The sequence below is a fragment of the Corynebacterium sp. LaCa117 genome, from assembly GCF_046717765.1.
In the GTDB taxonomy this organism is placed as follows: Bacteria; Actinomycetota; Actinomycetes; order Mycobacteriales; family Mycobacteriaceae; genus Corynebacterium; species Corynebacterium kefirresidentii.
On the sequence record NZ_CP177102.1, the window covers coordinates 1,883,292 to 1,997,947 of the forward strand.

The window sequence follows — 114,656 nt, forward strand, 5'->3', positions numbered from 1 at the left end:
TGGCCGAGTCTTTCCCGCTACTGACCACCAAGAAGGTCTATTTCCACGCGGTATTGGGCGAGCTTTTGTGGTTCCTCAAAGGCGAATCCAATATTAAGTTCCTGCAGGAGAACCAGGTCCGCATCTGGAATGAGTGGGCGGATGAGAACGGCGAGCTGGGCCCGGTCTACGGCGTGCAGTGGCGCTCCTGGCCCACCCCGGACGGCCAGCACATTGATCAGATCCAGCAGGCGCTCGACACCCTGAAGAATAACCCGGATTCCCGCCGCAACTTGGTCTCTGCGTGGAACGTCGCTGAGCTAGACCAAATGGCGCTGATGCCCTGCCACCTGCTCTTCCAGCTCTACGTGGCCGATGGCACCTTGTCCATGCAGGTCTATCAGCGCTCGGCCGATATGTTTTTGGGCGTTCCATTTAATATCGCCTCCTACGCGGCGCTGACCCACATGTTTGCCCAGCAGGCCGGCCTCAAGGTGGGCGAGCTCATCTGGACCGGCGGCGATTGCCATATTTATAACGACCACGTGGAGCAGGTCAAAGAGCAGCTTTCCCGCGAGCCGCGCCCGTACCCGCAGCTCAACCTCCACAAGGCTGAGGACATGTTCTCCTATGACTTCGCCGATTTTGAGATTGAGGGCTACGACCCCCACCCCACCATCAAGGCGCAGGTGTCCGTTTAATGTTGGGCGCAATCTGGGCGCAGTCCCTAGACGGCATCATTGGCGATGGCGAGCAGATGCCCTGGCACGTTCCGGAGGATCTCAAGCACTTTAAGGACGTGACCATGGGCGCGCCGGTCATCATGGGCCGCAAGACCTGGGAGTCCCTCAACCCCAAGTTCCGCCCGCTTCCCGGCCGCGAGAATTACGTACTCTCCTCCCGCGCCCCCGGCCAGTGGTCCGCCGGCGCCCAAGTGCTTACCGCAATGCCCTCGCTTTCCGACGCCTGGGTTATCGGCGGCGGCCAAATCTACACCGCCACCTTGGACCAGGTGGACCGCATTGAAGTCACCCTCATGGGCGTTAATATCGGCAGCACCTACGGCGAGAAGTCCATCTACGCCCCCACCATCCCCGATGAGTTCGGGCTTGCCCACAGCACCGACTGGCTCACCTCCGCCAAGGGCCACCTGGCCCTGCCGGACAAAGAGGCCAGCGATCTCCCCATCAAATACCGCTTTTTAACCTACGACCGAAAGGATGCAGCCTAATGTCTGTACAAACCCCCGAAACCACCGCTGACGTCACCATCTTCTACGCCGACTGGTGCCCCTTCTGCGCCAAGCTCATCAAGAACCTGGACCGCACCGAAACCCCGTACGCGCTTGTCGACGTCGAGGGCGACAACACCGAAGACATCAACGCCTGGATCGAATCCGTCAACGACGGCAACCGCATCATCCCCACCGTCCTCTACTCCGACGGCACCCACGAGACCAACCCACAGGCCTCCTCCGTGCGCAATAAGCAGAAGGAATTGGCCGAAAGCTAACCCACGCCCCAGCCATTTCGGGGCACTCCTGCCCCACTGCTATGATTAGCCAAGTTGCACACGCAACCCCGCCCCAGTAGCTCAGGGGATAGAGCACGGCTCTCCTAAAGCCGGTGTCGGTGGTTCGAATCCACTCTGGGGCACAAAATTTTCACAAAAATTCCCTGTTGACCAGCATCAACAGGGATTTAGATTAAACTCTCGACTCTAACTTCGAGAGCTTCTCGGTTATCTTTCACCGTTTTCTCGTGCAATGGGAATCGTCAGTGCCAGATACACCGAGATACTCACCAGCAAGACAAGACACAATGGCTCGGCGAAAACTGCGTAAGCCCCATTCTTTATCCATTCATAGCCCAGCACGGCAATTACGCCGAGAGTCTGGACGACGAAAGCAATCCTGATGTTTCGCAGGTTCTTGGCAAGCAGCCGTTCGTCCGAAAGTTTATTTAGGAATGACAATTCGGTTCCTCCCAAAATAATTGGTCGAGCGAGCTATCCAACCTGTGACAGATCGCAAGGCAAAGCTTAAGGGTCGGGTTATACCGGCCGTTTTCAAGCAGATTGATTGTTTGACGCGTAACCCCGACATCCTTGGCTAATTGAGCCTGGGTCAGCTCAGCTCGCAGCCTCGCATTTTTCAAACGACTCATTAAATCTCCTCATGTCGGGTATACACGACTATATGTAATCTATATACGACATGCAAGGGTTCTGCACACCACCTACAGAATGAAGAGCCCTAACGCTGCATCGCTTTGCACTAGCCGCAACTAAATCCGCCAGCCCTTTCTCAACACCGAAACCAGCTGAGACATTATCGAGAAATCCCCACCCTCCAGCGAAATGCATCAACCTAAGACAGACCAACGAAATACAACCTAGAACCGCAAACCCCGCAGATTCCGCAACTAGAGGTTCCTTAACTTAAGCTAGACTTGGTTTTACGAGAGCATTTTCATCCCGAACCTTCGTCTCGGCGATACTTTTACAGTTAGATTCATTTTCAGCCAGTACGACTTTTATGAATTGCTCTGACGCAAGAATGGCTACCCTGCGCGTATAGATCCCCAGGCTATTTCCCGTACCGACTAGGCAAGACTTTCAGCTAACCACTTCCGCCTTAACCCGGATTAGAGGCCGATATCAGCTACCTGCTTTGAAAGCTAGGCGAGCAAGTTTCCACCCCGGAAACTTTTCCGGCTTCGAAATTACATCGAACACCTCCACCTGGAATTTTTCTTCAAGCCTTACCCGCTCTTGAAAGTCGTTTGTATTCTTCACACGCTTATAAGCCACATCAGCTGTCTGCCCAGGTCCAAAGTGCGATGTTCCGACTATAAAGTCTCCATATCGGGGAATATAGAACCCTCGGGTGCCTCCCCTGAAACCATCCGGTCGATAAAACACCTCTCCATTCTCAAACTCCCATGCCCCACCTATAACTACGGCTTTGAATCGATTGTTTTTGATGACCGCTCGCTGAGAACCAAGGTAGTGCAACTCAAGGTCCGGCTTTCGCAAATTATCCAATGTCCAAATAGCAAACGCGACAAGGAAGCCAGAAATTATTCCGGACACTACTCCAGTAAAAAGGTTTAAAAACATGCCCTAATTATAAAATCACCTGGCTAGTAGCCATTGAGGAGAAAATCATTTAACAGGATGTATTGGAAAATCACCCCATGGATTTTCCACTTTGAAATATTCAAAAGGGCGATGCGGAAGCGGTTCGACAGTCCCGTCGTTACGCCGAATCCAATGCTCGCCACGAGCATCCGTAAACGAGATCTCCACTCCCGGCTTCCGCATCATTCCTCCCCAGGTATGTTCCAACCACATCAAATACGTTCCAGGGGGCACCATCCAACGAAAGTACCGATTAACGTTTGGGCAACAATCTTCACTCATGGCTGATACCGCCTCACTCGTCTGGGGCCCTCCGCCTACGGAAATAACCAGATGAATAACTACCCAGTAGATTGGCTGGTTTGAGTCGTTAACAATGAGTGCATTTGATTCATTTTCTGGGTCTATCCAGGAATTAATTTTGTTGGCTTGCTCGCGTTTGGCTTCTTCGTCTCGATGTTTTTGCTCTTTGGCTCGAAGTGTTTCTTCCTCTTTCCTGATCTTCCTTTCGAGTCTGAGTTGCCGAAGGGCTGCAACCATTGCGCCAGTTGTACCAATGGAACCGATCCAAGTTCCTACTGTTCCAATCCACTCTGCGTCCATCGCTCTCCGCTTTCCTAACCTTTCACGGTTTTTCTATTTAAGTCCGCCTTATAAACCTTAGAAGCAAATTGGGATTGAGTTGAGTCCTGGAATGCTTCAGAAACCCAGTTTCAAAAGCAACGGAGAATTTGAGGGAATCCACTAAGAAAAAGTCAAAAGTTGAAGCTGAACAGCCAGAAAATGAAGGCGAATCACTAAGGCCTGTCGAAAGAAGAACAACGGGTTCAGAACCCTAAGATTACATAGGACGTTACCTAGTTCTAAGACAGAAAGACCCTGCAAAGTGAGCACCGCTGAGCTAAATCAGTCCGTCGTGTGGAACACCGCCGACAAGTACCTGCGCTCCATCGTTGAGCCCGAGGACTACGGCGACTACATCCTTCCGCTGACTGTCCTGCGCCGTCTCGAGTGCATCTTGGCTCCCACTAAGGACAAGGTTGTAGACCTTGCCACCAAGCTCAATGCCGAAGGCATGAGTGAGGCTTACCTGGACTGGGAAGTACAGTCTCAGTTCGGATTGTCCTTCTACAACACATCGCAGTTGGACTTGACCCGAATCGCTGAGACCGATGATCACGTGTTCGACTCACTCATGGATTACGTCGGCGCATTCTCACAAAGCGTGCGCGATATTTGGGACGCGTTCGACTTCGCGGTCAAGATGCGTACTCTCGACCAAGCTGGCCGTCTGTGGCCGGTGGTCAAGCACTTCTCCACCATCGACATGTCGGTCGAAGCCCTGCCGGACGCACAAATGGGTGACCTGTTCGAGCACGTCATGTACCGCGCTTTTAACACCAAGGGCAAAGCAGCGGGTGCCTTCTACACTCCACGTGATGCGATTCGTCTTATGGTGGACATCCTCTTTGAATCTGATGATTTGGGGCTAACCTCTCCCGGAGCTTCACGCACCGTCTACGACCCTACCGCGGGCACCGGCGGCATGTTGCTCGTGGCCGAACGCGCGTTGAAGGAGCTCAACCCCAACATCGAGGTCAATCTCGCCGGCCAAGAGCTTATGCCAACTGGCTATGCTATCGGAAAGGCCGACCTGCTCATTCAGGGCGGTGAGCCGGACGCGATTCGCCACGGTGATACGTTGCTGACAGACCTGTATGAGGGCGAGCAATTCGAGTACATCCTGTCCAACCCGCCGTTTGGCTCCGATTGGTCGGTGCAGCAGTCCGCGGTCAAGGAGCAGGCGAAGGTACCTGGCTCTCGCTTTAGCCATGGCCTTCCCACCAAGAGCGATGGCCAGATGCTGTTCCTCTCGCACGTGGCCGCCAAGCTCATGCCGGCAGGCGAAAACGGGTCTGGTGGTCGTGGTGCGGTGGTGTCTAACGGCTCGCCGCTGTTTACTGGCAGCCCTGGTTCCGGCCCTGACCAGATCCGCACTTGGCTTCTAGAAAACGACTTGGTGGACGCAATTATCCAGCTGCCCACCAACATGTTCTACGGCACGGGTATTTCCACCTACGTGTGGGTTCTGGACACCAACAAAGAAGACCACCGTAAGGGCTTTGTGCAGCTTATCGACGCCTCCGAGTGCTGGTCTGTCCCAGACAAGGGCCTAGGCGATAAGCGTCGCGAGATGCGCGAGGCCGACCGAAACAAGGTGCTCCAAGCCTACAGCGACTTTGCCGATAGCGATATGTCCAAGGTCCTCACGCCGGACGACTTAGGCTTCCGCGATGTCAAGGTGACCTGAAGTGTCCCAGGTTTTGTTCCGTCTGAGTAGATGGGAAAATCTGGAATATGCCAAGAAAATTTGACCAGGATGCGAAGGACCGTGTGGTCCGTCTTGTAGAGGACCGTATCTTGGCGGAAAATATGTCGATGCAAGCCGCGTGCAAGGCAGTAGCTCCAAAGTTGGGGGTTTCATGGCACACGGCTCGTCAGTGGACCCAGCAGGCCCGTCGTGCGGGAAGCATCCCAGAACCTGTGCCTGAAGACTTGGCCGCGGAAAACGCGAGGCTACGCCGTGAAAATCAAGAGCTACGCGACACCAATGAGCTACTGAAGGCTGCCTCGGCTTTTTTCGCGTCGGAACTCGACCCAAAACGTCGGAAATGATCCGGTTCATCGATGAGTATCGGGATCGTTTCTCCATCGAGTTCATTTGCGAGACGTTAAACACCCACCGTGTTGGCGGTTTCATCACGTCCCGTGGATACCGCCAATCAAAAGCCCGTGGTATGAGTGCCCGCAGTCTTCGTGACGCTGCTCTAGTCGCGCACATCGCCGAGGTCCATGAAGAAAATTTTGGCGTCTACGGCATCCGTAAGATGTGGCATACTCTGCGCCGTGAAGGAATCGACATTGGCCGTGAGCAGACCGCACGCCTGATGCGTCTTGCTGGAGTCAGAGGCAAAGGTAAAGGTAAGTCTCCTATTACTACCCGCAAGCCGAAGGGACCAGATCTGCGTCCTGATTTAGTTAATCGCAAGTTCAACGCCCCGGCACCGGCCCGATTGTGGGTGGCCGATATTACTTATGTGCGCACTAGAAAAGGATTCGTGTACACCGCTTTTGTTACCGACGTGTTCTCCCGAAGGATCGTCGGGTGGGCACTATCTGATTCAATGCGTACCGAGGCGCTGCCGCTGCAGGCGCTTAATCAGGCGATTGTCAGCGCGAAGGAAACAACGGGGCTGATTCATCATTCAGATCATGGCTCACAGTACGTCAGCATTGTCTACAACGAACGGCTGGCTGAGTATGGAATTGCTGCCTCTACCGGGACAGTAGGAGATTCCTATGACAATGCTTTGGCCGAAAACGTCAACGGTTCCTACAAAAATGAGCTGATTCATCGGCGGTCGTGGGACAGCGTGGTTGACGTGGAGATCGCGACGTTTGAATGGGTTAATTGGTGGAACGAGGTACGGCTTCACCAAAGTCTCGGCTATCGCACGCCAGCTGAGGTTGAGTCAGAGTTTTGGGAAACCAACCCGGCCCAAGAAATAATGGAAATCAAGGCAAATGCCTAGGAACAAAACCCGGGACACTTCAACCAAGCAGGCACGACTGGGAGTTCACGTCACCGAAGAAGCAATTGCTGAGGTACTGGAACACAAACAGGCCGTTGACGCACACGCCGACGTTGTGCGCGCGGTGGCTGACACTTCCTACAACGACCTGCCGAACGAACTCAAAGCCGCGGCCAAGGAGCACGGTGTGAAGATGCCCACCACGCTTATCGACACCATCTCCAAGGCCATCGCCTCCCCCGACCCGGACGCAGAGCCAGCAGTAGACCGCAAGGGCAACCCAGTTCTCGATCCGTCATTCACCATGACTGAGCGCGTGCCACTGACCGAAGACATTGACGAGCACATGCAGCGCGAAGTACTCCCCTTCGCACCCGATGTTACCTGGGACAAATCCAAGGCCATTACTGGCTACGAGATCCCATTCAAGCGCGTGTTCTACACCCCAGAGCCGGTTCGTCCTTTAGCTGAGATCGATGCCGACGTGGCCGAGGTCATGGGCCGTCTTATGGAGAAGTTCGGGCAGGTGAGGAAGTAATGCGTAGCGTGCCTTACCACCCAATTTATTTGTTCGGACGTGTCCAGGGAGGAGGCACTCCAAAAGCCGACGCTCAAAATTGGAACGGCTCTCTCCCTTTCATCACACCTACTGAACTAGCCGGGTTGGACGGCGCGCCTGTTTCTACATCCGAGAGGACAGTGACGGAAATCGGCGCAACTCAATCTTCGGTAATCGAAGCTGGTGTCTTGGTCTCTTGCCGTGCACCAATAGGTTCTATTGGAACGACAACCACAAAAGTCGCTTTCAACCAGGGGTGTAAAGGAATCTCCATCCCCGATCCTGTACAAGCGCAGTATGTTGCGTACGCGCTAATCGCTGCGCGCCCAGAACTAGAAAACCGGGGAAATGGCACAACGTTTGCCGAAATATCTTCTAACAGCCTGGGGCAAATGAGAATACCCGCCCCACCGCTGGATTCCCAGCACGCCATCGCTGGCTATCTAAACCACGAGACCGCCGAGATCGACGGTATGCGTACCGATTTGGACGAGATGGAGCGGCTGCTGGAGACGCGGCGAGAGGCAATAATTGGAACCCTTATCTCGTCAGCACCAAGTGCTTACCACCCCATTGCAGTTGCTGCGGATATCACCTTGGGAAAGATGGTTCAGCCTACTCAGAAATCCAGTAGCGAACGGCAAGCTCCATATCTACGTGCAGCTCACGTCCCCCAGCCCGGCACACTTGATACTTCTGTCGAATACAAAGAAATGTGGTTTTCTACTAAGGAGATGAAGTTTCTAACTATCCGCAAGGGGGACGTGGTAGTAGTCGAGGGCGGAGCGGGGTACGGCCGTTCTGCCCTGATAGAGAACGATTTGAAAGGCTGGGGATTCCAAAACTCTATTGTAAGAATTCGCGCTTTTGAGTCTTTAGCCCACGGCCCATTCATCGCTTATGCTCTTCGACATGCGCAGGCAATAGGAGAGATAGAGATTGCGGCAAGCACTGCCACCCTTCCTCACTTCACTGCTGAAAAAGTCAGCCGGTTCCGTATCCCCCTCCCGCCCCTTGCCGAACAGCACCGCATCGCCGACGAGATAGACCGTGAGACCGCTGAGATTGATTCTATGTTGTCGGACATTACGAAGTTGCGGGATTTGCTTGTGGAGCGTCGTGCGGCGGTGATTTCGGCGGCGGTAACTGGCCAGATTGATATTCCTGTCTCCCCTACTTCAAAGGACGAAGCTCATGCCTAAACGTGACATCATGCGCGAAGAGCGCCTGGAAGAAACTATTTGCGAATCGCTGCAAGCAAGCGGCTGGATCTATGAGCCAGGGATGAAGGACACTGGCTGGGATGCACGCCTTGGTCTGTTTCCTGCAGACGTGCTGCACTGGCTGGAAACCCAGTATCCCGAGGACTACGCCAAGGCCGTGCCGCAGGACGCGACCGAAGCAACGCGGGAGAACGCACAGGATTTGCTGCTGGAATACGTCGCCAAGCGGCTAGAGTCCGCAACCCGCAAGGACGCCCAAACCGGGCGCATCCGCGGTGGTCTGTTGGGGACGTTGCGCGAGGGCTTCAAGTACGCGCAGACTAACGCGCGCTCAGCAACCTTTGGCCCCATGGTGGCATTCCCACCAGCCAACCCGCTAAGTGTCACTGCAGCCAAGCGTGCGGAGGAGAACCGCCTGCGGATTATCCGCCAGGTGCATTTCGAGCCCGGCAGTAACAAGACGCTCGATCTCGTTGCCACGGTCAACGGTATTCCGGTGGCCACGTTTGAGCTAAAGACGGACAACACCCAATCCGTGGCACAGGCAATGAAGCAGTATCGCAGCGAACATCGCAAACCTTCGCGGAACCGCCGTGTACTGCTGCCAGGCCGCACGCTTGTCCACTTTGCCGTGTCGAATGATGAAGTCTACATGACCACGGTGCTCAAAGGCGAGGAAACTGTGTTCTTGCCATTTAACCAAGGACACGATGGTGCAGGCGGAAACCCGCCAATCGCTGGCAAGTCTGCGACTTCTTACCTGTGGGAACAGGTGTTGCAGCCTCGGCTCCTTCTACGTATCTTGAGCGACTTTGCTGTGTGGGAGCCGGATTCTAAATCCAAGCGTGGTGCTCAAGGCAAGCTCATTTTCCCGCGCTTCCACCAGCTGCGAGCGGTGGAGAAAGTCACCACTGATGTAGCTCAGCGCGGCGCTGGCGGGCGCTACCTCATCGAGCACTCCGCTGGCTCAGGCAAGACAAAGACCATTGCGTGGCTGGCCCATCGCTTGATTCGGCAGGTGGCTGAGGACGGTACCAAGACCTTTGATTCCGTCATCGTGGTCACCGACCGCACAGCACTCGACACCAATATCCGCCAGGACATGCAGGCGCTCGCTGCGTCACGCGGCTTGGTCGTCTCGGTCGGTGAAAACTCCGGCGCGAAATCACCACAGCTGCGCGAAGCACTGGTCGAGGGCGGGCACATCATCACCTGTACGCTGCAGACATTCCCGTATGTGCTCTCACTACTAGATGACGACCCAGATATTCAAGGCCGCAACTGGTGTGTGATTGCGGATGAAGCCCACTCCTCACAAACTGGTTCCTCCGCCTCAGCACTGCGTGAGCTTCTCGCTGAGGTTGAGCTGGGTGATTCGGAGGATTACACCGCTGATGATCTGCTAGAGCTGCGGCAGGAAGCAGTCGCTACCGCATCGAACATGACTTTTGTAGCGCTCACGGCCACGCCGAAAGGCAAAACCCTGCGCCTATTCGGTTCGCAGACCCCGGACGGCCACTACATCGCCTTCGACACTTATCCCATGGGCCAGGCTATCGCCGAGGGCTTCATCATGGACGTGCTTACCAACTACTCCACCTACACCATGTGGGCGGAAGTCCGCGATGAATTGGGCCGAACCGAGGAGGTAGACCAGTCCGCCGCAGTCACGGACATGGTGCGCTTTGTCCGCCTGCATCCGACCTCCATTGCCCAAAAGGTCGAAGTCGTTGTAGAGCACTTCCGTCGCAATGTTGCCCACCACCTTGATGGTCAGGCTCGTGCCATGGTAGTGACCTCATCGCGCAAGGCAGCAGTGCACTGGTCCCACGAAATGAACCGCTACATCACTGCAAAGGGCTACGGGTTCCATTCGTTGGTGGCGTTCTCCGATTCCGTAAGCATGGAGGACGAGCCGGAACCCGTGACCGAGGTAAGCCTCAACGGCGAGTCCGACGTGGAACGCGCGTTTAAGGATGATGAACTGCCTTACCGCGTGCTCATTGTGGCGAATAAGTTCCAAACTGGTTTCAACGAGCCGCGCCTGTGCGCGATGTACGTGGACAAACACCTCTCTGGCGTGGCAACGGTACAAACTCTATCTCGCCTAAACCGAATATATCCGAATAAGCCCGCTCCGATGGTGGTCGATTTCGTCAACGATCCCGAGCTCATTGAGGCCGACTTCAAACGCTACTACCAAGGCGCCTCGATTGATACCGACATTGACCCAAACTCGCTGCACACGCTTGCCGACGAACTCGATACCGCAGGCTATTACGATCCCGACGAGATGAATAAGGTCGCCGAAGCCTATATGGCCGGCGAGGACTCAGAGAAGCTACGCGGTGCCGCTGATGCAATCCTTAGCCGCTGGCGCGATGACCGCAAGTCAGCCGACAAAGACACTGTGGAGCATGCCAAAGACTTCAAGGCTCACGTACTAAAATATCGGCACGCCTATGAGTTTCTCTCCCAAATCATTGCTTACGCAGATGCCGATGTATCGCGCCGTGCCATGTTGTGTAGCGTTCTGGAGCCGAACCTGCACGTTACGGAGTACGTCGAAGACGAAGATTTCCTGACTGGCGTCACGTTGGCTGGCGTTGCCATTGCGCAAGGTGAAATCGAAGAAGATCACCGCGTTTCCGATACCGAACCAGAGCCGCTCAAGGTTCCAGAGTTCACGGTCCGCCTCGGCGAGCCCCAAACCCCGCTGCGCAGTGCATTCGACGAAGCTGTTGAAAAGGTCAACGATCTGTTCTCACTTGCTGGCGTCGACGTTGACAGCAGCGAAACCGGACAGATGATTGTCGCCGCGTGGGGAACTCTCTCCCAGCAGCCAGTCGCGGTAAAGCTCGGCAAGGAAAACACTAAGGAGCAGCTCAAGCGCTCCAAGAAGTTCAAGACCGAAGCCACGCGTGCGATCTTTAGCGGCATTGAACAGCGCAAGCAGCGCGATGCACTGGTCTCTAGCGACCGCAATGTTCTCGAGAGCCTGGTCGAGGCCTTAGCTAATATCATGGCGTCGGCGAACGAAACTGGGCAGTTGGAGGAAGACTAATAGATAGGGTAGCCTTTGGAGCTCCAAAGCTCGTCTATGAGTTCGTCCCTCCGAAGAAGTCGATATTCCTAGAGGCTCCGGTTATTTCAACTTTTCGTGCTTTGCAGCTTCGCCTTCGTTCGCGGCACGGCGAACCCGCATCGCACTAACAAAGCCCAGCGCCAGGAATGCCGTTGCAGCAAGAAGGGAGTAGCGGGCGGCGCCGGTCAGGCCGTCGCTAAGCGCCTGCACCACAACGTTGGTCTGCTCGCTAAAGGGACTATACCCACCTTGAACACGCAGTTCTGCAATAGCGGAACCAGCTGATTGGCGCGTTGCTTCTGCTATGCCAGCGGCACCCGGCCCCATGATGCCGGCCGACTCGAGCGTCTTCGGCAACGTTAACCCAAGGGCCCTGAAATATACCGACCCAGAAACCGCGGTACCCAGCGCGGAACCGACCTGGTGGACCGTACTCTGGGTAGCCGAAGCCTGACCGAAACTATTCACCGGAATCTCGCTGAGCAGCGTGCCTATCAACTGCACAGGCACAAAGCCCAAGCCGTAGAGCGTCAATGGCAAGTCAATGATCCAACCGCAGCCACGCCAGAAATGAACGCTTGCGACCCCAGCTATCGGCAATCATTCCTGTGGCCCACAACAGCGCTGCATACAGGACCGCATACAAACTATTACCCCAGTGCGCATGAGTTAGGTTCAGTCTCGCCCTGTTGGCACTGCACCTATTCAGTAGCCATCTCGCTCATCGTTAGTCACCTGCTACGGCTTGAGCCTTAGCCTCTTGATCCTCGCTGATGGCATTGCCTAGTGCTGCAATGAATGCAATCAGGCCAATCGTAATGAGGATATGACCAAGACCAGCGATCCCGGAGATCATTGCAGTGGACTCCTCCCCTAGGACAGTCAAGCATCCGTGCCAGATCATGACTCCAACGGTGACGACCACGCCGACGTTATACAGCCAGAAGAACGCGTTGAACTGACCACGACTGCGTGACAGACCAAAGACCTTCTCCAATAGCAAGAAGATAAGGCTCATCATGAAACCGAGCGCCAGCAAGTGAGTATGCGCCACGCTCAGCTGAGTGAACTCACCCTCGGGGAAATCATTGGCACGCGTGAATTCGCGGTAGAAGACCCCAGCCCCAATCCCAAGACAAGGTAGAAAATAGATGCCCAATACAAAGCTTTCATGGTCATTCTCCTTCCCAACCGCTGCCACGGCCGGAGTAGCGATGAATCAAATACTCTAAGAACTTATCCTTCTACATTCGTCATCGTTTTGAATCACAGGGCTGGTTGAAGTTGCGGTCAACTAGTTAGTTGATTATTAGGTCCGGTAGCTTAATATTCAAAGGCCTGCGCCGAGAAATACAAGCGCTGAATGTCAGGCCGCTTTTGTTTCAACAAGAACCCGAATCGTTGAAGTGGTCTTCGGTAACTCCAGCTAGTTTGAACAGGCCCACGCCTGAACCTTGTTCATATGTTCAACGAACGCCGCTTCTGTTCGCTGCTCATGCAATTGCAGCCAAGCGTCCACGACATCATCTGGGTAAACGCCCGCCGCGTGCAATACCGCTGCGGTAAATGGCACTGGAGCCAAGCCTGAAGCTGTAATCACTCCACCATCAAAAACTGCATCTTCTTCTTTATAACCATCGATATTGGCGTAGTTCACTGAGGCAAGGAAGCCATGCGCGTTTGAAGTGTGTTTGCAGTGGTCAAGCACCCCAGCACGAGCAAGGGCCAAAGTTCCACCACAGATCGCTGCCAAGAGCACTTCATTCTCTTTTAAGACATTAACCGTCTCCAATAGCTGTTCGTGCCCGTCAAAGTATGTATCTGCTCCCGGCACCACGAACGCCGCAATATCAGTCCGATTCTGGATGTCCTGCAAGGTCAGGGCTGGAACCACCTCGATTCCACCCTTGGAGCGAACGGCTTCTAGCGATTCGCCAACAAACAAAACCTTAAAGCGACCCGGCACTTGGGCCCCAGCTTCAGCTACCTGCGTTGTGAGGTAGGCATACTCCCAATCAGACATAGTTTCCGTTGCGTAAATAGCAATGATCTTCATGGAATTCACAGTACGCAGGATTTCCAATAAATATTAGAAACTCGAACGACCTGCTTCTTCGCCTTAAACTGGCCTCATGTCTGAAGTAACGAAGCAATACGCCCTGGACCTCACCCGCCTCGATACCGCCGTATACCGCGCTACCAATTCCGCCGGAGCCAGCATTGAGTTTGGCAGTGGTGAGGGGCGCCTCTCCCCTGTTGAACTCTTGCTTGCAGCCGTAGCGGGGTGTTCGGCGGTGGACGTGGATGTGGTGACGTCACGGCGTGCGGAACCGGAATCTTTTGATGTGCATGTGGAAGGCGACCGCGTAAAGGAGGACGGGGCATCGCGCCTGTCGGAGGTTCGCGTGGGGTTTGATCTTTCTTTCCCTGATACGCCCGAGGGAAACCAAGCGCGCAAGCTGGTGGACAATCTGATTCGCATCTCCCATGAGAAGGACTGCACGGTGTCGCGCACGGTTGAGAATCCCACACGAGTGTTGTTTAGCAATGACTCGAAATAGCACTACGAAGTAAATGCGCGACATGCGCTTTCGCTGCCTCTGGGGCTTTAGACCTCCTGCTATGGTGCAGTTGTTAACTACTGTGACAAATGTGATTACTGCAGGAGCTCAACATGTCACCATCTTTCTCCCGTCGCGGCCTCTTTAAGGTCGGCGCTCTCGCCCTGACCGCATGCGCCATCGGTGCTGCCGCTCCCCATGCGGCGGCGCTCGGACCGGTGCGCGGCACCATCATCGATTATTCTGCCGGCGTTCCTTCCCCGCAGGCAATTAAGAAGGCCGGCCATATGGGTGCGATTCGGTACGTCTCCGACAAGCGCCCCGATGCAGCGTGGATGGCCGGCAAGCCGGTAACCCTGAAAGAGACCAAGGCCAATGCGGCAGCAGGCCTGCCCACCGCTTCCGTATACCAGTTTGGCCGCGCGGAAACCGCGGATTGGAAGCAGGGCGCAGCAGGTGCTGCATTTCACGCACCGAAGGCGATTGCACTACACAAGAAGGCAGGCGGCCCAACAAACCGCCCCATCTACATTGCTATCGACGATAACCCCACCCGCGAGCAGTACACCCGCCAAATCCGCCCATACCTGCAGGCGTTTTCCAAGACGCTGGAGCTGGCCGGCTACCAGACAGGTGTCTACGGCAATTACAACACCATCGAGTGGGCAATCCAGGATGGCATCGGCAAGTATTTCTGGATGCATGACTGGGGCTCTAATGGCAAGATTCACCCGCGCACCACTATTCACCAGCTGCCGCACGGCAAACAGCAGACCATTGGTGGCGTCATCGTAGACGTTAACGAGGTCTACGCCGATGACTGGGGCCAGTGGACACCGGGCAAGTCCGCAGCACCTGCACCGGCGAAGAAGCCAACCACTAAGAAAACACAGCCAAAGACTCAGCCGCAGGCCACGGCGCCGAGCAATGGCTCGTCCGACCTGGTAAATCAGCTGAGCTCGCAGCTACAGAGCAAACATCCAGAGCTGCCAGAGCTACCGCAGGTAACTGCGGATGGCGTCACTTTCAATGGTAAAACGTTGAGCAACGATCAAATTCGCCAGCTAGCGAAGATCGTCGCAGAAACGGTTGCTAAGGCGCGGTAGTACTACTTTTTAGAGGGCTCGGAGGTTTTCTCTGAGCCTTTCTTTTTATCTGTGGACTTCTTATCGGAGCTGCCTTTATCCTTCTTTTCGGACGTAGTGGATTCGCTGGTAGGTTCCTTCGACGCGGATTTATCCTTCTTCCCTGTGCCGGGTTTTTCGTCCTTATCCTTCTTGCTAGACGACGTCGTGGAGGTCTCCGAGGTAGTGGTTTCAATCGGCGGCACGCCCTCGCCGTCTTTGTACTTGAGGAAACGCTCGGTAGCCTTGCCCAGGCTCTTTCCGGTGACCTCATCTTTTACGTAATCAGTAAGCTCATCGGACGAGCCATTGATTGAGGCTGCGGCTACGAAGTTCTCACCAAAGGAGACGGAAGAGTTGATGGACTTATCATTGGACCAGCCCCACTTGCTGCCCACCACGTTAGAGAGCTTGGCGGTGCCATAGTCCTGGCGGTAGCCATCCTCAGAGATGGGATCGGCATGTGCCATAGCTACGAGCACTGGGTGGGTTTCATCGCGCTCGATGAGCTGCGAAATGAAGCTGGCAACGTCATACGTAGAGGTCTGCGAGTAACCCCATTTCTCGCCGGCTTTGGTGGATTCCAACTTGAATTCATCGGCAATGGTGTCGATGGACTCTGGGTACTTTTCAAAGAGATCCTCGGCGGACTTATCGGAGGAGCTAGCGATCATATCCAGCGCCTCATACTTATCTTCGTACTCGCCCTTTTCCATGACGTAGGTGGCGATATAGAGCTTGATGAGGCTGAGCGCCGGGCGAGCCTCGTGCTCCGAGGCAGAACCCATATGCATGCCATCATGCAGCCGAATATAGGTAACAGAGCGCCCCTCATCGCCTTCTAGAAACTCATTGATTTCTGGTGGGACGTCGCGGTTGGTGTCTGTTAATCCCGAAGGGGCGTCGGCAAGCGCGCCGCTATCGCTTTCGCTGGTGCTGCACGCGGTGGCGGTCAAGGCGAGCATACATACGGCTAAAGCGGCACCAGCCTTGGCTGATGCCGCCTTGCGAGTCAACGACGTTCTAAACACGTCGATACATGTTACCGGTTGAGTGCACTATCTAGGCAATTAATGCTGGACGGGTGCCTCCACCCCTACGCCGGTAAGCGAGCGGACTTCCATTTCTGCAGAAAGCTCCTCCAAGTCGTCTGGCTTGGTCATGATGGAGACCAACCAGCCGACGAAGAAGGACAGCGGAATGGATACCAAGCCCGGCGAGGAAAGCGGGAAGATAGCCCAGTCCGCGCCCGGGAACATGGAGGTCTCAGAACCGGAGACTGCTGGGGAGAAGAAGATGAGCACCAAGCAGGACACCACGCCGGTATACATGGAGGCCACCGCGCCTGCGGTATTGAAGCGACGCCAGTACAGGGAGTACAAGATAGTCGGCAGGTTGGCAGAAGCCGCAACCGCGAAAGCCAAGGAGACCAAAAACGCCACGTTCTGGGTCATGGCCAGAATGCCCAAGATGATAGCCACGATGCCAAGGACCACCACGGTGGCCTGGGAAACGCGAACTTGCTCGGCTTCTGTGGACTTACCATTGCGGATGACCGCATGGTAAATATCGTGCGCGATGGATGCCGAGGCGGTAATGGCCAGGCCAGCAACCACGGCAAGCACGGTGGCGAAGGCCACTGCGGAAATAACCGCCATGAAGATAGAGCCGCCAATCTCCAGCGCAAGCAGTGGTGCCGCGGCATTAGCCCCGCCCGGCGCGGCGAGGATGCGGTCCGGACCGACCAAGGCGGCGGCGCCGTATCCCAGGACCAAGGTCATCAGATAGAAGGCGCCGATGATGACAATCGCCCAGGTAACAGAACGGCGGGCTTCAGTAGCGGTAGGCACGGTGTAGAAGCGCATCAACACGTGCGGCAGGCCGCCCACACCAAGCACCAGCGAAATGCCCAAGGAGATGAAATCCAGCTTGGTGGCGGTGGTGGCGCCGTATTTCAGGCCAGGGGCCATGATGTCTTTAGCTTCATAGCCCTTCTCCTTAATCTGTTCAGAGGCGGCGTGCATATCAATGGCGTTGTTAAACAGCGCGCTAAATCCACCGCGCAGTGCAATGAATACCAAGAAGCACATGATGACTACGCCGGCTACTAGGAGCACAGCCTTGATCATCTGAACGTAGGTGGTGCCTTTCATGCCACCGACCAATACATAGACAATCATGAGCACACCAACGATGCCCACGACGACCGCCTGCCACTTAAAATCGTGGATATCCAGCAGCACGGCCACTAGAGAACCAGCGCCTGCCATCTGTGCGATGAGATAGAAGAGCGTGACAAAGAGGGTGGCGATGGACGCCGCTACGCGCACGGGCTTCTGCTTCAAACGGAAAGACAAGACATCCGCCATGGTGAAGCGGCCCACGTTACGCATGGGCTCAGCGACGAGCATGAGTGCTACCAGCCAGGCAACAAAGAAGCCGACTGAGTACAAAAAGCCGTCGTAGCCATTGAGCGCCACAGCACCAACGATGCCCAGGAACGATGCCGCGGAAAGGTAGTCACCAGAGATGGCTAGGCCGTTTTGTCGGCCGGAGAAGGTGCCGCCGCCGGTATAAAAGTCCGAGGCTTTCTTCGTGGTCTTTCCGGCGCGCAGCACCACCGCCATGGTGATGAAAAGGAAGATGCCGAAAATGGAGATATTCAAGATGGGATTGCCAGCGGAAGATTCGGCGGCGAGGGTGGTGGTAATCATTACATGCCCTCCAGCTCTTCACGGATGGCGGCCGACTTAGGCTCGATATTCTTATTGGCATACTTCACGTAGATCCACGTGATAATGAAGGTGGTGAGGAACTGGGCTAGGCCGAAAACCAGTCCGATATTCCAGCCGCCACCAAGCTCGATTGCCATAAAGCCAGGGGCAAACACGGCAGCTAGAACGTAGACCACGTACCACACAAAGAAGGCCACGGTCATGGGAAAAGTAAAACTCCGGTAGGTACGGCGCAGCTCGCCGAATTCGGCGGAGTCGCGCATCGCGATGAACTCGCTACCGGTGGGTTCGCGGCGCGAGACAGGAGTTGCAGCTACGTCACTCATAGAGCTTCGTCTCCTTGGGTGAGAGGAACTTAGGTCACACGAGATAATGTGTTATTAATCACTATCCATGTTTCCATGTAAGTTACCGAACATTTTCTGCAAGGTTGTGAACTCTGCCAAGAAAACACCTCACCTCTCCACCCTTTCAAGCTGATAGGTTCCGCCGAGCTGGATCAACGTCTTTAGCCAACTACCCCCATCGGTGGAAACAACCCCCCCCCTTTTGCGAAGATTGTTAACAGCCGCTTGACAAAAGAAAAGCCCCCGGTGAGGGGGCTTAAACTGCGGGTGAGACTATTCCTCGTCGCCAGGGAACTCGCGCGGGTCATTAAACATGCGACCAAAGCCCTCCTGGCCTTCCAGGGCATCGATGGCGGATACTTCCTCCGCCGTAAGCTCCAACTCGGTGGAAGCGAGGTTTTCCTTTAGCCGCTCGGTGCGCGCGGACTTCGGGATCACGGACATCCCCTTAGACATGAGATAAGCCAGCACAACCTGTCCCTCGGTGGCCTCATGGTCAGCGGCAGCTTGCTCAATCACTGGGTTATTGAGCACTACCCCGCGTGCCAACGGGGCCCATGCCTCGGTGACGATGTCATTATCGTGATGGAAAGCGCGCAAACCGGACTGCGTAAAGCCCGGGTGAATCTCCACCTGGTTAAGCACCGGAGAAATACCGGTGGTGGAAATCAAGTCCTTGAGCACGTCCTCGTAGAAGTTGGCCACGCCGATGGACGCAATCTGACCCATACCCTGCAGGCGGGCGATAGCCTCAAAGGTCTCGTTGTATAGGCCACCCTGCGGCCACGGCCAGTGGATGAGATACAGGTCAAGATAGTCCAGCTGCAGATCCTTCAGCGACTGCTGGAATGCCTCTTCTACCTTGTGCGCACCGTGGTGGGAATGCCAGACCTTGGAAGTAACAAAGAGCTCATCACGGGTGACATCGCCGGCATCCATTGCCTGCTTGAGGGCGGTGCCTACCGCCTCTTCATTCTTGTACAGCGTAGCGGTATCGAAGTGGCGGTAGCCCAAATCGATGGCCTCACGGATAACGCGGATGCATTCCTCGTCATAGAGCTTGTACGTACCTAGGCCCAGCTGGGGCATTTCGCGGTCATCATTAAAAGTTACGGTTGGCACAGTCATGCCCTCCATTGTGCCGCAGTTTTTAAAGCCGCGCCGAAAACGACGAAACCCCAGGGCGAACCTGGGGTTGAGCGCTTTTAGTCGGCGCGGATGAGGTCAATGATGAAGACCAAGGTGCGGCCGGATAGCGGGTGCGCACCGCCGGCAGGACCATAGGCCTTTTCCGGCGGAATGATGAGCTTGCGACGGCCGCCCACCTTCATTCCCGGAATGCCCTCCTGCCAGCCGGCAATGAGACCGGTCAGTGGGAACTCGATGGACTGGCCACGGTCCCACGAGGAATCGAATTCTTGGTTGGTCTCGTATTCAGCGCCGACGTAGTGGACCTCCACTACGGCACCAGGCTGTGCCTCAGCACCGTCGCCGACGACGATGTCTTCTACGACAAGGTCCGTCGGCGCTGGGCCAGACTGGGCTTCAATAACAGGCTTATCCATGGGGATTATTCTCCTTGGGAAATCTAGTTTGTTCGTGCGGTCGCATTAAAAACCGAACCGAGCTGCACCTATTATAGGTGCTACCACCCGATTCGGCTTAATTCGGCGAACCCGCGGGGCGCTTTAGCGCTCGTTACGTGGGGTAACCTTACGCAGGGACTCGCCGGTGTAGATCTGGCGCGGACGGTTGATCTTGGTGTTGATCTCCAGCTGCTCGCGGTACTGAGCAATCCAGCCCGGCAGGCGGCCGATAGCAAAGAGGACGGTGAAGAAGTCCGTCGGGAAGCCCATGGCGCGGTAGATCAGGCCGGTGTAGAAGTCCACGTTCGGGTAGAGCTTGCGGGAGACAAAGTAGTCATCGTTCAGCGCAATCTCTTCCAGCTTCATGGCCAGATCCAGCATCGGGTCGCCACCCAAGTGATCGATGATCTCGTGTGCGGTCTCCTTGACGATGGCAGCGCGTGGGTCGTAGTTCTTGTACACGCGGTGGCCGAAGCCCATGAGGCGAACGCCCTTTTCCTTATTCTTCACGCGGTTCATGAAGTCGGTAGCGTCACCATCGTGGTTGTTCTGGATATCTTCCAACATCTCCAGAACGGCTTGGTTTGCACCACCGTGCAGTGGGCCGGACAGAGCGTTAATGCCGCCAGCAATAGAGACGAACATGTTCGCCTGCGCGGAACCAATCATGCGCACGGTGGAAGTAGAGCAGTTCTGCTCGTGGTCAGCGTGCAGAATGAGCAGCTTATCCAGGGCCTTAGCTACGACCGGGTCAACCTCGTATTCCTCGGTTGGGTAGCCAAACATCATGCGCAAGAAGTTCTCGCGGGCGTTCAGGCTATTATCCGGGTACATATAAGGCTTACCCTGGGAAGCTCGGTAGGCATAGGCGGCCAGCATTGGCACCTTAGCCAGCAGGCGAACGGTTGCCTTATCCAGCTGCTCTGGGTCCAGCGGGTTGAGCTGGTCCTGGTAGTAAGCGGAGAGAATGTTAAGGGAGGAAGCTAGCACCGCCATCGGGTGTGCGTTGCGCGGGAAGATGTTGAACGCGGCCTTGAAATCCTCATCCAGCAGGGTGTGGTGGCGAATTTCCTTATTAAAGTGGCTGAGCTCTTCCTCGTTGGGCAGGTGACCCTTGATCAGGAGGTAAGAAACTTCGTTGAAGGAAGCATTTTCTGCAAGGTCTGCAATGTCGTAGCCACGGTGGCGCAGGATGCCCTCTTCACCATTAATGAAGGTGATCTTGGACTCGGTGGAACCGGTGGAGGTGTAACCAGGGTCGAAGGTAACAAGTCCGGTTTCATTACGGAGCTTGGAGATGTCAAAGCCGGAGTCACCCTCGGTGGACTGCTTGATGTCCATATCGTACTCGCCGCCTGGGTACTGGAGCACTACTTTGTTGTCTTCAGAAGCCACGGAAGTTCCTTTCTCTTTGTGAGAGTCATTATTAGGCACTAACTTAAAGAAGCTAGTTGGATAGCTCTTCACAGTTTAGCAAACTTTGTGACGCCGCCTACAAGTTTCGGTCGACTAAAATAACTGCCGTTCGACCGGAACTGTCCTACACTGACACTCATGAGCACTCCAGAACTTACGCTGCCCGCCCATCTCCTGCCTGCCGACGGCCGCTTTGGCTGCGGCCCCTCCAAGGTTCGCCCCGACCAGCTTGCGGCCATAGACCCCGAGGTTATGGGCACCTCCCACCGCAAGCCTGCGGTCAAAAACCTCGTGGGTTCGGTACGGGAAGGATTAAGCGCTCTCTTCTCGTTGCCAGAAGGCTACGAAATTGTCCTCTCTGTGGGCGGCGCCACCGCCTTCTGGGATGCAGCCACTTTCGGGCTCATTGAACGCCACTCCGCGCACCTTACCTTTGGCGAGTTTTCCACTAAGTTTGCAAAGTCTGCCGCGGGTGCCCCTTGGCTTGATGCCCCGTCCATCGTGGAGGCTCCCGCGGGCACCGCACCCGATCCACGCGAACTCTCTCCGGAGGCCGACGTCGTAGCTTGGGCGCATAATGAAACCTCCACCGGTGCGATGGCAGAGGTCACCCGCCCACACCCGCGCAACGACCAACAATTAGTGGTTGTAGACGCCACCTCTGGTGCAGGCGGCCTGCCCGTAAATATCGCCGACACGGACGTCTACTACTTCTCGCCGCAGAAATGCTTTGCCTCTGACGGCGGCCTGTGGCTAGCCGCCATGTCCCCCGCCGCCCTAGAGCGGATTGAAAGGATCAACGCCTCTGAGCGCTATATCCCTAACTTCCTCAACCTTCAAACAGCAGTGGATAACTCGCGCAAGAACCAGACTTATAACACCCCGGCGATTGCCACCCTGCTCATGCTGGATAACCAAATCCAGTGGATGAATGAGAACGGAGGCTTGGACGACATGGTAAAGCGCACCACGCAGTCCTCTACTAACCTGTACCGCTGGGCCGAATCCCGCCCAGAGGCCACTCCATTCGTCGCACATCCTGCTTCTCGTTCGCTCGTGGTGGGCACTATCGACTTTGCAGCCTCCGTCGATGCCGCAGCGCTCGCCGCCACCCTGCGCGCCAACGGCATCCTGGACGTGGAGCCGTACCGCAAGCTGGGCCGTAACCAACTGCGCATCGGCATGTTCCCGGCTATTGAGCCGGCCGATATCGCCAAACTGACCCAGTGCATCGATTACGTCTTGGATGCGAATTAACGCATCACCCCCAACATGCCCCGCCGCCTCGCAGGCCGCGGGGCTTTTTCGCGTTATAGTTGAATGCATCACAGATTTGTCCGCCGTCGATAGGCAAAAGGAGCGCCCTATTATGCGCGAGCTGTTCCCAGTTGACAGCGAGTCGACCGAAACCTCTTTGGTGCTGCGCACCGAAGACGGCGAAGAGTTTTTCCTCTCCATCACCGATGAGCTGCGCGAGGCCCTGCAGGGTGAGCAGCAGGAAACCCCGGAAGAAGAGCCGGCGGCTCCCGCCATCAGCCTTGCCAAGCCCGCCAAACCGGAACCGGTGGAAGAGGCAAAGATTCGCCCGGCGGAGATCCAAAACCGCATCCGCGCCGGTGCCTCCGCGGCGGAAGTGGCGGAAGAAATGGGCGTGCCTGAATCCCGCATTGAACCCTTCGCCTACCCGGTCATGCTGGAGCGCAACCGCATCGCGGAGATTGCCAAGCAGGCCCACCCGGTACGCGAGGACGGCCCCGCCAAGCTCACCCTGTGGGAGGTTCTTGCCACCGCCTTTGCCGCTCGCGGACACTCACTGTCCGAATCCACCTGGGACGCCTACCGCCACCAGGGCGAGGCCTGGATAGTGCGCGTGACATGGAAGACCGGACTGTCCGAGAACGAGGCCGAGTGGTACTTCAAGCAGTCCATGTCCTCGCCCGCCACGGTGGAGGCCCGCAACTCGGTGGCCGCAGACCTAACGGACCCGGACTTCGTACAGCCGGTACGCTCGCTGACCTCGTTGGGCAGTGGCCGCTACGACGAAGCTATCGACGGCGATCAGCCCAGCAACGTCACTGACCTCACTGCGCCAACCACCCCGCCGGAAGAGCCAGAGGAAGAGGAGTTCCTGCAGAACCCCTCCCCGGAAGAAAAGCCCGCCAAGCGCCGCCGCAAGGCCGTCACTCCGCATTGGGAGGACGTACTACTCGGCGTTCGCTCCAATACCAAGCGCCCTAGGGACTAATCGTGGACATCTCTCACGCAGTACTCACTCTCTGGTACATCTCTAAGCCCAACGCAGAAGAGGTGCTAAAGACCGAACCCAAGGCGGATCGCGGCTTTGGGCGAAAATTCCTCGCCCAATTAGACCCGACCTTCCCGGTCACCCCGATTGGGCAATTCCCGCTTAACCGCTCCGCGCAGACGGATCCCCATGAGTACTACATCGGCGGCTACCCCGGCATCACCGTGGTACAGACGGTGTGCGAAGGTGACTCCGTCCTCCTCTCTCAGCTGCCGGAAACCCTACTCAATGCGGTCCCCGCCCAGCGCGTCATTGCGCTGGCGAGTAATGAAAAGGAAGGCTATGCCGGCTTCGCCCTGTGGGAGGGCGGCCAGCTCAAGCGCTGCCTGTGCGCTACGCGCGAGCACCTTTATGAAGACACCGGCCTACCAGAGCCTTTCGAGGCGCCCTACTGGGCAGGAGAAAAGTACGAACCGATCGGTGGCATTTCCCTGCCCTTCGAGCCGCAGGGCATCATGGAGGCGGCCCAGGAGTACTGGCTCGGCATCGAGGTAGGACACGATGGCCCGGATCTGGACGTCGTGGGTTACGCGGTTGACGGCCGCCCAGAGCCGAAGATCGACCCGCCGAAGCCGAAGCGGACCGTGGGCGAGTTAGCTGCGCAGTCGGCCAATAAGCTGGGTCTGAACGATTATGATGATTACGAGGACCACAGCGCCGAGCCGGAATCCACTGGCGAGGAGATCATCTCCACTGCGAAGCATCTGGGTTCCCTCATCGGCAATTGGGGCGCTCAGACGTTTAGGTCGCTCAAGGAGCGCTGGCGTTCATAAAAGGAAATGGCGGCGGCCGTTGCCACATTGAGGGAATCCGTACCCGGGGCCATCGGTATGCGTGCGCGCACATCGGTGGCCTTCATTGCGTGTTCGGTAAGGCCAGGGCCTTCCGCACCGACGAGCATGGCCACCTTATCCAAGCCATGCATGGCCTCGGCCAAATGCACCGCTTGGGGGTTGGGGGTTAAGGAAATGAGGGTAAAGGAGGCGTCGGCAAGCGCCTGCAAGGAACGCTGCCACGTGGTGAACCCGCCTTCCAAATGGGCAAAGGGCAAGCGCAGCACGTGCCCCATGGATACGCGCACCGAGCGTCGATAGAGCGGATCTGCGGCCCCTGAGCCGAGCAGCACCGCGTCCACCCCCATGCCGGCGGCGTGGCGGAAGATTGCGCCAATATTCTCGTGATCGCCCACGCCCTCCAGCACTGCGATGGTTTTCGCGGTCTTCAAAATCTCTCCCAGATCCGGCTCTGGGGCGCGGTCCGCGGCGGCGACAAGCCCGCGGTGCATATCAAAGCCCGCTACCTCTGCGAGGGTCTCGCGGGAGACCTCGTAGATGGGGCACTCAGGCTCGCCATACTCGGAAACGTATGCTTCCAGCTTCTTAGGAAAGCCCACCAAGCAACGCATGGGGAACCGGGATTCGGCCAGCCGGGAGACCACCAGCGGGCCCTCTGCAATGACGAGACCCTCGCCGGATTTATCGGATTTGTTGAGGTTCCGAATATCGTCCAGGCGAGGGTCCGCAGGGTCAGTAATCAGCATGCCTTTAGGCTAGCCGATGGCATTGGATATCGGATCCATGCCAAAGAAAATCACGAAGAGGCCGGCCAAGAGCCACATGATCCAGTGCACTTCCTTGGCCTTACCGGCAAAGGTGGACATGAGCGCGAAGGAGATAAAGCCTACGCCAATACCGTTGGCAATGGAATAGGTAAAGGGCATGGTCACAATGGTCAGGAAGGCCGGAATGGCGATTTCCATCTTGGTCCAGCGGATCTCGGTCAGCTGCGCGGCCATCATCACGCCGACGATGACTAGCACCGGGGAGGCGGCCTCGATAGGCACGATTTCATAAAGCGGGGTCAAAAACATCGCGGCGAGGAACAGCAGGCCGGTCATCAGGTTGGCCAGACCGGTGCGGGCGCCATCGGCAATGCCGGCGGAGGAATCCGCGAAGACGGTATTGGAAGAAGCACAGCCTAGGCCACCGGCCACTGCGCCAAAGCCTTCTACGACGAGGGCCTTTTTCATATCGGGGAGGTTGCCGTCGGCGTCGACAAGCTTGCCTTGCTTGCCCAGGCCGGTCATGGTGCCCATCGCATCAAAGAAGTTGGTAAGCAACAGGGTGAAAATGAGCAAGACGGTGGAAACCACGCCGATTTTCGTGAATGCGCCTACCAGGTTCACATCGCCCACAATGGACAGGTCCGGAATCCCACCGAGCGCTTCTGGTTTGACGGGCGCGGCCATGCCCCAGTCCTCGGAGCCGGTAAATACCTGCACGATAAAAGCGATGATGGTGGTGAGCACGATGGCGATAAAAAGCCCACCCGGCACGTTCCGGATGACCATGAAGGAACAGATAATAAGGCCGATGACAAAGACCAGCGCCGGCCAAGTGGAAATCGATCCATTAATGCCCAAGCCCACCGGCACGGTGGTATGCGCAGCGTCCGGCACGCGGGTGACAAAACCACCGTCCACAAGGCCGATCATGGCGATGAACATGCCGATGCCTACGCCCATCGCCGCCTTCATGGACTGCGGGATGGCGTCGAAGACGGCGGTGCGGAAACCGGAAATGGCCAGCAGAACGATGATGATGCCCTCGATAACCACCAGGCCCATCGATTCTTGCCAGGTCAGCCCGCTGGTGGCGACCATGCTCACGCCCACGAAGGTGTTCATGCCCAGGCCGGCGGCCATGGCGAAGGGGTATTTGGCAATCGCGCCGAAGAGGATAGACATTACGCCCGCGACCAGCGCGGTGGCGGCGGCAACCTGCGGCACGCCCAGCGCGTAGCCATCTGCGTCCTCGGTGGTGCCGAGGATAAGTGGGTTCAAGAGAATAATATAGGCCATGGCGAAGAACGAGACCGTTCCCGCGCGTAGCTCGGTTCCAATGGAGGAACCACGTTCAGAGATATGGAAATAGCGATCGAGAGTGGCTTTCAACGCCTGCGCCTTTCACGTACAGCGAGTCTTACGCCATAAGTGTGCTGCCTTAATCCTCGAAATCAAAATCCTGGAAGATGGGTTTTTCATCATCGAAGGCAACTTCGGGGTTCTTTTCTTCCCGCACCCGTGTCTGGGAATGCGCGCCACAACCATAACGCGAGTGCACTACCCGGCCATCCGCAGAATACTCATTGGCACAGACGCCGTAGTTTTCCATCAGCTCTACATAAAACCCACAGGTGCGGCATTGCAGGCGCGCCTTGGCCGCCATATCCGTATTCGGGCCACGCTCGGTGCGCCAGCGCTTCTTGGCGTCTTCCATGCCGGACTTGGAAAGCTTGTCGCCGTCCAGGCGGGAATCATCTACGGCCGGTGGCATGAGGTCGCCCGGCCCAAGGTCGCCCGGCCGCACGCGATCCTCATAGGGCACCCATTCCGGCGGCTGCAGAGCTTCCCCGCCTGGCACCAGCGCCACTTCATTGACGGTGACGTAGCGCGATCCCTCCGCACAGGCGAGCACCGCCTGCCATTCCCAGCCGGGGTAGCCAGGCATCTCTGCTTCAAATCGGTGGGTAGCAACGTTTCGGCCCATCCCAGCGACGCCGATATGCTTGCCGACGCCCCCTTCCCCCACCTCATCCAGCGCCTCGCGCGCAATGCGCACGGCGCGGGAATCGATCAACGGATTTGCTTTTCGCTTACTCACGCCCCTCATTATTCATTATGGGGCGTACACGGTGGTACATATGGTGCATGTCGTTTCTTTCCCGCACTGCCTGCATTCTCCTGCCCTGCGCCCTCGTCGCCTGTTCCTCTACCCCTGCAGAACCCGAAGTTGAGCACCTCGCCGTCGAGGTCTTAGGCACCGCTTCCCTGCCGGCCAATTCCTTTACTCAAGGCCTTGAGACGGATCCGGACGGCAACCTGCTCCTTGGCACCGGCCAATGGGGCGAATCTCGTCTGGAGCGCTTCTCCCCCGAAACCGGCGAAACCTTGGCCAAAACGCGCCTGGATAACCGCTACTTTGGCGAAGGCATCACTCAGGCCGGAGATTCCATCTGGCAGCTAACCTGGAAGTCCGGCCAGGCCCTGAAATACGACCAGGACCTGCGCCAGATCGATACCGCCTCCTACACCGGTGAAGGGTGGGGTCTCTGTAATAACGGCGAGGATCTTCTCATGTCCGATGGCTCCGCTACCCTGCGGCATATGGATCCGGAAACTTTTGCCGAGCGCTCGACCACCGACGTCAGCTTGGAAGGAAAACCCCTCGAGGACATCAATGAGCTGGAGTGCGTGGGCGATTCCGTTTATGCCAATGTGTGGATGGATGACAATATCTACCGCATCGATCCTTCCACCGGCCGCGTGACCGCCGTCATTTCCACCGACGCCATAGATAAATCCCGCTATACCGACCCCGATGACGTCCTCAACGGCATCGCGCACATCAAAGACGATGAGTTCTGGCTTACCGGCAAGCGGTGGAAAGAACTCTTCCACGTTCGAGTAAGGTAAAGGCCCATGGCAACCCGTAAGGAAGCAAGGAAAAAGTCGCTGCTGCAGATCTTGGCCCTCATCGTGGTCGTGGCAGTCATCGTCGCGGCCGTAGTGATCTTCCAGAACTGGTGGAACCAGCGTCCAGGCCCAGATCCGCGCGACATCAAGGTGACCGCCACCGTGGGCGATAATTCCCTCGAGGTCAGCCCCTATATCGCGTGCGAGCCCGGCACCGATTGCCCAGAAGGCGAGGTCCCGAACCTCACCGTGGGAGAAGACGACACTCTCAAGTTGGATATCCCCGAAGAAATTTCTGATCATGAATGGAAGATTCTTTCCATCTACGATGACCCCGCCGCCAATGATGAAACCGCACACGGCGCGAACGAAACTTCTGAGGTATCAATCCCCGGCTCCGTAGAGCCCATCAAGGCCTCCACCGGCAAGCGCCCCCGCCTCAAGGTGGTAGAGATTTCCTCCATGATGATCGGCACCGATGACAACGGTGACGAAACCCCCTTGGCCACCGTGTGGTCGCTCACCACGATGACCGATAAAGAACGAGAAGCCTCCGCGGAGGAATCCACGAAGGCTTCTGACTAGCTATCCAAATCCTTCGCAATTGCGCGAAGGATTTCTGCTACCTGGCGGCCAGTCTTGCGCTCCGGGTAGCGGCCGGAATTGAGCACCGGCTGAATCTGTGACTCCAGCAAAGTCATTACATCAGAGACCATGCTGCCGAGTTCCTCGGGCTTGCGGGCCGGCGTGCGGCGACGCGGCTTATCCAATACCTTGACCCGCAGCGCCTGCGGACCACGGCGGCCAGCCGCGAAATCGAAATCGATGCGCTGGCCTGGGAACAGTTCCTCTACTCCCTTAGGCAACACGTTGCGGCCGACATAGACGTCTTCATCGCCCGGGTTGCTGACGAAACCGAAACCTTTCTCGGCGTCATACCACTTCACTTTGCCAATAGGCATAGGTACCCACCTCTTCTCTAGGGGAAAATCTTTATTTTAGCTGCCTGGTCAAAACAACAGAAGTCGCGCACGCTAACGCGACACACCTCCGATATGTGTCACAGATCACATGTTGCCACTCACCTGCACAAATGCCCTCGCACGCGCCACATTCGCCCCATTCCTTTCCCATTTAGTGCCCATAACGTGACACTTTCGTTATAAACCGCTACGCTGTCCCCATACATTTAAGAGCCGTTAAGAAAGTTGCCCTCGCCCGCCCTTTCTTTTTGGTACATATTCTTTGCACTTAATGCGGGCGCACAGAGAGGACTAACTACATGGGACGCCACTCCGCTAAGAACCGCATGGCCGCTAAGTTCACCGCCGGCACCGTCGCCTTCGGCGCCGCTGCTGCCATCATGGCACCAACCGCATCTGCTGCCCCGGATTCCGACTGGGACCGCTTGGCACAGTGCGAGGCTGGCGGCAACTGGCACATCAACACCGGCAACGGCTTCTACGGCGGACTGCAGTTCAACCCGCAGACCTGGCAGGCTAATGGCGGCGGCGAGTTCGCAGCTACCGCTGACCAGGCTTCCCGCGAGCAGCAGATCGTTGTTGCTGAGCGCGTACTTGCTTCCCAGGGCTGGGGCGCATGGCCGGCTTGCTCCGCTTCCCTTGGCCTGAACTCCGCTCCTACCCAGCGCACCGCTCCGTCCGCTGCACCTAAGGCTCCGGCCCAGGCACCGGCTCCGGTTAAGCAGGCTGCTGCCCAGAAGTCCGACGAACTGGCCGTTGATGCTCTGTACAACACCATCAAAAACGCCGCTAACTCCTACGGCCTGGCTCTGCCTCCGCAGTTCACCGAGCTGTACAAGGCTAACCGCCACGACTTCAACAACTTCTACTCTGCCAACCGCAACGTCATCGACCCGATTGCGCAGATGATTGAGAACATCACCCGCTAAGACACAGCGAAGAAAGGCCCCTTGCTCATGCAAGGGGCCTTTTCTGCGTGAGAGAGAAATTCCCCGCACCGAGGCGGGGGAATGCTTTAGCGGTTGATGCGAGTATAAGGGTGAACGTAGTTCAGCTTCTCTGCCGGCATCGGCAAAATCAGATCATCGCCGTAGGGGCTGGAGGCACCAGCAAAAGGCGCAGAGATTTCGGTGATTGCGTGCTCGCGATTTTCGTTCTTCGGCCAAGCCGGGGAAACGTGACCCTTCTTCTCATTCGACATAGTCCCCATTATTTCAAACCTTGCGCAAAAACGTAACTCAATCGATAGCTAAACTGGGAAGTCATCATGACTCAGTCTTCCCATCTTCCGCATTTCCGCACGTGGCTTGCCTCCCTTGACGAAGAAGAGCTGGCAACAGTCCTCCGCAACCGACCGGATGTGCTCAATCCACTACCCCCAAGTATCGCCGCGCTTGCCACCCGGTTACTGCTGCGCACCTCTATCGCGCGAGCCCTTATGGACTGCTCTGCGGAGCTGCTCGCGGAAATCGAGGACATCGCGCGCCGTGGTGGAGAGCTCGAGGAGGTAGAAAACCTGCATCCAGAGATCACCCGCCAGCTCAAGGAGCGCGGACTAGCATACGGCAACGTCCTTATTCCGCCTGAGGTCATGCCTGCCCTACCTACGGACTGGTCCCTCCTCGAACAAATCCGAGTAAGCCCGGAATACATCGCCGAGCTGCCAGCTGAAGAGCGCAAGGTCCTCGAGACCCTGTCCCGGTCCAATGGCCTCGGCACCACGCGGGACGCAGCCGTTGATGCGGATCCGACCCGGCCGATCCCGCGGCTCATCGCCAAGCAGCTGCTCCACCGCGTTGACTCAACCACCGTCCGCCTGCCACGCGCCGTGCACCTTGCGCTGAACGGCAAAGCCACCGCGCCTATCCCAGTGGAGGGAATCACCGAATCCCCCGCTCCTGATTCCAAGGCCGATGATGCTGGCACCGCAGCAGGCCTATCCACGGTGCGCGGCATGCAGCGTGTCATTGACTCCCTAGGCGCTCGGCCGATAGAACTCCTCAAAGACAAGACCGTCGGCGTTCGCCAGCTCACCGGATTAAGCAAGACCCTTAACATTGGCGAGGAGGAGTTGCGCCGCCTCATCGAACTCGGCATGAGTGCCCGCCTACTAAGCCGCGGCGAGCCGAAAAACATGGAGGGCAATTTCCTCGCCCCAACGGAGCTCGCCCAAACCTGGCTCGACGCCAGCCTCGCCGAAAAATGGCAGCTCCTGCTCGAGTCATGGACAACCTCCACATGGACCAACGAAGGCCGCACGCTGGCGCACACCAATGACCGCCTGCCGAGCTTTAGGGAAAAGGTCCTGCAGGTCTATCTGCGCGGAGCGAAACCCACCTTCGAAGAAGCCCTCCGCTTCCACTTCCCACTCTTTGCCACGCATACCGCGGACGAGACTATCGCCGAGCTCCGCGCGGAAGCCGAGTGGATCGGCGCAATCGCCCTCGATCGCCCCACCAGCGTGCTTATCGAGGGCCCCGAGGCCGCCGCCCGCCTGACCCCAGATACGGTTGACTATTTCCTAATTCAGGCAGATATGACCGTATTGGTTCCTGGCCCGCTCGATCCAGAGACCCACCAACGGCTCGAATCCGTCGCGGACCTTGAATCCCCCGGCTTGGCCAGCGTTTACCGCATCTCGGACGCTTCCCTGCGCCGCGGCCTTGATCGCGGAATGACTGGGGAGGAAATCCACGCCTTCTTCGCGGCCCATGGAGAGGTGCCGCAGACGCTGGAGTTCCATATCGGGGACGTCGCCGAGCGCCATGGCACCCTGCGCTCCGGCCCTGCACTGTCCTACCTGCGCAGCGAGGACCCAGCCCTCCTGCAGATTGCGCTCAAGGCCGCGCCTTTGCGACTGCTCGCGCCCACCGTCGCGGTGTCCCAATTGCCGGTACACGACCTGCTGGAGCGGCTGCGCGATCACGGTCTTTCTCCCGCGGCCGAGGACCACAACGGCGCGAGCCTCACCGTCGCACCCGAACCTGCAACGCTACCGACCCCCACCGCCCGTCGAGCCACCGCTTCCCCGGACATTGCGAAGGCTATGCGCAATCTGCGCGATGACTCCGCGCCTGCCACTCCCAACCTCGATATAGTCCACGCCGCCGCACGCACTGCCCGGCCGATCACCATTGGTTATGCGGATAAGAACGGCAACGAAAAGCACCGCACCGTTACCCCGCTGACGGTCGCGGGTGGGCAAATCGACGCCCGCGCGGCCGATGGCTCCACTATCCGATTTCCCTTGCACCGGATCACCTCCGTTACGCTGGAGCCATGAATGGACCATTAATTGTGCAGTCGGATAAGACCGTCCTGCTCGAGGTGGATCACGCCCAGGCCGCAGAGGCCCGCGCCGCGATCGCTCCCTTTGCGGAGTTGGAGCGCGCCCCCGAGCACGTGCACACCTACCGCATCACGCCGCTCGCGCTGTGGAATGCCCGCGCGGCCGGACACGACGCCGAGCAGGTCGTCGACGTCCTCGAAAACTACTCGCGCTTTCCGGTCCCCCAAGCCCTGCTTATCGACGTCGCCGAAACCATGTCCCGCTACGGCCGCGTCCGCCTCCAGGCCCACCCAGCCCACGGCCTCATTCTCGAGTCCGAAGAGCCACCTATCCTGGAAGAACTCTCCCGCGGCGCAACCGGAAAGCTCCTTGGCTCTCGCATCGACGAGCATTCCATCGCCGTCCCGCCCTCCGAGCGCGGCCGACTCAAGCAAGCCCTCCTCAAGGCAGGCTGGCCGGCAGAGGATCTCGCCGGCTACGTCGATGGCGAGTCCCACCCTATCGCCCTCAATCATGATGGATGGCAACTGCGCGATTATCAGCAGTACGCCACCGAGGCCTTTTGGTCCGGCGGCTCTGGCGTCGTGGTGCTGCCGTGCGGTGCTGGCAAAACCATCGTCGGTGCGGCAGCCATGGCCAAGGCGGAATCCACCACGCTCATCTTGGTCACTAATACCGTCGCCGGCCGCCAATGGCGCGACGAGCTCCTGCGCCGCACCACGCTGACGGAAAATGAAATCGGCGAATACTCCGGCGAGAAGAAGGAAATCAAGCCCATCACCATTGCCACCTACCAGGTGGTCACGCGTAAAACCAAAGGCGAATACCGCGCCCTCGAGCTCTTCGATTCCCGTGATTGGGGTCTCATCATCTACGACGAGGTCCACCTCCTGCCCGCGCCGGTGTTCCGTATGACTTCGGATCTTCAGTCGCGGCGTCGGCTAGGGCTCACCGCCACCCTCGTGCGCGAGGACGGCCGCGAGGGTGATGTCTTTTCCCTCATCGGGCCCAAGCGCTATGATGCCCCGTGGAAAGAGCTCGAGATGGCCGGCTATATCGCCACCGCCGAGTGCATCGAAGTCCGCGTAGACATGGACGACGAGGAGCGCATGCTCTATGCCACCGCCCAACCTCGCGACCGCTACCGTATCGCTGCCCAGGCTGCCGCCAAGCTGCGAGCGGTGGACAAGATTCTCGACCGCCACCCACAGCAGGCGCTTATCATCGGCGGCTACGTCGACCAGCTCAAAGAACTCGGCGCGCATCTTGACGCCCCCGTAATCGATGGCTCCACCTCCACTGCTAAGCGCGAACGCCTCTTCCAGCAATTCCGGGATGGCAGCCTTCCCGTTCTGGTGGTGTCCAAGGTCGCCAATTTCTCCATCGATCTCCCCGAAGCCGCCCTAGCCATCCAGGTCTCCGGCACCTTCGGTTCCCGCCAGGAAGAGGCTCAGCGCCTTGGCCGGCTACTCCGCCCCAAGGAAGAAGAGGCGCTCTTTTATTCGCTGGTCACCCGCGATAGCCTCGATGCCGACTACGCCGTGCACCGCCAGCGTTTCCTCGCCGAGCAGGGATATGCCTACCGGCTTATCGACGCACTAGACTTAGAACAATGAAAATCTTCAAGTTCGACGTAGACGAGTCCTTTGCCAAGGCCAATAACGAGCTCTTGCGCGATTCCAACCGCCTTCGCCTCTCCGGCCTCGTGCTGGGCATCCTGCTCATCATCGGCGGCGCGGCGATCTGGTGGGGATTTTCCTGGGGCATTACTATCGGCCTGGGCATGATTCTATTCGGAATCATGGTGGCCATCGTCGGCTTTGCCGCCGCCCGTAAGGTTGGCACCGCCCAGCAACTCTATGACTCCTATCCCCTTGCTCCGGCCGTCATCGCCGAAGTAAATGAGCGCGATATGGTCTTGCTCGCATTGGTTAATACAAACGTGGATCCCTCCTTGCCTCCCCGCTGGGCTGCATGCCTGCGCACCGTGACCGCCATCCCCGGCACCCAACGGACCGTAGGCACCAAGGTTCCCGTTGCGGCTGTCTCCGGCCGCGCAGACAACAACCATTGGCAGCAAATTACTCCCATGCCAATCGCCTGGGGCACTCCCGACGCCGAGACCGTCACCATTGCCCGGAAATCCATCCCCCAAGAAGAATGGCAGCGCCTCGAGCGCGCCCGCAAGCGCCTTTCCGACGTGAAGGCTACCAAGTTCGACCTGCTGGTTCTCTAGAGCTGCATAAGCTACGTCGGATACAGGTCCGTTCACAGACCCAACTGAAACTTCCACGCCAGGCAAGGAATTGGTCGTCATCTTGCCTCGTCCTGTGAGCACACGAGGCAAGATTAACGCCTCGGTAGCCCTCAACGAGAAACCGAGTTACGCGCTAAATATGCAACCCGCGCAATCACAATTAAACGGCGAGGCGGGCGTCTTTATCCTTTCACTTTCTCTCTTTTTGATCGCTGTTGTTGTAGTGCGAGGTATTGTGCCCAGGTGTGATTCCAGTGTGTTTGGTGTGCGGATAAGGGCCCGGTGGGGTGGTCAAGTTGGTAGGTGCCGTCTCGGTGGAGCCAGGCGATGGTGCCGGTGATGTGGTCGAGGATGTAGTGGACGCGGCGGTCGGTTTTGATGTTGTGGTGGTGTTGGCACAGATTCACTAAATTATCCGGGCTGGTGGGTCCGCCTTGGTGGTATTCAATGCGGTGGTCTAGTTGGCACTGTGTGGCGGGGATGGTGCAGCCGGGCCAGCGGCAGGTGGCGTCTCTGCCTTGGGTGTAGGCGCGGATGTCGGCGTTAGGGATGTAGGAGTCTACTTCGTCGGCGTTAAGCCGGCGGATGAAGGTGTTGTCTGTGGGGGCATGGTTGAGATTTATCCAACCTGCGCCGGGATGAAAGACGATATTGGTGTCTTCGTTGGTGGTGAAGGTGTTTATAGCGACGCTGGTATGGGTGTCTTCGAGGATGAGATCGATAAGGTGGGGTTGCCCGCAAATCGTGGACACGTAGTGGGGCTACCTAGTGCTTAGGCAGCTATTTCTTTTCTACTGGTGGTTAGACCAATGTGGTTTTCGAAGTCGACGGGGCTGACCATCCCTAGTGAGCGTGTCAAGTTGTTTGTGTGTGGGGCTAGGTTTATAGGTATTTGTCGAAGCGGTCGGGGTAGGCCACGGCCATCTGGTTAATGGCTTGTTTCCAGCCGGAAACTCGGGCTCCTTCCATGAGTCTGCCGGCTGTCGCTGAGACTCGTTTGCCTTGCTTTGCCCTCTTTGCCGCTCGTTTATCTTCAATGTTGCAGATCATCAACCACAGCGTCTTGAGCGCTGATTCATCGTTGGTGAACTGCACCCTGTTGCGGGTAGCTTTACGCAGTTCATTGTTGAATGATTCAATCGAATTCGTCGTATAGATAACCTTTCTGGCCGCTGGTGGGAACTGTAGAAACGGTACGAAACGCGCCCATGCATCTCGCCAGACCTTGACTGAGCGTGGATACTTTTCTCCCAATTCAGAGGCTTCAAATTCGTCTAAAGCAACCTTAGCTGTGGGTTCGTCCGCGGCGGTGTAAATCTTTTTCAACGCGGCCGATACGCCCCGGCGATCCCCGTAGGCTACCCACCGGTTAGCTGCACGAATCAGGTGCACGATACAGGTTTGCACCATAGAGTTCGGCCAGGTTGCCTCGACTGCTTCAGGCAGGCCTTTAAGCCCGTCACAGCAGACGATAAAGACGTCTTTGACCCCACGGTTAGAAAGATTGGCGCATACCTGCGCCCAAAATGAAGCGCCTTCTTCTTTGGCAATCCACAATCCCAAAATGTGCTTGATACCGTCAAGATCCACACCGATAGCCATGTACGCGGACTTGTTGACCACTCGGCCACCGTCGCGGACTTTAATGCGCAACGCATCCAGGAAAATGACCGGGTAGAACTCATCTAGCTGGCGGTTTTGCCAGACCATGACCTCATCGAGGACGGCATCGGTGACTGCGGAAATCGTCTCATGGGAAACATCAACACGCATCGCAGTTGCCATATGGTGCTGGATATCCCTAATTGTCATCCCACCGGCGTACAAGCTGACGATCATGTCATCGACATCAGTCAATCTCCTCGCGCCTTTAGGGACCATAGTCGGCAAGAATGTTCCCGCCCGATCCCTCGGGACATCAACGGTAACTGGCCCGTAGTTAGAATCCACGGTCTTTGGATACGACCCGTTGCGGTGATTGTCTGTCCCAGCAGCAGCTTTAGCGCTCCTGTCGCCAGACTCGTAGCCCAAATGCGCATCCATCTCAGCGTTGAGTCCCCTGGTAATCGAGGCCTGCAACATGCCGCGAACCAGGTCGTTGGCATCCGTTGTGGATGTGCCTAGGTCATCAATCAGCTTCGCGATTTCAGGGTTAGCAAGCAGCTTCTTTTCAATCGCATCAATCTTGGCCTTATCAGCCGGATCTCGTCGTGCCACAGTAGTCATTCTGGTCCATCTCCTCATGCAGGTTGGGAACCCACACACAAACCATCAGACACTCTCTCCCTAGTGCAGAGTGCCGGCGCCGACGGTTGTAAACGACTTCCATCCAGTAGGCAACGGCCTTGCGCGCGGCATCACGGGTTGGCCAACGCTTGCGGTCGTAGAACTCGGTTTTAAGCGTCGACCAGAACGACTCAGCCATCGCGTTATCAAAGCACACACCAGTACGCCCCACAGACTGAGCAATGCCCAGGTTATGGCAGACTTCCCAGAGCTTCTCGCTGGTAAATTGCGTTCCGCGGTCAGCGTGGAACACCAGCCCATTAGGAACGTCACCGCGCAGTGTATGTGCCATCCGCAGGGCCCGTTCGACCAGGCATGTATCTTGAACGCTATCCATTGCCCATCCCAGCACCCTGCGGGAATGGCCGTCGCGGACCGCACACAAGTACAACCATCCCTCGCTGGTGCGTAGGTAGGTAATATCCGACATCCACACTCGGTTGAGCTCACCAGTATCAAACATGCGCTTGACCAGGTCAGGAAGAGCTGACTTACGCTTGGATTGAATCGTTGTCACCGGGACAAAGGCACGCGGTGAAATCCCTTCAATGCCCATCATGCGCATCCGCTTAGCCACAGTCTTGCGATTCAGGGTGATCTGGTAGCGCTCGGTAAGTTCTGCGGTGATCCGCGGAGCACCATAAACCTCATCGGAGTCTTTCCAAATCTGATGAATCTTTCGGTCAACGCCATCGTAAAATGCAGCACGATCATTTTCGCCAGATAGTCGCTTCTGCTGCGTATCAGCCCATTTGTAGTATCCAGACCGAGACACTTTTAATAGCCGTGCCATGCGTTTGATGCTGTAGTTTGCCTTCTCCTGCTGCATCAATTCGAACTTTTCTGCTCGCGTTGCTTCGCGGCGAAGAAGGCTGTCGCTTTTGACAAAAACTCATTATCCATCTTGGCTTCCGCCAACTCACGGCGCAGACGAGCATTCTCAGCACGAAGATCCGCCTCACTCATCCCATCCGAGGCCCCTCGGCGTTCACGCTCGAGTTTGACCCACCGGCCTAAAAGCCCGGCGGAGACGCCAATCTCCTTAGCCACATGAGCGATCGGGCGCTCTGACTCGATTACAAGGTTCGCGGCTTCACGCCGGTACTCCGGCGTGTACTTCTTGCGCTGTTGACTCACAATGAACATCCTCTCCTACGGACACAAGATCCGCACAAATAGGGTGTCCACTAAACGAGGGTAACCTCAAAGGCCCTGCGCTGCGGTGGTGTGTGCCTTGTTGGTGTACACATCGATATGGCGGGCGATGATTGTGGCGGTAGCACTATCGCAGGTCAAAGATAGTGTAGTGGTGTTATCGGGGTTGTAGTTTATGCGGAGTGTGGGTTGCGGCTTTTCTTCTTTGTCTCCGGGTCGCAAGTGGGTGTCGATGAAGCCGCGGATGAAGCGGCGTAGTTCAGCATCAGTGGGTACTGTTTGATTCGGTGCGGTGGGCGTAAGGAAGTCTGCGAGTGCGGCGTCGATGGCTTCGAGGTCATCTAGGTTATTTTCCAGTCGGTGTAGTTCGCGGTCGATGATGCGTAATTTGGTCAGATCGAGGATCCAGTGGAGGCCTTGCACTTCGGTGACTAGAGGTAACTGGCGCATGCGGAAGTGGGCGCGCAGGAAGCCTTGGAGTTTCGAGTAGGAGATACCAAGGTCTTTGGCGAGACTGGTCAGGCTTAAATCAACATCTTCGTCTAGTTGGGGGAGGATTGCGCGGTAGAGAAACCAGGAGGTTTTGCGGGTGTAGGTGCCGGCTTGGCCGATGTGGTTGCCGGGTGCGTTAGTGGTGTAGAACGCTTCGGGCACATCACCGTCATCTAGAGGATCAGTATCGGGGTCGCCGGAAATGAGGAGGGTGTCGGGATAGTCGAGGGCGGTATCGGGTTGAGGTGGGGATAGTGTGGCAGTCACGGGGTGTACTCCAACAGGAAGCAGGGGTTCGTACGTGTTTTCTAACTAGTGACCTTATAGTAGCCCGAGTTACGGACATATGCGCGTAATGGGGGTGTTTTTGTTCGAATAGGTTGACCTAAACCCGCAGGGATCCCCAGAGTCGAGTGCCAATAGGCAACGGGGGTAAAAGGAATGGTTTAGAGTTCGTCGGCGCCGGCGAGCAAGGAGCGAATTTCGGGGCAGTCAGCAAACTTCCGCTTTAGCCGACCCAAGAATTCTTCAAAGGAAGTTGGTTCAGCAACCTTTTGGATTTTCCCGAGCAACTCATACGCTTGGTCGCGACCGTACTTGTTTTCCAACTGCTCCTCGACTTTTCGCATCAGAACAGGAATGGTCTCGTCCGGCAAGTCCGGAAGGAGATGTTCTGCCAAGCTCCATTCAATTCCTGCGTCCGAGGCTGTTGCCCAAGCACGCTCCGGATCATTTAGGCACAGGTACTGGAACATCGCTAGGTCCCATGGCTTATCCCGCAGGCGAGTCTGGATGAGTTCTGACGCGGTGTCCCCTACGGCCGCGAAAAGCCCACGCGCAGTCGATAGCATTGGAAAACTATCGAAGGCTATCCGGTGCACGGCGGGGCTGCGGTGAGGAAAGTGGTCGTCGCAAAGCGCGGCCCAAAAAGTAACGATATGGAAAGTATCCTCCGTGGGCAACGCCAGCATGGCCTTCTCTGAGTACTTATCGGCAAGCTCAAACTGACCTATCTCTGAAAGGGCGCGAATCAGCTGCTCGTATCCGTCCGTGTGAGTACGAAATACGTCCTCGACAGAGCCAGAAAGCACCGCCAGCCGACGCCTCGCATACGCTCCATGCGCCCGATCGCGAAGTTCCTTCACGCCCTCTGCCCCTAAAGATTCCTCGTACTGCACGGGGTCAACATCTATTTGTTCAGCATACGGCGACTCAAGAATACCCAAGAGCCACTGAGCCAAGTACAGCCCGTCAACCTTTGACAGTTGAGCTGCATGAGGTAGTTCCTGCGCCAAGCGCTCGGCACTCCAACGCACGGCTTCATTGACATCCTCAATAAGCGGCAACTGTTGCAGAACTTCGTCAACTGCCCGTTGCGCCACTGGAAAGATATTTTGAGCCTTGATTGGCTCAATACCATAGCCGGCTAAAAGATGAGGGGCAAAAATGGCAGTCTGGAGAAGCTCGCCGACCTGCCACACCTGGTCGGCGTACTGGCTCGAATCGTCGGGGTCAGCCAAGTTTAGTCCGGCGGGCTTTACAAAGTTAATGGTTGCTTCGGCAAGCGTCTGCCTTACTTCTGGCATTCCTTTAAATCCGAGAGGAATTCCTTGAGAGATTCTGTCAGATCCCATATTTGGTTACGCTCCTCCTCCTCAAACATGCGATCAACGAGGAATTCCACTCCGCCCAGTTCATCCGGATGCAAGCTGTCTAAATAAGCCAGCAGCTTATCGATGTCCTGCAAGCCAACAATTCCCTGCTCTACTTGTTCCACCACAGTAGAAATCTGCCTTTGGTCCATGCGTTTGAGCCTAGCAAAACGACGAAAGAAGAGGGCGGTGGTGTGCCGTCCTCTTCTTTGTTGTATTTTGTTGTGTTTGTGTTGTTTGGTGTCGGCGGTGACTTACTCTCCCACAACCTCCCGGTTGCAGTACCATCAGCGTGTGCAGGCTTAGCTTCCGGGTTCGGAATGGGACCGGGCGTTTCCCTGCAGCTATTGACCACCGACAAACTTTCAGAACAATACCCTCTTCATGGGTGTGTGGGTGTTGTGTCAGATACTGCATAGTGGACGCGGTCACGACAGTGACTGATTATTTTTGTTGTTGTTGTTTTTTGCCAGCACACATAGTGTGTGTTGGTGTTTGTTGTGGTCAATTAGTACCAGTAGCCTTCACACCTTACAGTGCGTCCAGGTCTGGCCTATCTACCCTATCGTCTTTAGGGGACCTTAACGAAACCTCATCTTAAAACAGGCTTCCCGCTTAGATGCTTTCAGCGGTTATCCCTTCCGTACGTAGCCAACCAGCGATACCCCTGGCGGGATAACTGGCACACTAGAGGTACGTCCGTCCCGGTCCTCTCGTACTAGGGACAGCTTTCTTCAAGTTTCAACGCGCGCGGCGGATAGAGACCGAACTGTCTCACGACGTTCTGAACCCAGCTCGCGTGCCGCTTTAATGGGCGAACAGCCCAACCCTTGGGACCTACTCCAGCCCCAGGATGCGACGAGCCGACATCGAGGTGCCAAACCATCCCGTCGATATGGACTCTTGGGGAAGATCAGCCTGTTATCCCCGGGGTACCTTTTATCCGTTGAGCGACACCACATCCACAAGTAGGTGCCGGATCACTAGTCCCGACTTTCGTCCCTGCTCGACATGTCTGTCTCACAGTCAAGCTCCCTTGTGCACTTACACTCACCACCTGATTGCCAACCAGGCTGAGGGAACCTTTGGGCGCCTCCGTTACATTTTGGGAGGCAACCGCCCCAGTTAAACTACCCACCAGGCACTGTCCCCAACCCAGATCATGGGCCAAGGTTAGATGCTCAATCCGATCAGAGTGGTATTTCAACAACGACTCCACCACCACTAGCGTGATAGCTTCTAAGTCTCCCACCTATCCTACACAAACCGAACCAAACACCAATACCAAGCTATAGTGAAGGTCCCGGGGTCTTTTCGTCCTGCCGCGCGTAACGAGCATCTTTACTCGTAGTGCAATTTCACCGGGCCTGTGGTTGAGACAGCAGAGAAGTCGTTACGCCATTCGTGCAGGTCGGAACTTACCCGACAAGGAATTTCGCTACCTTAGGATGGTTATAGTTACCACCGCCGTTTACTGGGGCTTAAATTCTCAGCTTCGCAGTCAAAGACTACTAACCGGTCCTCTTAACCTTCCAGCACCGGGCAGGCGTCAGTCCATATACATCAACTTAACGTCTTCGCATGGACCTGTGTTTTTGATAAACAGTCGCTTCCCTCTATTCTCTGCGACCCCACAACGCTTCCAGCCGCACGGACCTTCACATCGTAGGGCCCCCCTTCTCCCGAAGTTACGGGGGCATTTTGCCGAATTCCTTAACCACAGTTCACCCGAACGCCTTAGTATTTTCAACCTGACCACCTGTGTCGGTTTAGGGTACGGGCCATACACACACATCGCTAGAGGCTTTTCTCGACAGTACAGGATCACCACCATCAACCCCATCGGGTCTACGCATCACGCCTCAACCATAATGTGCAGCGGATTTACCTACCACACGGTCTGCACGCTTACACCACCAATCCAATAAGTGGCGTGGCTACCTCACTGCGTCACCCCATCACTTGAACCACACATCAGGCCCCACGACATCAACACCACCAGACTTCAAAGAAGACCAGCAATGCATCCGCGGTGGTTAGTATCAGTGCTTTATCATGGGCGCGCATGTACGGGTACCAGAATATCAACTGGTTATCCATCGACTACGCCAGTCGGCCTCGCCTTAGGTCCCGACTCACCCTGGGAAGACGAACTTGACCCAGGAACCCTTAGTCATCCGGCGGATAGGATTCTCACCTATCAATTCGTTACTCATGCCTGCATTCTCACTCGCACACAGTCCACGCCTCCTTACGGTAACGCTTCAACCCATGCACGACGCTCCCCTACCCAACAAAAAATTGTTGCCGCGGCTTCGGCGGTGTACTTGAGCCCCACTACATTGTCGGCGCAGAACCACTCGACCAGTGAGCTATTACGCACTCTTTCAAGGATGGCTGCTTCTAAGCCAACCTCCTGGCTGTCTTCGCGATCCCACATCCTTTTCCACTTAGTACACCCTTAGGGGCCTTAACCGGCGATCTGGGCTGTTTCCCTCTCGACTATGAAGCTTATCCCCCACAGTCTCACTGCCGTACAACACAATTAATGGCATTCGGAGTTTGGCTGACATTGCTAAGATTGTAGTCCCGCTCAACCAACCAGTAGCTCTACCTCCACCAAGCTATAATACGACGCTGCACCTAAATGCATTTCGGGGAGAACCAGCTATCACGGAGTTTGATTGGCCTTTCACCCCTACCCACAGCTCATCCCCGCAGTTTTCAACCTACGTGGGTTCGCGCCTCCACAACCTCTTACAGCTGCTTCACACTGGCCATGGGTAGATCACCCCGCTTCGGGTCCAGGACATGCCACTAAACACCCCATTAGGATTCGGTTTCCCTACGGCTACCCCACACGGGTTAACCTCGCGACATGCCGCTGACTCGCAGGCTCATTCTTCAAAAGGCACGCCATCACACACACAAAGGTGCTCTGACGGATTGTAAGCACATGGTTTCAGGAACTATTTCACTCCCCTCCCGGGGTACTTTTCACCATTCCCTCACGGTACTCATACACTATCGGTCACACTGAGTATTTAGGCTTACCGGGTGGTCCCGGCAGATTCACAGCAGATTCCACGAGCCCGCTGCTACTCGGGCAACCCAACAACCCACACATCATCATCTTCAGCTACAGGACTCTCACCTACTCCGGCAGGCCATTCCAAACCACTTCACCTAACAACAATGCGCAGACGCGGCAATGGTAGTCACCGCACATCAGGGCCCACAACACCGCACACACAACCCCTACCAGGTATCACATGCACACGGTTTAGCCTCATCCACGTTCGTTCGCCACTACTAGCAGAATCATTATTATTTTCTTCTCCTACGGGTACTGAGATGTTTCACTTCCCCGCGTAAACCCCCACAACAGCTATGAATTCACTGAAGGGTAACCCCACATAACCAGGGCCAGGTTTCCCCATTCGGACATCCTCGGATCAACGCTTAATTGACAACTCCCCGAGGCTTAACGCAGCCTTTCACGTCCTTCATCGGCTCAGCATGCCAAGGCATCCACCATGCGCCCTTAATAACGAACACACAAACCACCACACACAAACAAGCGCGAGTGGCCACACAAGTGAACTTGACAAAATAAACACAAAAAAGAAATCACACAAACACACACAACACACCACACAAAAGCGCAGCCTGCCACATGTGTTTAATGCTCGCGTCCACTATACAGTTCTCACACAACACCCCAACCACAAACCAGCACACACAAACCATGCACACCAGCAAAATGGTCAGGCACCAAAAAAGGGGATAATGCCCCAGACACCCAACAATGCACCAACATACAAACACTTACTTCCCATGTGCACAACACTGCGTGTCACAAAGCGCCATTCAAACACTCGGTCTTTGTCTTAAAGGTGTATCTTCCACCCGGAAATTTTCAAACAAACAACGTTGGCAGCATGACACTCGCACACTCAACCAACACCCACCACAACCGTGGCAGCACGGCACAACTGTGCCCAATAAATAAAGCTCCTTAGAAAGGAGGTGATCCACCCGCACCTTCCGGTACGGGTACCTTGTTACGACTTCGTCCCAATCGCCGATCCCACCTTCGACGGCTCCCTAACAAGTTTGGGCCACCGGCTTCGGGTGTTACCAACTTTCATGACGTGACGGGCGGTGTGTACAAGGCCCGGGAACGTATTCACCGCAGCGTTGCTGATCTGCGATTACTAGCGACTCCGACTTCATGGGGTCGAGTTGCAGACCCCAATCCGAACTAAGGCCGGCTTTCAGCGATTCGCTCCACCTCACAGTGTCGCTGCGCGTTGTACCGACCATTGTAGCATGTGTGAAGCCCTGGACATAAGGGGCATGATGATTTGACGTCATCCCCACCTTCCTCCGAGTTGACCCCGGCAGTCTCTCATGAGTCCCCAACCAAATGCTGGCAACATAAGACAAGGGTTGCGCTCGTTGCGGGACTTAACCCAACATCTCACGACACGAGCTGACGACAACCATGCACCACCTGTACACCAGCCACAAAGGGAAAGACTATCTCTAGCCCGATCCAGTGTATGTCAAGCCCAGGTAAGGTTCTTCGCGTTGCATCGAATTAATCCACATGCTCCGCCGCTTGTGCGGGCCCCCGTCAATTCCTTTGAGTTTTAGCCTTGCGGCCGTACTCCCCAGGCGGGGCGCTTAATGCGTTAGCTACGGCACGAAAGTCGTGAAAAGACCCTCACACCTAGCGCCCACCGTTTACGGCATGGACTACCAGGGTATCTAATCCTGTTCGCTACCCATGCTTTCGCTCCTCAGCGTCAGTAACTGCCCAGTAACCTGCCTTCGCCATCGGTGTTCCTCCTGATATCTGCGCATTTCACCGCTACACCAGGAATTCCAGTTACCCCTACAGTACTCAAGTTATGCCCGTATCGCCTGCACGCCCGGAGTTAAGCCCCGGAATTTCACAGACGACGCGACAAACCACCTACGAGCCCTTTACGCCCAGTAATTCCGGACAACGCTCGCACCCTACGTATTACCGCGGCTGCTGGCACGTAGTTAGCCGGTGCTTCTTATCTAGGTACCGTCACAAAAAGCTTCGTCCCTAGCGAAAGGAGTTTACAACCCGAAGGCCGTCATCCCCCACGCGGCGTCGCTGCATCAGGCTTGCGCCCATTGTGCAATATTCCCCACTGCTGCCTCCCGTAGGAGTCTGGGCCGTATCTCAGTCCCAATGTGGCCGTCCACCCTCTCAGGCCGGCTACCCGTCGCCGCCTTGGTAGGCCATTACCCCACCAACAAGCTGATAGGCCGCGAGCTCATCCTACACCGAAAAAACTTTCCAACCATCACACTAAAAATGGCTCCTATCCGGTATTAGACCCAGTTTCCCAGGCTTATCCCGAAGTGCAGGGCAGATCACCCACGTGTTACTCACCCGTTCGCCACTCGAGTACCCTGCAAGCAGGGCCTTTCCGTTCGACTTGCATGTGTTAAGCACGCCGCCAGCGTTCGTCCTGAGCCAGGATCAAACTCTCCACAAAAAAATTTCAGAACAAATCCGAAACAGGCCGTGAAAAGCCCGAAACCCAACAAAAGAACAAACCACCACAAACCACAAAGCAAAAACACTTCATAAAGCTCATGCTGGCGTCCAAAAAATTACTACAAAGAAAAAAATTACAGTCCCCTCAACCCGACGGGGTCAAAAAGAGGAAACCAAAAAAGGTAAACACAATCACATGCCAACCAATCCATCTCAATGCAGCCGAAACACCAAACAGCATTCAAAAAGGTACGTGTTCCACATACCCAACCGGCACACACCAACCAACAAACCAACCAAAAGGCTTATTGGCAGACAAACCAATCAACACACAACCATGCACACAAAAAATAAAAAGTACATTGGCACACTATTGAGTTCTCAAACATCATCACCAACCAACAAAAAATTAACTTCCCGTTAACCTCTCATCGGCAGCCCGTACAAACTTACTCAACTCAAAGAACAAAGTCAAATCATCAAACCAAGTCCGTACACAATGTCACCATCAAGTAACCTCACGGCAACCTCTCGGCGACTTGGATTAATGTAGTCCACCACAACCAAACAACACAAATCCCCAGGATAACGGGCATTATGGCAGAGTTTTACCTGGTTAAGTGGCCCCATAGCTACTAATGCCTCAAGGAAGCCTGCAATCGAGATGCTTTCTCCCATATTTGAAAGGCCTCTCTGGTGGACCGCTCACCTTTAGGTGGGCGATCCCTAAAAAATGGATTGGGGAGAGCGGACAATTATCAGCAAGATGACCACCGGGGGCAGATTCTAGTGGTCGTGGAAACACTTCCTATGTTTCGGTTGAGTTTATCAGTGCGGCCATTTTCTCGGCTGGTGTTTGAAAGCCCAGGGTTTTGCGGGGTCGGCGGTTGAGTTGCATGGCGACGAATTCTAGGTCCGCTGCACTATGGACGTTGAGGTCTGTCCCTTTAGGGAAGTACTGTCTTAGTAGTCCATTGGTGTTTTCATTGGTGCCTCGCTGCCACGGCGAACCAGGATCGCAGAAAAACACGGGACAGTTTGTAGCTACAGAAAAGGCCTTATGGCAGGCCATTTCACTTCCCTGATCCCAGGTAAGTGATCCTTTGAGATGATCTGGCAAGGTAGCAATCGCTTTTGTAAGTGCTTCATTTACTTCGGTAGCACTATGCCCATTCGGTAAATGCAGCAAGATGACATAGCGCGTGGTTCGCTCTACTAGCGTTCCAATTGCGGACTTATTACCCGCGCCTAGAATGAGGTCGCCTTCCCAATGACCTGGTACTGCCCGGTCGTCTACTTCTGCTGGGCGGTCGGAAATCATCACCATAGGGTCAACAAACCGCTTGCGGGCACTGCGCGTGCCACGAGGTCGACGTTGGGCGTGACCGCGACGCAGTGCAGCAGCGACTTCCTTTTTCAACTCGCCTTTAGCCTGGAAATACAAAGACTGATAAATCGTTTCAGGACACACGTACATAGTCTCATCACCGGGATAGCAGCTGCGCAACCTCCCAGAAATCTGCTCTGGCGAGTACCTATCTTTCACCATCGCCCAGACCACCGTGCGCAAACGTGGATTGGCATCAATCTTGCGCTTTTTCGGTCTAAACCTACGCAACACCGATTTACGGTGCGCATACGTGGGAAGATACACCCCAAATTCATCCCGGTTGCGTTTAAGCTCCTTGCTGATAGTGCCAGCAGAGCGGGCAAGACGCCGAGCTATCTCACGTACGCCTTTGCCTTGCCGGTCAAGATCAAAGATGAGCTCGCGCTCTTCTACCGACAAGTAGCGCGAAGAAATACGCCTATCGATACGCTGTTGCGGAATAACCTGGACTGGAACTGCTTGGCGACCATCAACGTACTCAATTACCTGCATAAGCCTGTTATACAGCGCCACATCCGGGCCAGCCGGGACAAAAGGCACACGCCCGGTAGAAAGCTTAATGACACCTTTGTCTATATCAGCAGCATTACGCGGATGAATGCCACAGGCTAAAGCTGCATCTTTGCGCCCTAAAGCATTCGCACGCAGTTGCAGATAGCTACATCGGCCAGTTGTTGCCGCAGCTTTGCGGCCATATGGATTGCGCTTCCACAAACCAAGCTCAATACCGATGCGGTACACCGGAGAAGAGCCTATAGAAAGCTGGCGCGCAATATCCATCGGTGCCACACCTTCCAGCCACAGGCGAGCTATTTCCTGACTGTCATCCGAGCTAGTAGTCCTGCGGCGCTTGCGCGGCAAGTCCAACTCACCAGCAAGCCGATACGCCACCGAACGCGCTAAACCAACCACCCCAGCAGCCGCCCGTATTGAACTACCAGCCCGAACCAACGACGCAAACCGCGCCACAACAACAGAATCCGGAACCCATTTCGACTCCACACAATCACCTAACCCATGTCAGGTGTTTCCACGACCACTAGAAATCAAGGGGCTCCTTGCATGGAAAAAGGCCCCCGATTTCTCGGGGGCCTATCGGTGGAGCTGCCGGGAATTGAACCCGGGTCCTTCGTCACCTTGCCAGGGCTTCTCCGTGCGCAGTTCGCACAGGATCTCTCCTCGGCCCTCCGGATCGGGCGAACACGTCCGGATGATGGGCCCAGTCACCAGTAAGAGTCCCGACTGGTCCTGATGACCCGGCCAGCCGGCTAGTTCCTTAGTCGATGCCAGGTTCTAGGTCAGGAACGAAACCTAGGCTGACAGACACGCGTCGCTGTAATTAGGCAGCGAGGGCGTAGTCACGCTGAGAGTTCTTCTCTGCGTTTATTGGTTGCTACGACGCTTATACGGTGGTCGTTAGCCTGCACCGGCACGCTTCCCCTGGCTCAGTGCACGAAGTCGAAACCAAATCAACCCCATGCGGTAGGGACGGGATAGTGCATCTTCCCTACGGTTCGTACAACACTACCCCACCCACTTTTATTTCCTCAAGTGCTCCTCCAGCCACTCTTTGAGGACCACTGCGTGGTTGACCTTGCGGTTGGCGGCGGCGAAGAGAAGGGTGGCGTCGGCAAGCGCAAGCAGCTGGGTGAGCTCTTCGGAGTCTTTGTCATCCAGCTCAGTCTTGTAGCGGCGGGCAAACTCGTCGAAACGATCCTCGTCGTGGTTCCACCATTTGCGCAGCTCGGGGCTTGGTGCGACGTCCTTGAACCATTTCTCGTAGTCCACATCGCTCTTGGCGACGCCCCGGGGCCACATCCGATCCACCAGCACCCCGACGCCTTCGATGGTGTCCTCACCCTTGACGACGTCGTGGACTTTCGCTGTCTTAAACATTGATGCCCTTCACGCGGCGGCCGAGCTCGCGGGAAATTTCACGGTCCTGGTCGCGGCGCTTAATATCCTCCCGCTTGTCATAGTCCTGCTTACCTTGGGCCAGCGCAAGCGAGAGCTTGGCGTAGCCATTTTTGAGATAAACCTTGAGCGGCACCAGGGTCTTATTGCCATTGCGCACCTGGCCATAAAGTTTGTCGATCTCGCGGCGGTGCAATAGAAGCTTGCGGGTGCGCCGCGGGCTGTGGTTCGTCCACGAGCCCATGGAGTACTCCGGAATGTGGAGGTTCCGCAGGTACACTTCGCCATCGTCAATGGTGGCAAAGGCATCATTGAGCGAGATTTTGCCCTCCCGCAGGGATTTAATCTCGGTGCCGAGCAGGACAATGCCGCACTCGTATTCCTCGAGAATTTTGTAGTCGTGCCGGGCCCGGCGGTTGGTCGCAAGCGTAGCCTCGCCGGATGCCGCCTTCTTGTTTTTCTTGCCCTTCTTAGCCATAGTTATGCCAGTGTAGTGCCCTTTTGACTGGCCCGGCAAACAGACTATTTGCGCACATAAGACCGCAGGGTGATATGGGCCGTGACGGCGGTAACCACCAGCGCTAGCAGGCCGACGAGCGGGAGGGCAATCCAGAGGTCGCCGGATTTCATAGGAGCCAGCAGCTGGGATTCATAAAGTCCCTGCAGGGACGGGTCTACCACTTGGGACTTGCCCAAGAAGATGCCGGCCCCGCCGAGGAGTACACCGATGAGGGAGGCCAAGACTGCTTCCATGACGAATGGCGCCTGCGTCATCCACCGGCTTGCGCCCACCATGCGCATGATCTCCGTTTCGCGAGTGCGGTGGAACGCAGCAATTTGCACCATATTAGCCACCAAGAAGATGGCCGCCACAGACATCACGATGGCCAGGATGAAGGTGGCATTGCGGATGGAGTCGAGGTTGCTGGCGGCATTGCGCACCTCTTGCTGCTGGTCGACGACGTCCTCTACCGCTGGGTTATCCCGAATCGCATCGATTGCGGAGGCGTCTTCTGGGTCTACAAGCCGCACGTGGAATGCAGCCGGCAGCGCATCAGGGGAGGTTTGTTCCACCATCACAGGGTCGGTGTCTTGGAAAAGTTCTTTGAACCGCTCATAGGAATCTGCGCGGTTGCGGTATTCCACGGACTCGACGGAATCATCCGCCTCCAACTGTTCCTTGATATCCGCACAGGCCGGACTCGTGCAGTCTGGATCCTCGGCAGAAATATCCTCATTGAGCTGAACCATGACCTCGACGCGGTCGAGATAGATATCCTTGGTGTCCTTGGTCAGGTTGGTCACCATAATGCCGGCGACAACGAGCCCCACCGCAATCGCGGTAGTAATGATCATGGCGATGGTCATGGTCAAATTGCGGCCCAGACCCTTTGTGGCTTCGCGGAAAATAAATCCTAGCTTCATGCTTCCCCCTCGTATTGTGCGTCATGCTCATCGCGCACGAGCACTCCATTGCGCAGCTCCAGCACGCGCTTGCGCGCCTTATTGACGGCGCGGGCGTTATGGGTGGACATGACCACGGTGGTGCCGCGGCGGTTGATGCCCAGCAGCAAGTCCATGATCTCGTCGGCGGTGGAAGGATCGAGGTTGCCCGTGGGTTCGTCGGCAAGCAAGAGCTTTGGCCGATTAACCACTGCACGAGCGATGGCTACCCGCTGCTGTTCACCACCGGAGAGTTCATGCGGATAGGCGTTGTGGCGATCGTGGAGTCCCACCAGCTCCAATACCTGCGGGACCGCGGTGGAAATGCGGTACTTACTCTTGCCAATGACCTCCAGCGCAAAGGCCACGTTTTGATACACCGTCAGCTTTGGAAGCAGGCGGAAATCCTGGAAGACGTAGCCGATGGACTGACGCAGTGCGTTGATCTGCTTGCCGGAAAGCTCATTGACGTGGAAATCATCAAAGTAAATATCGCCTTCAGTTACGTTGCTGTAGCGCACCATCAGCTCCAAGAAGGTGGACTTACCGGAACCGGATGGACCGATCAGGAAAGCGAATTCACCATCCGCAATCTCGAAAGACACCCCATCGAGCGCTGGGCGGGACTCGGCGGAGTAGGCCTTAGTCACGTTGTCGAATCTAATCACGCGAATCACTGTAGCAACCAAAGTTGACACCGCGCTGTGAACTATATTTAAGTAATGTGGTCTAAGACACTAATTTGTTCCGACCCAATCGACAGAAAGTGCCGATACTATGGCCGAAACCGAAACTAAAGAAAAACCACGTTCTGCAAGCGGCTTCCTGGGCACTGTAGAAAAGATTGGCAATAAGCTGCCGGATCCGTTCTGGCTCTTCGTCATCCTCGCGGCAATCGTTGCTGTGACCTCCTGGCTGGGGCACCTCATTGGCATGAGCGCCGAGGATCCCAAGACCGGCGAGACCATTGAGGTGCAATCGCTACTGACCACCGAGAATATCTCGCGCATGGTTACGGACGCCGTGGAGAATTTCACCAGTTTTCCACCGCTGGGTGTCATCCTTGCCGTGATGCTCGGCGTGGCCGTGGCCGAGCAGTCCGGCCTGCTTTCCGCCTTGGTGCGCGGCATGGTCACCAAGGTCAGCGCCAAAATGCTGACCTTCGTTGTGGCGCTGGCCGGCGTGACCGGCTCGGTGGCTTCCGACGCCATCTATGTCATCCTGATTCCACTGGGCGCGATGGCCTTCCACGCGGTAGGCCGCTCCCCCATCGTGGGCGCGATGGTGGCCTTTGCGGCGTCGTCTGCCGGCTTTAATGCCTCGCTGATTCTGAATATCACCGACCTCCTGCTGGCGGGCATTTCTACCCCGGCCGCACAGTTTGTGGACCCAGAATATGAAGTCAGCCCGCTGGCCAATATCTTCTTTGTCATCCCATCCGCAGTGGTGCTCTCCCTCATCATTACCGCGGTCACTGAATACCTCATGGTCACAAAGGCCCGCGAGCTGGTGGACCACGATCACATTAATTATGAAGAGGTGTCTTTTTCCAAAGCCGCTGGCGGCCCTTCCAACGCGGAAGGGGAAGAGGAAGAATACGACTTCACGGATGATGAAGAGGCCATGCGCATCAAACCCAACGAGCAGCGTGGTTTGATAGCTTCCAGCGTCACCCTGGTGATCTTCCTCGCCGCCTTCTTCGCCCTGCTGTTTATCCCTGGTTCCCCGCTGGCAAGCCAAGAAGACAGCTTTATGGAGTCGCCGCTCATCAGCGCCATCGCGGTGCCCATTGCCTTGGCTTTCTTGGTGTGCGGCATTGCCTATGGCTTGGCGGCTGGCACCGTGAAGTCCTTTGCTGATGTGCCGACGTTTATGGCCAAGGGCATCGAGACTCTCGTTCCCATGTTGGTCCTCTTTTTCGCCGTCGCCCAGTTCCTCGCGTGGTTCGAGTGGTCCAATCTCGGCGTATGGACCGCTATTAAGGGCTCCGAGCTACTCCAGCACTGGTCCCTGCCGCCGTTGCTCATGTTCGCCGCGCTGGTCGCCATGGTGGCACTGCTCAACCTATTCATTACCTCTGGCTCTGCCCAATGGGCGCTTATGGCGCCGGTCATCGTACCGATGATGATGTATGTGGGCGTCTCACCCGAGGTCTCCCAGATGCTTTTCCGTATCGGTGACTCACCGACGAATATCATCACCCCAATGTCGCCCTATTTCGCGCTGGCGTTGACCTTCCTGCAGCGCTACTACAAGCACGCGGGTGTGGGTACCTTGATGTCGCTCGCTCTGCCCTACTCGCTGTGCATGCTGGTGGGCTGGTTCATCTTCTTCGTTATCTGGTACCTCATCGGTCTCCCGCTGGGACCAGGTGCACCGATGGACTACGTGGGTTAGGTCCATAAAGATCAGGCCGAACTGAGGATTTTCTCCCCTCAGTTCGGTCTTTTTGCGTTCAATTCAGCCCGATCAGTATGGATCTAAGCTTGGTCTTCTTGTTGCTGCATGCGCCAGCGGATGCCGGATTCCAGGAAGCCATTGATATCTCCATCGAGCACCTTGGAGGGATCACCCACCTCAAAGTTGGTGCGCAGGTCTTTGACCATCTGGTACGGGTGCAGCACGTAGGAGCGCATCTGGTTGCCCCAGGACGCATTGCCACCGGCGCCAAGCGCATCGAGCTCGGCCTGCTCCTCTTGGCGCTTGCGCTCCAAGAGCTTTGCCTGCAGCACGCGCATAGCCGAGGCCTTATTTTGAATCTGCGACTTTTCGTTCTGGCAGGTGACCACGATTCCGGTGGGAATGTGGGTCAGGCGCACCGCGGAGTCGGTGGTGTTGACGGACTGTCCGCCAGGGCCCGAAGAACGATAAACATCGACGCGCACTTCGCTATCTGGGATATCGATGTGGTCCGTTTGTTCCACCACCGGCAGGACTTCTACCTCGGCGAAGGAGGTCTGGCGCCGGCCTTGATTATCAAAGGGCGAGATGCGCACTAGGCGGTGTGCTCCCTGCTCCACGGAAAGCTGGCCATACATGTATTCACCATGGACCACAAAGGTCGCGGACTTGATGCCCGCTTCTTCCGCGTAAGAGATGTCATATACATCCACCTTGTGGCCGTGCTTTTCTGCCCAGCGGGTATACATGCGCATAAGCATTTCAGCCCAGTCCGCCGCATCCACACCGCCGGCACCAGAACGAATATTGATAACCGCCTCACGCGGGTCATACTCACCGGAAAGCATGGTGGTCACCTCTAGGGATTCGATGGCAGATTCCAGGGAATCGAGCTCCTCGTCTGCTAGGGAAGAATCCCCTTCCTCTTCCGCAAGTTCGTACATGACGGGCATGTCCTCGAGACGCCCGCGCAGCGCTTCTAGCTTGCGAACCTTCGCCTGCGCTGCGGAAAGCTCAGAGGTGACCTTTTGGGCATGTACGGGGTCGTCCCACAGGGATGGATCCCCGGCCTGGGCCTCTAGTTCCCGAATGCGGGCAGCCAAAGCCTCTGGGTCCATGACCTTCTCAATGGTGGTCAGGGTGGATTCTAGTTGCTTGAGCCGTGCTGTTACTTCGGGACGCATAGGCCCCAATCCTACCCACCCGGCCATCACAATTAGCCATCGGCCGCGTTTAGGGTGACAATGGTGGGCATGGATCAAAAGCCGAGCTTGCAGGAGATGATCGACGCGGTCATCAAGACCTTTATTGTCGCGCATGCGAATGACGGGGATGCGCACCTTGCGCAGGCCCTCGTCTATAACGCCGGACGCCTAGCGTGGCGCCTGCGTGAGATGGGCGTGGACGTGGAGCAAAAGACTTCCATCTCGGACGTTGTCACGGATGCAGACCGCGCGGCCGAGCGCTTCGTCGCGGGCGTGCTCGAGGCCGTGCGCCCGGAGGACGGCATCCTGGGTGAGGAGGGCGCCGCCCGCGAGTCCCAATCCGGCCGCACCTGGGTCATTGACCCAGTCGATGGCACCTACAATTTCTCTTCCGGCTCCGATTATTGGTGCTCTGCCCTCGCGCTTGCCGACGCCACCGGGATCACCCTTGGTGCTGTCCACCGCCCCGCCATGGGTTATACGTGGTTCGGTGGCCGTGACTACCCCACTTCCCTGGACGGTAAGGAAGTTTCCCGCCTTGCGGCTCAGCCGGCCAAGCAGATTTCGCTATCTACCTATTTGCACCCGACCTCGCTGATGGATGGGGATATCCGCGGGGCATGGCAGCGCGTGGCGGAAAACTTTGCTACAGTCCGTATGCTCGGTGCCGGTTCTGTTGACCTGTCCTCCGTAGCCGATGGCACGTGGGGCGCATGGATGCAGCATTCGGTCGCGGATTGGGATTGGTTCCCCGGCAAAGCTCTCGTTGAAGCAGCCGGTGGTGCCGCCCGCAAGGTAGAAGCCGGCGGTGTCGAATGGTGCCTCGCCGGCAATAAATTGGTAGTGGATCAGATGGAGGATTGGCTCCGTGGGTAAGTTCAAAGAAGACTTGGGCCTCGCGCTCGAGCTGGCGGGCCATGCCGATGTAGTAACCATGCATCGTTTCGAGGCTTCGGATCTTTCCGTTAAGGAAAAGCCGGATATGTCTCCCGTATCGGATGCGGACCTCACCTGTGAGAAGCACATCCGCGAATCCCTCAAGCGCTCCCGCCCGCGCGATGAGGTGCTGGGTGAGGAATACGGCGGCGAGGCCTGTTATAAAGGCCGCCAGTGGGTCATCGATCCCATCGACGGCACCAAGAACTTCGTGCGTGGCGTGCCCGTATGGGCCACGCTCATTTCCCTCTTGGAAGACGGCGAACCGGTGGTATCCGTCGTCTCCGCTCCCGCCCTGCGCCGCCGCTGGTACGCGGCCAAGGGCGCGGGTGCCTTCCGCGTGTTCGGCGGCGAGCCGAAGCGTTTGAGCGTTTCCCACGTAGAAAAGCTCTCCGATTCTTCGCTGGCGATGAGCTCGCTAACCGGATGGGCCGAGCGCGGCCTGCGCGACCAGTTCCTCGCACTCACGGACAAGACCTGGCGCCTGCGCGGCTATGGTGATTTCTGGTCCTATTGCCTCGTCGCCGAAGGCGCAGTAGATATCGCCGCCGAACCGGAGGTTTCCCTGTGGGACCTCGCTGCGCCCTCGCTCATCGTGACCGAGGCCGGCGGTACCTTCACCGACCTTGAAGGAAACCCCGGACCGCATGGCGGATCCGGCGTAGCCTCCAACGGACTGCTTCATAAGCACGCCCTCGCCGCACTACAGGGCTAGGGTCTTCTCCGCAGCTGGAGCACTACCGGGCCGCGGTGCTCGGTAGCTGCACCGGAACAACCACCCGCCTGCACGCAACTGCCGCAGCCGCCGGTGGGGCACGAAGTGAGCGATTCACGCACCAGCTCCGCCGTGCGTTCGAGGTGGCCGAGAATGATTTCCACGGTCCCCTGCCCTAACCCAGTAGCTTTTGCAATGTCAGCCGGGTTGGATTTTCCCTGTGTAATGGCCTCCTTGACCTGCTCCGTGGGGCTCATAGGAAGACCTTGAGGACTTGGAAAACTCCCACCGCGAGGATCCAGGCGGAGCCGAGTTGTAGGGCGAAGCCGATGAGTGTCCACTTCCAGCCTATTTCTCGCCGCTGCGCGGCTACCGTGGCCACGCACGGGGTGTAGGCCAGCAGGAATACCATGTACGCCCATACCGCCGCGAGTCCGTGCCCGCCAGAGGCCGCATCAAAATCAGCGCGGATATGGCTGGCCAGTGGGGATTCTGCTTGCTCTTCCGGTGCATCGTCAGTGACGTCTTCGACTGCGTACGTCTGTGCCCACGTGGAAATGAGGGTTTCCTTCGCCACGAATCCGGTGACCAAGGGTCCGGTCAGCGACCAAGAATCAAAGCCTGCTGGGGCAAAGACGGGAGACATTGCCTGAGCAACGGCACCATAGGCGGAATCCTGTGGCTGCACTGCCTCTTCGTTAAAGGAGTGCCCGCCGGTGACCGGGATGGACATGAGCAGCCAGATGACTACCACCGTGGCCACGATGATGCCGCCGGCGGTATGCAAGAAGCCCTTGAGGCGCACCCACATTACTGAGATGGTGAGTCTAAACGTGGGCAGCTGATAGGCCGGAAGGTCGATAACGAGGGCTTCGGCTGGCATGGCCCGCCACACCGTGCGGCGCAGCGCCAGGCCTACCAACACCACCAAAGCGATGGACAGCACGTACATGGCAAATACCGCGGAACCGGCATGAGCAGGGAAAAATACCTGTGCCAGCATCATAAATACGATGAGACGCGCAGAGCATGAAGTAAAGGGAATAAGCAGGCAGGTGAGGATGCGGTGGCGGACGTCGCCAAGCACGCGCGTGGCTGAGATAGCCGGTACATTGCAGCCATAGCCCACCACGATGGGGATAAAAGCCTTACCCGGCAGGCCGATGGCGCGCATCACGCGGTCAGTGACCACGGCCGCGCGCGCCATATAGCCGGAATCCTCCAGCACCGCCAAGCACAAAAACATCAGCGCGAGAAGCGGCGCGAAGGTGAGCACCATGCCTACGCCACCGATGAGACCATCCACCAACAAGCCTGTGATCAGCCAGTTATCCGGGAGGATGCTGCGCGCAGCGGCGGAGACGGGGCCGGTGATGAATGCTTCTAATCCGTCCTGTAGTGGCCCCGCGACAGTAGTGGTGATGAAGAAGACCGCCCACATCACCGCCAGAAATAAAATCGGTCCGAGCACTGGGTGCAGGACTAGGCGGTCCACGCGGTGGCTGAGCGGTTCGCCAGTATCCATCCGTGAAACGGCAACCTTTTCCGCCGCGTCCAAATCCACAAAGCGCTGGTCTAAGTCGGCATTGGGCCGGATGGTCCGCGGCTCAGTGTGCATTGCACGGGCAACCTCGCGCTCGAGCGCGTCCAAGTTTTCGCGCCGCCGGCCGTTAACGCTGACTACCGGTATGCCCACCTCGTGTGAAAGCGCGAACGTATCGATGCTTATGCCCTGCTGCTTAGCGATGTCCTCCTTGGTCACCCCAATCACTACCCGATACGGGTGCTCCGCAATCTGGAAAGCGAGGTTCAGTCCGCGCGCCGGCGCAGTGGCATCCACGAGCACCACAACCACATCGGGGCGCTCACACGGCGGAGCCTCCACGAGCATATCGCGGGTAAATTCCTCGTCTGGGCTCATGGGATCCAATGAATAAGCACCAGGAAGATCAATGATGTCAAAGACCTCTGGCTGCGCATTCCACAAGCCACGGCTTATCTCAACGGAGGTACCCGGCCAGTTTCCAGTCTGCACCTTCGCTCCGGTTAGCGCATTAAACAAGGTAGACTTGCCGGAATTTGGAGCCCCGACCAATGCGAGGACCGGCGTTCCCTCCTTCGCAATGCGCATGGCGGAGGTGGAATGGCAGCTCGGCGCGGCGGTTTTTCGTGCCATTATGCTGCCACCGGGATGACTTCGAGCTGGCGAAGGGTAGCCACATCCACCGCATAGTGGGCGGTGCCCACGGTAACGAGGCGCGCACCGCCGGCTACCTTGCGGCCAATCTGTACGCGCACACCTGGGCGGAAACCTAATTCCCGCAAGCGCAGCGCCAACGCCGGCTGCTCGTCGATGGCGTGCTGCAAGCAGCACTCAGGAAGTTCCACCAAAGCGTCCACCGGCGCCTGATCGGCGCGCAGACACTCGGATTTTTCACATCTCGGTTGGCGCCGGGTACGGGACTATAGGGACAGCTGCAACATCGCGCGGTTACCTCGGTTCTCTCTGACCGGACCATGCCGGTGATATTAGCCACACCCAAGTAGCTACTAGATAAGGCTAACCTTAGTTCGTCTAAGCTTTTCACACAAGCTCCGATTAGCTGTGATTATCGGCACTAACCATAGACAAAAAGCGCCCGCCCCCAGCAGCAGCGGGAGCGGGCGAAGGTTAGGCGCGGCTAGTCTTGTGGCAGAGTAAAACCAGCGCCTACGCCGCCGCGGCGGTTCATATCCGCCAAGACCGCATCCATATTGGTGGCAGCAGTCGGGTTATGAACCGGCCCCTGCAATGGAGTACGGCACGGGAAATTCACCGGCAGGAATCCACCGGAAATGGAACCAATGAGGCGGCCATTGACTAGCAACGGCGCACCAGAATCACCCATCATGGCGCAAACTTGGTTTACCTGAATCTTCTTTGCCTGCTGATAGGTAATGCCACAGGTCTTGCCGGTGGCAACGCCCTGCTTGCACACCTGCTGCCCTGGTTTGACGCCACCGCCTAGTTCATTGACGGTTACGCCATTGTAGGAACGGGACACCTTAGCCTTGGAACCAAACTCAATAACGGCATAGTCCAGATCCTCATTCTTGGACACCACGGTGCCCGTCGGTCCGATTTGCTCCGAATCAGCGGAGGTAACTGAATCGCCCACATTGCCGCAGTGGCCAGCGGTCAGCCCCACCTTGCGGCCACCATTATCGTTGCCTGCCGCGGTCAGAGTGCACATCGTCTTGTCATTGACGTAGAGCGGGGTGCCTGGACCATAGAGGGACTCACCCTGATTCATGGCTGCAACAGACTCTTCTGGAATGCGTGGGGCATCAAACATGGAACCCGGCACACGGTGCAGGACGTAATCAGCCTGTGGCTTGCCCGCGGCTACCTTGGAAAATCCATCGTTTTTCCACTTATAGTTCGGATTGGTGCCCTGCGGTTTAAACTCCGGCTGGGTAGCCTGCTCCGCTAGGCCGATGGGATTCGGGTTGGTCAGCGGTTCCGCGTACTGTGCATGCTGCTGTGCCACGTCCTGCGCATTGCGCACAGAAGCATCTACAGCATCGGTGACGTTCTTATCCACCTGCGGGGTCTGGATGCCAACCTCCGCCAGGCCATCGCGGACCTGGTTAATAATCCCTGCGGAGTCGAAATCCGGTTGGGGCAATTCCTGGGCGCCTGCGGCCGGGGAACCCAGAAAAAACGCACCAGCGAAAGCCGAGCCCACCAGGACTTTCTTAAGGTGCGGAATGCGAAGCATCAAGGTACCTACTTTCAGTTGTCAACATCGTGCAAGCTCGATACTGGCACGAAAAGATTGTGGAAACAGCAAACTCTTGTGACTGTGTCCAAGCCGTTATATTTCTTCCAGAATTCGGGGGTGATCACCCCTCCCCTATCATGGAGAGCATGCCCACACCGCTGTCCTATTCTGATGTCTCCGACTTTCCACAGCTGCATATGTCGCGGGTTATCGATGCTGACTTTGACACCGCCGCACACCGACTTTTCCGCTGGTCAGTACAACGCAGCGGTCTTTTCCGTGTCCGCCCGACCCATGAGGTGGTGGAGCTCGGCGCGGAGGTCACCATGGGCCTCGGCCCGTGGGATTTTCGCTGCCGCGTGGTCGATGTCTTCCACGAGGACGGCCGCTGCGGGTTCACCTACGGCACCCTTCCCGGACACCTCGAGCGCGGCGAAGAAACCTTCACCCTTGAGCGCCTGCGCGATGGCCGCACGCTGCTGCTTATCGACGCCGCCTCAGAGCCCTTCCTCCCCTTCCTGCGCCCGCTCGTGGACGTGCCGAGGCGCCTGCTTATCAGCCGGCTATATCTCCACGCCTTGGACGAATAGCAGGATTGTATATACGACTAAAGCCGCCTTCCCCAACCCGGGGAAAGCGGCTTAAACTCGGCGCTGGTTAATTCTTGCGCTTGTCCTCAATGGACTCGCGCGCATCGCGCACAGCGCCCTTGACGCGGTCAAAGAAGCCACCCTTCTTCGTGGACTCCTCCTGGTACTCGTGTGCCTTGTCCTCCACGAAGCCCTTAGCGCGCTGGAAGGCATCACCTACGGCGCTACCTGCCTCGGACGCCTTGTCCTTTAGCTGATCCAAGCGCTCAGAGGACTGCTGACCATTGACGTTGTCCTGGTTCGGTGCAGTTGCAATGCGCTCCTCGTTTGCTTCGCCCACAATGTGCTGGCTGGGCGCGTAGTCCGAATTGTCCTCATCCAGCTTCTCCTGCAGGTCCGGCTGCTGCGGAGCGGAACCAATATGCTCTTCCTTCGCACCACCGACAATGTGCTGGCTCGGCGCATAGTCCGAGTTATCCTCGTCCAGCTTCTCCTGCAGATCTGGCTGCTCAGAAGCAGGGGCTACATGCTCTTCGTCGGCGCCAGCGACGACATGATTCTGCGGCTCGTACTTGCTGGCGGTGGATTCTGCATTATCCGCAGCCTGCTTGCCTACTGGTGTGGATAGGCCGGCTGCGCCCGCGGCGCCTGCCGCTGCAACCCCTGCACCCGCTGCAGCCGCGCCGGACTGAGCGGAGGTGGCCGACTTAGCTGCCGAAGACACAGTGTCCTCAGAGGCCAGGTACTTGTATTCGTTGCGGTCCAGGTCAACTTCGTGGCCTAGGTTATTCGCCATTGCTGCGTACTCCTTTAAATAGATTTATCTTCTCCCCTCTAGGGTTCCAGAAAATTCAGGAGCGTGCACGGAAATGGGTATGGGAAAGCGTCGACCGGTGGAGGGATCAGTCATCTCTAAACACTCAACATGGAAGGTTTCGCGTACGAGTTCAGCAGTCATCACCTCCTCGGTGACCCCTTCGGCCACAATGCGTCCCTCACGCATGGCTACGATTCTATCGGCGTAACGTGCGGCATGGACCATATCGTGGACCACCATGACCACTGTGACCCCGACGCCATTGAGATCTCGAATCAGATCCAAGATGGACAATTGGTGCGCGGGGTCGAGGTAAGTAGTTGGCTCATCAAGCAAGGTAATTGGTGTTTCTTGGGCCAACGTCATGGCGAGGAAGACGCGCTGGCGCTGACCGCCGGAAAGGTCTGCGGCGGAGGCATCGAGAAGCTCGCTCACCCCAGCACGCGCGGCAGCACGCTCAACCGCTGCATGATCTACGGCTCGCATCGTCGCTAGCGCCCCCGTATAGGGATAGCGACCGTAGCCGATGACTTCGCGCACTAGTACCCCTTCCGGAGCCACAGGGTGTTGTGGCAGGAAAGAAACTTCACGGGCAAAGGCACGCGAGGAATACGCGCTGATTTTTTGGTCCGCGAGGTACACCGCGCCTGCGCTGGGCGTAAGTTGGCGCCCCAATGTTTTGAGAAGCGTCGATTTGCCGCAGCCATTCGGCCCGATCAGAGCCGTTACTTGACCGCTAGATAAGCGGAGATTTACATCTTTGACCACATCGGGGCCACCGTAACCCACGGTCAATCCGCTACACGTCAGTGTCATGTCTAGCCTCCGTTTCGCACTCGGGTTAGCCGAGTCAATAGGAAAATGAAATAGGGTGCGCCAATCAGCGCGATGAGCGCGCCAACGGGGATTTCCGTGGGGGCGAAGGCCCAGCGACCGAACGTATCGCATACAGTCACAAGGGTCGCGCCGCCTAGGGCCGCCACGGGCATTTGCCGGCGCAGGTTCGAACCAACGATCAAGCGGGCAGCATGTGGGACGACGAGCCCGGCGAAACCCAAGACCCCGGCCGCGGCGACTCCCGCTGCGCCTAGGACAACGGCCAAAGCTATTGCTATTAGGCGCCACATCTTGGTACTCACTCCGATGCCGGCCATGGTGGAATCATCCAGCGCTAGCATATCCAGGTGTTTTGCGACCACCATCGCGATGGTTAGGGCGAAAAGGATAAAGGGGGCAACAATAGTGGCGTCGCCAAGCGAGCGGGCGTAAAGCGAACCTTTCAGCCATGTCATGGCCGCTCCTGCCTCTGGCGCGGCGCGCACCAAGAGCAATTCAGTGATGGCACCCAGCCCGAAAGATACCGCCACCCCGGTAAGGGGCAGGCGCACCGGATCGCTTACCCCGCGTCCAGCAAAAAGGAGAACCACCCCAGTTCCAGCCAACGCGCCGATAAAGGCGATAAAGGTCAGCAGGTGGGCCGGCAGGGCGCCTACTCCCATGAGTACCGCAACGGCCGCGAGTCCACCGCCGGAGGTAATACCCACCGTATCTGGAGCGGCCAAAGGATTGCGTAGCGCGGATTGCAATAGACAACCAGAAACAGCCATGGCACTGCCCGCGCAGATACCTACCAAGAATCGCGGTGCGCGGTACTTCCAGATGAGCGGATCTCCGGTAAAGAAGCCAGTGGTCACCTCGCCCGGCGATTTCATCACCGCACCGACGCCCATGCCGATGACTGCGCTCAATATCAACGCCAGGATGAGCCCTACTAGAACCCCTACAATTCTCTTATGCCGCATGTCTCCTCCTCCCCAGCGCATGGACGGACCACAGCACTAAGGGCATGCCAGCCAAAGAAGTCACGATGCCCACTGGGGTCTCGGCCGGCGCCCAAATTGCCTGCCCAACCGAATCTGCCGCCAGAAGCACTGCTGCTCCTACAATTCCAGCCACACACAGCCCCATGCGGTGGTGCGAGCCGCACACTCGCCACGCTACGGTCGCGGCCATCAGCCCCAAAAATCCAATCGGCCCGGTTGCGGCTACCGAAGGAGCAATGAGCACTACCGCCGCCACAATGGCAGCCAACCGAATGCGCTCCGGCTTCGCCCCCACAGCACCAGCCACGGCATCACCGGCTACGAGCAAGTCCAGCGTTTTCGCACCGATTAAGGTCAAGGGAATCACGACCAGCACAGCGACCAGCGCGGGCATAATATCGCTTAGTCGTACACCGGCAAGCCGGCCAGAGAGCCATGACATCACCGTCGCCAGTTGAGCTTCATCTATCACCAGAAAAATGGAGGTCAAGGCGCTACACAGCGCGGAAACGGCAACGCCCACGAGTACCATGCGCTGGATCGCACCGCTCTTGCCGACGCCCACCGTCACCCCCACAGCAATCCCCGCACCCAGCAGCGCACCGGGCAGCTGGTCAACGCTCGAGGTTTCGCTCCCAAAAAACATTGCGGTTGCGACTGCGCCGAGTGCCGCACCGGAGTTCACACCAGTGATGGACGGATCGGCGAGCGGATTCGCGGTTGCCGTGCGCAGCAATAACCCGCCTACACCTAGTGCAATACCGACCACCGTGGTAGCAAGGAGACGGTCAAAAGCCACGCTATGCAGCTCTTCTTCCAACCACGGGGTATCAACTGGCACCTGAACATGGCGGAGCCGCCACCACCACACAAAGGCAGCGGCAGCGGTTGCAAAGACCAGGCAGGCACTGGCTTTAGTTCGTGATGCCACTACTTTTCAGCGGCGATAATGTCATCGAGCATATGCTCGGCGGAAAGTGGCCCGCGAGCGCGCGACCAGATATCTTGGTCTACCTTTACGATGTCACCGCTGCCCTTGGCATAGGGCGTCTTTTTAAACGCTTCGACGTCCTTGTACATAAAGACTCGGTCAGCCTTCATGCCAGGGAGCTTATCGCCGGTCAGTTCCGCTACATCAGTCTTAGATTCGATAGAAGACTTCTCGCCTTCAAAGGCATAGTCATAGCCCACTTTACTCAGTAGCGACTGAGGGAAAGAGGGGTTGACCCAGGTATAGAGCATCTCGCTGGACCAGCCAGCCACGACCGCACGACTCCCCGGCTTTACCGTGTCCTTGGTCTGAGCAATCTTGTCCTCGATGCGCTGACGGACTTCTTTAGCCTTTTCCTCTTTGCCGAGTTTGGCCGCGATCTCATCCATCGAGTCCAACACGTCCGAGTAAGTTTCATCTGGGTAGGATTCCGTCTGCGCAATCTCTTCCAGCTGCGGCATAATATCAGCTTGCCGGGTAGGGCTAGCCAAAATCAGATCTGGCTCCAAAGACTGGATAACCTCTAGGTTCGGCTGCTTGGCTTGGCCCACAGAGGTCGCCTGACCTAACTGTCCCTTCAACGTAGTAGGTGCCTCCGACTTACCGATTTCTACGATTCCCACAGGGTCCACATCGAGGGCCTTGAGAATTTCCTCATAGCGCCAATCGAGCGCCACAACTCGCTCGATTTTCCTATCTTCACCCGGTCCCTGAGAAGAATCAGAAGAACACGCAACAAGGCCTGCGCCTAGGGCTAGGGTGGCTACAAGTGCGATAACTGCACGCACATTCATGAAGTCTCTCTTTTGCATAGGCTTACCTTAGCTTTATAAGGGTTTACTGTCTAGAGCCTGATTGCTTCCCTCTCCATGACAGACCATGCAGCCACAGGATGAGTTCCATGAGGGATAGCGGTGAGGAGCGGAAACCGAAATCCGCTCTAGCCACGATCATCTACAGCCTCTGCGAACGAACTCCAAACTGCGGTCTTTGGTGTTCATCTTTCGAATGCTCTAGCCCTTGAGCACAGCGCGGGAAACGATGACGGGGGCGTCGCTGAAAGGATCGTCCCAGATTTCTACATCGATACCGTAGGCTGCGGCTAAAATATCCTTCCGCAGTGCTTCCTTGGGAGTCCCCCGGGCTATGACCTCGCCGTTGTTCATAACCGCCCTGGTGTCGGAATACTGACCAGCCAACATGTGGTCGTGCAGCACAACAACGACTGCCTTACCAGCGCGGGCTTGCTTGCGAACGGGCTCCAAAACACTAATCGCGTGGGCGGGATCGAGGAAGGTCGTAGGCTCGTCGAGCAGCGGCACCGGCGCGCCCTGAGCCAGAGCCAGTGCAAGCCGTGCCCATTGCCGCTGGCCGCCGAAGAAAACGAAAATGGCCCTCATCGGCGAATGGGGAGCAGTTCATCAATCTAGAGGGGCTAACTGTAATTGGCCTTACAACCGTTCCATACCTATAGGCTATGCGAAGTTTCCATAGCCAGAAATGGTGCTCACCCATAAGAACGCTGATACGACGAAAGCCGCGGCGAATGTGAAGGCAAAAGCACGCCATGATCGGTCGCTAAGCCGATCCTTTTTCAACATGTAGACAGATATGGCTAATACACCCAACACCACCAATGAAGGTAGAGGTAGCCCATAGAAAACGAAAGGTATTGGAAGCCATGTGGACAGGAGCACTCCGCCATAAAGGGTTGCGACACCCAAGACAATTCCAAAAAGTATTCCCGGAATGATCGTTCTTTCTTTCACAACAAATTCCTTACCAATCAGTTTATCTTGATCAGGCCACCGTTTTTAGCCTGCGCATGACATTCATGGGCCTGACCCCGGAAAGTAGACACGTCGGGGGTCAGGCCCCCAGTTTTCTATCTCCAAAGTAAACAGAACCAAACCGCTTTTGAGTGGCAGCTAGATGATCGGTGATTGTGAATTGTCGAGCCAGGCCACGATGTGGTTTTCGGCTTGTCTCGCAGACGGTAGTTTGTCGAGGTGGCGGTCTCCGTTATGGTTCGTGAGAAGAAGCGGGAAGTAGTTTCCCTTGGCATTGAACTTGACCTGGAGGGTCTCGCCTTGCGAATTCTGGTACGTAACGAAGCCAGCGGACGGAGTCTCCGACAAGTGAGTCAGCCACTTGGGTACGGCTTTGGCAGAGGCGTAACGTTGCTCGCCCAATACGGTAGACGAGGTGGAGATGTCAGTGGTTTCGTCGCCTTCCAAGATCGGAATGCCCAAATGCGGGACCGAAATGGCGATGCCCTGGTGGAGGCCGAGCGCTGAAAGTTTTCGGGCGTCGCTCGAGAGATTTTCCGTGGGGATGTCGATTTTGGCTTGGCCGGGAGCTGGTGGTTCAACCTGCGCCAACTGCGCAATTGCGTCGAGTGCCGCCGTAGACTGAGGTGTATCTTCGAGGGCGATGATGGCCAAGTTGAGAGACTCGCGCTGCGACGTACTCGCCGTGTACAACTCGAGCGAGTCGGACTGATTCACTGAATCCAGCAGGATGCCGAGTATTTCGCCTTGGTAGGCGTAGATGGCCTCATCGATGGCGGTGGTGTCATGAATATTGCTCAACAGATGGTGGAGGTGCTCGGCGGCATCCGAGTCCATGGATTGGTCGTAAACTTTCGCATACAGTCGTCCGATGAGCAGCAGTGCGGAATCGCTATGCATAGTCTTTCGCTCCGTAAAAGTCGAAGGGGTACGGGTGACTGGTCTTCCCGGCGAGGGGGTTTCGATCCTTTGGAGCGGAAAGCCATCCGGTGATGGCGCTGAGCACTTCGGCAGGCAGGCGCACTTCTTCCCCTTCTGCTGCAGCGAACCTGTAGCTGAGGGCGCCGGTTTTGTCAGCGTTTCCGTCAAGTCGCTCGGCCAGCTCGAATATTGTCAGCGCAGTGATATCTGCAACGAATCTGATTGCGTCATCAGATGACAGGGGCCCTGTTTCCTGGATTCGCGTGTGAAGCTGTTCAATGGTTGGCGTGACGACGTCTTCGAGGTCCGATTGAAATTGCGTCAGCTGTTCGTTGGTGGGCTGCGTTAACACTCTTATAACACTCCAGGGTTCCACGGGATATTTGTAGGTTGATACAAGCCTTGTTGCTTGAGCTTCTCGATACCATAATCGGTTAGTGCTTCCGCTTCAGATTGGCTGAATCCGACCGAGGTGTGTGCCTCTAACTCGATGGCTCTCACTTCGTTCCAAGTATAGGTATCGACGTCAGGACCGAAATTCTTGGCAAAATCACCATATCCGCGTCGTTGTGATGCAGTGATCTCTTTGTGAAGCGCAGATACGGTTGCGGGATTGCGCGGTGCGGATTTTGAGACTAGTGCACCAAATGGCGATTTCAGCATAAAACGAAAGAGACCCCTACCAGCGTTTCCACTGGTAGGGGCCTGGAAGTTGGTAGCGGGGGCAGGATTCGAACCTACGACCTCTGGGTTATGAGCCCAGCGAGCTACCGAGCTGCTCCACCCCGCGTCGAGATGACTTCCATCATCTGCGCTTGAACAGTACGTTAACACTAAGTGTATTCGCTCTGTCCTGGCGACTCATGTAACTATACATAGGGAAAGGCACCTACCCAAATCCGCTGGGCAGGTGCCTTAATCTCCGCTTTTAAAGACTGAAAGAACTACTTTTCCGTCTTCTGATACGACTCAACTGCCTTATCGAGTTCATCCAGGGCGCGGCCATATTCCTCGAAGGAACCATCGCGAGCATCCTCTAGGCCCTTCAAAGCCTTGTTGATGTCATCGATGGCGCCAGCCTGGTCGGAAGAGGAAGGAGCCGAGGCTGGGGCCGACTGCTTGTCTTCCTTGGCATCCTTCTTATTCTTGTCGTCCTTGGTGTCGGTCTTTTCGCCGGAATCGCCGTCGACTTCCTCAATGTTCTGAGCGGCCTTGGCGTCAATTCCAACTTGTTCAAGGGCATCACCGATAGTTGGGGCGTAGCCTACGCGGCCCTTATAGGACACGAGTACGCGCAGCAGCTTCGGGAAGGCAGAGGCCTGGTCCTTGCGCTGCGAGTAAATCGGCTCGAGGTACAGGATTTCGCCACCACCTACTGGCAGGGCCAGCAGGTTACCGTTGTGCAAGTCATTAGTGCCTTCCCACAGGGTGCGGTCGCGGGCGACCTGGTCAGAAGACATCATCGCATCCTGCGCCTGCTTCGGGCCCTGAGTCTGCGTATTGGTCGGCAGCACCCGCACGGTGATATCGCCATAAGTTTCCGGATCGGAGGAGACAGCCATGTGTGCAGAAAGGAACTCGCGGTTCAAGCCGCGATAAGAGGTAGTCAGCTGGAAGCTTGGCTTGCCGGTCTCTGGATCTGCAGCCATCACGTAATAAGGCGGCTGGTTGAGCTGGCGAGATTCCTCCGCAGTGGGGTCATTCGGCACGGACCAGAAGGCATCGTTATTGAAGAATACATTCGGGTCATCCACGTGGTAGCGCGCCAGCAGGTCACGCTGCACCTTGAACATATCCTCCGGGTAGCGGAAGTGCTGACGTAGCTCATCGGAGATTTCCGCCTCTGGCTTGACGACGTCCGGGAAGACCCCCTCCCAAGCCTTGAGCACTGGATCATTCTTATCGAACTCGTAGAGATCCACGCTGCCGTCATAGGCATCGACGGTGGCCTTTACCGAGTTACGGATATAGCCCACTTTGTCATTGACAAGGCGTTGGGTGGTGCCATCAGGATTGAGGGTGTCCTGGGTGGCGTCGGAAAGCGAGGCACGCTGGGAGTAAGGCAAGGATTCCAAAGTGGTATAGCCATCGACGATCCACTTCAGACGGCCATCCACCACGGCCGGGTAGGTAGCAGAATCGGTGGTCAGCCACGGAGCAACCTTTTCCACACGCTCGCGCGGGTCGCGGTCGTAGAGGAGCTTTGACTCACTGCCAACGCGATCAGAAAGCAGGAAGTTAAGCTCGCGGTACTTGGCGGCATACATAGTACGGTCAAAGATATTGCCAATACCAACGCCGCCCTTGCCGTCATAGGTATAGGTGGAGCTATCAGTGTCATATTCCACCGGGTTATCGCCAGTCTTGCCGGTAATGGCGTAATCCATGCCATCGGCAGCGCCGGCAATAACCGGTCCATAGTAGATGCGCGGCTGATCTACCTTGATGCCCAGGGACTTCTCGGCATCTTGGGTTTCACCTTCGCCCTCAGCCTCACCGGCCTGGGTCTGCAGATCAGACACGGTGAAGATGGGGAAACCACCGCGGGCAGAGCCAGCGTCGCGGGCTACCTCATCGACCTTATTGGCCTGCGCTGCCACGAAGCCATTGCCGTGGGTGTAGACGGTATGACGGTTAATCCAGTCGGACTGGTTCTCCCGCAACTCATTTGGATCCAGCTCGCGCGCAGCAACGACGAAGTCACGCTTCTTACCATCGATCTCATAGCGGTCCATCGATAGCGTCTCTGGGAAGCCGTAGAAATTCTTCAGCTGCTGCATCTGGGTGAAAGTAGGAGAAAGAATCTCCGGATCCAGCAGGCGGAGGTTATTGATGGTGGCGTTATCAGAAGCCACCTTGTCATCAGATACCTCGTCCCCACCCCAGTTGTCTTCGTAGGTGACATGGTCATCGGTAAGCCCATAGGCATAGCGCGTGGCCTCAATATTGCGGGCAATGGATTCTTCTTCCTTTGCCTGACGGTTAGGCTGCACGGAAAAGCGTTCCATCAGCAGCGGCCATGCCTGGCCGATAACCAGCGAGGACAGCAGCATCAGTACCACGGCCAGGCCGGGGATACGCAGGTCCTTGATGACGATGGCCATAAACAAGGCCACGGCTACAAAGACGCCGATGATCATCAAGATGATTTTCGCCGGCAGGTAGGCATGAATATCGGTATAGGAACCACCCGTAAAGAGATCGTGCTGGGTATATAGGAGCTCGTAGCGCTCCAACCAGTAGCCGATGACCTGAACAACCATCCACAGGCCGGCAGTAATCGCCAGCTGCAGGCGAGCCGAGTGGGAAATGGAGCCGCGAACTCCTGCGGCCTTATTGCCAATGCGGATGCCACCCAGCACATAGTGACCGAAAAGCGCGATGAGAAACGCCAAGATCAACAGGATAGATAGGGTGCTGACCACCATCTTCAATACCGGCAACGTGAAGGCATAGAAGCCTAGGTCGTGGTGGAACTGGGCGTCCTGTTGGCCGAATTCCTGGCCGTTTAAAAATAGCAGGACCGTGCGCCAATTAGCCTGGCCGATGAAACCGGCAATGATGCCCACGATGGCGGGGATGACCTTGAAGAAGACGCCCATAGACTTTTCAATGGACTTGCGGTACTGATACACCGGCGAGTTCAAGTCCCCAAGGTCGAGCGAATCCGGACGCCCGCGCCAGGCAAAGAAGCCCGCGGCCCACACCACGGCAGCGGCGATGAGACCGAAGATGATAAAGAGTACTATCCGCGCAATAATCGCGGTGGTGAAAACGTTCCGGTATTCAATCGCACCAAACCACCTCCAATCCGTGTACAGGCCCACAAACATGGGACCGATGAACAAGAGGACGGCAATGACGGCCGCAATGATTGTCGCGACCCGCGGGGGCCGCTTCAACGGGGCGGCTGGTGTGGATGACCCTAAGGACAACGCCAGCTCCAATCAAATAGTGCGAATTTAAAACCTGTAGACTTCTTCCAGCTTAAGGAAGCAATACACAGATAACGAATAAGGATGTTTATGAGTTCCCCCGAATTATCACAGCCAGCTTTAAACCGCGCGATGACCGAAGCCGTGGAATTCGTCCATGCAGAAGGCTGGGACGCCCGCCCCACTATCTTCGCGCTCGTTCCTACCCACTTGGTAGCAGACCAGCTGGCCGCCCTCGATGAGGAAGATGCCGCGCCGCTTACCCTTATCGTGCAGGATAATGTGCCTGAAAACATCGAGCCCGGTTCTGAGCAGTTGGCCGATTATGTCTCCCGCTTGGCCTGGCCGCGGGAGGTGGCCGGTGTCATCCTGGCCCAAGAGATTAGGTTCCGCGATACCTCCAGCGAAGACCCCTCCCCTCGCCCGGCGCGCCTGTTTTCAGGTGCGCTGCGTGAGGAAGGGATTGAAACCACGTTGCTGCAGCTGCGCCCCACCGAGGAGGAGTTGGAAGCGGCCGGGCCATTCGCGGAGGATGACATCCAGCTGCGCGGCGGCCCCCAGGTCGCACCCGGGATTATCGCGGCCCTGCGCTATGGGCTGAGCCAGGACCCGGATGAACTAGATTAGACTGGAAAGACAATTCTCGCTTGCGACTAAGGAGCAGTTTCCTACCGTGCGACGCTTTACTCTCACTCGCCTGACCGCTACCCGCGCTACCGCAGCAGCACTCTTGCTGGGGGTAGGCGTGAGCACTGCCGGCTGTTCCTCGGATGATGCCGCGCCTGCCGACGCCCCCGTAGATACCACCACTGCCAGCGCCGAGTCCGCTCCCACTGCGGCGGATGCCACTGAGGAAACCAGCACCGCATCCAGCTCTAAGGCCGCTTCTGAGTCCAGCGTCGAGTCGAGTGCGGCGGCGAGCTCGGAGGCGGCGTCGGAAAGCACAGAGCCTGGGAGCGAAAAATTGGAAAAGTCTGTGTCCAAGGCCTATGACATCTTCGCACCCGTGGCACCGCAAGAGCTTTTCGCACACTTTGATCGCTGCGATTCCACGGGCGGGGATGACTCGTATAACTGCTCTGGGCCGAAGGTAGGCCAGTTCCAGTTCTTCCGCTCACACTCCAAGGCAAAGCAGACCACGCAGGTGCTTACTGAGCTGCGCAGCTCGCAGGTCATTGAGGATAGCGGCGACCGCGTTGTGGGCTGGTCCACGCTGGGCACCACGGCGGTTATTACCGTGGTGGACAATAAAGAAGGCATGGTCATGCAGCAGATGATCTCCTCAGACCAGGAAGATCCGGAAGAGAAGATCAAGGAATTGGGCCTAGCTAAGTAGGCCGCTTATTGGCAAGTTTTAATTTCCTTGCCGTCCGCGAAGTCTTTCATCGTGGATACCGCTTCATCCAGGTTGGACACTTCCGCGATGGGCATGTCCCCGTGGTCGCTCGCGGCGGCTTCGGAGCAATTATCTTGTGGCGCCAGGAAGAGTTCCGCGCCGGCGGCGTGGGCGGCGGCGATTTTATGTTGGATGCCGCCGATGGGGCCCACCTTGCCATCTTCTTGAATGGTGCCGGTGCCGGCCACAAATTTGCCGCCGGTGAGGTCTTCTTCGCTGAGCTTATCGATGACCGCCAGGGTAAACATCATGCCTGCGGATGGCCCACCGACGTCCTGCAAGTTGTATTTGACCTTAATATCGTCTTGCGGGACCGAGAGCATGGCGATACCCAGCATCGCCTCCCCCTTCTGGTGGGGGTTTTCCCCTAGCTCTATTTCTTCTTCGTGCTTTTTGCCGCCACGCTCCACGGTCATCGTGACCTTATCGCCGGGGCTCTTTTCCTTAATGATGTCTTGGACCTCACCCGGCTCCGAGACTTCCTTGCCCGCCACGGCGGTAATGACATCATCTTTTTTAAGTTTTCCCTGCGCAGCACCCTTATCCAGGACCTCTGCGATGGAGATCTTGACCGGCAAATGCAGGTAGTCCATGGCTGCCAGAGTCGCTGCGGACTCGGACTGAGTAAAGGCCTGCTTATTGGACTCTTCTACTTCTTTATCGCTCATGTTCTGCGGGATGACGGTATCGATGGGCACGATGGTGTCATCGGTCATCATCCAGCGTCCCAGCGCCTGGGCCAAGGTCATATTGGTACGCACGGAGACCGTAGTCATGTTGAGGTGACCATCCGTGTCATAGGTTTTCGGGGCTTGAACGTCAACGACCTGGGTGCCGTCTACCTCACCCAATGTGTCTACCGTGGGGCCTGGGCCTTCGGCAGCATAGGGGACGGTCAAAGACACATCGGTGCCGGGGATATGGTCAAGCGATACCAACGCACCGGTTAAGACGACGGGGATAGCACCCCAGGCGATGGTGCGGACGCGACGGCTAGCAGGAGAATTCACGAATCACTACCCTACAACCTTTGCCGTAGTGTTCGCTGTCAGCGTAGCAGGGATCATGGAAACTAGCCGGATGGTGTCGGTAGATTAGGACGCATGAGCAACGGATTCGGTTTTTCTTTCCCCAATAATGATGACGACGATAATGACGGGCGTCGTGACCAGAACCCGTTCGGCGCATTCGGCGGCGCTAATGGTGGCGGCCTCGGTGACATGCTGAACCAGTTCGGTCAGATGCTGTCCGGCATGGGCTCTTCCATGAACTCGCCGGAAAATTCCGGCCCGGTTAACTACGACATGGCCAAGCGCATCGCCCTGCAGCAAATCTCCCAGTCAAAGGGTGTGAGCGCGGACGATACCAAGGCAGTCGAGGAATCCGTCCGCCTAGCGGAGCTGTGGCTTGATGACGCCACCTACCTGCCCACCGCCTCCGGCACGGCCAAGGCGTGGGATTCCAAGCAGTGGTTGGAAGAAACCATGCCGGCCTGGCAGCGCATGGTCACTCCGGTGGCGGAGCATATGAATGATGCCCAGATGGAATCGATGCCGGAAGAAGCCCGCGAGATGATGGGCCCGATGACCAAGATGATGAGTCAGATGTCTGGCATGAACTTTGGCATGCAGCTCGGTCACGCCTTGGGTGATTTGGCTGCGCAGGCGTTGACCGGCTCTGATTTCGGTCTTCCCATCGCCCCGGCCAATACCGTGGCACTGTTGCCACAGACCATTCAGAAGGTTGCCCGGGAGCTCAATATTCCTGGCCAAGAAGTGCTGGTCTATATTGCAGCGCGCGAGGCCGCGCGGCAGCGCCTGTTCAAGCACGTGCCGTGGTTGGTAGAGCGCATCGTCTCCTCTGTGGAGGAATATGCCATCGGTCTGGTCATTGACACCTCCCACTTGGAGGAAGTCACCCGCGAGCTCAACCTAGAGTCCGGCGATCCCCAGGCAATCCAGGATGCGATGAGCAAGCTGCAGGGCATGGACCTCTCCCCACGCATCACGTCCAAGAACACTGCGGCAGCCTCTCGCCTAGAAACCCTACTGGCATTGGTGGAAGGCTGGGCCGAGCACGTCGTCACAGAGGCACTGGGCGATCGCATCCCGTCCACCTCGAAGCTAACCCAGGCATGGGCGCACCGCCGTAGCACTGGTGGTTCTGCCGAAAACGCCTTCAGCAAGGTCGTTGGTATCGAGCTCAACGCCCCCAAGGTTTCTGAGGCCGCTGAGTTGTGGCGCCGCGCCACCGTTGCGGTGGGTGCGGAAAAGCGCGATAAGGCGTGGGACCACCCGGACTTCCTGCCAACTGCAGAGCACCTAGATAACCCTGCCGCCTTTATCGACTCCCTATTGGATGACGGACCTGATGAGGGCTTTGAGGAAGAGTTTGCCAAGCTGGAGGAAATGCTCAAAAACGGTGAGGATTCCTCTGCTACTCAGGGCGATGAAACCGGGGAAGCCGATGAGCAAGACGAGCAGAAAGAAAAGGGCAACGAGGACGACGAAAACTAGCAGCCCCAGCGCTGGTAGGCCTCAAGATAGCCCTTCGCCCGTTCGGCGTGGGGCGCCCTGTCCGCCCACTGCCAAAAATCCCGCCCGTGGCGCGGGATGAAGGTGTGGGTGAGCTCGTGAATGATTACCGAATCCAGCACATAGTCCGGCACGTGTTGTAGCCGGTCGCTCAGCCGAATATCCGCGGTGGAGGTAGTACAGCTACCCCACCGCGTATTTTGATTGCTAACCCAACGAATTGAGCCGATGGTAGCGCGGCCGTCTAAGAAAGCCGCGTTGAGCCGCCGAGCACGCTTTTCTAATTGCTCGTCCGAGCGGCGGCTACTGCCCTGTTTCTTTTCTACCCGCGCCAACATATCCGCCACTGCCTCGCGCTCATCGCGAGCGGACATCCAGGCGGGGATGCGTACCTCGAGCACCCCGGAGACCATGCGAGCCTGCACGGTTTTCTTCCGCTTGGCGGAACGAATGACTTTGACCTCTGGGGTTTGTGGTGCGGGGGGCTGCGTGCTCGACATGACAGGTGATTGTACCTGTGGTGCAATGGAATCCACATGCATCGGGGAAAGGGGTAAAGGCGTGGGGGCTTGTGTCACCCAGGTAGTTTTGGCGCCGGGCAGCGCAGTGTTTTGCCGCGAGGAAACGGTGGTTCAATTTGGCATGGATGCCACCCGCGTTGGAGTGGCAGAAACGGGCAGCGCGCTTTCCGTCGCGGCGGCCTTCAATACCGCTCGCGAGCCAGTGAGGCCAGAAGATTTGTCTGGGAGACTATGCGCCGCAGGTCTAGATGAGGCCGCAGCGCATAGCCTTATCGAGGACGCACTGGACTATGGCATCCTTTGGCCTTATAAAGAGGCCGTAGAGAAATCGGACACTCTTGTCTTAATGGGAGAATCCGCACTGGCGCAAGGCTTACGCGCACGCCTGGAGGCAGATGGATTCCAAGTTCGCATCCCGTTAGAGGATGACAATATCTTTTCCTATATCCACGACCTCGACGGCATGTATCCGGTCCTGGCCGTAGACCAGCTGCACTGCCCGCTGGATTGCGCCAATGCACTGGCGGGGACGGAAACCACGTGGCTTCCGGTGTCTTTATTGGACAATCGTGGCCTCATCGGGCCGGTACGCGTGCAGGGCCGAGGCCCATGCCCACTGTGTGCGCACCTATCCCGCGTGGATACAGACCCGCGCTGGAATATCATCAGCACCCAATTACCCCGCGTGCGCCGCACCCCAGAAGCCGTGGTGCTCGATGCGGTCTCAGCGCATACGCAGGTGATCATTCGGCGGCTTATGGGGCGGCCACTGCCGCCGGGAGCGCCGACCGCGAAGCCGCGCCCTGGGCAGCAGTGGGAGGTCGATGTCTACGGTCACCACCAGCAGCGCACCATCATTGCGCATCCGCGCTGCCCAGTATGTTTTGGCGGGAAAACCAACCTGGCTAGCTGCGCACCGAACGAATGACCTCGAGTACTTGGGCGCCATAGCGCTCCAGCTTGCTGGGGCCTACACCGGAAATGGACAGCATTTCTGCCTCATCGGCAGGCAGTTCCTCCGAAATGGCCTGCAGGGTGGCATCGGAAAAAATAACATAGGCCGGCACTTTTTCCTCGCGCGCAACCTGGGAACGCCACGAGCGCAAGGCAGAAAAGACCTCTTCATCTCCGCCTCCCTCGCAGTCTTCGTGGCGGCCGATAACCTTTTCGGCCGGTGTCGCCAGCAGACCTGAACATACGCGGCAGCGTTTCGGGCGGCGTGAGCGAGTCCCCTTGCCAGAGGCGTCTTCGGCCGCCGGTACGATGCCATCAAGGAAGCGGGTACGCTCGCGCGAGGCTCGCGAACCAGTGGTCTTCGCCAACGCCCACGACAGCGCGAGGTGCTCGCGGGCGCGGGTAATGCCGACATAGAACAAACGACGTTCTTCCTCAATCTGCTCATCGCCCGCCTTGATAGCGTGGTTGATAGGCATGAGCTTTTCTGTCAGCCCCACGAGGAACACCGCATCCCATTCCAAGCCCTTGGCAGCGTGCACAGTAGCTAGCGTGACGCCTTCCATGGCTGGGGCCTGTTTATCGGTGGAGCGCCGGCGCAGTTCCCCCAACACCCCGTTGAGATCTATGCCAGGAGCCGATTCCACAATCTTCTCGATGAGCCCTACCAATGCGTTGAGGGATTGCCAGCGCTCGCGGGCCTGCGCGCCCTGCGGCTCGGTGGCGCTTAGCCCCAACTCGACAAAGGCTGCGCGAGCAATTGCCACCGGATCATCCGGCAAGTCCTCACGACGGGTCGCGGCGATGAGAACGCGAATGGCCTCTAGGATCTCCGGGCGGCGGAAGAAGCCCTCGCCGCCACGGACTTGGTAGACCACTCCGGCGTCAGCAAGCGCCTGCTCAAACTGCTCCGACTGAGCGTTAATGCGGTAGAGGATGGCAATCTCAGAGGCCGGTACGCCCTGGTCCAGCAGTGTGAGAACCTGGCCGGCAACCTCCTGGGCCTCAGTCTCTTCAGACTCATAGGCCTTGAAGGTGGGCTCTGGACCAGGCTCGCGCATGCCCTGCAGCTCCAAGCGTGTGCCAGCCGCACGCCCTGTGGCCTTGCCAATGACCCGATTGGCCAAGTCCGTTACCTGCGGCGTCGAGCGGTAGTCACGCTGCAGTTTGACCACGGTCCCATCCGGGTACGTGCGCGAGAAGTTGAGCAGATAGTCCGGAGAGGCGCCGTTGAAGGAATAGATGGTCTGATTTGCATCACCCACCACGGTGAGATCGTCGCGCCCGCCCAACCAGGCATTGAGCACCCGCTGCTGCAGCGGGGTTACGTCCTGATACTCGTCTACCACAAAGGTGCGATACTGCTCCCGGAAGGTTTCTGCAATCGCCGGCACATTTTCAATGGCACCCGCGATGTGCATGAGCAGGTCATCGAAATCCAGGTGCATCATGTCCGGCGTAGCCTTGGACTGTTCATAGCGGCGAAAGGCCTCTGCCACCTTGGCGGGATCAGCCGGAGCGCTACGGTCCGTAGTGGCGATCACAGACTCATAGTCCTCGGCGCTCACCAGCGCGGACTTAGCCCACTCGATCTCTGCTAGGACGTCACGGATCATATCCTTGGAATTATCCAACCCCACCGAACGCACCGCGCGGGCGACCAGCGGGAATTTATTATCCAGCAGCTGCCACGGAAGGTCCCCCGCTACCTGGGGCCAGAAATACTTCAGCTGGCGGCGCGCCGCCGCGTGGAAGGTCTGCGCTTGTACGCCGGCCACGCCCATGGTGCGCAGACGATCGCGCATCTCTCCGGCTGCCCGTGCCGTGAAGGTCACCGCTAACACGCGTTGCGGGCTCACAAAACCCTGGTCTACCAAGTTGGCAATGCGATAGGTAATAGTGCGGGTCTTGCCCGTACCCGCGCCAGCCAAGATGCACACGGGCCCGCGCGGCGCCGTGGCCGCGCGCAGCTGATCTTCATCCAGCAGGGACAAATCCGGCTTAGTCACCGTGATACCACTCCATAATCATCGTGTGTGCAATTGAACCCGGGCGGGCCAGCTTAAGCTGAGGTAGCTCGGCGCGCTCCACCCACCGGATTTCTTCCAGTTCCCCATCAGTATGGCAGGTGGGGTGGACATCAGCCGTCTGCGCACAAAAGCCCAGCATAAGCGAGCCGCTCGGCGGCCACGCCTGCGAGCCCCAATAACGAATATGGTCCACCCTACGCCCGGTTTCTTCGAGCGCTTCGCGTGCAAAGGCTGCCTCCGCAGACTCACCGGGTTCAACGTAACCAGCGATCAAAGAGAAGAAGCTATTGCGGCGGCGATTACGCGCCAGCAAAATCCGGTCTGTACCGCTGAGGCGAATGAGCCCAATGACGGCGGGATCCAAGCGCGGGAAGACCAGCCGTTTCTCGTCGTGCGGATCGCGCCCAACGATTCCCGGCGCCGGGTAGTCCAGCTGGCGTCCGGTCCGGGGATCAAAGCGCTGTTCGCGTCGGTTGCGGATAAGCGCGATGGCTTGCAGGATAACCGGCTGGTCTGCAAAAAAGGTTGCACTTTCTAAGCGGCCTAACTTCCCGGCGCTATCCTCCGAGACCAAGCATGCCTGCAAGGTGCCTAGGTCCACCACGACCTGCTTGCCGACGCCCCCGGGAACCTCTTTCACCAGCACCGGCTCCCCCGCCCCCGTAACCGGTACGAGGCCACTAGGAGTTACTGGGAGGAACATTTAGTCCTCGTCATCATCGTCCATGACCTCAATGGGCTGTTCCATCTCGTGCTTGATATACAGCAATCGGTCTCCCGGCTTCAACGCGGAGGCGTCCGCGGTATCCACTCGGTGCAGCTCATTATTGCGCAGGACAGCAAGCACGATATCTGCCAGGTGGCGTGGGTTAGAACCAACCTCAAACTCGCGCACGGCACGCTCGGCCACGGAGAAGCCCTCATTAGGTGAAAGCAGGTCTTCCATCATCTCCACCACCGTCGGGGTCACGGTAGCTAGGCCCAATAGTCGGCCGGCAGTCTCAGCAGAGGTGACCACGGAATCGGCACCAGATTGCAGCAGCAGGTGGCGGTTCTCAGACTCGCGAACCGACGCCACAATCTTGGCCTTGGGTGCAAGCTCTCGCACGGATAGACAGCACAGCACCGCAGTATCGTCCGTAGATGGGGTTACAACAATAGAGCTTGCGTGCTCTACCCCAGCGATCTTCAATACGTCTTGCTTTGTGCCGGAACCAAAAATGGTGACTAGTCCGTGGTGCTCTGCGTGAGCTAGGGAGGCACGGTTGGTATCAATGACCACGATCTGGGAGGACGGAACATCGTCGGCCAGCAGCGCGGCCACCGCTCCGGCGCCCTTGGTGCCATACCCGATAACGACGGTGTGGTTACGCAATTGCTTTCTCCAGTTCTGGATTTGGAAAGTACGTCGGGCCTTATCCGTTAGCACGGACAAGGTCGCGCCAACCAATAAAACAAGGAAGATCAGGCGGGCAGGTGTAATAAGCGTTAAGTTAATGAACCTGGCCTGCGGGGACACAGGAACGATATCGCCGTAGCCCACTGTAGTTAGCGACACCGCAGCATAGTAGGCGGAATCCAAAAGCGACATGTCCTCGCTATATCCACCGCCGTCCAAATAGACCACGACTGTCACGAAGACAACAATGCCTAAAGCCCACAGCACACGCTTGCCCAACTGACGCCACGGGCTGGAATTTTCATCCCTCGGCACCGTAATGACGTCAATGAGCGCGTGGTCCGGCTGCGAGGACAGCTCAACCTGCGGCAAAAAGCGACTCTTAAAGTGCGACTTCATAGCTCGCGCACGATTTTTGCCCACTAGCCCCGCCTTTTCTGGTCTCGAATGATTGCTCAAGAGATTGCGTGCTTACGCAACCGCTCACATACCTTAGCCCTTTTGGTGCTCAACTGACGATTCAAGGAGTTTCTTTAGCTCTTCCCCACGTGGAAGGCGGGCTGGCTCGAAGGTATAGCCATCGTGCACGTAGTAGAAAGCAGCGCGAATCTTCTCTCCGCCATGGATACGCCGCCATGCCTCTGCATAAACCGCAAGCTGTATCTTGGCGGCGTCCATAGCCTCCCCTTGGGGTGGGCGGCCTGTCTTCCAGTCCACCACCATCCACGTGCCGTCGTCCAAGCGGAATACCGCGTCCATGCGCCCGCGCACCACGGCCTCACCGATGGTGATTTCAAAAGGCGCTTCTACGTATTCCGGTTGACGTTGCGCCCACTCCGAGCTCAAGAAAGCCTTTTTCAGCTCTTCCAAGTCATAGTCCGCCGCCTCATCAGTACCCGGCAGCTCTTCCTCGCTCAATAGTGCAGGGCTGCCAAAGCGGTCCTCCAACCACGCGTGGAAGGCGGTACCGCGCTTGGCATAAGCATTCGGCTTAAACGGCACTGGACGGCGTTGCCTCCGGGCGAACTGCAGCGGGTCAGCCCGCAGCGCAACCATGTCAGAAGCAGTCAGTTCACTGGGCAACTCAACGTCTACCACCGGTTGTTGCAGGGCCTTGAATTCTTCAATGAGCGCGCCAGCCTCCTGCTCCCACAACTCAAAGGTTTCACCGTGGCTGAGGTCTGGAAGTTCTTCCATCGCCTCAAGCACCGCATCGGCACCGGCAACTGCCTCCGGGTTGGCCTTCAGCGCTGGGAACTGTGCGCTCTCACCAAAGTCCTCCTCGGACGGTTCATCTGGCACGGACCACTCCACCACGTACTGCGGGAACTTCTCCTTCAAATGCTCCAAGTATTCATAGGGCCCCTTCTTGTTTCTTGAAGAAAGGTTATTAGTCCCCGAGCCAGTAACGGTCAGCGTGGATTCGGTACGGGTCAATGCAACATAAAAAAGGCGCGCAGATTCTTCCGCCTTTAGGGCACTATCTGCTTTCTTAAACTCTTCGCAGGCGTTTTGGAACTGCGAGCGCTTTTCGGCATCCTCTGGGACCTCAATATAGTCGTCCTCCCCTGGGACCTTTTCGATCCTGCTAAGGAAGGTCTCCGCTTGCGCGTTATAGCTAGAAGAATCAGCATGCACCACGCAGACATGCTCCCATTCCAAGCCCTTGGCCTTATGCGCAGTCATAATTTGCACACGGTCCGTTGCGGCAGGCACCTCACCCCTGTCCAAACCGTCTTCCTTTTCGAGTGCAAGCGCAAAATAGTCCAAGAGTGCGTACAAAGAATCACCGTGGAAGCTAGCGACGATATCGGCAAATTTATCCAAGTGGGCAGTTCCCCCCGCGCTTCCGCGCGCCAAGACTTCGGTACGGATATTAAACAATGCCTCAATATCAGCGAAGATATCCACCAGCGGCTTAGATAGCGAATAGGTGCGCAAGTGCCGCAGTTTGGCAGATACCTCTTCCATGCGGGCAAGGCCCTGTGGGGTAAAGCGGTCCCTCTCCCCCAAGTCAGCCAGGGCGTCGGCAAGGCCAACGCGCTGATCCGGTTCTTCTGCGGTGACATCTTCCAACTGCGCTCGCAGGTAATCTTCCGGGTCCATTCCTGGTTCCCAACGCAAGCGCTCCTCCCTTGCTCCGGCGAGGTTTCGTTGACGCGAAGCGAGGGCTTGAATATCGCTAATCCCCAAACCGCACATAGGGCCAGCCAGTACCCGCACTGCTGCAGACAGATCTTCTGGGCGTACGAGCATCGTGGCAATGGCCACGAGATCCTGGATTTCTGGCTGCCACAACAAACCACCGAGACCGATGATTTCATTAGGTACGCCCGCCTTGTCTAAAGCCGCAGCGATAGGTGCGGACTGCCTATTTTTACGCACCAAAACCGCGGCGCTGAAGGTGTCTCCCTCGCGTTTGTCCCACTGCTTTTTCAAATGCTCGGCGATAAATTCGCGCTCGCGATTTTCGCTTTCAAAGTAGGCCAGCTGGATTTCACCCTCGCCTTTATGTGGGGCGGCAGAAAGCTCATCCACGGGACGCTCAACGCCTTCAAATACCCTCTCCGCCACTGAGTTAGCCAAATCCAGCGCACCAGAGGGGTTGCGCCACGAGGTAGTCAATTGGTCCTTCGGAGCAGGTGTGCCCGGCGCGACTGGAAAATCCTCCACGAAGGCGGTGAGGTTTTCAGAGGTCGCGCCGCGCCAGCCGTAGATGGCCTGCATTGGATCGCCTACAGCCGTAACCGACAATTCATCTTTTTCGCCGCCGAAAAGGCTTCGAAGTAGAACGCGCTGGGCATAGGAGGTGTCTTGGTACTCATCCAACATGACAACCTTGTAGCGCTGGGATTGTTGCCTGCCCACCACGGGATAATCACGCGCTACTCGGGCGGCGACAGACATTTGCTCGCCAAAGGTGATGACTTGTCGCTCGGATTGTTCCTTTTTCATGGCCTCCAGCAGCGGTACGTACTGCACGCGGCGTTCCTGTGTCTGGATATAGCCCAGCAGCTTTTGAGAGTATTCGGGGCCATTCTTCTTCGATTTGTCAAGGTTATCGATATCTGCGCGAAAATCGCGCGCATGCTCAGCGATATGGCTCGTGTCTTTGAGACCGTTATCAATATCTTGGCTGAGGCTCAGCAGGGTCTCGGTGATAGTGGCTAGGGTGCGATCGTCTTCTAGTTGGCCGGTGTAATTGCGCACCACATCGTAGGCTAAGGAATAGCGCTCGGCCTCAGTAATGATGCGCGCGGTGGGCTCAACCGGAACTAATAGGCCGTATTCGCGAACGAGTTCTCCGGCGTAGGAGTCATAGGTGGATACCTTCGGCGCAATGTTTTCTAATGCTTCTGCCACATCGCTGCCTGGTGGGATGAGACCGGAATCGCGCAGTTGAATCAGCTGCTTGCGAATGCGTTGCTCCAGCTGTTGCGCGGCTTTGCGGGTAAAGGTCAGGCCAAGAACCTGTTCAGGTCGCACATAACCATTGGCCACCAAATACACCACGCGCGAGGCCATGGTTTCTGTCTTGCCAGCACCAGCGCCGGCAACCACGAGTTTGGGGCTAAATGGGCCTTCAATGACATGGGCTTGTTCGTCGGTAGGCGGGAAATCCTTGCCCAAGGCCGCAGCGATTTGCTGTGGGGAAAAGTTGCTCTTAGGCATCGGTGGTCATCCTTCCTTCTTCCTGCACGGGGCAGATGGAGCGAATTGGGCATTTATCGCAGTCTTTATTGGTACGCGCAGTAATGCGCGGACCACGCATTTCCTCCACCAGCGGGGGCAGAAGTGCGGCGAATTCTTCGAGTGCTTCCGGAGATTTATCGCTTTGCCAAATCTCGCCAATCTTCTTAGTGGTTGCGCCCGGGTAAACCAGCACTCCTCCCTGGCGCGGCATTCCTTCACCGTCGTGGACCTGATGGCCGTCGAATGCACCGTGGGCAAGCGCGAGCTGATAGGTCATTAACTGCACATGGTCTTCGGCTTCTTTCTTGGCCGGTTGGGTTTTCCCGGTCTTGAGGTCCACGACCAAGTAGTTTCCTTCTTCATCGCGAAGGAGACGGTCCATATAGCCGCCGATGCGCACGCCTTCACCGACATGTACGCCCACAGGAATTTCCACGCCCACTAGTTCTTGATTTACTTCAGATTGGCGCGCCCATTCGCGGGCGCGGTCCAATAGCGCGGAAAACTCGTCGAGTTTGAATCGCAATTGCCACTGCGGGACGTCCTGGATGCGCTCGAAAGCCTCCATCACCAAAAGCTTGGCCTTTTCCGCATCCATACCGCGGCCAATGGCTTCAAAGAAGGCGTGGGCCAACGTACCGCGGAGCAGGTGCTCCTCAGCACTCGGGTCCTCAGCCACATTGCCCAGCACAGCCTTGAGCGGGCAGTTGAGCAACGCTTCTACGCGAGAGGGCGATAAACTGCCGCTGGTATGCAACGGCAGTTCAGCCGCAACGAAACGAGCCGACCACCACTGCTCCGGGTGGGCGCCGGGGATTTCGGCCGCCGCTAACCGCGCGAGCTGGCGGGCAGCTTGCTTGCGTTCAACCTCACCGGATTCCGGATTGCTAACTACCCGGCGCAGCTGTGCGACAAAGGCCGGCACGGACAGCACCGCAACATCGAGTGGATCAATCTCCAGACCATCGCGCAAAGAAACGGGTGCGGGTTCGGGCACATCGAGCCCTAATTCGCGCGGGAGTTGAGCGCGGCGCAGCGCCCGTTTGGCTTGCCTGCGTGCAGCTTGACCGGGCACGTCTACTCCGCGGCCAGCGAACTCGGTGATGAAGCGAGAAGGCTCAGACACTGTATCGCCTTCCGCATTCTCCACGGCGGCAATAAGCAAGCGCTTTCGGTGGCGGGTGGTAGCGACGTGGAAGAGACGACGCTCCTCTGCCAAGCGGGAGGCGATGTGGCTGACGGGAGTATCGGGATCAATATCGTGGTCGAGGAGATCGATGAGATCTTCTTGCCCGAAGATGGAGCCAGTCTCCCCTAGCGAAGGCCAGCTGCCTTCCTGGGCGCCGGCCACGATGACGGTATCCCATTCGCGGCCCACTGCACCGTGCGCGGTCAGGATTTCTACGGCCTGCGGGATGGCGGTGCGGCGGTCACGCACGCCGGTGGGAAGTTCTTGTTCAGTGATATGGGTCAAAAACGCGCTCAGTGAAGAATCCGGGCGGCGTTCTACGTAGTCTCCAGCAGCGTCAAAAAGCGCCATCATTGCATCTAGGTCGCGGTCGGCCTGCGAGCCCGTTGCACCACCACGCAAGGCCGAGGCCTGTAGACGGTTGTCCAGCTCGGTAGCACTCCATACGGCCCACAGAATCTCCTCCACCGAAGCGCCGGAAGTGAACGCTTCCCGGCCGGCACTGAGCACTGCACGAACGCGTTCGAGGATCGAATATTCCCGTTCAGTGAGCTGTCCGTTGAAGTCTGGGAGCTCGCCGTAGAGAAGGCCCCGGAGGCTATCGATGCCCCGAGTGGTGGAATCCCAGCGACGCAAGCCACGGATCAGTCGGCGCAGGGTGACAGGATCGGCGCCACCCACAGGTCCGGTGAGTAGTTCTTCCAACTCAGAGTTAGATAGATCCTCCTCCAAGGCGCGCAGTGCAAGCAGCACAGCGGAGACCAAACGCTGTTCGGCCAAGACAACGTCGGTGGGATTGATATGTACGGGCACACCGGCGGCTAGGAGGGTGCGGCGCATTTGGCCAATGTCACTAGTAGAGCGCACAATGACAGCGATGTCGCGCCAGGGCACGGCATCTTCCAAGTGACGGCGGCGCACAGTATTAGCTACGACGTCGCGCAGCCGACCATCCGAGTCCACGATGGAGATGCACGCCGGTGTGGGCCTGCGGTAGGACTCGGTGAGCTCAATATCATGCTCGGCTGGAAAGTCCTGCAAAAAGCGCGAGCTAGCACCACGAAAGGCAAAGACAGATTGGGCTGTATCTCCACCCACAACTACGAGGTTGGCCTGCGCAGCTAGCCCAAGAATGAGCTTTCCTGCGGTGGGGTCGAGCAGTTGCGCATCATCGACGACAATGGTGTGGAAGGGATGATCGCGCAGTAATTCAGGGCGTTGGAGAACCGCGGTAACCAACTCTGCAGCAGAGTATGAATGGGCACGGGAGAGGAGCTGTACGTGCTCATACTCGCGCAGAAATTCGCCCGCGGCGGACCACATAGGGCGGCCATATTCGTGGCCTAGGCGCTCCAGGTCTCCTGGGCCCAGACCTCGTTCAATGGAGCGCAAAAGGAAATCGCGCAACTGCCGAGCAAAGCCCACATATTCCAGCGCGGGGCGCATCTCTTCTGGCCAGGCTCCGTGGCCGTCCTCTGCTTGACCGATAAGTAGCTCCCGAATGACGGCATCTTGTTCCGCACCGGTAATGAGCCGTAACTCCTCCTCGGCCGCTGTGCGCAGTAACGCAAAAGCCAAGGAGTGCACAGACCGCACCATTGAGGTCTGTGCGGCGTAATTCTCGAGGCGTTCAGAAAGTTCGCGGCGCAATCGGGCACCGGATTCCTTCGAGGGCGCAATAACGAGAATGCCGGAGGGATCCGCGCCAGTTTCCTGGGCTCTGTCCAGGGCATGAATGACGGTATCGATAAGGAAGCTCGACACGCCACTGCCTGCCGCACCGGTTACTTTCCAGGAACCGGATTCGGGCAGGTCAACCGGCCAGCTGCGGGCCGTGGCGGACGGGGTACGGGGAACGAGGCGCACTTGCGGGGACGGTGGGAGGACCACTCCCGCACGCGCGGTGGAATGGGGGTCGTAACTCACCGCTCCAGTATGGCAGATGCTCGCGACACCAGATATTGCTCCACCCGTTCAATGTGCGAACGCGTGTTTGAACGCGAAGCAGGATGCAGATCGTTGATATGACGACGATACGACACTGCACGCAAGAGCAGCTCCTGCATGCCAGGCACGTGGCTAAAGCGCTGGCAGATCTCATCATCAACCGCCTGAGCAATAAGCCCGTCGACGATGACTAGGGCGGCGCTCCAACCGGCTGGGCGCGGGAACTCGCCCGGCACGATGTCCACGATTCCCGGCGGGTTGGCGCCGTGATAGACCGTGGTGGTGAGAAGAGCGGTGTGGGCAGGGATAAGGGGGACGTCGGCAAGCAGAGCCGGGCGATAAGCCTCCCCCGTTTCTCCCCACGCGGCGCGCTCCGCGCGAGCAAAGACATCGTCGCGCTGCCCGGTGGGAAGTGCCACCTCGGCCATAGCCGTATCAAGGCGCAGCGCCATCTGTGCGGTTTCATCAATGCGCCCACGGACCTGCCCCGGAATAAACTGCGTGGCCTTCCAGCCAGCGGCCGTATGACGGCCATCGCTAGATAAAATTGGCCGGGAAACCCGGGCGCCTTGCACACTTAGGCGCTCGCGCGTCTTGGCGGACCATGCAGCAAAAGGACCGGCCTGCGAATAGACCACGTCCCCCACCTTGATGCCGTTATCCCACACCGGGCCTAATTGATCGCCCTGAGCGCGGCGAGTACCGGTAGCACCAGTTTCCGCGTGAAAGGCGCTTAAAACATGCTCTGGGGGAAGCGGCATCCTTAACTCCTATTCGGGTTGGTGGGGATCCTTATTATCCGGGTTGGGGAAAGGCCACGGGTTAGCTGTACAGGTCACGTCCTCATCAGGATAGACCTCACTGGGCTTGCGATCGTGCAATACCTTGTTATTGAGATCCAAGGTCTGCTGCATCATGATCGGAGCTAACTTGCCCTGCCCACCACACGGCTGATGGGCCGCATAGCCAATGGCGTGGCCCAGCTCGTGGTTAATAACGTACTGGCGGTAGTTACCCATATCCCCTTCAAACGGCGTCGCACCGCGCACCCAGCGAGCCTCATTAATAATCGTGGTGGACTCGCCAGTAATGGTGGTATGGCAGGAGGTTTCCGTTTCAATTTTCTCCCCGCACCGCTCCGCGGCGGTACCCAAGGAGGTCAGCTGGATACGGGTATCTGGATCCGCATCAGAGGCCACGTGCTCGAACTCGAAGTCCTTGTGCGCGGTCCAGCCGCGCGGATCAGAAAGGGTGGCCTCCACCATGGCTGCAAAAGAATCATCGCCGCCATACGGTGCGGTATTGAGGCCATCTTCCACCTCGATGGAATAGCGCACCTTCTGCGCGCCGCCCTTACCGGCTACGGCGCCGGGCTCGCCCACCTCATGGAAAGTGCCCTTTCCCTGCTTGGTAAACGCACCACCGGGCGGCATCTCACTAATTTCCCGTTTGACCGCTTCCGCATCAGCCGGATCAGGCCCGATTTTCTCGGCACTCGTCGGGGCAGCTGTGGTAGTTTCTTCCGCCCCTTCTTCAGAGGAGGAAGCGGTGGCGATATCGACAATGAACCAGATGGTCAAGGCGATCATCAAAGGGATAGCCACCACGCGCCACCAGCCATATTGACGCGCAAACCGGACCACCGCATTTGGGTGGTCCGGCGAATGGCCCTGGCTCCGGTGAGCGTGGCGAGTCTCCCTATCTTCCATGGGGCCTTAGGTTACCCGTTTATATTTAAAAATCTGAATCAGCAGACCGGTGCGCTCGTCTTTAGGCGCCGGCGAATCCCACGGCGTGCTTCTTCGCAATGCCCACCTCAACGTAGACCACGCGGTCAGTGCGCACGAGGTACTTGCGGCCCTTGTCATCTTCCAGTTCCAAGGTGGAGTTATCCGCCAGGGCGCTATTGATCTTCTGCGCCAGCTCAGCCTGGTCACCTGCAGCGCTAATGACCAGCTCGCGAGCGGTGTCTGCGAAGCCAAACTTGATATCCATGAGGGTTCCTCCTCTAACTAGAGTTTTATTGTCAATGGCCCCACTATAACCATCCCGGCTACTATCAAGGTGTGTCTGACATAAAATCCCAGCCACCGAGCTTCGCGGAACTCGGCGTTGCGGCCGAAATCTGCGATGGACTCGCCACCCGTGGCATCACGCGTACTTTTGCAATCCAGGAATTAACCCTGCCCATCGCTTTATCCGGTCAGGATTTGATTGGCCAAGCGCGCACCGGCATGGGCAAAACCTACGGCTTTGGCGTGCCGCTTTTGGATCGTGTCTTTGATGATGCCGATATCGAAGAGCTCGATGGTACCCCGCGCGCCCTGGTGGTGGTCCCCACCCGTGAGCTTGCCCAGCAGGTCACCAAAGACCTGCAGGTAGCCGCCGCTGACATACCGGTGCGTTTGGTTTCCATCTACGGAGGCCGGCCCTACGAGGAACAGATCACAAAGCTCAATAAGGGCGCCGATGTCATCATCGGTACACCTGGCCGCCTGATCGATCTCCACGAGCGCGGCAATCTGCAACTAGACCGGGTGGCCATCTTGGTACTCGATGAAGCCGACGAGATGCTAGATTTGGGCTTCTTGCCCTCGGTGGAGGCCATCCTGCAAGCTCTGGATGGCAATGCGCACCAGACCATGCTCTTTTCCGCTACGATGCCGGGCGCGATTTTAACGCTGGCCCGCCGTTTTATGGATAAGCCCATCCATATCCGCGCCGAATCGGGCGAGCAGGATTTCACCCATTCCTCCACCCGCAAGGTCACCTTCCAAGCTCACCGCATGGATAAGGTTGCCATCGTCGCGCACGCCCTGCAGGCTGCCGACCGCGGGCGCACCATCATCTTCGCCCGCACCAAGCGAGCGGCCGCCCATTTGGCCGATGATCTCGCCCGGCGCGGCTTCCGCGTGGGAGCCGTCCACGGCGACCTCGGGCAAAAGTCCCGCGAGAAATCCCTGCAGGCCTTCCGCTCCGGCCAGGTAGACATCCTGGTCGCCACCGATATTGCTGCCCGCGGTATCGACGTCGATGATGTCACTCACGTCATCAACTATCAGGTACCAGATGATCCAATGACCTTTGTCCACCGTATTGGTCGCACGGGTCGCGCCGGGCATACCGGTACCGCCATCACCTTGGTGGGCTACGATGAGCTGGGCAAATGGCAAGTCATTAACGATGAGCTGGATTTGGGAGAGCCGGAGCCGCCACAATGGTTTTCTACTTCCCCAGAGCTGGCCCAAGCGCTAGACATCCCCGCGGATGCAGAGGAGACCGTAGGCCCCGAGACCAAGGTTGTAGGCCAGGTTTCAGTCCGCGAGAAATCCCCCACCCGTACCACTGCGCGCCGCGGCAGCTCCCGGCGCCGACGAGGAGGCCGCCGATGACTAAGGCTCCCATTTTGCGTTCCACGCTCTCTGATTGGAAGGCCACCGGCATCATTGCCGTGGTCTGCGCCATCGCGGTAGGCGGTGCAGCCGTCACTGCCAATATCAATCAGGCACATTTGAGCCAGGCGGCCGTTCCTGGGAAAAAGGATGCACCCGCACTTTCCACAGTCCCGACTAACCTCCACGAGTCCTTCAGCCTCCCCAATGAACCGGTGCCTGGCCAATACCGGGCAGTTTCGGCGCACGGCCTGACCATCACACATGCGGATCACACGCTCACGGCTACCAATCCGGACGGCTCCGAAGCGTGGACCTATGAGCGCACTGATGCCGAACTATGCTCACTGTCTGCCGCATGGGGCAAGATAGTAGCCACCTATAAGACCGGTGTGGGCTGCGGAGATACCGTGGCGATTGATGCCGCGACTGGTGAGTATGACAGCACCCGTAGTGCCATAAATTCGGACGAGGTAGTACCCATATCCTCCAATGACCGGGTAGGAACGGTCTCCACCGACCGCATCGATCTGTGGCGCTCGGATATGGTGCGTACCGTGGAATACGGTGACGTGGAGGCAAAACAAGAACCGGACAAGCAACCGCATGAGGATTGCACGCTCAGCTCGGCCCTTACCCGTACCGAGAACTTAGCCCTGACCGAGTCCTGCCCCGATAAGCCGAATACCACCTGGTTGCGCTTCCAAGACACCACCCCCGATGATTCCCGTCAACCGGACATCGCCGCCGATGTGGACATTGCCACCGATGGCGCCCGCCTTGTCGCCGTAGGCCAAAAGGCCGCCGCCGTATACCGGCCAGGACCACACCCCTCCATCGAGTCATATAACAATGAAGGTAAAAAGCTCGACTCTTCCCCAGCAGAGCCTTCTCCGGCTATAGACACCGGCGACTCCCCCTTCGCGCCGGCAACTGCGGACTTGCCGCACCATATGACCTGGTTTGATGGCTCCCGGCTCTACCTCTTTAAGCCGAGCGACCTCTCGGTTGATCGCATCGTGGAAGAGGCCATCGGCACCCCCATCGCTGTCAACGAGCAGATGCTGGTGCCTACCAAAGAAGGAATTGCAGTCATGGACTGGTCCACTGGCAAGACACTGCGAACCATCCCGGTTGACCGCGGCGCCTACCACGGTGCCGTTTATCTCACTTTAGCGGGCGAGACCATTGTGGAAGCCCGCGGCGATAAGGTAGTGGGCCTTAGCGCCGATTAGTACCCCACCATCGCATAAAAAGGCCGCGCATTCCGGGTTTTCCCGAGCGCGGCCTTTTACACGTGAAGACGACTTTAGAAGTTTGCTGCCGCCCACTCAGTGGAGGCGCGTACGAACATCAGCAAGAAGATAACCACTGCGGCGCTCAGCAATGTCACCACGCCCAGTAGCGGCGATCCACCGCTAAACATTTGGAAGGAGCTAGCCGCCAAGATTAGCTCCACCAAAATAATGGCTCCCCTACCCCAGCGCTTTCCCTTGACCATGGCCCAAGCGCCAATGATGACAAAACCAAACACGATAAAGATAAAGAGTGCGGTGCCTAGCCCCACAAAGCTTCCAGAGCCCGAATCCGACACCATGGAGCCGTTTTCCGCACCGGTCAATTCGCGCACGATCAGGAAGATACCGAAGCAGATGACGGCGATGGACTGAACCACGGCGAGCGCTGCGGCTACGAGAACCGGCTGTGGCGCGCCCTGCTGGGGCTTCACCTCACGCGCCGGCTGCGCCGAGGCCGCACTTTGCTTTTTGTTTACCTGCTTTTTCTTCTGCTTAGACACAAAGCCACAGTCTACTCACCGGTCAACGACATTTCCTTGTGCGCCACTCAGGTTTCGCGGGGGCAGGGGCTAGCCGGGTAGATTTGACGCTTCTTCAGTCACCGCACTCAATGATTTTTGGACAATACGCCAGTTCAGCGCGTTTCTCACAGGCTTCTTTCAACTCAATCGTGGCCCTAAATGACCCCCACACTAGTTTCATTCAAGTGAGGTTGGCCACAATTTTGCCTCTACCCCTAGCGGAGTCTGAGTAAACATGTCATGATTCTGGGGTAGCAAAAAGAAAGAGGACGTAAACCTCTTCTTAACTTGAAGGAAACTTCAAGTAACCACAATGTGAACCATTGGCGGCGGCGACGCTGGCCCGACCTCGAGACCGGGCCCCACTGCACGCAGACCAGTTCACACAACCACCCACCCTGGCATTGGTTGCTTTTCATTTTCGTGAAAAGCGCTTGTGCTTACTGCTGTCGAATTTTTGTTAGGAGATATCAATCATGGATTGGCGCCACGAAGCTGTTTGCCGCGACGAAGACCCCGAGCTGTTCTTCCCAGTAGGCAATTCTGGTCCTGCACTTACCCAAATCGCTAAGGCCAAGCTGGTCTGCAACCGCTGCCCTGTTGCCTCTTCCTGCCTGAAGTGGGCACTGGAGTCCGGCTTGGACGCCGGCGTCTGGGGCGGTCTATCTGAAGAGGAGCGCCGCGCCCTCAAGCGCCGCCGTAACCGCGGCCGTGGACGCGCCCGCGTTTCCGCTTAATCATTGGCCCCCAATTTTCGTTTCGGCGCCCTTAGCCGCTAAAGTTGAATAAAGTTCAGATACCCTCAACGAAGGAGTGCGCAATGAGCAAGCGTGGTCGCAAGCGCAAGGATCGCCGCAAGAAGTCCGCTAATCACGGCAAGCGTCCTAGCGCATAACGCACAGCATTACTCAAAGCCCGGTTCCCTCGGTCACTTCGACCGTAGAACCGGGCTTTTGCTATGGCAGACGCAAATCAATGTCGTCTCCTAGCTCCCCGCTTAACCTCTCCGTGCCTTAAGTCCAATGTGATCGGGCCGAATTGAACACATTGGGGTCTCAATTCGGCCCTTCCGCCCTCAATTCGGCCCGATCGGTATGGACTCAAGCAAAAAGTTGGAAGATCATGCGACCAGACCCCACCACAGCGGGTGAGCAACAGTGCCTACCACGCCGTTTCGATGCGGGTGATTTCAACCGAGATCCGGCGGCGTAACGCCTGCGGCGCCTTGGCCTGCCCGTTACAACAGTTGCGCACCAGCGAACGAATAATCTCCTCGCTCTCGAGGCGCTTTTGACAAAAATCACACTGGGCGATGTGCTCGCGGATGGCGAGCGCGCGGGCATAGGTGGTGGATTCATCGAGAAGCTCGCACAGGAGGGCCTGTACCTCTGGGGAGCTACACGCACCACAGTTGTGTTCCGTTGCGCGTTCCATTACTTCTCCTCCATGTCTGGGTGTTCTAATCCAATACCTTGTTCTCGTGCCACGTCTTTCAACGCTTTTCGGAGTAGTTTTCTTCCCCGGTGCAACCGAGACATTACTGTGCCCAAAGGAGTGTCCATGATTTCCGCAATTTCTTTATATGCCAGGCCCTCCACATCCGCGTAGTAAACCACCATGCGGTAATCATCGGGCAGGTCATTCATGGCCTCTGAAATGGTGGAATCTGGCATGTCCTTGAGCGCGGCTACCTCGGCGGATTCCAGACCGGTGGAATCATGTCCGGCAGTGGTATAGAGCTGAAAATCACTCAAGTCATCAGCCGAGGACTCCGTTGGCCGGCGCTTCGCCTTGCGGTAGGAGTTGATGTAGTTATTGGTCATGATGCGATAAAGCCATGCCTTGAGATTCGTGCCCTGAGTAAAGGAATGGAAGGACTTATAGGCCTTGAGGTAGGTCTCCTGCACTAGGTCTTCAGCATCTTGGGGATTGCGCGTCATGCGCAAGGCACCACCGTAGAGCTGATCTAGCAGGGGCAGCGCTTCCGCTTCAAAACGGCGCTGCAGCTCCTTTTCGCTGATTGTTTCTTTAGCCACAATTTCCATACTAACGCCTAGCGTTAGAATCCCAGTCATGTCTAAAAAGTCCCCGCATGCAGCCACCCCAGCGCTCAAAGTTGTAGAAGACGCCGGTATCGAGCACCGCGTATACACCTTTGAGGCGGGCACCGATCACTTTGGTGATCACGCCGCCGCAGCTCTAGACGTAGAGCCGGAGCGCGTGCTCAAAACCCTGGTCATCGATTTAACGGCGGGCAAGGGACCCAAGCGCAAATTGGCGGTGTGCGTTATCCCTACTACCCACCACCTGAGCTTGAAAAAAGCCGCAGTCGCACACCAGGTTTCCAAGGCCACTATGGCGGACCCGCACGATGCGACCAAGTCTTCCGGTTATATTCCCGGCGGCATCTCCCCGCTGGGGCAGAAGAATCCACTGCCCACCATTATCGAGGAAACCGCCATCCTTTTCGATACCGTCTTCATCTCTGGCGGGCGCCGCGGGCTAGATATCGAACTCAATGCGGAGGACCTCGCGCAGCTGTGTGACGCCAGCTTTGCCGATCTACTCGCCGAGTAGCTCTGGATAGTCGTTGGATACAGTGCCCACGGCCTTGTCGGCGGGGTGGGTGTGGAAGCCCCGCAGGGGCGTCGGCAAGAGCAGCTCGGCGGCCTCTTCGGGGCTGCCCTCTAGCCAGGCGCGCATTTCCTCGGCCGCCAAAAAGCGCGGCAGGCGGTGGTGCAGCCACTCCATTTCTTCCGTGGCTGCAGTGGTAATGATCGTGGCGGACAGGCGGTCTAAGCCGGTGTCCCAGAGGCCTGCGGCCCACAACAGGCCTTCCTCCGCGCGCACGAAGTAGGGCTGTTTGCCGCCCTCTTCCTGGCGCCACTCGTAGTAACCATTCATCGGGATGAGGCAGCGCTGCCCCTTAAAGGCGTGCCGGAAAGAAGGCTTGGAGGCCACGGTCTCCGCCCGCGCATTAAACAGCGGCGGGCCCTCAAGATCTTTCTTCCAGTGCGGCAATAGCGCCCACCGCGCAGGATCGACTTGAGCAAGGCTTTCGCGCACGCGCACGATGGCCACCGGCTGGGTGGGCGCAATGTTGTAGCGGGGCCCTGGGGTTCCTTGCGGGGCATGTACCTCGGTGACTCCGGGCAGCTCTCCCACCTCATCAAGGAGGGACTCGGTAAAAAGAACGAATCTTCCGCACATGCCCTCTATTATGGACGATATGTCTCAACCATGGTCCGCCCCGCAAGCGGCAGGCCCCATTACGTGGGCCCAGCACGTGCCGGGCTCAAAGTCTATTACCAACCGCGCCTTCATCTTGGCCGCGTTGGCCGATGGCCCCTCTACCCTGCGCGCTCCGCTGGTCTCGCGGGATTCGCAGCTGATGGAAAAGGCGTTGGAGTCTATGGGCGTGCGCTTCGAGCACGACGGCGAGGACATCCACGTCACCCCAGGCCCGCTCAAGGGCGCAACGGTAGATTGCGGCCTAGCAGGCACGGTGATGCGCTTTATCCCGCCGGTTGCGGCCTTGGCTGATGGCGCCGTGCTTGTCGACGGCGACGAGCAGGCCTACGCCCGCCCCATGTCCACCGCCCTCGATGCGCTGCGCCAGCTTGGCGTAGAGGTGGACGGCGATAGCCTGCCCTTTAGCGTGCGCTCGCACGGGGTGCCAGAAGGCGGCGAGGTCACCATCGATGCCTCTGGGTCATCGCAGTTCGTCTCCGGACTGCTGCTAGCCGGTGCACGTTTTAAAAAGGGCATCACCGTAACCCACGAGGGCGCTCCGTTGCCCTCTTTGCCGCACGTGGAAATGACCGTGGGCATGCTGCGCCAGGCAGGCGTGCGCGTAGACTCCGGCAAGAATACGTGGACCGTGCACCCCGGCCCGATTGCCGGCCGGGAGTGGACGATCGAGCCGGACTTGTCCAATGCCACGCCTTTCCTTGCTGCCGCTGCCGTCACCGGCGGCCGCGTGACCATCAAGCGCTGGCCCGCCAATACCACCCAGCCAGGTGACGCTATTCGCCATATCTTGGTGGATATGGGCGTTATGGTCACCCAAGAGCCGGGCTTTGTCACCGCAAAGGGCGCCAAGAGCGGCGTGCTGCAGGGCATCGAGCGCAATATGGGTGATATTGGCGAGCTCACCCCCACCGTCGCGGCGCTGTGTGCCCTGGCAGAAACCCCCTCCACGCTCACCGGCATTGCCCACCTGCGCGGGCACGAGACCGACCGTTTGAAGGCGCTGGCGGATAATATCAACGCCCTCGGCGGCAAGGTCACCGAGCTTGCCGACGGCCTACACATCGACCCCGCCCCTCTCCACGGCGGGGAGTGGCCGTGCTACGCGGATCACCGCATGGCCACCGCGGGCGCGATTATCGGCCTGCGGGTACCGGGCGTAGAGGTAGAAGACATTGCCACCACCGCGAAGACCCTTCCCGGCTTCGACCGCATGTGGGAGACGATGGTGGACCCCGAGCAACAGGAGAGCAATGGCTAGGCGTTTCGGTTCTTTCGATGAATCCGATGTGCGCGTGCGCCCCGGCAAGGGCTCGCGGCCGCGTACTAAGGACCGCCCCAAGCACAAAAATGCCAAGTTCGGCATGGTTATCACCAAGGACCGCGGGCGCTGGGGCGTAGCGCTAGACGACGGCCCCCGCGTCACCGCCATGCGCGCCCGCGAGCTGGGCCGCACCGCCATCGAGGTGGGCGACCGCGTTGGTGTCGTGGGCGATACTTCCGGAAAGAAAGACACCTTAGCGCGCATAGTGAAGCTGGAAGAGCGCACCTCCGTTCTTCGGCGCACCGCCGATGACACCGACCCCTACGAGCGCATCGTGGTGGCGAATGCGGACCAAATGCTCATCGTCACCGCCGTGGCCGATCCACCACCGCGTTCCGGGTTTGTCGAGCGGGCCCTCATCGCCGCCTTCGTGGGCAATATCCACCCAATCTTGTGCCTGACTAAAACAGATCTCACGGATCCTGAGCCGTTCGCGGCCGAGTTTGCTGATCTTGATGTCACGGTGGTGAAAGCCGGCGTCGAAGACGGCCTCGAGTCCGTGCGCCAGCACATCGATGGCCACGTCACCGCGCTCATCGGCCACTCCGGCGTGGGCAAGTCCACCCTGGTCAACCGCCTGGTTCCGGATGCGGATAGGGAGACGGGGGAAGTATCGGGCGTAGGCAAAGGCAGGCATACTTCTACCCAATCGGTAGCGCTTCCCCTCCCCGCCGATGATGCATACTCTGGCGGTTGGATTATCGATACCCCCGGCATTCGTTCCTTCGGCCTCGCACATGTTGATGCTGATGACGTGCTCGGCGTTTTTGAAGCTCTTGCGGCCGCCGTCGAGGATTGCCCCCGTGGTTGTACGCATATGGGCCCGCCTGCGGACCCAGAATGCGGGCTGGATGACCCTGCGCTTATCCCCCCGGATACCGCCAGTGCGCGGCGGCGCGACGCGGTGCGCGGCCTACTTGAGGCCCTGCGCACCAACGTGGACTGGGAAAATTAAAGGTGGAAGCCGGTATCGGCGATAACGCCTAGCAGGCCATCTACGATGCCAAAGACCACATCGAGGATCTGGCCCCAGGTGCCCTGGGACGAGGTCTCTAGCAATGCTAGCCACGGGGTGGTGGGCACGACATCGGCAGCGGCATCTGCGGCCGGGGTGGTATCGGCCGCCAGAGCGGCTGGCGCGGAAATGAGGGCTACACCTGCGGTAACGGTAGCTGCAGCCAGGTTCTTGAAACGTTGAGTCATGTTTTCTCCTTCAGTTTTAGAGCAATTCTACGAGGAAAGGCAGCTCGCTGGGGTGATAAAAGGCCATAAACTTATCCAGCGCATCTCCCACGGCCAGCTCCGCGTCCTCATCGCCAAGGTCTGCGGTGTCAATAGCCTCAATGGCCTTCGCGGTGGTTTCTTCGGATTCCGCAATATCCACGTGGATGGCCGCCAAATCGTCTTTGCTAAACTGCGCCGGCTGAAGTTCTACCACCGGCTCGCCCATATCCGGTCGTGGGGTGATGACAGAATCATCCAGGTCCACGGAGATGACCACGCGGCGATGCGGGAACTTTTCATCATCGCCGATGGCCAGAAGGCGCATAGAGGCCATAGATGCCTCGAGGAATGCCGAGTAGGCAATCTCTTCTTCATCGCCCTCGGTATAGAAATCCTGCAGCGCTGGTGTCACCATGAAACCCCAGCCGGAACGCGCAGAAAGGGAACCAGTCTCTTCCAATTCCGCCAGCATGGCGTAAGTTGCGGGAATGTAGACGCGGGCTTTAGCCACTAAAACTCACCTTCAATGTCGAAGACAGCCTGGATTTCTACGGAAACGCGATCAAAGCTGGTGTACAAAAAGCCCACCATGCCGGTTTCCACGGCGGCGCGGACGTTGAGAATAGAATCATCAACCATGACGCAATCATTGAGCGGAAGCTCTAGGGCATCTGCGGCCGCCTGAAATGCAGCGACCTCTGGCTTTTCCGCCCCAACCTCACCAGAGAGAATTACTGCATCTACGTTTCCGCGGTACTCCCACTCGCGAATGTGCTCCGCGCCTGGACCGCCCGGGTCATTGGAGAGGATGGCGGTTGCCGCGCCATTTGCCTTTGCGGCGGCCAGCAGCGCCTTCCAGCGACGGTTATCTTCTTCGGTGCCGTCGAGGACGCCGACATAGTCAACGATCAGACCACGCATGTACTTAAATCCTTTGGTTACGGTTTTCTCTTTAACTCCCCGAGAGTATAGCGAACCACGCGCACATTCGCGCCCACCTCTTTCAGGAAACCCTCAGAAATGGCGGCCGTGGGGCGGGCATGAGACAATTATCACGCGTCCGTCTCCTGTCCTTATTCAGGAGCACTACTTCCCCATCATGTACGAGCCCATTCCTGGCTACTCACACCTCAAACTCTTCCTCGCGCCTCATCGCGTGCGCTATGGCCGCTTGCCGACGTCCGCGGAGGTCGCCGTCCAACACCGCATCCAAGGCTGGGTAATCTTCGCACTCGAGGTTGCTGCCGGCTATCGGCCGCTAGCTCACCTCAATTCCGCGCGCTATTCGGACGCAATCCGGCTGCATATTGGCTCGTGGGTGCGCCAACGCTCCAGCCCCTACACCACGGACAGATTGCAATTGACAAGCCTGCACGCGCGCTCAAACGGAGAGTATTTCGGCTCTGTTTATATAGGTCAACAGCAGCATGCCTTTACAGGATCAGCCAGTCACACGGGATTAACCTCGTTCCGCTTGCTCTAAGCTATGCGAACGGACCTCACCGCCTAGGAAATGAACTGGCCGAGTTGAGAAAGGATATCGGACCAGTTCAGTGCGGACCATCCAATTCCGGCAGCGCTTGCTAGCGCCGCAATACCGGTAGTCAGCAGACCACCTTCCAGGACGGATAGCCCGGAATTGTCATCAGCAGTGCCATCCGCGAGTACGGTATTCACACCACGGTGGGTTGCTGCGGCCTTTTCCAAGGGAGCATTGACCTGCTTGGTGATAGTGACGATATCGCGCAGCGCTGACGCGTAATCCGGGAACTCATCCGGGAAGGCGGAGCCTGTATCCCCGGTGGCGGGCCTCTGTGGCCGCGGAGAAGACTCTGCATTGCCTGCAGTGGACTGCGGCAGATCCTTAGTGAATTCACCCAGCTCGGCGCGAATCACCGCCTGGGCATAGTTGGCACCCAGCACGTCAAGGTAATCCAACACGGCAGCTTCGGTGAACTGCTTACCTTCCCGCGATTGTGGACGCGCGTCGGGCTCCCACGGGAAATCGAGCGGCGTGGAATAGATATTGCCATCGGCCCGCGCAGTGTTGAGCCGGGATGCGCCAAAGTAATAATCAAAGGCAGCATCCGCTTTATCCTGCGACAAAATCCCATCTGCCACCAACGCTTCCTTACGCTGGGTAGCGATAGCCAAAATGGCCGCTGCCGCGTTGTCCTGTTCTAGTTTTTCGCCCGAGTCCAAGATGATGCGCAGAGAGGACGCGGAGTCGCGCTGCATCTCATACGCCACGGCTGGGGTGGCGCCACCAAGCAAGGTAGCAGACAGAAGCGTCGTAATTCCTAGACGCAAAGAACGGCGACGCATCGTCAGTGGAGTCCCTCACAGGAAAAAAGCAGATTGGACAAGATTCTTATATTCTACTCATTTTTCCCTAAAAAGAAACCCGCCCCGCTCCCACTCTTAAAAGTGGGAGCGGGGCGGAGTTTGAGAAAGGACACCGAGCTTTAGGCCTCTACGGTATCCCCACCATTGTTGTTCGCAGCGGCCGAAGACTCACCAGCCTGTTCCTCTTCCTGCTGCTTGAACTGCTTGCGCAGCATAAAGAGCTGGCGAACGGTCTCTTCCTTGACGCCTTCGTTCATGGCATTGAACATCTCGCCGCCCTCCTTCTGGTACTCCACCAGCGGATCGCGCTGCGCCATCGCGCGCAGGCCAATGCCCTCCTTGAGGTAGTCCATCTCATAGAGGTGCTCACGCCACTTTTGGTCAATAATCGGCAGGATGACCATGCGCTCGGTATTGCGCATCTGCTGCTCGCCGCCAATTGCGGTTACAGATTCCTCGAGCTTGTCATATTCGTTATTGGCGTCTTCTACCAAAGCGTCGCGAAGCTGCTCAGCGGAAAGCTCGCCTGGGGAACCATACTCGGAGCCTTCGACCAGTTCCTCGTGGGAAATGGTGGGACCGTACAGGGAATCCAATGCGTTCCACAGCGCATCTAGGTCCCAATCCTCCACGTAGCCGGTGGCGGTAGCGCCGGCAACATAAGCGGAAACGGTGTCATCAATCATGCCGCGGATATTGTCCTGAATATCGCCGGCATCGAGGATATCGTGGCGGGTAGCGTAGACCACCTTGCGCTGCTCGTTAAGCACCTCGTCGTACTTGAGAACGTTCTTACGCATCTCAAAGTTCTGGTTCTCCACCTGCGCCTGGGCGCCCTTAATGGAGTTGGAGACCATCTTGGCTTCGATTGGAACATCGTCCGGCACATTGAGGCGATTCATCATGTTCTCCATGGACTGTCCCACGAAGCGCACCATCAACTCATCGCGCATGGACAGGTAGAAGCGGGTCTCACCCGGGTCACCCTGGCGGCCAGTACGACCACGCAGCTGGTTATCAATGCGGCGCGACTCGTGGCGCTCGGTACCCAGCACGTAGAGTCCGCCGGCCTCGCGGACCTGGTCACCCAGCTTCTTGGAGTGTTCCTTTTCGGCATCGATCTCTGCCTCCCAGGCCTCCTGGTACTTTTCCTCATCCTCGAATGGATCGAGGCCGCGCTCGCGCAGCTTCTCATCGAGGATCACCTCGGGGTTACCACCAAGGACGATATCGGTACCACGGCCGGCCATGTTCGTAGCCACGGTTACGGTGCCGGGGCGGCCGGCACGGGCAATGATCTGGCCCTCTTCCTCGTGGTGCTTAGCGTTGAGCACGTTGTGCTTGATTCCCCGCTTGGATAGCAGCTGGGACAGGTACTCGGAACGCTCCACAGAGGTGGTACCTACCAGGACTGGCTGACCAGCCTCGACGTGCTCAGCAATATCGTCCACCACGGCGGCGAACTTGGCTTCCTGCGTCTTGTAAATGCGGTCAGAGTGGTCCGCACGCTGATTTGGCTTATTGGTAGGAATCGGCACTACATCCAGGCCATAGATGGAATGCAACTCGGCGGCTTCGGTCTCTGCCGTACCGGTCATGCCGGAGATCTTCTCATAGAGGCGGAAGTAGTTTTGCAGGGTAACGGTAGCCAGCGTCTGGTTCTCGTTCTTGATCTCTACCTGCTCCTTGGCCTCGATAGCCTGGTGCATGCCTTCGTTGTAGCGGCGGCCGGCCAGCACGCGGCCGGTGAAGCTGTCGACGATCATGACTTCACCATTGCGGACGATGTAGTCCTTATCGCGGGTGAAAAGTTCCTTGGCCTTTAAGGCGTTGTTCAGGTAGGACACCAGCTGGGAGTGCTCTGGGGCGTAGAGGTTATCGATGCCGAGCTGATCCTCTACGTATTCCACGCCCTCTTCCAGCACACCGATGGTGCGCTTTTTGTGGTCCACCTCGTAGTGGATGCCTTCGCGCATGCGCGGTGCCAGCTGGGCGAAGACGCTGTAGAACTGGGAGGAACCGTCTACTGGGCCGGAGATGATAAGCGGGGTTCGGGCTTCATCGATAAGAATCGAGTCAACCTCGTCCACGATGCAGAAATTGTGACCGCGCTGCACCACTTCATTGAGGGAGCGCACCATGTTATCGCGCAGGTAGTCAAAACCTAGCTCGTTATTGGTGCCGTAAGTAATGTCGCAATCGTAGGCAGCCTTGCGCTCTGGTGGGCGCATCTCAGACAGGATGACGCCTACGGACAGGCCGAGCCAGCGGTGGACACGGCCCATCATCTCCGCGTCGCGCTTTGCCAAGTAATCATTGACGGTCACGATGTGGACGCCCTTGCCCTCAAGCGCATTGAGGTAGGCAGGCAGGAGCGAGGTCAGGGTCTTGCCCTCACCGGTGCGCATCTCGGCAACGTTGCCGAAGTGCAGGGCCGCGCCACCCATGATCTGCACGCGGTAGTGCTTTTGATCGAGGACGCGCCAGGCAGCCTCGCGGACGGTGGCAAATGCCTCGAGCAAGATGTCATTCATCTCTTCGCCGTCTTTCAGACGAGTCTTGAACTCATCGGTCTTTGCCTTAAGTTCTTCGTCCGAAAGCTCCGCGTACTTATCCTCAAGGGCAATTACGTCGTCTGCCATTTTGCCCAGGCGCTTGACCGTACGGCCCTCGCCCGCGCGCAGCAGCTTGGAAAGTCCAAACACGGTTAGTTAGTCCTTCTAGTCGCGACAATAAAGTTAACTCGTCGCTATTGTACTCACTCGCATTCACAAAGCACCTTCCGCCTAGCGCATAGGGCATGCGCGCAACCTTCATCTGGCATATCTAAGCCTTTAAAGCCGCTTGCCGACGTCGAACTTCCCCCCCCACCAACCACACCATTTCCCTTGATACGAATTCGACCCCGCTGCAGTTATGCAGCGGGGTCATTACCTCAGGAGAGTGCGAGCGCTTTAGGCTTCCGCGTCTTCAGCCAGGGAGATAAGGCCATAGTCGAAGGCGTGGCGGCGATAAACCACGGAGGGCTTATTATTCTCCTCGTTAACGAAGAGGAAGAAGTCGTGGCCAACCAGCTCCATCTCGCTTAAGGCATCATCCACGCTCATCGGGGTAGCCGGGTGCTCCTTGGTGCGCACAATCTGGCCGGGACGAACATCTTCGACGGTCTCAGCATAAGGGTCAACGTAGCGCTCTTCCTTGGCGCGCTGTGCCTCAGCTTGTGCCACCATCTCAGCGGCAATCTCACCGGTGCCCTTTTGCGCGCGGTGACCGCTCTTGACGTTTTCGCGGCGCACCTTCACCTTGCGCAGGGAGCGCTCCATCTTGCCCAAGGCGGTCTCGAGCGCAGCGTAGAAAGAATCTTCCTTTGCTTCGGCACGGGCGATGTGCCCCTTACCCGTAGCGGTGATCTGGATGCGATCCGCTTCAGAATCGCGGCGCGGGTTCGGCTCGTGCTGCAGCTCCACGTGGAAGAAGGTCAGGGTGGGGTCAAGGCGTTCAATCTTGGCCAGCTTGTCATTGACTCGCTCTTGAAAGTGATCAGGGACCTCGACATTACGGCCCGTAATCGTTACCTGAGCTTTGTTTGGCTGGGACATTGAAATGCCTCCCTTGAGTAGTGGGGACTGGAATCAATCACAGTAACTATCTCTCTGTGACACTCCTCATGGTATCACTGGTTATGACCTGACAGGGCGAAATTTTTTTCCGCTCCCCTACCTCGAGGGTAGATCCCACCCTTATCTAGGCATCCGCAAAGACCAATGCTCCACATACTTCTACGCCCGCGGCCTGCAGGGCAGCAATGCTCGCGGCTAGGGTAGCGCCGGTGGTAACGACGTCGTCGGCAAGCAGCGCAGGGGCGCGAGCAATGGGAGCATGAACGCGGACTCGCCCCTGCAGGTTAGCCCACCTATCCTGCGCGTTAAGCTCGGACTGATCCGCGGTGGACTGCCCCATGGAAAGAGCCGCGCACACGCCCACGCGCTGCCGCCGCGCCGCTGTATGGCACACAGCGGCCACAGGGTCTCCCCCGCGCGCCCGCGCCGAGCGCGGACGGGTAGGCGCAGGAACAAGGGTGAACTCGCGCGGGATATCACCACGGGCACTCAGATAGGCCAGCCCAGCTGCAAAGACGGCCCCGACATACTCGCGAACCGGCTGGTTGCCGCGCTCCTTCATGCCAATGATGATGCGGCGGCGAATATCGGAATAAGAGCCAAGGGCATACACGGGCGCCCCCAGCAGCCGGGGCCGTGCTACCAAGTAGGGCGGGTGCCGCAAGTGCTCGCGGCACTGTGCACACAACACCTCGCCCGGCGCGCCGCATCCAGCACACGCGCGCGGAAAAATAAGCTCCCCCAAGCTCATCGCGTTGTCTCCCCCTTAGCCGCACAAGCCTTCCGACGGCTAGTTAGAAACGATAGGGGAAGAACGCCGGCCCTGCAGCCCGGAGACCTCACGCCAGTTGGTCTCATCCATCACGGTGGAAGGAAGCTCAAGCATGGCGTGAGAATCAGTGATGAAAAGCTTGGTGGGCGAGGAAGCCACAGCCACCACGGGGGCGGTGATATTACCGGTAGGCATGGTCGAAGCCGAGGAACCATCCTGCTCGATGCGCCAGACGGGTGACTGGCTCGAGGAGGTACCAACGATGAGCGAGCCATCCATATTCCAGTCCAACGATAGCGCCGAACCGGAAACTTCCGGGCCGACCTCGCGGGCGTTGACGATGCGCTTATCGCCACTGCTGGATTGGGCAACCGCCGCGATATACACGTGACCATCGATAATCATGGCCACGCGGGCACCGCTATGGGACAAGCGGATAACGGAGATTTCGCCCTCAATATCGTCAATGCTGCGGGCATCCACCTCGGATTTGGAGATGCGGCCCGTGGTCTTGGAGCGCACCACGCGCACGATGCGATCTCCGTCAACCACAGTCCACGCGGCTTGCCCGTTGTATTCAAAGGTCGGCCGTGCGAGCGTGCGACCATCCACCGAATCCTGCAGCTGGCCATCGAGCTCGCCCATCTGCAGCGAGAACTCGTTATTAGATTTGCGGCGCACAGCCGCAACGAGGCCGCTATCGGCCACATCCACGGATTGCACGTCGCCGCTGCTGCCCAGCGTGGATTTCACCGGCTCGGCCACGCCATCGTCTACTTCTAGCAGGTTGCCCTCATTGAGGGCATAGAGCTTAGACAACGCGGTGCTGCTTTCCTCCGGGTTATAGTCCGCAAAGTCATCCACGCTCAAGCTATCCATACCTTCCACCAGGTCACCGCCATCGGCCTTGACCCTGAAGGGACCGGTATGACCGGCTTCCGAAAGTGTCCACACCAACTGGGCGGCAAAAAGCGTGCGGTCATGGGCGTCCAGATCCACCAGGCCTTCGAATTGGTAGCCCTGTTCGCGGTCATAGCCGGCATAGGTGACGTTCTCCGCCGCCGCGCGGCGGGTGGCAGGGGCAATGCTGGCTGAAGGCCCTTCCATCAATAATGTGATGAGCGTCGACTCCGATTGCTCGCCGCCCTTATACAACCAGCGACGATCCGGAACCAGCACATCGTTACTCTGCTTATAGAAGTACAGCGATTGCGGGGCGTAGTGGTTGCGCATCTCATTGCGCTCCATCACCACTCCGGCCGGCAGTCCATCGACGCGCCACCTATCGTCTTGCATCTTCATGTAGATGACTGCCTCATAGCCCTCATTTTCCGGGACATACGCGCCACCGGATTTCAGGCGGCCGATAATAGTGCCACGTACTGTAAAGGCACGTTCATTATCTTTCGAGCTTTGTTTATTGGCGGGCGCGGTAACGATATCCAGGCTATCGACCACCATCACATCGCCGCTGGCGTCCCATGCACCACGAGCAGTATCCGTAAGAAAACCACGGGCGACTTCGTGGTCATTTCCAGGCACGGCCGAAGCCTGATAGAAATCGCGCAAGGTCAGGTCCGGGTCATCGCCCGGTTGCGGTGCGATGACTTCCCCAGGACTGTCTTCCTGCCGTTGGTAGGTCCCGACCACCTGCGGCCCGGTGTTGCTCGGCAGAGTGGAACAACCGCTGACAAAAAGCACTGCCGCTGCGGTGCTAAAAACCGCGGTTTTGCAATAGTTGCTGCTGAACACGCTCACTTCCTCCTCCCCTCAAAGTCCGGGGCCTTATAGGCGCGCCTATCTGGGGCGGCCGCACCACGGTTGAGCTCTCGTTCCGAGGGCCATAGGATGCCATCCCCCTCCGCCTGGCCAGTGGTAGTCTTATCGCTCTTTTCGGCGCGCGGTGAGCTCATCCCGGATGCAATGGCAGGCGTAGCAGAGGCGGGTTCGACACCCGGATTGTCGGTGCTAGAGTCCTGCGCTTCTGGAAGTTCAACTCCGGCATCTGGGGTCGATTCCGGCGACGAGCCGCCCTCCGTAGTGTTATTTACGGGTGCGCCAGGGATCTCCACGGAGATGGGTTCTTCTCCCACCTCGGTATTTGGAGTGCGCGGAATAATGAGCCGGAAGCGCGAGCCAAAGCCCTCGTAGCCGGTGGCATCCAGCGTGCCACCGTGCAAGACGGCGTCCTCGCGGGCGATAGCCAGCCCCAGGCCGGTGCCTCCGGAGTGGCGTTTGCGGGAAGAATCCGCGCGCCAGAAGCGGTTAAATACCAGCTCCTCCTGGCCTGGTTTCAAGCCCACACCATGGTCTGTAACCGTAACGCCCACCGCAGTTTCTGTGGTGGCGACATCCACCACCACCGGATTGCCTTCCGAATGGTCGATGGCATTGGCCAAAAGATTGCGCAAGATGCGCTCAAGGCGGCGTGAATCGGCCTCGACGGCGATGCTCTCATCCGGCAGGTTGAGCTGAACCTCCACGTCGAGCTCGCGAGCCAAATGCTCGACTTGTCCATAGGCGGACTCCACGCAGGAGCGCAGATCAATGGCGGCGGTAGACAGGTCCGCGACGCCGGCATCGTGGCGAGAAATCTCTAGCAGGTCCGCGAGCAATTCCTCGAAACGATCGAGCTCGCTCGACATCAGGCGGGAAGCTCGCTGGGCGCCGTGCGGCAAGCTATCGCTTTCGGCCTCAATCATGTCCGCGGCCATGCGCACGGTGGTCAATGGGGTACGCAGCTCATGGGAGACGTCGGAAGTAAACTGCCGCTGCAAGTCGCCGTATTCCTCCAGCTGCGCAATCTGGGAAGAAAGTTTATCGGCCATGTTATTGAAGGACGCGGCTAGGCGCCCCATCTCATCGTCACTATCGACGGCCATGCGTTCCTTCAAGTGACCAGCCGCCAAGCGCTGTGCAATGCGCGAGGCCGAACGAATCGGCGTAATAACCTGCTGGGTGGCCAGCCAAGCAATGCCTACCAACAGCACCACGACGACCACACCGGCCGCCGAAAGCAGGCCGCGCATCAACGCCATGGTGGATTCTTCCGATTCCATGGACAGTGCCAAGTAGACCTGGGTATGCGGAATATCAGTATCGGTCGGTGTGCCTACGAGCAAAGCGTTGTAGTGCTCACCGTTTTCCCGCGGAGCCGGGAAATACTGCTGCGCAATCTGGCCTTGATCCACCATCGCCCGCAACTGATCCGGCACGGGGAAACCTTCTGGCGAGGTAATAACCGAGCCATCCTGGTTTTCCACCACGATGACCGGTTCATAAACCGCCTGGGCATCGCCCTGCTGGGCAGAGAGCTGGCCCAGTGCCGCACGTGCAGAATTGATGCGTACCTGCACCGAATTCGCGGAACTGGTGGCATCAATCTGCTGTTCCACGGCCGTGCGGGCACGCTCCAGCTCCTGCTGCGCCACGTCTTCCTTTTGACTAACCAAGCGCTGAGTCAGCACAGAAACCAACGCGTAGGCCAAGATGATCATGACCACCGAGGAGGCGACCAAAATCATGCCAATGACGCGCGCCTGCAAAGAGGTACGCCACGTTGTAATGAAGGCGTCTCGAATACGCCTTAAACGCTCAATGATGCCGATGGTTCTTACTCCCCGGCGCCGGGCTTGCCGGTCTTATACCCCACGCCACGCACGGTCAGCACAATCTGCGGATCCTCCGGATCATGCTCGATCTTGGCGCGTAGGCGCTGCACGTGGACGTTAACCAAGCGCGTATCAGAGGCATTGCGGTAGCCCCATACGGACTCCAGCAGCGACTCACGCGTATGCACTTGGCCAGGGCGGCGCGCCATCTCCAGCAGCAGGTCAAATTCCAAAGGAGTCAAGTTCAGTTCGGTACCATCCGTGCGGCGCACGGTATGCTCCGGCACGTCAATGACGAGGTCCGCCACCTCCAAGATTTCAGACTCCGCGGAATCGGTGCGGCGCAAGCGCGCGCGAATGCGGGCGATGAGTTCCTTGGGTTTAAATGGCTTGGTGATGTAATCATCCGCGCCAGATTCAAGGCCTAGCACCACATCGACCGTGTCCGTCTTGGCGGTCAGCATAACGATGGGTACGGAGGATTCACGGCGAATGGCGCGGCAGATATCCACGCCGTTCATGCCCGGCAGCATAAGGTCCAGCAGAATGAGGTCCGGCTCGTGTTGCTCAAAGGCGGGCACGGCGTCATTGCCGTCCATGACCGGAATGGGCTTGAGTCCCTCGGACTCGAGCACAATGGTCAGCATCTCCGAGATAGCCGGATCGTCATCGACTACCAAAATCTTGGGCGCCACGTTTTATTCTCCTACAAGGTCTTTTATCGCTGAAATTATAGTATCCGCATCGGCGGTGACAATCCAGCGTCCACCCCAGCCCGCATCTGCTAGGCGCCGGTAGGCCGCGGCGGTGCGTTCCTGCAATCCGTCATCGCGCTCGTAGCGGTCACGCTCCCGGTTGGCATCTGCTTGGGCCCTTGCCTGTGCTCTTTCCGACGCCACCTCTACCGCAGTATCCAGATAAACCTGCAGATCCGCTTGCGGCAGGCCTAAAGTGCCAAATTCCAGATCATGCACCCAGTCCATGACGGCATCGTCTTCGAGTCGCGCCGCCGAATATGCCGCATTGGAAGCCACATACCGATCCAATAGCACCACGGCGTCCGTACCCTTAGCTCGCTGCAATTGGTCTTTTACGCCGTAACGATCCAAGGCAAAAAGAGTTGCCATGGCATATGCCGAATCTGTCAGGTCACCCATTTTTCCGTAGAGCGCCTTTTGGGCGAGCTGGGCGTGAATCGATTCTGCATAGCGCGGAAAGGCGATGACCTCCACGGGTCGATCCAACGACTCCCTGATTGTGGAGACCAGCGTATTCTTACCGGCACCGTCGATGCCTTCGATGCTGATAAGCATAGGTGTGGGGTACCTTCCCTTCTATTTTGTCTGGCATGAGGCCACTGCTGCGGGCAGTAGGTATGGCTTAGGAGAGGGCCTCTATAAACGCTTCGAGGTCATATTCTTCCTCGACATTTTCTAGTACCTCGAGGGCATTTTCCGTCAAGGTTTCGCTGCCAGACCCCACCAGCTCCCTAATATAGGGGTAGTCTTCAACAACCTCGCCCGCACTGAAGGGCGCGCCAGCCCAAATGGCAGCGATGGTGGCTGCTGCTTGCGCGTTCTGTTCCTCTTCTCCACTGAGCTGTGGCTTGCTATGTGCTACTTCGCAGGCATCCTCAACGGCGCGAATTACCCCTTCTTCATCGAGGTTTGCCATTTCTTCCAAGAAATCGACGTTGAGGTCCGTGCTGAAAATATCTTCGTCCCAAGTACTCACTTTTTGACTCCTTCGGTGCTTTCAGCGCCATTTATACACGCTTTCCCAGCTAAAGAAAGCACGCAATGAAAAGGTTTGCAGGGCGTCCTACATCCGCGAACTGGCGTTTTGTTGGCGTATCACAGAATCGCAACGCCGTAGCAATGTTTCCTAAACATGATAGTCTCGTTACCAACTTGTTACCGGGGTGCTATACCGCCACCTCCCATGGGGTTAAATCAGCCCACCTCACAGAAAGGACAGCCACGATGAAGCCAGATTCGCGCCGCGTCTACGTGTTCATTGTGGCCGGACTGATAGCCGCGGCCGTCGTCGGATTCACAGTCTGGCGCATGAGCTCGCCGAGCGCTAACTATTCCAATGCCGCGGATCAGTCCGCGACCACCTCCGTCTCCCCGACGCACACTGCGGCCGAGGAGACCACCACTTCTTCCACGGACCATTCGCCTTCAAAGAAGCGCTCTGCACATGCGACAAGCTCTACAGCTTCCTCCGGCGATTCGAAGCACCACCAGCCGCATAACAATGATCCGTATCTAGCCCCCAATGCGATCATGCACCCGCAGGCGGCTACCCAGCCCACCAAGGTTTACCGCCCGGAAAATATTTCCCCGCAAGGAACCACCTCGCAGGGCAATGGCAACGCCCAGGGTGGACAAGGCACCGGCCAGGGCAATCTGTACCCGACGCCTGATTACCCAAGCAATCAAAACGGCTCGCAGGCTACCGGTTCCCCACAGGGCAACCAGGGCAACAACGGCGGCAATGGCGGCAATGGCGGCACCGCTCCGCAAACCACCACTGCCCCGTCCGCTCCGCAGCCTTCCCCGACGCAGCCTTCGGAGCAAACTGGGACGGGCACAACCACTGGCGAGAACAAGCCCAACCCGGACCGGGGACAACTAACCGAAAACAAGCAGCAAGAGGTCGCAGAGGCAGAAGTACCACGCGACGATCAAGCCGCCGCAGAGCAGCCTTCTGCCGAGCAGAACCAAGAGCCGACCGATTTCGTGCCGACCAAGCAGGCGCCGCGCAAAGCAGCCGCTTCGCACTAATCCATAGCCCACTGGGCAATTAGCTGAATACAAAAGCACGTTTCCTCGATTCTGAACGCGAATTTCGAGGAAACGTGCTTTTTGTATGCGCCGGACCATTAGAGCTGTGAAAGAAACAGCCATATGAGGCACTCGCGCAGCGACGAAAGCGGCGGCAGCGCGCTGGAATTGAAGTTCCACGCCTCGCCTGAACCCCGGCGAAGAGGGGTTCGGCAAAGCGCGCTGGTGCGCAGGCGAGCCAAGCGCAGGCGGGCTAAGCGCGGGCGGGCTAAGCGCGGGCGACGAAGAGGTCGGCGGCGTCGGATGCCGCAGTGGCGGTGACTCGCCCCTCAGAGGCAGGCAACCAGACGGCTTGGCCGGGGGTCACGGTGAGGGTCTTGCCGGCGGCATCAGTAAAGGTAACGGAGCCTGCGGTACACAGGGCGATGGTCGGGCCATCGTAATCAAAATCCACAGAAGATGCTCCGCTAAGCTCTACACGGTCTAGCAGGAATTCTTCAATCGGGACCGGGTAAGACCATGCGGCGGCATCGTGCACATTATTCTGAGCGGACTTATCCTGCTGTTGAACACGCGGTTCATCGGCAGCCGCGTAGGTGAGAACCTTGACTAGTTCGGGAACGTCAACGAACTTGGGGGTAAGGCCGCCGCGCAAAACGTTATCGGAGTTGGCCATAATCTCTACGCCAAGGCCGGAGACATAGGCGTGCAGCTGGCCGGCATCTAGGTAGACGGCCTCGCCGGGAGAAAGTTCGATGTGGTTAAGCAACAGTGCACCCAATACACCGATATCGCCCGGGTAACGCTGGTTGAGTTCCAGCACCGTGGACATTACACGGGACTTCCAATCGGCCGGGTCCGCGGCAATAAGGCGCTCACCAGCGGAGACTATGGCGGCGATGAGTTCCTTGCGCTTGGCGGACGGGATGGTAATCCACGTGGTAAAGAGAACGCGAAGGTTGGCGGACTCGGTGGTTACCGAGGGGTCCTCGTCCAGCATGGCAACGTAATGATCCAGCTCGGGGCACTCCAAGGCAGCAAAAAGCTCGCGAGTGCGCGCCAGCGGGCGGAAGCCAGCCATGGCATAGAAATCCGTGAGCGCAACGATAAGCTCGGGCTTGTGGTTATCGTCCTTGTAGTTGCGGTTGGGTGCGGTGAGTTCAATCCCAGCGGCATTCTCGCGGGCAAAACCTTCCTCTGCCTGCTCCTTCGACGGGTGCGCCTGTAGGGATAGCGGCTCCTCGGCCGCAAGCACCTTGAGGAGGAAAGGCAGGCGCTCACCGTACTCGGCGGAAACGCGGCTGCCTAGCTGCCCTGCTGGATCCTCCGCAATGACCTCATTGAGCAGGCGGTCATCCACCATAGACGGGTCACCGGGGTGGGCGCCGAACCACAGCTCTGCGACGGGCTTTTCTGAATCGGGCTGACCCTGCAGGTGTGGGATGAGGGTACGCGAGCCCCAGGAATAGTTGCGGGTGGCGCTGTGCAACAGCTGCATGTGTTTCTATCCTTTAGAAATCTCGTAGGCGGTCGCGGCAAAACTCCGCGTAATTAGCTGCAGTGAGCGGGCAAGATGCCCGAGGCCCGGTTCCGGGTCAATGCTGCGGACTGCAAGCGAGTTGGGCAGGTTCGCCTCTTCCTGCCCCCAGAAAATCACCTTCAAGGGTACCAAAGCATCCGCAGTGCCATCGCCATCAATGAAGGGGTCAAAGAAGAGATCATTTGCTGGGGAGCTACCGGAATCTCGGTCGAGTGCGCGTCGCAATTCCGCAGGGTCCACGAAAGCGCTCGGCAGGCCATGCACCGCCCAGATGGTCGCAGCCATACGAGCGACGAGGGCGTCGATCTGCACGTGCTCACGCCGCTCAGAAAAGGAATAAGGGTCGAGCACGCAGGAGTGGATGATGCGGGCGCCTTCGATAAATTCGCGCAGTTGGCGGCCCGGATTGGTAGTGGCATCGCGCTCAGGGGAAAGCTGCGCGAGTTCTCGGTCCACGGCTGCAGCAAGATCCTCCAGGATCTCTTTCACCGCGGTCGGGTCCTGGTAGAGCAGGCAGCACAGAGCATGCAGTGCGGCGATGTTGCGAGCGGGCGAACTGCCCTCTGCCGTAGGTAGGCGGGGGGCGATGAGGGTATCGTCCGGGCAGTCCTCCACGAGCGGGCCCTTGGCCGGGCCAATCAAAACGGTGGTGGCGCCGCGCTGGCTGGCGGCAATTAATGCGCGCGAAGCCCAATCGCATTCGCCGGTCTCGCCTACGACAACAACCACGTCCAATGCTCCCACGTAACGCGGGAGCGATTCGGTGACGACGAGCGGGATTCGCAGCGGCTCTGCAAGGCCGACACCCAAGTGGGCGGCTTCCCTGGCAATCGCATCGGTGGGGATAATGACCAGCGAGCGAGGATTAAGCCCGCGGAGCGCCTCGCTCCAAAGCTCCACTTCTCCGGCCAGTAGGCGGATTTGAGCGCCTTCGTGCGCGACATCAAAAAAGCGCACGGTTTCGGCATCATAATTACCGGTATCCATGTGGCTTAAGCATAGTCGGGCACCCACTAAGATGGAGTCCCATGACTTCCGCACAGATCCATCCCGTGACCCTCATTGGCGGCGGCCCCGGCGCGTGGGACCTCATTACCGTACGCGGCATGCGCGCCTTGCAGGATGCAGAGGTTATTCTCGCCGATCACCTGGGACCTACGGCGCAGCTCGATAGGTTGTGTGATATTTCTTCCAAAGAGCTCATTGACGTCTCTAAACTCCCCTATAAGAAGTCAATCTCGCAGGAAAAGATCAACGAGTTGCTCATCACTCATGCCCGCTCTGGCCGCAAGGTAGCCCGCCTTAAGGGTGGCGATCCCTTCGTCTTTGGGCGCGGATTTGAGGAAGTTCAAGCGCTGGCGGAAGCCTCGATTCCCACCACGGTCATTCCGGGCGTAACTTCAGCTATTTCCGTTCCCGCAGCCGTTGGCGTTCCGGTAACTCAGCGCGGCATCGTCCACGGCTTCACGGTGGTTTCCGGGCATCTACCACCCGGCCACGAGAAGTCCTTGGTGGACTGGGAAGCTCTCGCCCGTTCTGGCGCCACGCTGGCGGTCATTATGGGGGTTAAGAATGCACCGGCGATTGCTAGCACGCTTATTGCAGCCTCCCTCTCCCCTTCCACCCCCTGCGCCATCATCCAAGAAGGCACGCTTTCTACCGAGCGCGCTTACCGCTGCACTTTGGCCACACTGGCGCAGACGATGACAGAGCACGATATCTCCTCGCCGGCGGTCTATGTCATCGGCGAGGTGGCCGGCCTCTAGCGGGTTCAGGGTAGCAAGACTCGCATAAGCCCTAACCCCACTTTCGGCCGCGTTCCGCCTACTGCAGCCGAACTTTGGTCTATTGCCTGGCCAAAGGCTGCAGTCGATGCGCTACATTCGGTCCGAGGCGGGGCTTTCGGGCGCCTTATCCTGCACGATGGTGACACCTGACCTGCGCGAACCGTGGAAGTGATGGGCGGCGGCGACACGCTCTGGGTAATCCGGGGTATGAAAGTCTGCGTGGGCGGCTTCCTCAGCGTTTTCTGCTTCCAATTCCGCTGCACGGGCACGCCTGGTGCGCAGCGTGCCACAAACTGTAGCGGCCACACCAGCAGCGACCACGACGGCGATGACTACCCAGGTAACTGCTGATGGCACTGACCAGCCAAAGTAGGTCTCGGCGCCGCCGATAACCTTGCTGATATTAAGCCCTACGATGGCCGTGCCCACCAATCCACCAAGCAGGACCGGGTTGATACGAGAGATGAGCCACGCAGCGATGGGAGCAGTGATGGCGCCGCCGATGAGAAGCGCGATAACGGCGGCAAGGTTGCCGACAATGTCGTGCCAAAGGCCGACGATAAAGCCCGCGGTAGCGCCCAAGGTCACGAGGAATTCGGCGGCGTTGACCGTGCCCACAATGCGGCGCGGCTGCTCGCGACCGATGGCCATAAGCGTGGAGGTCGACACGGGACCCCAGCCACCGCCACCGGTAGAATCGACAAATCCGCCCACCAGGCCAAGGCCAGCGAGAAACGGAGTGGAATGCGAGCGCTTGTAGGCGGAACCGCGGCGGCGTGGCTGAGCGAACCGCCAGATGAGGTTGGCACCTATGCCTACCAGGATGAGTGCGGTCACCGGTGCGGCAGCGGCAGTGGAAATATTCGAAAGCAACGTGGCCCCCACAAACGCGGCAATACCGCCGGGGACGCCAAGGCGGACCACCGTCTTCCAGTCCACGTTGCCGAAGCGTGCGTGGCTCAAACCGGAAATGGCAGTGGTGCCAAGCTCAGCGGTGTGCACGACGGCAGAGGCCTGCGCGGGACCTAGGCCGGCAAGGAGCAGCATCGTGGTAGATGTGACGCCGAACCCCATGCCGATGCCACCGTCCACGAGGTTGGCG

109 protein-coding genes, 2 tRNA genes, 3 rRNA genes and 1 other RNA gene (2 of these 115 cut by a window edge) are annotated in these 114,656 nt (G+C 57.8%); 38 read left to right on the forward strand and 77 right to left on the reverse strand.

Annotated features, from left to right (window positions below):
• The 4 genes from ACLI1L_RS09195 to ACLI1L_RS09210 form a co-directional block, all read left to right on the forward strand.
• On the forward strand, nt 1-680 hold the 3' portion of the coding sequence (locus tag ACLI1L_RS09195) for a thymidylate synthase (protein ID WP_411707409.1). 124 nt of this gene lie to the left of the window's left edge; the window shows 680 of its 804 coding nt (coding positions 125-804); its start codon lies off the left edge, out of view; the stop codon is at nt 678-680.
• The gene (locus tag ACLI1L_RS09200) at nt 680-1,210 is read left to right on the forward strand and encodes a dihydrofolate reductase (protein ID WP_411707410.1); all 531 of its coding nucleotides are present in this window, start codon (nt 680-682) and stop codon (nt 1,208-1,210) included. The genes ACLI1L_RS09195 and ACLI1L_RS09200 overlap by 1 nt, the downstream gene beginning before the upstream one ends.
• Entirely contained in the window at nt 1,210-1,491 is a 282-nt protein-coding gene (locus tag ACLI1L_RS09205; protein ID WP_411707411.1) for a glutaredoxin domain-containing protein, read from the forward strand. Before ACLI1L_RS09200 ends, ACLI1L_RS09205 begins: the two co-directional genes overlap by 1 nt.
• Nucleotides 1,492-1,561: 70 nt before the next feature.
• Nucleotides 1,562-1,634: transfer RNA gene (locus tag ACLI1L_RS09210), tRNA-Arg, on the forward strand.
• A 306-nt stretch (nt 1,635-1,940) separates the two neighbouring features.
• On the opposite strand, the gene ACLI1L_RS09215 is transcribed toward ACLI1L_RS09210, so the two are convergent.
• From ACLI1L_RS09215 to ACLI1L_RS09225, 3 genes are all read right to left on the reverse strand, one after another.
• The gene (locus tag ACLI1L_RS09215) at nt 1,941-2,144 is read right to left on the reverse strand and encodes a helix-turn-helix transcriptional regulator (protein ID WP_308767165.1); all 204 of its coding nucleotides are present in this window, start codon (nt 2,142-2,144) and stop codon (nt 1,941-1,943) included.
• Nucleotides 2,145-2,637: 493 nt separating this feature from the next.
• Nucleotides 2,638-3,099, reverse strand: coding sequence for a hypothetical protein (locus tag ACLI1L_RS09220; RefSeq protein ID WP_411707412.1), 462 nt, complete (start codon nt 3,097-3,099; stop codon nt 2,638-2,640).
• A gap of 45 nt (nt 3,100-3,144) precedes the next feature.
• Nucleotides 3,145-3,723, reverse strand: a complete 579-nt coding sequence (locus ACLI1L_RS09225; protein ID WP_411707413.1) for a hypothetical protein — start codon at nt 3,721-3,723, stop codon at nt 3,145-3,147.
• Between the two features lie 283 nt (nt 3,724-4,006).
• Between ACLI1L_RS09225 and ACLI1L_RS09230 the strand changes: the two genes are divergently transcribed.
• The 5 genes from ACLI1L_RS09230 to ACLI1L_RS09250 all read left to right on the forward strand — a co-directional run bounded on the left by ACLI1L_RS09230 (nt 4,007) and on the right by ACLI1L_RS09250 (nt 11,559).
• Nucleotides 4,007-5,431, forward strand: coding sequence for an N-6 DNA methylase (locus ACLI1L_RS09230; RefSeq protein ID WP_411707414.1), 1,425 nt, complete (start codon nt 4,007-4,009; stop codon nt 5,429-5,431).
• A gap of 47 nt (nt 5,432-5,478) precedes the next feature.
• Nucleotides 5,479-6,713 (forward strand): IS3 family transposase gene (locus ACLI1L_RS09235; protein ID WP_167315507.1). Its coding sequence is split into 2 segments (ribosomal slippage): nt 5,479-5,767 and nt 5,767-6,713, totalling 1,236 coding nucleotides; the frame shifts between segments, so codons are not numbered across the junction.
• Nucleotides 6,706-7,251: a hypothetical protein gene (locus ACLI1L_RS09240; protein ID WP_411707415.1), complete on the forward strand. Its 546-nt coding sequence runs from the start codon at nt 6,706-6,708 to the stop codon at nt 7,249-7,251. Before ACLI1L_RS09235 ends, ACLI1L_RS09240 begins: the two co-directional genes overlap by 8 nt.
• Nucleotides 7,251-8,474 carry a restriction endonuclease subunit S gene (locus ACLI1L_RS09245; RefSeq protein ID WP_411707416.1) on the forward strand — a complete coding sequence of 408 codons (1,224 nt, stop codon included), beginning with the start codon at nt 7,251-7,253 and terminating at the stop codon, nt 8,472-8,474. The genes ACLI1L_RS09240 and ACLI1L_RS09245 overlap by 1 nt, the downstream gene beginning before the upstream one ends.
• The gene (locus ACLI1L_RS09250; protein WP_411707417.1) at nt 8,467-11,559 is read left to right on the forward strand and encodes a type I restriction endonuclease subunit R; all 3,093 of its coding nucleotides are present in this window, start codon (nt 8,467-8,469) and stop codon (nt 11,557-11,559) included. Before ACLI1L_RS09245 ends, ACLI1L_RS09250 begins: the two co-directional genes overlap by 8 nt.
• A gap of 81 nt (nt 11,560-11,640) precedes the next feature.
• Here the strand turns inward: ACLI1L_RS09250 and ACLI1L_RS09255 are convergent, their stop codons facing one another.
• The 3 genes from ACLI1L_RS09255 to ACLI1L_RS09265 all read right to left on the reverse strand — a co-directional run bounded on the left by ACLI1L_RS09255 (nt 11,641) and on the right by ACLI1L_RS09265 (nt 13,636).
• Nucleotides 11,641-12,120: a hypothetical protein gene (locus ACLI1L_RS09255; protein ID WP_411707418.1), complete on the reverse strand. Its 480-nt coding sequence runs from the start codon at nt 12,118-12,120 to the stop codon at nt 11,641-11,643.
• Nucleotides 12,121-12,307: 187 nt separating this feature from the next.
• On the reverse strand, nt 12,308-12,781 hold the full coding sequence (locus tag ACLI1L_RS09260; RefSeq protein ID WP_411707419.1) for a DUF2871 domain-containing protein: 474 nt from the start codon (nt 12,779-12,781) through the stop codon (nt 12,308-12,310).
• A 225-nt stretch (nt 12,782-13,006) separates the two neighbouring features.
• Nucleotides 13,007-13,636 (reverse strand): DJ-1/PfpI family protein, encoded by a 630-nt coding sequence (locus ACLI1L_RS09265; protein WP_411707420.1) that lies wholly within the window; start codon nt 13,634-13,636, stop codon nt 13,007-13,009.
• 76 nt (nt 13,637-13,712) lie between these two features.
• On the opposite strand from ACLI1L_RS09265, the gene ACLI1L_RS09270 reads away from it, so the two are divergent.
• Nucleotides 13,713-14,141, forward strand: coding sequence for an OsmC family protein (locus ACLI1L_RS09270; RefSeq protein ID WP_411707421.1), 429 nt, complete (start codon nt 13,713-13,715; stop codon nt 14,139-14,141).
• A gap of 113 nt (nt 14,142-14,254) precedes the next feature.
• Nucleotides 14,255-15,247, forward strand: a complete 993-nt coding sequence (locus ACLI1L_RS09275) for a DUF1906 domain-containing protein (protein WP_200287970.1) — start codon at nt 14,255-14,257, stop codon at nt 15,245-15,247.
• Between the two features lie 2 nt (nt 15,248-15,249).
• Here the strand turns inward: ACLI1L_RS09275 and ACLI1L_RS09280 are convergent, their stop codons facing one another.
• The 6 genes from ACLI1L_RS09280 to ACLI1L_RS09305 form a co-directional block, all read right to left on the reverse strand.
• Nucleotides 15,250-16,296 carry a hypothetical protein gene (locus ACLI1L_RS09280; protein WP_200287972.1) on the reverse strand — a complete coding sequence of 349 codons (1,047 nt, stop codon included), beginning with the start codon at nt 16,294-16,296 and terminating at the stop codon, nt 15,250-15,252.
• Nucleotides 16,297-16,335: 39 nt separating this feature from the next.
• On the reverse strand, nt 16,336-17,979 hold the full coding sequence (locus ACLI1L_RS09285; protein WP_200287974.1) for a cation acetate symporter: 1,644 nt from the start codon (nt 17,977-17,979) through the stop codon (nt 16,336-16,338).
• Complete coding sequence (locus tag ACLI1L_RS09290; RefSeq protein WP_023022008.1) at nt 17,979-18,326, reverse strand: DUF485 domain-containing protein; 348 nt, start codon at nt 18,324-18,326, stop codon at nt 17,979-17,981. Before ACLI1L_RS09290 ends, ACLI1L_RS09285 begins: the two co-directional genes overlap by 1 nt.
• A gap of 294 nt (nt 18,327-18,620) precedes the next feature.
• Nucleotides 18,621-19,484: an aldo/keto reductase gene (locus ACLI1L_RS09295; RefSeq protein WP_200287976.1), complete on the reverse strand. Its 864-nt coding sequence runs from the start codon at nt 19,482-19,484 to the stop codon at nt 18,621-18,623.
• A 68-nt stretch (nt 19,485-19,552) separates the two neighbouring features.
• Nucleotides 19,553-19,912: an FKBP-type peptidyl-prolyl cis-trans isomerase gene (locus ACLI1L_RS09300; protein ID WP_005323855.1), complete on the reverse strand. Its 360-nt coding sequence runs from the start codon at nt 19,910-19,912 to the stop codon at nt 19,553-19,555.
• Nucleotides 19,913-20,035: 123 nt separating this feature from the next.
• Nucleotides 20,036-21,328, reverse strand: coding sequence for a citrate synthase (locus tag ACLI1L_RS09305; RefSeq protein WP_408928172.1), 1,293 nt, complete (start codon nt 21,326-21,328; stop codon nt 20,036-20,038).
• A 159-nt stretch (nt 21,329-21,487) separates the two neighbouring features.
• On the opposite strand from ACLI1L_RS09305, the gene serC reads away from it, so the two are divergent.
• The 3 genes from serC (at nt 21,488) to ACLI1L_RS09320 (ending at nt 24,427) form a co-directional block, all read left to right on the forward strand.
• The gene (gene serC / locus ACLI1L_RS09310) at nt 21,488-22,606 is read left to right on the forward strand and encodes a phosphoserine transaminase (RefSeq protein WP_411707422.1); all 1,119 of its coding nucleotides are present in this window, start codon (nt 21,488-21,490) and stop codon (nt 22,604-22,606) included.
• A gap of 112 nt (nt 22,607-22,718) precedes the next feature.
• A complete protein-coding gene (sepH, locus tag ACLI1L_RS09315; protein ID WP_411707423.1) occupies nt 22,719-23,594 on the forward strand; it encodes a septation protein SepH in 876 nt (291 codons plus the stop codon).
• A gap of 2 nt (nt 23,595-23,596) precedes the next feature.
• Nucleotides 23,597-24,427, forward strand: a complete 831-nt coding sequence (locus ACLI1L_RS09320) for a DUF6928 family protein (RefSeq protein WP_023022013.1) — start codon at nt 23,597-23,599, stop codon at nt 24,425-24,427.
• On the opposite strand, the gene ACLI1L_RS09325 is transcribed toward ACLI1L_RS09320, so the two are convergent.
• From ACLI1L_RS09325 to ACLI1L_RS09335, 3 genes are read right to left on the reverse strand one after another with little or no spacing between them, the layout of a single operon-like run.
• Nucleotides 24,388-25,194, reverse strand: a complete 807-nt coding sequence (locus ACLI1L_RS09325; RefSeq protein WP_200287979.1) for a TrmH family RNA methyltransferase — start codon at nt 25,192-25,194, stop codon at nt 24,388-24,390. The two genes, ACLI1L_RS09320 and ACLI1L_RS09325, sit on opposite strands and share 40 nt — an antisense overlap.
• 9 nt (nt 25,195-25,203) lie before the next feature.
• Nucleotides 25,204-26,607, reverse strand: coding sequence for an NCS2 family permease (locus tag ACLI1L_RS09330; RefSeq protein WP_200287981.1), 1,404 nt, complete (start codon nt 26,605-26,607; stop codon nt 25,204-25,206).
• A 49-nt stretch (nt 26,608-26,656) separates the two neighbouring features.
• A complete protein-coding gene (locus ACLI1L_RS09335; RefSeq protein WP_200287983.1) occupies nt 26,657-27,325 on the reverse strand; it encodes a DUF3027 domain-containing protein in 669 nt (222 codons plus the stop codon).
• Nucleotides 27,326-27,363: 38 nt separating this feature from the next.
• Here ACLI1L_RS09335 and ACLI1L_RS09340 point away from each other — a divergent pair, with 38 nt between their 5' ends.
• Both ACLI1L_RS09340 and ACLI1L_RS09345 read left to right on the forward strand, forming a co-directional pair.
• Nucleotides 27,364-28,128: a glutaminyl-peptide cyclotransferase gene (locus tag ACLI1L_RS09340; protein ID WP_200287985.1), complete on the forward strand. Its 765-nt coding sequence runs from the start codon at nt 27,364-27,366 to the stop codon at nt 28,126-28,128.
• A gap of 6 nt (nt 28,129-28,134) precedes the next feature.
• On the forward strand, nt 28,135-28,713 hold the full coding sequence (locus tag ACLI1L_RS09345; RefSeq protein WP_200287987.1) for a DUF2771 domain-containing protein: 579 nt from the start codon (nt 28,135-28,137) through the stop codon (nt 28,711-28,713).
• On the opposite strand, the gene ACLI1L_RS09350 is transcribed toward ACLI1L_RS09345, so the two are convergent.
• Nucleotides 28,710-29,090 (reverse strand): cold-shock protein, encoded by a 381-nt coding sequence (locus ACLI1L_RS09350; protein ID WP_005323875.1) that lies wholly within the window; start codon nt 29,088-29,090, stop codon nt 28,710-28,712. The genes ACLI1L_RS09345 and ACLI1L_RS09350 overlap by 4 nt on opposite strands.
• Before the next feature lie 320 nt (nt 29,091-29,410).
• On the opposite strand from ACLI1L_RS09350, the gene ACLI1L_RS09355 reads away from it, so the two are divergent.
• Nucleotides 29,411-30,040 (forward strand): resuscitation-promoting factor Rpf1 domain-containing protein, encoded by a 630-nt coding sequence (locus ACLI1L_RS09355; RefSeq protein WP_049360602.1) that lies wholly within the window; start codon nt 29,411-29,413, stop codon nt 30,038-30,040.
• 86 nt (nt 30,041-30,126) lie between these two features.
• Here the strand turns inward: ACLI1L_RS09355 and ACLI1L_RS09360 are convergent, their stop codons facing one another.
• The gene (locus ACLI1L_RS09360) at nt 30,127-30,312 is read right to left on the reverse strand and encodes a hypothetical protein (RefSeq protein WP_023022020.1); all 186 of its coding nucleotides are present in this window, start codon (nt 30,310-30,312) and stop codon (nt 30,127-30,129) included.
• A 66-nt stretch (nt 30,313-30,378) separates the two neighbouring features.
• On the opposite strand from ACLI1L_RS09360, the gene ACLI1L_RS09365 reads away from it, so the two are divergent.
• Genes ACLI1L_RS09365 through ACLI1L_RS09375 form a run of 3 tightly spaced genes read left to right on the forward strand, consistent with a single transcriptional unit; the run spans nt 30,379 to nt 34,636 of the window.
• A complete protein-coding gene (locus ACLI1L_RS09365; RefSeq protein ID WP_411707424.1) occupies nt 30,379-32,394 on the forward strand; it encodes a helicase-associated domain-containing protein in 2,016 nt (671 codons plus the stop codon).
• The gene (locus tag ACLI1L_RS09370) at nt 32,391-34,016 is read left to right on the forward strand and encodes a DNA repair helicase XPB (protein WP_411707425.1); all 1,626 of its coding nucleotides are present in this window, start codon (nt 32,391-32,393) and stop codon (nt 34,014-34,016) included. Before ACLI1L_RS09365 ends, ACLI1L_RS09370 begins: the two co-directional genes overlap by 4 nt.
• Nucleotides 34,013-34,636: a DUF3239 domain-containing protein gene (locus tag ACLI1L_RS09375; RefSeq protein WP_049360595.1), complete on the forward strand. Its 624-nt coding sequence runs from the start codon at nt 34,013-34,015 to the stop codon at nt 34,634-34,636. The genes ACLI1L_RS09370 and ACLI1L_RS09375 overlap by 4 nt, the downstream gene beginning before the upstream one ends.
• 203 nt (nt 34,637-34,839) lie before the next feature.
• Here the strand turns inward: ACLI1L_RS09375 and ACLI1L_RS09380 are convergent, their stop codons facing one another.
• The 15 genes from ACLI1L_RS09380 to ftsE form a co-directional block, all read right to left on the reverse strand.
• Entirely contained in the window at nt 34,840-35,409 is a 570-nt protein-coding gene (locus ACLI1L_RS09380) for an HNH endonuclease signature motif containing protein (RefSeq protein ID WP_411707426.1), read from the reverse strand.
• A gap of 130 nt (nt 35,410-35,539) precedes the next feature.
• Entirely contained in the window at nt 35,540-36,883 is a 1,344-nt protein-coding gene (locus ACLI1L_RS09385; RefSeq protein WP_302258674.1) for an IS256 family transposase, read from the reverse strand.
• Nucleotides 36,852-38,089 (reverse strand): IS3 family transposase gene (locus tag ACLI1L_RS09390; protein WP_411707427.1). Its coding sequence is split into 2 segments (ribosomal slippage): nt 36,852-37,828 and nt 37,828-38,089, totalling 1,239 coding nucleotides; the frame shifts between segments, so codons are not numbered across the junction. The genes ACLI1L_RS09385 and ACLI1L_RS09390 overlap by 32 nt, the downstream gene beginning before the upstream one ends.
• A gap of 57 nt (nt 38,090-38,146) precedes the next feature.
• Nucleotides 38,147-38,857 carry a hypothetical protein gene (locus tag ACLI1L_RS09395; protein WP_411707428.1) on the reverse strand — a complete coding sequence of 237 codons (711 nt, stop codon included), beginning with the start codon at nt 38,855-38,857 and terminating at the stop codon, nt 38,147-38,149.
• A gap of 179 nt (nt 38,858-39,036) precedes the next feature.
• Nucleotides 39,037-40,224 carry a hypothetical protein gene (locus ACLI1L_RS09400; RefSeq protein ID WP_411707429.1) on the reverse strand — a complete coding sequence of 396 codons (1,188 nt, stop codon included), beginning with the start codon at nt 40,222-40,224 and terminating at the stop codon, nt 39,037-39,039.
• The gene (locus ACLI1L_RS09405; RefSeq protein WP_086588990.1) at nt 40,164-40,394 is read right to left on the reverse strand and encodes a tRNA 2-thiouridine-synthesizing protein; all 231 of its coding nucleotides are present in this window, start codon (nt 40,392-40,394) and stop codon (nt 40,164-40,166) included. Before ACLI1L_RS09405 ends, ACLI1L_RS09400 begins: the two co-directional genes overlap by 61 nt.
• 89 nt (nt 40,395-40,483) lie before the next feature.
• A 5S ribosomal RNA gene (rrf, locus tag ACLI1L_RS09410) occupies nt 40,484-40,601 on the reverse strand.
• Between the two features lie 130 nt (nt 40,602-40,731).
• Nucleotides 40,732-43,800 (reverse strand): 23S ribosomal RNA (locus ACLI1L_RS09415).
• Between the two features lie 464 nt (nt 43,801-44,264).
• Nucleotides 44,265-45,782: ribosomal RNA gene (locus ACLI1L_RS09420) — 16S ribosomal RNA — on the reverse strand.
• Together the 16S, 23S and 5S rRNA genes form the textbook arrangement of a ribosomal RNA operon.
• 810 nt (nt 45,783-46,592) lie before the next feature.
• Nucleotides 46,593-47,666, reverse strand: coding sequence for an IS30 family transposase (locus tag ACLI1L_RS09425; RefSeq protein WP_239206889.1), 1,074 nt, complete (start codon nt 47,664-47,666; stop codon nt 46,593-46,595).
• Nucleotides 47,667-48,270: 604 nt separating this feature from the next.
• Nucleotides 48,271-48,651, reverse strand: a transfer-messenger RNA (tmRNA) gene (gene ssrA / locus ACLI1L_RS09430).
• Between the two features lie 62 nt (nt 48,652-48,713).
• Nucleotides 48,714-49,070: a DUF488 domain-containing protein gene (locus ACLI1L_RS09435; RefSeq protein ID WP_411707430.1), complete on the reverse strand. Its 357-nt coding sequence runs from the start codon at nt 49,068-49,070 to the stop codon at nt 48,714-48,716.
• The gene (smpB, locus tag ACLI1L_RS09440) at nt 49,063-49,566 is read right to left on the reverse strand and encodes an SsrA-binding protein SmpB (RefSeq protein WP_005322310.1); all 504 of its coding nucleotides are present in this window, start codon (nt 49,564-49,566) and stop codon (nt 49,063-49,065) included. Before smpB ends, ACLI1L_RS09435 begins: the two co-directional genes overlap by 8 nt.
• 44 nt (nt 49,567-49,610) lie before the next feature.
• Entirely contained in the window at nt 49,611-50,513 is a 903-nt protein-coding gene (gene ftsX / locus ACLI1L_RS09445) for a permease-like cell division protein FtsX (RefSeq protein WP_411707431.1), read from the reverse strand.
• Complete coding sequence (ftsE, locus tag ACLI1L_RS09450; RefSeq protein WP_411707432.1) at nt 50,510-51,199, reverse strand: cell division ATP-binding protein FtsE; 690 nt, start codon at nt 51,197-51,199, stop codon at nt 50,510-50,512. The genes ftsX and ftsE overlap by 4 nt, the downstream gene beginning before the upstream one ends.
• A gap of 109 nt (nt 51,200-51,308) precedes the next feature.
• Between ftsE and ACLI1L_RS09455 the strand changes: the two genes are divergently transcribed.
• Complete coding sequence (locus ACLI1L_RS09455) at nt 51,309-52,928, forward strand: AbgT family transporter (protein WP_411707433.1); 1,620 nt, start codon at nt 51,309-51,311, stop codon at nt 52,926-52,928.
• Nucleotides 52,929-53,011: 83 nt separating this feature from the next.
• On the opposite strand, the gene prfB is transcribed toward ACLI1L_RS09455, so the two are convergent.
• On the reverse strand, nt 53,012-54,115 hold the full coding sequence (gene prfB / locus ACLI1L_RS09460) for a peptide chain release factor 2 (RefSeq protein WP_086588879.1): 1,104 nt from the start codon (nt 54,113-54,115) through the stop codon (nt 53,012-53,014).
• Between the two features lie 60 nt (nt 54,116-54,175).
• Between prfB and ACLI1L_RS09465 the strand changes: the two genes are divergently transcribed.
• Both ACLI1L_RS09465 and hisN read left to right on the forward strand, forming a co-directional pair.
• Nucleotides 54,176-55,012, forward strand: a complete 837-nt coding sequence (locus ACLI1L_RS09465) for an inositol monophosphatase family protein (RefSeq protein WP_239205880.1) — start codon at nt 54,176-54,178, stop codon at nt 55,010-55,012.
• Nucleotides 55,005-55,787: a histidinol-phosphatase gene (gene hisN, locus ACLI1L_RS09470; protein ID WP_411707434.1), complete on the forward strand. Its 783-nt coding sequence runs from the start codon at nt 55,005-55,007 to the stop codon at nt 55,785-55,787. The genes ACLI1L_RS09465 and hisN overlap by 8 nt, the downstream gene beginning before the upstream one ends.
• Here hisN and ACLI1L_RS09475 read toward each other — a convergent pair.
• From ACLI1L_RS09475 to ACLI1L_RS09490, 4 genes are all read right to left on the reverse strand, one after another.
• The gene (locus ACLI1L_RS09475; protein ID WP_411707435.1) at nt 55,784-56,044 is read right to left on the reverse strand and encodes a MarR family transcriptional regulator; all 261 of its coding nucleotides are present in this window, start codon (nt 56,042-56,044) and stop codon (nt 55,784-55,786) included. The genes hisN and ACLI1L_RS09475 overlap by 4 nt on opposite strands.
• Nucleotides 56,041-57,963: a ferrous iron transport protein B gene (gene feoB / locus ACLI1L_RS09480; protein WP_411707436.1), complete on the reverse strand. Its 1,923-nt coding sequence runs from the start codon at nt 57,961-57,963 to the stop codon at nt 56,041-56,043. Before feoB ends, ACLI1L_RS09475 begins: the two co-directional genes overlap by 4 nt.
• Nucleotides 57,963-58,175: a FeoA domain-containing protein gene (locus ACLI1L_RS09485; RefSeq protein ID WP_411707437.1), complete on the reverse strand. Its 213-nt coding sequence runs from the start codon at nt 58,173-58,175 to the stop codon at nt 57,963-57,965. Before ACLI1L_RS09485 ends, feoB begins: the two co-directional genes overlap by 1 nt.
• A gap of 293 nt (nt 58,176-58,468) precedes the next feature.
• The gene (locus tag ACLI1L_RS09490; RefSeq protein ID WP_086588884.1) at nt 58,469-59,548 is read right to left on the reverse strand and encodes a S1 family peptidase; all 1,080 of its coding nucleotides are present in this window, start codon (nt 59,546-59,548) and stop codon (nt 58,469-58,471) included.
• 149 nt (nt 59,549-59,697) lie between these two features.
• On the opposite strand from ACLI1L_RS09490, the gene ACLI1L_RS09495 reads away from it, so the two are divergent.
• Entirely contained in the window at nt 59,698-60,141 is a 444-nt protein-coding gene (locus tag ACLI1L_RS09495; protein WP_086588885.1) for a DUF1990 family protein, read from the forward strand.
• A 67-nt stretch (nt 60,142-60,208) separates the two neighbouring features.
• On the opposite strand, the gene ACLI1L_RS09500 is transcribed toward ACLI1L_RS09495, so the two are convergent.
• The 11 genes from ACLI1L_RS09500 to ACLI1L_RS09550 all read right to left on the reverse strand — a co-directional run bounded on the left by ACLI1L_RS09500 (nt 60,209) and on the right by ACLI1L_RS09550 (nt 70,385).
• Nucleotides 60,209-60,937: a kinesin gene (locus ACLI1L_RS09500; protein WP_411707438.1), complete on the reverse strand. Its 729-nt coding sequence runs from the start codon at nt 60,935-60,937 to the stop codon at nt 60,209-60,211.
• Nucleotides 60,938-60,961: 24 nt separating this feature from the next.
• A complete protein-coding gene (locus ACLI1L_RS09505; RefSeq protein WP_411707439.1) occupies nt 60,962-61,774 on the reverse strand; it encodes an ABC transporter ATP-binding protein in 813 nt (270 codons plus the stop codon).
• A gap of 2 nt (nt 61,775-61,776) precedes the next feature.
• Nucleotides 61,777-62,760, reverse strand: a complete 984-nt coding sequence (locus ACLI1L_RS09510; RefSeq protein ID WP_411707440.1) for a FecCD family ABC transporter permease — start codon at nt 62,758-62,760, stop codon at nt 61,777-61,779.
• Complete coding sequence (locus ACLI1L_RS09515; RefSeq protein WP_411708370.1) at nt 62,750-63,682, reverse strand: FecCD family ABC transporter permease; 933 nt, start codon at nt 63,680-63,682, stop codon at nt 62,750-62,752. The genes ACLI1L_RS09510 and ACLI1L_RS09515 overlap by 11 nt, the downstream gene beginning before the upstream one ends.
• Nucleotides 63,683-63,711: 29 nt before the next feature.
• Nucleotides 63,712-64,584 (reverse strand): ABC transporter substrate-binding protein, encoded by an 873-nt coding sequence (locus ACLI1L_RS09520; protein WP_284821947.1) that lies wholly within the window; start codon nt 64,582-64,584, stop codon nt 63,712-63,714.
• Nucleotides 64,585-64,785: 201 nt separating this feature from the next.
• A complete protein-coding gene (locus ACLI1L_RS09525) occupies nt 64,786-65,172 on the reverse strand; it encodes a hypothetical protein (RefSeq protein ID WP_394286743.1) in 387 nt (128 codons plus the stop codon).
• Between the two features lie 528 nt (nt 65,173-65,700).
• The gene (locus ACLI1L_RS09530; protein ID WP_408919114.1) at nt 65,701-66,462 is read right to left on the reverse strand and encodes a hypothetical protein; all 762 of its coding nucleotides are present in this window, start codon (nt 66,460-66,462) and stop codon (nt 65,701-65,703) included.
• Nucleotides 66,455-66,835: a hypothetical protein gene (locus ACLI1L_RS09535; protein ID WP_086589235.1), complete on the reverse strand. Its 381-nt coding sequence runs from the start codon at nt 66,833-66,835 to the stop codon at nt 66,455-66,457. The genes ACLI1L_RS09530 and ACLI1L_RS09535 overlap by 8 nt, the downstream gene beginning before the upstream one ends.
• Nucleotides 66,836-66,837: 2 nt before the next feature.
• Complete coding sequence (locus ACLI1L_RS09540; protein ID WP_411707441.1) at nt 66,838-67,146, reverse strand: hypothetical protein; 309 nt, start codon at nt 67,144-67,146, stop codon at nt 66,838-66,840.
• Nucleotides 67,147-67,196: 50 nt separating this feature from the next.
• Nucleotides 67,197-67,273: transfer RNA gene (locus tag ACLI1L_RS09545), tRNA-Met, on the reverse strand.
• A gap of 154 nt (nt 67,274-67,427) precedes the next feature.
• Nucleotides 67,428-70,385, reverse strand: coding sequence for a UPF0182 family protein (locus tag ACLI1L_RS09550; protein ID WP_411708371.1), 2,958 nt, complete (start codon nt 70,383-70,385; stop codon nt 67,428-67,430).
• A gap of 123 nt (nt 70,386-70,508) precedes the next feature.
• Between ACLI1L_RS09550 and ACLI1L_RS09555 the strand changes: the two genes are divergently transcribed.
• Nucleotides 70,509-71,045, forward strand: coding sequence for a PPA1309 family protein (locus tag ACLI1L_RS09555; RefSeq protein WP_023020808.1), 537 nt, complete (start codon nt 70,509-70,511; stop codon nt 71,043-71,045).
• 46 nt (nt 71,046-71,091) lie between these two features.
• A complete protein-coding gene (locus tag ACLI1L_RS09560; protein ID WP_086588018.1) occupies nt 71,092-71,754 on the forward strand; it encodes a beta-N-acetylglucosaminidase in 663 nt (220 codons plus the stop codon).
• A gap of 5 nt (nt 71,755-71,759) precedes the next feature.
• Here ACLI1L_RS09560 and ACLI1L_RS09565 read toward each other — a convergent pair whose 3' ends face one another.
• Complete coding sequence (locus tag ACLI1L_RS09565) at nt 71,760-72,824, reverse strand: PDZ domain-containing protein (RefSeq protein WP_086588017.1); 1,065 nt, start codon at nt 72,822-72,824, stop codon at nt 71,760-71,762.
• A 93-nt stretch (nt 72,825-72,917) separates the two neighbouring features.
• Between ACLI1L_RS09565 and ACLI1L_RS09570 the strand changes: the two genes are divergently transcribed.
• Nucleotides 72,918-74,330, forward strand: a complete 1,413-nt coding sequence (locus ACLI1L_RS09570; RefSeq protein ID WP_086588016.1) for a zinc-dependent metalloprotease — start codon at nt 72,918-72,920, stop codon at nt 74,328-74,330.
• Here the strand turns inward: ACLI1L_RS09570 and ACLI1L_RS09575 are convergent.
• Nucleotides 74,327-74,848: a M48 family metallopeptidase gene (locus ACLI1L_RS09575; RefSeq protein WP_411707442.1), complete on the reverse strand. Its 522-nt coding sequence runs from the start codon at nt 74,846-74,848 to the stop codon at nt 74,327-74,329. The genes ACLI1L_RS09570 and ACLI1L_RS09575 overlap by 4 nt on opposite strands.
• A gap of 61 nt (nt 74,849-74,909) precedes the next feature.
• Between ACLI1L_RS09575 and ACLI1L_RS09580 the strand changes: the two genes are divergently transcribed.
• Nucleotides 74,910-75,797, forward strand: a complete 888-nt coding sequence (locus ACLI1L_RS09580) for a hypothetical protein (protein ID WP_411707443.1) — start codon at nt 74,910-74,912, stop codon at nt 75,795-75,797.
• Here the strand turns inward: ACLI1L_RS09580 and ACLI1L_RS09585 are convergent.
• From ACLI1L_RS09585 to ACLI1L_RS09620, 8 genes are all read right to left on the reverse strand, one after another.
• Entirely contained in the window at nt 75,775-77,832 is a 2,058-nt protein-coding gene (locus ACLI1L_RS09585) for an ATP-dependent DNA helicase UvrD2 (protein WP_411707444.1), read from the reverse strand. The two genes, ACLI1L_RS09580 and ACLI1L_RS09585, sit on opposite strands and share 23 nt — an antisense overlap.
• Nucleotides 77,825-78,556 (reverse strand): NAD(+) diphosphatase, encoded by a 732-nt coding sequence (locus tag ACLI1L_RS09590; RefSeq protein ID WP_411707445.1) that lies wholly within the window; start codon nt 78,554-78,556, stop codon nt 77,825-77,827. The genes ACLI1L_RS09585 and ACLI1L_RS09590 overlap by 8 nt, the downstream gene beginning before the upstream one ends.
• Nucleotides 78,557-79,651 (reverse strand): potassium channel family protein, encoded by a 1,095-nt coding sequence (locus ACLI1L_RS09595; protein WP_034655803.1) that lies wholly within the window; start codon nt 79,649-79,651, stop codon nt 78,557-78,559.
• 93 nt (nt 79,652-79,744) lie between these two features.
• Nucleotides 79,745-82,924, reverse strand: coding sequence for an ATP-dependent helicase (locus tag ACLI1L_RS09600; protein ID WP_411707446.1), 3,180 nt, complete (start codon nt 82,922-82,924; stop codon nt 79,745-79,747).
• Entirely contained in the window at nt 82,917-86,024 is a 3,108-nt protein-coding gene (locus ACLI1L_RS09605) for an ATP-dependent helicase (RefSeq protein ID WP_411708372.1), read from the reverse strand. Before ACLI1L_RS09605 ends, ACLI1L_RS09600 begins: the two co-directional genes overlap by 8 nt.
• Nucleotides 86,025-86,056: 32 nt before the next feature.
• Complete coding sequence (locus ACLI1L_RS09610; protein ID WP_411707447.1) at nt 86,057-86,842, reverse strand: hypothetical protein; 786 nt, start codon at nt 86,840-86,842, stop codon at nt 86,057-86,059.
• 9 nt (nt 86,843-86,851) lie between these two features.
• Entirely contained in the window at nt 86,852-87,790 is a 939-nt protein-coding gene (locus ACLI1L_RS09615) for a DUF3152 domain-containing protein (RefSeq protein WP_394286119.1), read from the reverse strand.
• A 61-nt stretch (nt 87,791-87,851) separates the two neighbouring features.
• A complete protein-coding gene (locus ACLI1L_RS09620; protein WP_394286120.1) occupies nt 87,852-88,076 on the reverse strand; it encodes a DUF3107 domain-containing protein in 225 nt (74 codons plus the stop codon).
• A gap of 71 nt (nt 88,077-88,147) precedes the next feature.
• On the opposite strand from ACLI1L_RS09620, the gene ACLI1L_RS09625 reads away from it, so the two are divergent.
• Both ACLI1L_RS09625 and ACLI1L_RS09630 read left to right on the forward strand, forming a co-directional pair.
• Nucleotides 88,148-89,473 (forward strand): DEAD/DEAH box helicase, encoded by a 1,326-nt coding sequence (locus ACLI1L_RS09625; protein WP_023020794.1) that lies wholly within the window; start codon nt 88,148-88,150, stop codon nt 89,471-89,473.
• The gene (locus ACLI1L_RS09630; protein WP_411707448.1) at nt 89,470-90,708 is read left to right on the forward strand and encodes a hypothetical protein; all 1,239 of its coding nucleotides are present in this window, start codon (nt 89,470-89,472) and stop codon (nt 90,706-90,708) included. The genes ACLI1L_RS09625 and ACLI1L_RS09630 overlap by 4 nt, the downstream gene beginning before the upstream one ends.
• 74 nt (nt 90,709-90,782) lie before the next feature.
• On the opposite strand, the gene ACLI1L_RS09635 is transcribed toward ACLI1L_RS09630, so the two are convergent.
• Nucleotides 90,783-91,271, reverse strand: coding sequence for a hypothetical protein (locus tag ACLI1L_RS09635; RefSeq protein WP_086588005.1), 489 nt, complete (start codon nt 91,269-91,271; stop codon nt 90,783-90,785).
• Between the two features lie 497 nt (nt 91,272-91,768).
• Here ACLI1L_RS09635 and ACLI1L_RS09640 point away from each other — a divergent pair, with 497 nt between their 5' ends.
• Both ACLI1L_RS09640 and ACLI1L_RS09645 read left to right on the forward strand, forming a co-directional pair.
• Entirely contained in the window at nt 91,769-92,029 is a 261-nt protein-coding gene (locus ACLI1L_RS09640; RefSeq protein WP_005322377.1) for a WhiB family transcriptional regulator, read from the forward strand.
• Nucleotides 92,030-92,112: 83 nt separating this feature from the next.
• Nucleotides 92,113-92,187, forward strand: coding sequence for a 50S ribosomal protein bL37 (locus ACLI1L_RS09645; protein WP_096030696.1), 75 nt, complete (start codon nt 92,113-92,115; stop codon nt 92,185-92,187).
• A 266-nt stretch (nt 92,188-92,453) separates the two neighbouring features.
• Here the strand turns inward: ACLI1L_RS09645 and ACLI1L_RS09650 are convergent, their stop codons facing one another.
• Together ACLI1L_RS09650 and ACLI1L_RS09655 are read right to left on the reverse strand one after the other, a co-directional pair.
• Nucleotides 92,454-92,726 (reverse strand): anti-sigma factor, encoded by a 273-nt coding sequence (locus tag ACLI1L_RS09650; RefSeq protein ID WP_086588004.1) that lies wholly within the window; start codon nt 92,724-92,726, stop codon nt 92,454-92,456.
• Nucleotides 92,726-93,337 carry a sigma-70 family RNA polymerase sigma factor gene (locus ACLI1L_RS09655; RefSeq protein ID WP_411707449.1) on the reverse strand — a complete coding sequence of 204 codons (612 nt, stop codon included), beginning with the start codon at nt 93,335-93,337 and terminating at the stop codon, nt 92,726-92,728. Before ACLI1L_RS09655 ends, ACLI1L_RS09650 begins: the two co-directional genes overlap by 1 nt.
• Nucleotides 93,338-93,365: 28 nt before the next feature.
• Here ACLI1L_RS09655 and ybaK point away from each other — a divergent pair, with 28 nt between their 5' ends.
• Entirely contained in the window at nt 93,366-93,869 is a 504-nt protein-coding gene (gene ybaK / locus ACLI1L_RS09660) for a Cys-tRNA(Pro) deacylase (protein ID WP_411707450.1), read from the forward strand.
• Here ybaK and ACLI1L_RS09665 read toward each other — a convergent pair.
• A complete protein-coding gene (locus tag ACLI1L_RS09665) occupies nt 93,855-94,502 on the reverse strand; it encodes an SOS response-associated peptidase (protein ID WP_411707451.1) in 648 nt (215 codons plus the stop codon). The genes ybaK and ACLI1L_RS09665 overlap by 15 nt on opposite strands.
• Here ACLI1L_RS09665 and aroA point away from each other — a divergent pair.
• Complete coding sequence (gene aroA, locus ACLI1L_RS09670; protein WP_411707452.1) at nt 94,501-95,802, forward strand: 3-phosphoshikimate 1-carboxyvinyltransferase; 1,302 nt, start codon at nt 94,501-94,503, stop codon at nt 95,800-95,802. The genes ACLI1L_RS09665 and aroA overlap by 2 nt on opposite strands.
• Nucleotides 95,795-96,820, forward strand: a complete 1,026-nt coding sequence (gene rsgA / locus ACLI1L_RS09675; protein ID WP_411707453.1) for a ribosome small subunit-dependent GTPase A — start codon at nt 95,795-95,797, stop codon at nt 96,818-96,820. The genes aroA and rsgA overlap by 8 nt, the downstream gene beginning before the upstream one ends.
• Here rsgA and ACLI1L_RS09680 read toward each other — a convergent pair.
• The 3 genes from ACLI1L_RS09680 to ACLI1L_RS09690 are packed head-to-tail and all read right to left on the reverse strand — an operon-like array spanning nt 96,817 to nt 98,010.
• Nucleotides 96,817-97,068, reverse strand: coding sequence for a hypothetical protein (locus ACLI1L_RS09680; protein ID WP_086587998.1), 252 nt, complete (start codon nt 97,066-97,068; stop codon nt 96,817-96,819). The two genes, rsgA and ACLI1L_RS09680, sit on opposite strands and share 4 nt — an antisense overlap.
• A 16-nt stretch (nt 97,069-97,084) precedes the next feature.
• Nucleotides 97,085-97,600, reverse strand: a complete 516-nt coding sequence (locus tag ACLI1L_RS09685) for a DUF6912 family protein (protein ID WP_411703449.1) — start codon at nt 97,598-97,600, stop codon at nt 97,085-97,087.
• The gene (locus ACLI1L_RS09690) at nt 97,600-98,010 is read right to left on the reverse strand and encodes an HAD-IA family hydrolase (RefSeq protein ID WP_023020783.1); all 411 of its coding nucleotides are present in this window, start codon (nt 98,008-98,010) and stop codon (nt 97,600-97,602) included. Before ACLI1L_RS09690 ends, ACLI1L_RS09685 begins: the two co-directional genes overlap by 1 nt.
• 178 nt (nt 98,011-98,188) lie before the next feature.
• Between ACLI1L_RS09690 and ACLI1L_RS09695 the strand changes: the two genes are divergently transcribed.
• On the forward strand, nt 98,189-98,572 hold the full coding sequence (locus ACLI1L_RS09695) for a hypothetical protein (RefSeq protein WP_411707454.1): 384 nt from the start codon (nt 98,189-98,191) through the stop codon (nt 98,570-98,572).
• 23 nt (nt 98,573-98,595) lie between these two features.
• On the opposite strand, the gene ACLI1L_RS09700 is transcribed toward ACLI1L_RS09695, so the two are convergent.
• The 9 genes from ACLI1L_RS09700 to ACLI1L_RS09740 form a co-directional block, all read right to left on the reverse strand.
• Nucleotides 98,596-99,414 carry a hypothetical protein gene (locus ACLI1L_RS09700; protein ID WP_411707455.1) on the reverse strand — a complete coding sequence of 273 codons (819 nt, stop codon included), beginning with the start codon at nt 99,412-99,414 and terminating at the stop codon, nt 98,596-98,598.
• Nucleotides 99,415-99,554: 140 nt separating this feature from the next.
• Nucleotides 99,555-102,140, reverse strand: a complete 2,586-nt coding sequence (gene secA, locus ACLI1L_RS09705) for a preprotein translocase subunit SecA (RefSeq protein WP_411707456.1) — start codon at nt 102,138-102,140, stop codon at nt 99,555-99,557.
• Between the two features lie 249 nt (nt 102,141-102,389).
• Nucleotides 102,390-103,034 (reverse strand): ribosome hibernation-promoting factor, HPF/YfiA family, encoded by a 645-nt coding sequence (gene hpf / locus ACLI1L_RS09710; RefSeq protein WP_023020779.1) that lies wholly within the window; start codon nt 103,032-103,034, stop codon nt 102,390-102,392.
• A 145-nt stretch (nt 103,035-103,179) separates the two neighbouring features.
• Nucleotides 103,180-103,668: a ComF family protein gene (locus ACLI1L_RS09715; protein WP_340439805.1), complete on the reverse strand. Its 489-nt coding sequence runs from the start codon at nt 103,666-103,668 to the stop codon at nt 103,180-103,182.
• A 177-nt stretch (nt 103,669-103,845) separates the two neighbouring features.
• Complete coding sequence (gene lpqB, locus ACLI1L_RS09720) at nt 103,846-105,585, reverse strand: MtrAB system accessory lipoprotein LpqB (RefSeq protein WP_411707457.1); 1,740 nt, start codon at nt 105,583-105,585, stop codon at nt 103,846-103,848.
• A complete protein-coding gene (gene mtrB / locus ACLI1L_RS09725; protein ID WP_340439808.1) occupies nt 105,582-107,372 on the reverse strand; it encodes an MtrAB system histidine kinase MtrB in 1,791 nt (596 codons plus the stop codon). The genes lpqB and mtrB overlap by 4 nt, the downstream gene beginning before the upstream one ends.
• Nucleotides 107,373-107,440: 68 nt before the next feature.
• Entirely contained in the window at nt 107,441-108,133 is a 693-nt protein-coding gene (mtrA, locus tag ACLI1L_RS09730; protein ID WP_086587990.1) for an MtrAB system response regulator MtrA, read from the reverse strand.
• A 3-nt stretch (nt 108,134-108,136) separates the two neighbouring features.
• Nucleotides 108,137-108,751: a dTMP kinase gene (locus ACLI1L_RS09735; RefSeq protein WP_340439810.1), complete on the reverse strand. Its 615-nt coding sequence runs from the start codon at nt 108,749-108,751 to the stop codon at nt 108,137-108,139.
• A gap of 67 nt (nt 108,752-108,818) precedes the next feature.
• Nucleotides 108,819-109,172 (reverse strand): DUF4259 domain-containing protein, encoded by a 354-nt coding sequence (locus tag ACLI1L_RS09740; RefSeq protein ID WP_411707458.1) that lies wholly within the window; start codon nt 109,170-109,172, stop codon nt 108,819-108,821.
• 248 nt (nt 109,173-109,420) lie between these two features.
• On the opposite strand from ACLI1L_RS09740, the gene ACLI1L_RS09745 reads away from it, so the two are divergent.
• Entirely contained in the window at nt 109,421-110,227 is an 807-nt protein-coding gene (locus tag ACLI1L_RS09745) for a hypothetical protein (protein ID WP_411707459.1), read from the forward strand.
• Nucleotides 110,228-110,495: 268 nt separating this feature from the next.
• Here the strand turns inward: ACLI1L_RS09745 and manA are convergent, their stop codons facing one another.
• Complete coding sequence (manA, locus tag ACLI1L_RS09750) at nt 110,496-111,725, reverse strand: mannose-6-phosphate isomerase, class I (protein WP_340439813.1); 1,230 nt, start codon at nt 111,723-111,725, stop codon at nt 110,496-110,498.
• Nucleotides 111,726-111,731: 6 nt separating this feature from the next.
• The gene (locus ACLI1L_RS09755; RefSeq protein ID WP_411707460.1) at nt 111,732-112,754 is read right to left on the reverse strand and encodes an exopolyphosphatase; all 1,023 of its coding nucleotides are present in this window, start codon (nt 112,752-112,754) and stop codon (nt 111,732-111,734) included.
• A 41-nt stretch (nt 112,755-112,795) separates the two neighbouring features.
• On the opposite strand from ACLI1L_RS09755, the gene cobA reads away from it, so the two are divergent.
• Nucleotides 112,796-113,533, forward strand: a complete 738-nt coding sequence (gene cobA / locus ACLI1L_RS09760; protein ID WP_411707461.1) for a uroporphyrinogen-III C-methyltransferase — start codon at nt 112,796-112,798, stop codon at nt 113,531-113,533.
• A gap of 111 nt (nt 113,534-113,644) precedes the next feature.
• Here cobA and ACLI1L_RS09765 read toward each other — a convergent pair whose 3' ends face one another.
• Nucleotides 113,645-114,656, reverse strand: partial view of a sulfite exporter TauE/SafE family protein gene (locus tag ACLI1L_RS09765; protein WP_086587984.1) — the 3' portion only. 38 nt of this gene lie beyond the right edge of the window; only the last 1,012 of its 1,050 coding nucleotides appear in the window; its start codon lies beyond the right edge, outside the window — the gene reads right to left on this strand; it ends in the stop codon at nt 113,645-113,647.

Coding starts and splice junctions, on each gene's coding strand:
- ACLI1L_RS09200 (WP_411707410.1), top strand. CDS start 680: ATGTTGGGCGCAATCTGGGCGCAGTCCCTAGACGGCATCATTGGCGAT.
- ACLI1L_RS09205 (WP_411707411.1), top strand. CDS start 1,210: ATGTCTGTACAAACCCCCGAAACCACCGCTGACGTCACCATCTTCTAC.
- ACLI1L_RS09215 (WP_308767165.1), bottom strand. CDS start 2,144: ATGAGTCGTTTGAAAAATGCGAGGCTGCGAGCTGAGCTGACCCAGGCT.
- ACLI1L_RS09220 (WP_411707412.1), bottom strand. CDS start 3,099: ATGTTTTTAAACCTTTTTACTGGAGTAGTGTCCGGAATAATTTCTGGC.
- ACLI1L_RS09225 (WP_411707413.1), bottom strand. CDS start 3,723: ATGGACGCAGAGTGGATTGGAACAGTAGGAACTTGGATCGGTTCCATT.
- ACLI1L_RS09240 (WP_411707415.1), top strand. CDS start 6,706: ATGCCTAGGAACAAAACCCGGGACACTTCAACCAAGCAGGCACGACTG.
- ACLI1L_RS09245 (WP_411707416.1), top strand. CDS start 7,251: ATGCGTAGCGTGCCTTACCACCCAATTTATTTGTTCGGACGTGTCCAG.
- ACLI1L_RS09250 (WP_411707417.1), top strand. CDS start 8,467: ATGCCTAAACGTGACATCATGCGCGAAGAGCGCCTGGAAGAAACTATT.
- ACLI1L_RS09265 (WP_411707420.1), bottom strand. CDS start 13,636: ATGAAGATCATTGCTATTTACGCAACGGAAACTATGTCTGATTGGGAG.
- ACLI1L_RS09270 (WP_411707421.1), top strand. CDS start 13,713: ATGTCTGAAGTAACGAAGCAATACGCCCTGGACCTCACCCGCCTCGAT.
- ACLI1L_RS09275 (WP_200287970.1), top strand. CDS start 14,255: ATGTCACCATCTTTCTCCCGTCGCGGCCTCTTTAAGGTCGGCGCTCTC.
- ACLI1L_RS09285 (WP_200287974.1), bottom strand. CDS start 17,979: ATGATTACCACCACCCTCGCCGCCGAATCTTCCGCTGGCAATCCCATC.
- ACLI1L_RS09290 (WP_023022008.1), bottom strand. CDS start 18,326: ATGAGTGACGTAGCTGCAACTCCTGTCTCGCGCCGCGAACCCACCGGT.
- ACLI1L_RS09295 (WP_200287976.1), bottom strand. CDS start 19,484: ATGGAGGGCATGACTGTGCCAACCGTAACTTTTAATGATGACCGCGAA.
- ACLI1L_RS09300 (WP_005323855.1), bottom strand. CDS start 19,912: ATGGATAAGCCTGTTATTGAAGCCCAGTCTGGCCCAGCGCCGACGGAC.
- serC (WP_411707422.1), top strand. CDS start 21,488: ATGAGCACTCCAGAACTTACGCTGCCCGCCCATCTCCTGCCTGCCGAC.
- sepH (WP_411707423.1), top strand. CDS start 22,719: ATGCGCGAGCTGTTCCCAGTTGACAGCGAGTCGACCGAAACCTCTTTG.
- ACLI1L_RS09325 (WP_200287979.1), bottom strand. CDS start 25,194: ATGCTGATTACTGACCCTGCGGACCCTCGCCTGGACGATATTCGGAAC.
- ACLI1L_RS09335 (WP_200287983.1), bottom strand. CDS start 27,325: ATGAGGGGCGTGAGTAAGCGAAAAGCAAATCCGTTGATCGATTCCCGC.
- ACLI1L_RS09340 (WP_200287985.1), top strand. CDS start 27,364: ATGTCGTTTCTTTCCCGCACTGCCTGCATTCTCCTGCCCTGCGCCCTC.
- ACLI1L_RS09345 (WP_200287987.1), top strand. CDS start 28,135: ATGGCAACCCGTAAGGAAGCAAGGAAAAAGTCGCTGCTGCAGATCTTG.
- ACLI1L_RS09350 (WP_005323875.1), bottom strand. CDS start 29,090: ATGCCTATTGGCAAAGTGAAGTGGTATGACGCCGAGAAAGGTTTCGGT.
- ACLI1L_RS09355 (WP_049360602.1), top strand. CDS start 29,411: ATGGGACGCCACTCCGCTAAGAACCGCATGGCCGCTAAGTTCACCGCC.
- ACLI1L_RS09360 (WP_023022020.1), bottom strand. CDS start 30,312: ATGTCGAATGAGAAGAAGGGTCACGTTTCCCCGGCTTGGCCGAAGAAC.
- ACLI1L_RS09365 (WP_411707424.1), top strand. CDS start 30,379: ATGACTCAGTCTTCCCATCTTCCGCATTTCCGCACGTGGCTTGCCTCC.
- ACLI1L_RS09370 (WP_411707425.1), top strand. CDS start 32,391: ATGAATGGACCATTAATTGTGCAGTCGGATAAGACCGTCCTGCTCGAG.
- ACLI1L_RS09375 (WP_049360595.1), top strand. CDS start 34,013: ATGAAAATCTTCAAGTTCGACGTAGACGAGTCCTTTGCCAAGGCCAAT.
- ACLI1L_RS09385 (WP_302258674.1), bottom strand. CDS start 36,883: ATGACTACTGTGGCACGACGAGATCCGGCTGATAAGGCCAAGATTGAT.
- ACLI1L_RS09400 (WP_411707429.1), bottom strand. CDS start 40,224: ATGGGATCTGACAGAATCTCTCAAGGAATTCCTCTCGGATTTAAAGGA.
- ACLI1L_RS09405 (WP_086588990.1), bottom strand. CDS start 40,394: ATGGACCAAAGGCAGATTTCTACTGTGGTGGAACAAGTAGAGCAGGGA.
- ACLI1L_RS09425 (WP_239206889.1), bottom strand. CDS start 47,666: ATGCAGGTAATTGAGTACGTTGATGGTCGCCAAGCAGTTCCAGTCCAG.
- ACLI1L_RS09435 (WP_411707430.1), bottom strand. CDS start 49,070: ATGTTTAAGACAGCGAAAGTCCACGACGTCGTCAAGGGTGAGGACACC.
- smpB (WP_005322310.1), bottom strand. CDS start 49,566: ATGGCTAAGAAGGGCAAGAAAAACAAGAAGGCGGCATCCGGCGAGGCT.
- ftsX (WP_411707431.1), bottom strand. CDS start 50,513: ATGAAGCTAGGATTTATTTTCCGCGAAGCCACAAAGGGTCTGGGCCGC.
- ACLI1L_RS09455 (WP_411707433.1), top strand. CDS start 51,309: ATGGCCGAAACCGAAACTAAAGAAAAACCACGTTCTGCAAGCGGCTTC.
- prfB (WP_086588879.1), bottom strand. CDS start 54,115: ATGCGTCCCGAAGTAACAGCACGGCTCAAGCAACTAGAATCCACCCTG.
- ACLI1L_RS09465 (WP_239205880.1), top strand. CDS start 54,176: ATGGTGGGCATGGATCAAAAGCCGAGCTTGCAGGAGATGATCGACGCG.
- ACLI1L_RS09475 (WP_411707435.1), bottom strand. CDS start 56,044: ATGAGCCCCACGGAGCAGGTCAAGGAGGCCATTACACAGGGAAAATCC.
- feoB (WP_411707436.1), bottom strand. CDS start 57,963: ATGGCACGAAAAACCGCCGCGCCGAGCTGCCATTCCACCTCCGCCATG.
- ACLI1L_RS09490 (WP_086588884.1), bottom strand. CDS start 59,548: ATGCTTCGCATTCCGCACCTTAAGAAAGTCCTGGTGGGCTCGGCTTTC.
- ACLI1L_RS09495 (WP_086588885.1), top strand. CDS start 59,698: ATGCCCACACCGCTGTCCTATTCTGATGTCTCCGACTTTCCACAGCTG.
- ACLI1L_RS09500 (WP_411707438.1), bottom strand. CDS start 60,937: ATGGCGAATAACCTAGGCCACGAAGTTGACCTGGACCGCAACGAATAC.
- ACLI1L_RS09505 (WP_411707439.1), bottom strand. CDS start 61,774: ATGACACTGACGTGTAGCGGATTGACCGTGGGTTACGGTGGCCCCGAT.
- ACLI1L_RS09510 (WP_411707440.1), bottom strand. CDS start 62,760: ATGCGGCATAAGAGAATTGTAGGGGTTCTAGTAGGGCTCATCCTGGCG.
- ACLI1L_RS09520 (WP_284821947.1), bottom strand. CDS start 64,584: ATGCAAAAGAGAGACTTCATGAATGTGCGTGCAGTTATCGCACTTGTA.
- ACLI1L_RS09525 (WP_394286743.1), bottom strand. CDS start 65,172: ATGAGGGCCATTTTCGTTTTCTTCGGCGGCCAGCGGCAATGGGCACGG.
- ACLI1L_RS09530 (WP_408919114.1), bottom strand. CDS start 66,462: ATGCATAGCGATTCCGCACTGCTGCTCATCGGACGACTGTATGCGAAA.
- ACLI1L_RS09540 (WP_411707441.1), bottom strand. CDS start 67,146: ATGCTGAAATCGCCATTTGGTGCACTAGTCTCAAAATCCGCACCGCGC.
- ACLI1L_RS09555 (WP_023020808.1), top strand. CDS start 70,509: ATGAGTTCCCCCGAATTATCACAGCCAGCTTTAAACCGCGCGATGACC.
- ACLI1L_RS09570 (WP_086588016.1), top strand. CDS start 72,918: ATGAGCAACGGATTCGGTTTTTCTTTCCCCAATAATGATGACGACGAT.
- ACLI1L_RS09575 (WP_411707442.1), bottom strand. CDS start 74,848: ATGTCGAGCACGCAGCCCCCCGCACCACAAACCCCAGAGGTCAAAGTC.
- ACLI1L_RS09590 (WP_411707445.1), bottom strand. CDS start 78,556: ATGTTCCTCCCAGTAACTCCTAGTGGCCTCGTACCGGTTACGGGGGCG.
- ACLI1L_RS09595 (WP_034655803.1), bottom strand. CDS start 79,651: ATGAAGTCGCACTTTAAGAGTCGCTTTTTGCCGCAGGTTGAGCTGTCC.
- ACLI1L_RS09600 (WP_411707446.1), bottom strand. CDS start 82,924: ATGCCTAAGAGCAACTTTTCCCCACAGCAAATCGCTGCGGCCTTGGGC.
- ACLI1L_RS09610 (WP_411707447.1), bottom strand. CDS start 86,842: ATGCCGCTTCCCCCAGAGCATGTTTTAAGCGCCTTTCACGCGGAAACT.
- ACLI1L_RS09615 (WP_394286119.1), bottom strand. CDS start 87,790: ATGGAAGATAGGGAGACTCGCCACGCTCACCGGAGCCAGGGCCATTCG.
- ACLI1L_RS09620 (WP_394286120.1), bottom strand. CDS start 88,076: ATGGATATCAAGTTTGGCTTCGCAGACACCGCTCGCGAGCTGGTCATT.
- ACLI1L_RS09630 (WP_411707448.1), top strand. CDS start 89,470: ATGACTAAGGCTCCCATTTTGCGTTCCACGCTCTCTGATTGGAAGGCC.
- ACLI1L_RS09640 (WP_005322377.1), top strand. CDS start 91,769: ATGGATTGGCGCCACGAAGCTGTTTGCCGCGACGAAGACCCCGAGCTG.
- ACLI1L_RS09650 (WP_086588004.1), bottom strand. CDS start 92,726: ATGGAACGCGCAACGGAACACAACTGTGGTGCGTGTAGCTCCCCAGAG.
- ACLI1L_RS09655 (WP_411707449.1), bottom strand. CDS start 93,337: ATGGAAATTGTGGCTAAAGAAACAATCAGCGAAAAGGAGCTGCAGCGC.
- ybaK (WP_411707450.1), top strand. CDS start 93,366: ATGTCTAAAAAGTCCCCGCATGCAGCCACCCCAGCGCTCAAAGTTGTA.
- aroA (WP_411707452.1), top strand. CDS start 94,501: ATGCCCTCTATTATGGACGATATGTCTCAACCATGGTCCGCCCCGCAA.
- ACLI1L_RS09665 (WP_411707451.1), bottom strand. CDS start 94,502: ATGTGCGGAAGATTCGTTCTTTTTACCGAGTCCCTCCTTGATGAGGTG.
- rsgA (WP_411707453.1), top strand. CDS start 95,795: ATGGCTAGGCGTTTCGGTTCTTTCGATGAATCCGATGTGCGCGTGCGC.
- ACLI1L_RS09680 (WP_086587998.1), bottom strand. CDS start 97,068: ATGACTCAACGTTTCAAGAACCTGGCTGCAGCTACCGTTACCGCAGGT.
- ACLI1L_RS09690 (WP_023020783.1), bottom strand. CDS start 98,010: ATGCGTGGTCTGATCGTTGACTATGTCGGCGTCCTCGACGGCACCGAA.
- ACLI1L_RS09695 (WP_411707454.1), top strand. CDS start 98,189: ATGTACGAGCCCATTCCTGGCTACTCACACCTCAAACTCTTCCTCGCG.
- ACLI1L_RS09700 (WP_411707455.1), bottom strand. CDS start 99,414: ATGCGTCGCCGTTCTTTGCGTCTAGGAATTACGACGCTTCTGTCTGCT.
- hpf (WP_023020779.1), bottom strand. CDS start 103,034: ATGTCCCAGCCAAACAAAGCTCAGGTAACGATTACGGGCCGTAATGTC.
- ACLI1L_RS09735 (WP_340439810.1), bottom strand. CDS start 108,751: ATGCTTATCAGCATCGAAGGCATCGACGGTGCCGGTAAGAATACGCTG.
- ACLI1L_RS09745 (WP_411707459.1), top strand. CDS start 109,421: ATGAAGCCAGATTCGCGCCGCGTCTACGTGTTCATTGTGGCCGGACTG.
- manA (WP_340439813.1), bottom strand. CDS start 111,725: ATGCAGCTGTTGCACAGCGCCACCCGCAACTATTCCTGGGGCTCGCGT.
- ACLI1L_RS09755 (WP_411707460.1), bottom strand. CDS start 112,754: ATGGATACCGGTAATTATGATGCCGAAACCGTGCGCTTTTTTGATGTC.
- cobA (WP_411707461.1), top strand. CDS start 112,796: ATGACTTCCGCACAGATCCATCCCGTGACCCTCATTGGCGGCGGCCCC.